The organism is Carboxylicivirga sediminis (assembly GCF_018156225.1).
Lineage (GTDB): Bacteria > Bacteroidota > Bacteroidia > Bacteroidales > Marinilabiliaceae > Carboxylicivirga > Carboxylicivirga sediminis.
Window position 1 is genome coordinate 1 of sequence record NZ_JAGTAR010000023.1, and the last position, 99971, is coordinate 99971.

At 41.9% G+C, this 99971-nt stretch carries 91 protein-coding genes; 45 read left to right on the forward strand and 46 right to left on the reverse strand.

Annotation, left to right across the window (positions count from 1 at the left end; genetic code table 11):
- Nucleotides 1-158 precede the first annotated feature (158 nt).
- The 8 genes from KDU71_RS14535 (at nt 159) to KDU71_RS14570 (ending at nt 6058) form a co-directional block, all read left to right on the forward strand.
- On the forward strand, nt 159-776 hold the full coding sequence (locus tag KDU71_RS14535) for a hypothetical protein (RefSeq protein WP_212191817.1): 618 nt from the start codon (nt 159-161) through the stop codon (nt 774-776).
- 11 nt (nt 777-787) lie between these two features.
- Entirely contained in the window at nt 788-1303 is a 516-nt protein-coding gene (locus KDU71_RS14540; protein WP_212191818.1) for a hypothetical protein, read from the forward strand.
- 252 nt (nt 1304-1555) lie between these two features.
- Nucleotides 1556-2206, forward strand: coding sequence for a hypothetical protein (locus KDU71_RS14545; RefSeq protein ID WP_212191819.1), 651 nt, complete (start codon nt 1556-1558; stop codon nt 2204-2206).
- A 5-nt stretch (nt 2207-2211) separates the two neighbouring features.
- A complete protein-coding gene (locus KDU71_RS14550) occupies nt 2212-2853 on the forward strand; it encodes a hypothetical protein (RefSeq protein WP_212191820.1) in 642 nt (213 codons plus the stop codon).
- Between the two features lie 256 nt (nt 2854-3109).
- On the forward strand, nt 3110-3751 hold the full coding sequence (locus KDU71_RS14555; protein ID WP_212191821.1) for a hypothetical protein: 642 nt from the start codon (nt 3110-3112) through the stop codon (nt 3749-3751).
- 19 nt (nt 3752-3770) lie between these two features.
- Nucleotides 3771-4574 (forward strand): hypothetical protein, encoded by an 804-nt coding sequence (locus tag KDU71_RS14560; RefSeq protein ID WP_212191822.1) that lies wholly within the window; start codon nt 3771-3773, stop codon nt 4572-4574.
- A gap of 339 nt (nt 4575-4913) precedes the next feature.
- Complete coding sequence (locus tag KDU71_RS14565) at nt 4914-5462, forward strand: hypothetical protein (protein ID WP_212191823.1); 549 nt, start codon at nt 4914-4916, stop codon at nt 5460-5462.
- 224 nt (nt 5463-5686) lie between these two features.
- Complete coding sequence (locus tag KDU71_RS14570) at nt 5687-6058, forward strand: hypothetical protein (protein WP_212191824.1); 372 nt, start codon at nt 5687-5689, stop codon at nt 6056-6058.
- 114 nt (nt 6059-6172) lie between these two features.
- Here the strand turns inward: KDU71_RS14570 and KDU71_RS14575 are convergent, their stop codons facing one another.
- From KDU71_RS14575 to KDU71_RS14605, 7 genes are all read right to left on the reverse strand, one after another.
- Nucleotides 6173-7894 (reverse strand): S41 family peptidase, encoded by a 1722-nt coding sequence (locus KDU71_RS14575; protein ID WP_212191825.1) that lies wholly within the window; start codon nt 7892-7894, stop codon nt 6173-6175.
- 526 nt (nt 7895-8420) lie between these two features.
- Nucleotides 8421-8795 (reverse strand): endonuclease domain-containing protein, encoded by a 375-nt coding sequence (locus KDU71_RS14580; protein WP_212191826.1) that lies wholly within the window; start codon nt 8793-8795, stop codon nt 8421-8423.
- A 234-nt stretch (nt 8796-9029) separates the two neighbouring features.
- Nucleotides 9030-11387 (reverse strand): penicillin-binding protein 1C, encoded by a 2358-nt coding sequence (pbpC, locus tag KDU71_RS14585; protein WP_212191827.1) that lies wholly within the window; start codon nt 11385-11387, stop codon nt 9030-9032.
- 143 nt (nt 11388-11530) lie between these two features.
- Nucleotides 11531-13771: a TonB-dependent receptor domain-containing protein gene (locus KDU71_RS14590; protein WP_212191828.1), complete on the reverse strand. Its 2241-nt coding sequence runs from the start codon at nt 13769-13771 to the stop codon at nt 11531-11533.
- Between the two features lie 90 nt (nt 13772-13861).
- A complete protein-coding gene (locus KDU71_RS14595; protein ID WP_212191829.1) occupies nt 13862-14236 on the reverse strand; it encodes a hypothetical protein in 375 nt (124 codons plus the stop codon).
- Nucleotides 14237-14303: 67 nt separating this feature from the next.
- On the reverse strand, nt 14304-17078 hold the full coding sequence (locus KDU71_RS14600; RefSeq protein WP_212191830.1) for a TonB-dependent receptor: 2775 nt from the start codon (nt 17076-17078) through the stop codon (nt 14304-14306).
- A gap of 9 nt (nt 17079-17087) precedes the next feature.
- Nucleotides 17088-17771 carry a hypothetical protein gene (locus tag KDU71_RS14605; RefSeq protein ID WP_212191831.1) on the reverse strand — a complete coding sequence of 228 codons (684 nt, stop codon included), beginning with the start codon at nt 17769-17771 and terminating at the stop codon, nt 17088-17090.
- A gap of 214 nt (nt 17772-17985) precedes the next feature.
- On the opposite strand from KDU71_RS14605, the gene KDU71_RS14610 reads away from it, so the two are divergent.
- From KDU71_RS14610 to KDU71_RS14630, 5 genes are all read left to right on the forward strand, one after another.
- Entirely contained in the window at nt 17986-19188 is a 1203-nt protein-coding gene (locus KDU71_RS14610) for a DUF4249 domain-containing protein (protein WP_212191832.1), read from the forward strand.
- Between the two features lie 11 nt (nt 19189-19199).
- Nucleotides 19200-20867 (forward strand): hypothetical protein, encoded by a 1668-nt coding sequence (locus KDU71_RS14615; RefSeq protein WP_212191833.1) that lies wholly within the window; start codon nt 19200-19202, stop codon nt 20865-20867.
- A gap of 64 nt (nt 20868-20931) precedes the next feature.
- Nucleotides 20932-22503, forward strand: a complete 1572-nt coding sequence (gene nadB / locus KDU71_RS14620) for an L-aspartate oxidase (RefSeq protein WP_212191834.1) — start codon at nt 20932-20934, stop codon at nt 22501-22503.
- A gap of 60 nt (nt 22504-22563) precedes the next feature.
- Nucleotides 22564-23826 (forward strand): glycosyltransferase family 4 protein, encoded by a 1263-nt coding sequence (locus KDU71_RS14625; RefSeq protein WP_212191835.1) that lies wholly within the window; start codon nt 22564-22566, stop codon nt 23824-23826.
- A gap of 6 nt (nt 23827-23832) precedes the next feature.
- Nucleotides 23833-24585, forward strand: coding sequence for a glycosyltransferase family 2 protein (locus KDU71_RS14630; protein WP_212191836.1), 753 nt, complete (start codon nt 23833-23835; stop codon nt 24583-24585).
- Between the two features lie 27 nt (nt 24586-24612).
- Here KDU71_RS14630 and KDU71_RS14635 read toward each other — a convergent pair whose 3' ends face one another.
- The 8 genes from KDU71_RS14635 to KDU71_RS14670 all read right to left on the reverse strand — a co-directional run bounded on the left by KDU71_RS14635 (nt 24613) and on the right by KDU71_RS14670 (nt 30975).
- A complete protein-coding gene (locus KDU71_RS14635) occupies nt 24613-25653 on the reverse strand; it encodes a 3-deoxy-7-phosphoheptulonate synthase (protein ID WP_212191837.1) in 1041 nt (346 codons plus the stop codon).
- Nucleotides 25654-25787: 134 nt separating this feature from the next.
- Nucleotides 25788-26849 (reverse strand): branched-chain amino acid aminotransferase, encoded by a 1062-nt coding sequence (locus tag KDU71_RS14640; RefSeq protein WP_317195170.1) that lies wholly within the window; start codon nt 26847-26849, stop codon nt 25788-25790.
- Nucleotides 26850-26919: 70 nt separating this feature from the next.
- A complete protein-coding gene (locus KDU71_RS14645) occupies nt 26920-27684 on the reverse strand; it encodes a sulfite exporter TauE/SafE family protein (RefSeq protein WP_212191839.1) in 765 nt (254 codons plus the stop codon).
- Entirely contained in the window at nt 27650-28324 is a 675-nt protein-coding gene (locus tag KDU71_RS14650; protein ID WP_212191840.1) for a TatD family hydrolase, read from the reverse strand. The genes KDU71_RS14645 and KDU71_RS14650 overlap by 35 nt, the downstream gene beginning before the upstream one ends.
- Nucleotides 28325-28348: 24 nt before the next feature.
- Complete coding sequence (locus KDU71_RS14655) at nt 28349-29011, reverse strand: hypothetical protein (RefSeq protein WP_212191841.1); 663 nt, start codon at nt 29009-29011, stop codon at nt 28349-28351.
- The gene (locus KDU71_RS14660) at nt 28998-29378 is read right to left on the reverse strand and encodes a GntR family transcriptional regulator (protein WP_212191842.1); all 381 of its coding nucleotides are present in this window, start codon (nt 29376-29378) and stop codon (nt 28998-29000) included. Before KDU71_RS14660 ends, KDU71_RS14655 begins: the two co-directional genes overlap by 14 nt.
- Nucleotides 29375-30151, reverse strand: a complete 777-nt coding sequence (locus KDU71_RS14665) for a hypothetical protein (protein WP_212191843.1) — start codon at nt 30149-30151, stop codon at nt 29375-29377. The genes KDU71_RS14660 and KDU71_RS14665 overlap by 4 nt, the downstream gene beginning before the upstream one ends.
- Nucleotides 30152-30165: 14 nt before the next feature.
- Nucleotides 30166-30975, reverse strand: a complete 810-nt coding sequence (locus KDU71_RS14670; RefSeq protein WP_212191844.1) for an ABC transporter ATP-binding protein — start codon at nt 30973-30975, stop codon at nt 30166-30168.
- Between the two features lie 207 nt (nt 30976-31182).
- Between KDU71_RS14670 and KDU71_RS14675 the strand changes: the two genes are divergently transcribed.
- The gene (locus KDU71_RS14675) at nt 31183-32787 is read left to right on the forward strand and encodes an amidase (RefSeq protein WP_212191845.1); all 1605 of its coding nucleotides are present in this window, start codon (nt 31183-31185) and stop codon (nt 32785-32787) included.
- 2 nt (nt 32788-32789) lie between these two features.
- Entirely contained in the window at nt 32790-33158 is a 369-nt protein-coding gene (locus KDU71_RS14680) for a diacylglycerol kinase family protein (protein WP_212191846.1), read from the forward strand.
- 67 nt (nt 33159-33225) lie between these two features.
- On the opposite strand, the gene typA is transcribed toward KDU71_RS14680, so the two are convergent.
- Nucleotides 33226-35022 carry a translational GTPase TypA gene (gene typA, locus KDU71_RS14685; RefSeq protein WP_212191847.1) on the reverse strand — a complete coding sequence of 599 codons (1797 nt, stop codon included), beginning with the start codon at nt 35020-35022 and terminating at the stop codon, nt 33226-33228.
- A 155-nt stretch (nt 35023-35177) separates the two neighbouring features.
- Here typA and KDU71_RS14690 point away from each other — a divergent pair, with 155 nt between their 5' ends.
- The gene (locus KDU71_RS14690; RefSeq protein WP_212191848.1) at nt 35178-36503 is read left to right on the forward strand and encodes a cobyrinate a,c-diamide synthase; all 1326 of its coding nucleotides are present in this window, start codon (nt 35178-35180) and stop codon (nt 36501-36503) included.
- Between the two features lie 13 nt (nt 36504-36516).
- On the opposite strand, the gene KDU71_RS14695 is transcribed toward KDU71_RS14690, so the two are convergent.
- Entirely contained in the window at nt 36517-37257 is a 741-nt protein-coding gene (locus KDU71_RS14695) for a tRNA lysidine(34) synthetase (protein ID WP_212191849.1), read from the reverse strand.
- Between the two features lie 145 nt (nt 37258-37402).
- On the opposite strand from KDU71_RS14695, the gene glsA reads away from it, so the two are divergent.
- The 8 genes from glsA (at nt 37403) to KDU71_RS14735 (ending at nt 44402) form a co-directional block, all read left to right on the forward strand.
- The gene (gene glsA / locus KDU71_RS14700; protein ID WP_212191850.1) at nt 37403-38437 is read left to right on the forward strand and encodes a glutaminase A; all 1035 of its coding nucleotides are present in this window, start codon (nt 37403-37405) and stop codon (nt 38435-38437) included.
- Nucleotides 38438-38440: 3 nt separating this feature from the next.
- The gene (locus tag KDU71_RS14705; protein ID WP_212191851.1) at nt 38441-39649 is read left to right on the forward strand and encodes a DcaP family trimeric outer membrane transporter; all 1209 of its coding nucleotides are present in this window, start codon (nt 38441-38443) and stop codon (nt 39647-39649) included.
- Between the two features lie 75 nt (nt 39650-39724).
- On the forward strand, nt 39725-40207 hold the full coding sequence (locus tag KDU71_RS14710) for a DUF1905 domain-containing protein (RefSeq protein WP_212191852.1): 483 nt from the start codon (nt 39725-39727) through the stop codon (nt 40205-40207).
- Nucleotides 40208-40213: 6 nt separating this feature from the next.
- Entirely contained in the window at nt 40214-40720 is a 507-nt protein-coding gene (locus KDU71_RS14715) for an O-acetyl-ADP-ribose deacetylase (protein ID WP_212191853.1), read from the forward strand.
- 75 nt (nt 40721-40795) lie between these two features.
- Complete coding sequence (locus tag KDU71_RS14720) at nt 40796-41344, forward strand: RNA polymerase sigma factor (RefSeq protein ID WP_212191854.1); 549 nt, start codon at nt 40796-40798, stop codon at nt 41342-41344.
- Nucleotides 41334-41867 (forward strand): hypothetical protein, encoded by a 534-nt coding sequence (locus KDU71_RS14725; protein WP_212191855.1) that lies wholly within the window; start codon nt 41334-41336, stop codon nt 41865-41867. The genes KDU71_RS14720 and KDU71_RS14725 overlap by 11 nt, the downstream gene beginning before the upstream one ends.
- Complete coding sequence (locus KDU71_RS14730) at nt 41836-43179, forward strand: hypothetical protein (protein WP_212191856.1); 1344 nt, start codon at nt 41836-41838, stop codon at nt 43177-43179. The genes KDU71_RS14725 and KDU71_RS14730 overlap by 32 nt, the downstream gene beginning before the upstream one ends.
- Nucleotides 43180-43448: 269 nt before the next feature.
- Nucleotides 43449-44402 (forward strand): sensor histidine kinase, encoded by a 954-nt coding sequence (locus KDU71_RS14735; protein WP_212191857.1) that lies wholly within the window; start codon nt 43449-43451, stop codon nt 44400-44402.
- Nucleotides 44403-44406: 4 nt separating this feature from the next.
- Here KDU71_RS14735 and KDU71_RS14740 read toward each other — a convergent pair whose 3' ends face one another.
- From KDU71_RS14740 to KDU71_RS14750, 3 genes are all read right to left on the reverse strand, one after another.
- The gene (locus KDU71_RS14740; RefSeq protein ID WP_212191858.1) at nt 44407-45456 is read right to left on the reverse strand and encodes a hypothetical protein; all 1050 of its coding nucleotides are present in this window, start codon (nt 45454-45456) and stop codon (nt 44407-44409) included.
- A complete protein-coding gene (locus tag KDU71_RS14745; protein WP_212191859.1) occupies nt 45456-45941 on the reverse strand; it encodes an RNA polymerase sigma factor in 486 nt (161 codons plus the stop codon). Before KDU71_RS14745 ends, KDU71_RS14740 begins: the two co-directional genes overlap by 1 nt.
- Nucleotides 45942-46009: 68 nt before the next feature.
- Nucleotides 46010-46282, reverse strand: coding sequence for an acylphosphatase (locus tag KDU71_RS14750; protein WP_212191860.1), 273 nt, complete (start codon nt 46280-46282; stop codon nt 46010-46012).
- A gap of 166 nt (nt 46283-46448) precedes the next feature.
- Here KDU71_RS14750 and KDU71_RS14755 point away from each other — a divergent pair, with 166 nt between their 5' ends.
- Together KDU71_RS14755 and KDU71_RS14760 are read left to right on the forward strand one after the other, a co-directional pair.
- Nucleotides 46449-48035, forward strand: a complete 1587-nt coding sequence (locus KDU71_RS14755; protein ID WP_212191861.1) for an aspartate:alanine exchanger family transporter — start codon at nt 46449-46451, stop codon at nt 48033-48035.
- Nucleotides 48036-48113: 78 nt separating this feature from the next.
- The gene (locus KDU71_RS14760; protein WP_212191862.1) at nt 48114-48824 is read left to right on the forward strand and encodes a hypothetical protein; all 711 of its coding nucleotides are present in this window, start codon (nt 48114-48116) and stop codon (nt 48822-48824) included.
- A 78-nt stretch (nt 48825-48902) separates the two neighbouring features.
- Here the strand turns inward: KDU71_RS14760 and KDU71_RS14765 are convergent, their stop codons facing one another.
- The 9 genes from KDU71_RS14765 to KDU71_RS14805 form a co-directional block, all read right to left on the reverse strand.
- Nucleotides 48903-49607 (reverse strand): phosphoadenylyl-sulfate reductase, encoded by a 705-nt coding sequence (locus tag KDU71_RS14765; RefSeq protein WP_212191863.1) that lies wholly within the window; start codon nt 49605-49607, stop codon nt 48903-48905.
- A gap of 161 nt (nt 49608-49768) precedes the next feature.
- Nucleotides 49769-50791 (reverse strand): ATP-dependent 6-phosphofructokinase, encoded by a 1023-nt coding sequence (locus tag KDU71_RS14770; protein WP_212191864.1) that lies wholly within the window; start codon nt 50789-50791, stop codon nt 49769-49771.
- A gap of 123 nt (nt 50792-50914) precedes the next feature.
- A complete protein-coding gene (locus KDU71_RS14775) occupies nt 50915-51733 on the reverse strand; it encodes a universal stress protein (RefSeq protein ID WP_212191865.1) in 819 nt (272 codons plus the stop codon).
- A gap of 102 nt (nt 51734-51835) precedes the next feature.
- Nucleotides 51836-52885, reverse strand: coding sequence for a tRNA preQ1(34) S-adenosylmethionine ribosyltransferase-isomerase QueA (gene queA, locus KDU71_RS14780; protein ID WP_212191866.1), 1050 nt, complete (start codon nt 52883-52885; stop codon nt 51836-51838).
- Between the two features lie 155 nt (nt 52886-53040).
- Nucleotides 53041-53754 carry a tRNA pseudouridine(55) synthase TruB gene (truB, locus tag KDU71_RS14785; RefSeq protein ID WP_212191867.1) on the reverse strand — a complete coding sequence of 238 codons (714 nt, stop codon included), beginning with the start codon at nt 53752-53754 and terminating at the stop codon, nt 53041-53043.
- A gap of 21 nt (nt 53755-53775) precedes the next feature.
- On the reverse strand, nt 53776-54570 hold the full coding sequence (locus KDU71_RS14790; RefSeq protein WP_212191868.1) for an undecaprenyl-diphosphate phosphatase: 795 nt from the start codon (nt 54568-54570) through the stop codon (nt 53776-53778).
- 16 nt (nt 54571-54586) lie between these two features.
- The gene (locus tag KDU71_RS14795; RefSeq protein ID WP_212191869.1) at nt 54587-54838 is read right to left on the reverse strand and encodes a DUF3098 domain-containing protein; all 252 of its coding nucleotides are present in this window, start codon (nt 54836-54838) and stop codon (nt 54587-54589) included.
- A 41-nt stretch (nt 54839-54879) separates the two neighbouring features.
- A complete protein-coding gene (locus KDU71_RS14800; protein ID WP_212191870.1) occupies nt 54880-55758 on the reverse strand; it encodes a cell division protein FtsX in 879 nt (292 codons plus the stop codon).
- Nucleotides 55759-55864: 106 nt separating this feature from the next.
- Nucleotides 55865-56773, reverse strand: coding sequence for a glycosyltransferase (locus tag KDU71_RS14805; RefSeq protein ID WP_212191871.1), 909 nt, complete (start codon nt 56771-56773; stop codon nt 55865-55867).
- Nucleotides 56774-56887: 114 nt separating this feature from the next.
- Between KDU71_RS14805 and KDU71_RS14810 the strand changes: the two genes are divergently transcribed.
- From KDU71_RS14810 to KDU71_RS14825, 4 genes are read left to right on the forward strand one after another with little or no spacing between them, the layout of a single operon-like run.
- On the forward strand, nt 56888-58366 hold the full coding sequence (locus KDU71_RS14810) for a polysaccharide biosynthesis C-terminal domain-containing protein (RefSeq protein WP_212191872.1): 1479 nt from the start codon (nt 56888-56890) through the stop codon (nt 58364-58366).
- A gap of 33 nt (nt 58367-58399) precedes the next feature.
- Nucleotides 58400-59167 carry a class I SAM-dependent methyltransferase gene (locus KDU71_RS14815; protein WP_212191873.1) on the forward strand — a complete coding sequence of 256 codons (768 nt, stop codon included), beginning with the start codon at nt 58400-58402 and terminating at the stop codon, nt 59165-59167.
- Nucleotides 59164-59751 carry a methyltransferase domain-containing protein gene (locus tag KDU71_RS14820; protein ID WP_212191874.1) on the forward strand — a complete coding sequence of 196 codons (588 nt, stop codon included), beginning with the start codon at nt 59164-59166 and terminating at the stop codon, nt 59749-59751. The genes KDU71_RS14815 and KDU71_RS14820 overlap by 4 nt, the downstream gene beginning before the upstream one ends.
- The gene (locus KDU71_RS14825) at nt 59751-60998 is read left to right on the forward strand and encodes a glycosyltransferase family protein (protein ID WP_212191875.1); all 1248 of its coding nucleotides are present in this window, start codon (nt 59751-59753) and stop codon (nt 60996-60998) included. Before KDU71_RS14820 ends, KDU71_RS14825 begins: the two co-directional genes overlap by 1 nt.
- Nucleotides 60999-61441: 443 nt before the next feature.
- On the opposite strand, the gene KDU71_RS23310 is transcribed toward KDU71_RS14825, so the two are convergent.
- Complete coding sequence (locus tag KDU71_RS23310; RefSeq protein ID WP_212191876.1) at nt 61442-63676, reverse strand: helix-turn-helix domain-containing protein; 2235 nt, start codon at nt 63674-63676, stop codon at nt 61442-61444.
- A 150-nt stretch (nt 63677-63826) separates the two neighbouring features.
- Here KDU71_RS23310 and KDU71_RS14835 point away from each other — a divergent pair, with 150 nt between their 5' ends.
- A complete protein-coding gene (locus KDU71_RS14835) occupies nt 63827-64354 on the forward strand; it encodes a YkgJ family cysteine cluster protein (protein ID WP_212191877.1) in 528 nt (175 codons plus the stop codon).
- 4 nt (nt 64355-64358) lie between these two features.
- Here KDU71_RS14835 and KDU71_RS14840 read toward each other — a convergent pair whose 3' ends face one another.
- A complete protein-coding gene (locus tag KDU71_RS14840; protein ID WP_212191878.1) occupies nt 64359-64679 on the reverse strand; it encodes a YkgJ family cysteine cluster protein in 321 nt (106 codons plus the stop codon).
- A 201-nt stretch (nt 64680-64880) separates the two neighbouring features.
- Between KDU71_RS14840 and KDU71_RS14845 the strand changes: the two genes are divergently transcribed.
- The 5 genes from KDU71_RS14845 to KDU71_RS14865 all read left to right on the forward strand — a co-directional run bounded on the left by KDU71_RS14845 (nt 64881) and on the right by KDU71_RS14865 (nt 73127).
- Nucleotides 64881-70418 carry an alpha-2-macroglobulin family protein gene (locus KDU71_RS14845; protein WP_212191879.1) on the forward strand — a complete coding sequence of 1846 codons (5538 nt, stop codon included), beginning with the start codon at nt 64881-64883 and terminating at the stop codon, nt 70416-70418.
- A 181-nt stretch (nt 70419-70599) separates the two neighbouring features.
- A complete protein-coding gene (locus tag KDU71_RS14850) occupies nt 70600-70977 on the forward strand; it encodes a PH domain-containing protein (RefSeq protein ID WP_212191880.1) in 378 nt (125 codons plus the stop codon).
- 24 nt (nt 70978-71001) lie between these two features.
- Nucleotides 71002-71154 carry a hypothetical protein gene (locus KDU71_RS14855; protein ID WP_212191881.1) on the forward strand — a complete coding sequence of 51 codons (153 nt, stop codon included), beginning with the start codon at nt 71002-71004 and terminating at the stop codon, nt 71152-71154.
- Nucleotides 71155-71245: 91 nt separating this feature from the next.
- Entirely contained in the window at nt 71246-71743 is a 498-nt protein-coding gene (locus tag KDU71_RS14860) for a GtrA family protein (protein ID WP_212191882.1), read from the forward strand.
- Nucleotides 71744-71849: 106 nt separating this feature from the next.
- Nucleotides 71850-73127, forward strand: a complete 1278-nt coding sequence (locus KDU71_RS14865) for an NAD(P)/FAD-dependent oxidoreductase (protein ID WP_212191883.1) — start codon at nt 71850-71852, stop codon at nt 73125-73127.
- 216 nt (nt 73128-73343) lie between these two features.
- On the opposite strand, the gene porQ is transcribed toward KDU71_RS14865, so the two are convergent.
- From porQ to purH, 13 genes are all read right to left on the reverse strand, one after another.
- On the reverse strand, nt 73344-74375 hold the full coding sequence (gene porQ, locus KDU71_RS14870) for a type IX secretion system protein PorQ (RefSeq protein ID WP_212191884.1): 1032 nt from the start codon (nt 74373-74375) through the stop codon (nt 73344-73346).
- A gap of 47 nt (nt 74376-74422) precedes the next feature.
- Entirely contained in the window at nt 74423-74917 is a 495-nt protein-coding gene (locus KDU71_RS14875; protein ID WP_212191885.1) for a YkgJ family cysteine cluster protein, read from the reverse strand.
- The gene (locus tag KDU71_RS14880; protein WP_212191886.1) at nt 74907-75797 is read right to left on the reverse strand and encodes a DMT family transporter; all 891 of its coding nucleotides are present in this window, start codon (nt 75795-75797) and stop codon (nt 74907-74909) included. The genes KDU71_RS14875 and KDU71_RS14880 overlap by 11 nt, the downstream gene beginning before the upstream one ends.
- Before the next feature lie 69 nt (nt 75798-75866).
- The gene (locus KDU71_RS14885) at nt 75867-76442 is read right to left on the reverse strand and encodes a pentapeptide repeat-containing protein (protein ID WP_212191887.1); all 576 of its coding nucleotides are present in this window, start codon (nt 76440-76442) and stop codon (nt 75867-75869) included.
- 3 nt (nt 76443-76445) lie between these two features.
- Entirely contained in the window at nt 76446-77729 is a 1284-nt protein-coding gene (locus KDU71_RS14890; protein ID WP_212191888.1) for a type II restriction enzyme, read from the reverse strand.
- Entirely contained in the window at nt 77722-78555 is an 834-nt protein-coding gene (locus KDU71_RS14895; protein ID WP_212191889.1) for a DNA adenine methylase, read from the reverse strand. The genes KDU71_RS14890 and KDU71_RS14895 overlap by 8 nt, the downstream gene beginning before the upstream one ends.
- Nucleotides 78556-78686: 131 nt before the next feature.
- Nucleotides 78687-79991: a KamA family radical SAM protein gene (locus KDU71_RS14900; protein WP_212191890.1), complete on the reverse strand. Its 1305-nt coding sequence runs from the start codon at nt 79989-79991 to the stop codon at nt 78687-78689.
- Between the two features lie 290 nt (nt 79992-80281).
- The gene (rodA, locus tag KDU71_RS14905; protein ID WP_212191891.1) at nt 80282-81703 is read right to left on the reverse strand and encodes a rod shape-determining protein RodA; all 1422 of its coding nucleotides are present in this window, start codon (nt 81701-81703) and stop codon (nt 80282-80284) included.
- Nucleotides 81681-83537 (reverse strand): penicillin-binding protein 2, encoded by a 1857-nt coding sequence (gene mrdA, locus KDU71_RS14910; RefSeq protein ID WP_212191892.1) that lies wholly within the window; start codon nt 83535-83537, stop codon nt 81681-81683. The genes rodA and mrdA overlap by 23 nt, the downstream gene beginning before the upstream one ends.
- Before the next feature lie 3 nt (nt 83538-83540).
- The gene (gene mreD / locus KDU71_RS14915; protein WP_212191893.1) at nt 83541-84059 is read right to left on the reverse strand and encodes a rod shape-determining protein MreD; all 519 of its coding nucleotides are present in this window, start codon (nt 84057-84059) and stop codon (nt 83541-83543) included.
- Nucleotides 84052-84882 (reverse strand): rod shape-determining protein MreC, encoded by an 831-nt coding sequence (mreC, locus tag KDU71_RS14920; RefSeq protein WP_212191894.1) that lies wholly within the window; start codon nt 84880-84882, stop codon nt 84052-84054. The genes mreD and mreC overlap by 8 nt, the downstream gene beginning before the upstream one ends.
- An 84-nt stretch (nt 84883-84966) precedes the next feature.
- Nucleotides 84967-85992 carry a rod shape-determining protein gene (locus KDU71_RS14925; protein WP_212191895.1) on the reverse strand — a complete coding sequence of 342 codons (1026 nt, stop codon included), beginning with the start codon at nt 85990-85992 and terminating at the stop codon, nt 84967-84969.
- Nucleotides 85993-86004: 12 nt separating this feature from the next.
- Complete coding sequence (gene purH / locus KDU71_RS14930; protein WP_212191896.1) at nt 86005-87594, reverse strand: bifunctional phosphoribosylaminoimidazolecarboxamide formyltransferase/IMP cyclohydrolase; 1590 nt, start codon at nt 87592-87594, stop codon at nt 86005-86007.
- Nucleotides 87595-87853: 259 nt separating this feature from the next.
- Between purH and KDU71_RS14935 the strand changes: the two genes are divergently transcribed.
- From KDU71_RS14935 to KDU71_RS14945, 3 genes are all read left to right on the forward strand, one after another.
- Nucleotides 87854-88486 carry an SRPBCC family protein gene (locus KDU71_RS14935; RefSeq protein ID WP_212191897.1) on the forward strand — a complete coding sequence of 211 codons (633 nt, stop codon included), beginning with the start codon at nt 87854-87856 and terminating at the stop codon, nt 88484-88486.
- Nucleotides 88487-88718: 232 nt separating this feature from the next.
- On the forward strand, nt 88719-89372 hold the full coding sequence (locus KDU71_RS14940) for a hypothetical protein (RefSeq protein WP_212191898.1): 654 nt from the start codon (nt 88719-88721) through the stop codon (nt 89370-89372).
- Between the two features lie 252 nt (nt 89373-89624).
- Complete coding sequence (locus KDU71_RS14945) at nt 89625-89798, forward strand: hypothetical protein (RefSeq protein ID WP_212191899.1); 174 nt, start codon at nt 89625-89627, stop codon at nt 89796-89798.
- Nucleotides 89799-90444: 646 nt separating this feature from the next.
- Here KDU71_RS14945 and KDU71_RS14950 read toward each other — a convergent pair.
- A complete protein-coding gene (locus tag KDU71_RS14950) occupies nt 90445-91977 on the reverse strand; it encodes a glycosyltransferase family 39 protein (RefSeq protein ID WP_212191900.1) in 1533 nt (510 codons plus the stop codon).
- Nucleotides 91978-92590: 613 nt separating this feature from the next.
- Here KDU71_RS14950 and KDU71_RS14955 point away from each other — a divergent pair.
- The 6 genes from KDU71_RS14955 to KDU71_RS14980 all read left to right on the forward strand — a co-directional run bounded on the left by KDU71_RS14955 (nt 92591) and on the right by KDU71_RS14980 (nt 98263).
- A complete protein-coding gene (locus KDU71_RS14955) occupies nt 92591-93847 on the forward strand; it encodes an ABC transporter permease (protein ID WP_212191901.1) in 1257 nt (418 codons plus the stop codon).
- A gap of 246 nt (nt 93848-94093) precedes the next feature.
- Entirely contained in the window at nt 94094-94804 is a 711-nt protein-coding gene (pepE, locus tag KDU71_RS14960; RefSeq protein WP_212191902.1) for a dipeptidase PepE, read from the forward strand.
- A gap of 117 nt (nt 94805-94921) precedes the next feature.
- Nucleotides 94922-96475 carry a SulP family inorganic anion transporter gene (locus KDU71_RS14965; RefSeq protein WP_212191903.1) on the forward strand — a complete coding sequence of 518 codons (1554 nt, stop codon included), beginning with the start codon at nt 94922-94924 and terminating at the stop codon, nt 96473-96475.
- 25 nt (nt 96476-96500) lie between these two features.
- The gene (locus KDU71_RS14970) at nt 96501-97109 is read left to right on the forward strand and encodes a carbonic anhydrase (protein WP_212191904.1); all 609 of its coding nucleotides are present in this window, start codon (nt 96501-96503) and stop codon (nt 97107-97109) included.
- Nucleotides 97110-97273: 164 nt separating this feature from the next.
- Complete coding sequence (locus KDU71_RS14975) at nt 97274-97690, forward strand: DUF1801 domain-containing protein (protein WP_212191905.1); 417 nt, start codon at nt 97274-97276, stop codon at nt 97688-97690.
- Between the two features lie 27 nt (nt 97691-97717).
- Complete coding sequence (locus KDU71_RS14980; RefSeq protein WP_212191906.1) at nt 97718-98263, forward strand: GNAT family N-acetyltransferase; 546 nt, start codon at nt 97718-97720, stop codon at nt 98261-98263.
- Between the two features lie 215 nt (nt 98264-98478).
- Here KDU71_RS14980 and KDU71_RS14985 read toward each other — a convergent pair whose 3' ends face one another.
- A complete protein-coding gene (locus tag KDU71_RS14985) occupies nt 98479-99690 on the reverse strand; it encodes a dicarboxylate/amino acid:cation symporter (RefSeq protein WP_212191907.1) in 1212 nt (403 codons plus the stop codon).
- Nucleotides 99691-99971 lie beyond the last annotated feature (281 nt).

A 99971-nucleotide genomic window follows, 5' to 3' on the forward strand; every position in this document is an offset into this window, starting at 1 on the left:
CAAGGCATGGCAATCTGATTTTTGATTCAAATTGCAAGCTAAAAAGTGTAAACGATGTTTATATAACTTTGTAAAGGATGTTTGTATAACGTACCCCCGAAGGTGCAACGGGTGGTACTGGAAATACAGTATCATCAGACAAAACACCAAAGGAAAAGTTGGAATCTATTGCAGATTTGTCTTTAATACCGGATAATTTGCGCGATGAACTAAAAATGGCGTTAGAGAAAACAATTGAATATGTGGATAATAACTGCGTAGGAAAGTTTATAATAGATAAACTACTAAACAATAATGTTACCTTTAAATTTGTTTATAAACCAGATTTTGAATATTCAGCTGGCTATAAGTCAACAAGCAATGAGTTTATTCTTAAAACAATAGAATCATGGTATGGTACACAAATGTTTATACATGAATTAACCCATGCATTGCAAGATGCCTTGTATCCAACTGAAGTAATTGAAAGTGCTAGTTCAGGTTTACAAATAGGATATATTCAATTGGAACTTGAAGCCCATATAATTGAGGATTTGAGCAAGAGCGGGAAAGGAATAGAACAATATAAACGCTTAAGTTTGGATCGTAATATTCAACGTAATTATGAGCTTCAAATTCTTACAAAGCTAAAAGCTGGTGAATCAATAGACATGGAATATTTTAATGCACTTTTAGGACCGTTTGGAGAGTATTTTAATCCTGAATATAATACCCCACCCGATCTTAATTTTGTGCCAGCAATTTTTAAAATAGCATATTCAAACTGTAATAATTAAATTTATTAATTATGAGAATAATATATTTATCAATAGTATTACTATTTATTAGTTCATTTTCAAAAATAGATAGTCAAGAATTATATAAATTGAAACTGGACATAGGGTATGCCTATACACTTGTTGAGCAAGAAAACTATATTGAGGCTAATAAACAACACATTGCTTGTAAATTTGGGGATGACAATATTAAACCAGAGTATATTGGACGATGTTTTGATTATATCCAAAATATACTTAGCAAGCAAACTAGCTGGCCATTATCCCAACAAAAAGAAATGTCGCTTGATGTTTACGTTAATAATCAAGGGCAATTAATTAGCGTTTGTATTTATGCAAATGAAGATATCACTTTGGAGAGTGAACAAAATCAATTGATATCATTCTTTGTTGAAGTAAGTAAATGGCATGAACCATTTGTACCAGCAATATCTGACGACAACAATAAAATATATGGTTGGGCCTGGGCTAGTGGAGCATTTAAGTTTCCATTTAACCATGATGTGCCTCAAAAATTTCCTCGTTAATAGATAAGTTATTAATAATAATAAGAGTATATATCACTCAGTAGTGGGTATATACTCTTTTTTTACTTCAATAGCGAGATTTATGCTACAGTCGAAGACCCGGATGGTGGAGCCGGAGGTGGCACAACTCCTGGTGGTGATAACTGGTACGATCCGCCTGAAGGTGTAACGGGAGGTAGCACAACTTCCGGCGATGGAAAACAAATAATTGTACACGATCCTTGTGCCAGCGTAAATTATATCAATGCCGGTTTGCCTGAAGCTTACAAGCAACGCTTAAAAGAATTGAGAGAGAAAGCCAAAACAAACGTAGAGCATGGTACTATTTTTTACACCAATGGCACCCGCGACGATAGGGTTGGTTCGCCCAATGGGGGTACGGTTGATTTAAGCTGGAAACGCTATAAAACTGTTGATATGGTTGTGCATAACCACACTAAACGCGCTTCTGTTGGCAGCGATCAGCCTTTAAGTATTAGTTGCTTTAGCGCTACTGATATTGGTGCTTTACACAAAATGATTACCGAACCGGAAACCAAGCTATCGCCCAATTTTATATTTATGGTGATACACGATGAAGCCACCTATATTGTCCAAATAGATGATTTATCTAAATTTATAGAATCGGACTTTTATAATATGCGATTTGATTTTATAAAGATGCAAGAGCAAAGATTGCAAAGTGATGTTGAAGAACATGAACGTTTTGGAAGTAATTTTGAACCCCCTATTGATGAGTTTTCAAGAGAGGGTTTTGTGGGGTTGTTTGCTCAATATGGAATAAGCCTTTTGCGTTCCACAAATAATAGAGATTTTACCGAAGAGGATAAGTGGCATCATATTACAATAGAGCAGCCTAATCCGCGTGATAATAGAAACCTAATAAATCCATGTAAAAAGTAAATGCTATGAAAAAATCATTAATACTAATTGTAACACTGTTCTTACTAATCAGTTGTCAGGCACAAGAGAAAATGATTTATCCTAAATATGGTAATATAGGAGATAGAGAAATATATAATAATGTTAAATATCTTTCACTTAAACCAGAAGTAAAGCAAGCTTATAAAGCTATAATTGGCACTTGGGAAGAAGAAAATGATACTAATTTTAGATACATAATACGGTTTTATGAGCGAGATTTGGATGACAGGTCCTATTACAGAGATCACTGTAATGCCAGAAATATATCGCATCCTGATTTTCAAACAGATTTCGATATGATGATAGGAGGAACAGGATATGATAATATTAATAATTTGAATAAGATATTTTTTCGCATTGGTCCATCAAACTTTACCGGAGGGGTTAATCAGGTTTCTGTTAGTGGTTTTCTCCATGTTATAGATGACAATACATTGCGAATGGAGATCATGGGAGTTCAGCATCCTTCAGCAGATGATGAAGAGATAACGATACGGGCTGATTACAAAATAGAAACAGCACCAGCTGAAATATTGGAACGAGTGCCGGCTGTGTTGCGACAAAAGACGTTGACATTTAAGCGGCAAACTACCATTAATTCACCCAAAGAATTTATAAGGACCTAAGCGCTTTAATGTTTAACAAATGCAACCGATATTAATGTCAGGTTGCATTTGTGTTAAGTTGGATATTCAATTTTTGCTTGTGCTAAGCAATGAATCAGACTTCTGTGTATGAGTATAAGATGGTATAAGTTTATTGTATATGTCAAACCGTAAAAGTGGAGATTTTACTAATGAAAAATAATTATCATCAAATTACTAATAAGCAACCTAACCTGAGTAATGGAAAACTTGATTAATCCCTGTAATAATTAAAGCGATGAAGAAATTATCAATAATATTAGTAACGCTTGGATTATTAATTAGTTGTCAGGCACAGGAGAAGATTATATATACCAAATATGGTAATATTGGAGAAAAATTCAATTATAATGATGAGGTTTACATAAAGAATAAACAAGAAGTTATAGAAGTATACAAAGGACTGGTAGGCAATTGGAAAGCGACTGAAGTGAATGATTTAGCATTTAGGGTGCAATATGAAGAGTGCTTATTTAGTGGTAATGCCTATTATATAGATGAATGTTATGCTGATAATATTAATCATCCTGATTTTCAAACAGATTTCGATATGATGATAGGAGGAACAGGATATGATAATATTAATAATTTGAAAATGATATTTTTTCGTATTGGTCCATCAAACTTTACCGGAGGGGTTAATCAGGTTTCTGTTAGTGGTTTTCTCCATGTTATAGATGACAATACATTACGAATGGAGATCATGGGAGTTCAGCATTCTTCAGCAGATGATGAAGAGATAACGATACGGGCTGATTACAAAATAGAAACAGCACCAACTGAAATATTGGAGCGAGTGCCGGCTGTGTTGCGACAAAAGACGTTGACATTTAAGCGGCAAACTACCATTAATTCACCCAAAGAATTTATAAGGCCCTAAGCGCTTTAATGTTTAACAAATGCAACTTGTACAAAACATGAAACCACATGCTTTATTCTGTTTGATACTACTTCAGTTTTCTTGTCCCATAACTTCAGCCACACCGGTTATCACAGACGTGCTAATTGTTGACACAGATACATTTCATCTTTATACCTTTCCATTGGAAGATTATTTTGTTATGAAAGGAGATCATAAGCTAGGTGATGATGAATTGGTTGAAGGTTGGCCTTGGTCGCGTGGTTATATGGCTATCTGGCGCATTGAAGGCAGTGATTTATATCTGGTGGATTTAAGGCTTGCCAATGGTAAGCCATTCAAGCTCGAAGATGAATTTATGACGGATAAAGTACGTGCTGTCTGGTTTAGTGGAGAGTTACATAGCCCTCAAGGTGATTTAATACAATATCAGCATGCACCTTATGCCTCAGTGTATGAAAAGGAGGTGTATTACCAGGTTGAAGAAGGTGCCATTATTGATATTGTTGAGAAGAAGAATGTTGAATATAAAGACGGGTTATTATATCCTGGTCAGGATTTTATCCGAGATACTATTGCCTCTATGATTCAACGCCGGATGAATAAAAAAATATGGGATGATAAAACAGATAGAGAATCATACGCCCATTTGGTAGTTTCATTTACAATAGATGGTCAGTTGGATGCATACAGTGTTTTGCATCCGAATGATGACGTCCATCCGTTGCATCAAGAAATACTTAAAGCAGCTGATGTCTGCCTGCCTCAATTACCTCATTTAATGCCTGTAGATCATCCATTTTATCAGGGTTCAATTGTTAATATTTTTATAAGTAGTAATTAAAGCAATTGAAATTTAATCAAAAAATTGCAATAGGCATCCTTTATTTTTCTTAGCAGTGCAGACTCCCCTGGCTCTCTCGCGAATCCTTTCGAGCGGTAGTGTTTAAAGTATATGAGGGGAATCGCGTTTCTATTGGTACGATCAGCCTTTAAGCATTTGTTGCTTTAGTACTACATAGATAGAGTAGGAGTATATTTCGATACCTAATCCTATTTGAAAATATTAAAGCACATATCTATTTGGTAGGTGCGTTAATTTTTTTGGAAGTCTTAATTTAACCTCAAACGCAACCTTCAAACGCGTTTAGCATCTAATAGCTTGTATGGTAAACAACAAACTATGAAAACGCTAAAACTGTATGTGATACTTTGGGCCTTAGCTTCGCTTTTGTTAAGCTGTGACAGCTCTTCGAATAATGCTTTTGAGCTGGATAAGCCAGATGAGCTACCGGTGGAAAACTATGAAATCTATTCGCTTGCAATTGATGAACTTTTTGATGCCGAGCAAATAGTTATTGCCCAGGTCTCGCAAATGAATATTGAATTAGAGCCAAATAGTTCACATCATACCACATTAGCGAATAATAACCCAGAATTGAGTCCAGATCTGGTGACTGATTTAGTGACGCAAAACCAAGAAACAGTTGTGTTTGGCGAATTTTTCGATGGGTTTGGAAAGGATATCGTGTTGCTTAGCAGCGATGAGCAGAATGCCATTTTTGAGGGCCCCGAACTGAATGAAAGCTGGAACGACTTTTATAAGAAATATTCCAAATCGAATGGTATTATCAGTTTATCGCAGATAGGCTTTAATAGGGCGAATAATCAGGCGGTGTTTGAAATGGTACATATGGCGGCCAGTCTGGCCGCAACAGGCAGTATCATTTAACTGGTTAAAGAAGAGAACGGTTGGAGAGTGAAAGACATTGTTTATACCTGGGTGTCGTAGTTTGTGGTGCTTCTATTTGTAGAAATAGAACAATAATGAAGCAAGTAATTGTCGTTTTTGTAAAATGATAATACCAGCTTTGTTTAGCTATCCGAATCTCATTCTCTTTATATAATGTTGTTATCTTTAAATAATTTTTATTGTAATTCGAAAGATAACACCAGATGACTCTTGATATAATGAAGCACGAGTTAAGAAAGAATGACTCGATATTAATTCACAAAGAAATTAAAAAACTTACCAATAAAGCGCTCAACGAAATCTATCAATTTGAAAAGCATTATAAGGATTTAACGATTTATCCTGATTCTGTTTTAATCCAAATGAAAATCGACGAAGAGGCTCAGAAAAATATTTTTTATGCAGAAGGAAAAATATCTAATTATTCTGATGGATGCTATTATGGTGTTGTAGATCCGTTCCAATTATCAGGCCAACATGGATTTGGATTGGTTTATAGATTGGGAGAGGTTACCCCACTATTTATTATCATTATTGCGTTGTGTATGGTTATATTATTTAAAACGAAGAAGTAGCTCATGACATAGATAGTATTGTGTAAAACCAAAGTCTGGGCAAATATTGATAAGAAACAAAAAAGCGCTTACCAATCGGCAAGCGCTTTTTGCATTATCTATCTTTCCTGATTGTTAGCTTTTCTTGGCAGTGGCACGCCTGTCGCCGGCATGGCTGGCAACCGTTCCATCAAGCAGGCCCTTGTACTGATTCATATCTTTCAGTAATTTCTTGGCTTCCTCTAATTCGGCATCGTTCTGTAAACCGGCTTTTATAGCTCCTTTTTGGTAGTAGTAACGCTTGGTTATCTCCAACACCATTAACTCCCTAATTTCGTCCTCAAACTGACGCATATCCTTTTCTACGTCCAGCTTCAATAGCGCTTCCATGGCAGTAAAGTCCTCTTCAGCTTTTTCGTAATAACCTTCGCGCTTGGCCGTCTTCACCAGCTCCTTAAATTTCTCCTGCGAGAGTGACTCGTATTTGAAATCCTCTTTGGCCTTAACAAACTCAATGAAGCGGTTGTATTCGTCATCGGAGATAGCAAATGCTTCAGGGGCATCTATACTTTTGTTGCGCAGCACAAATTCGGTAGCATAGTCAAAAATCATTTGCTGTACCACCAGTGCAAAGGTTACATTGGCATATTTGTGCGATTCTACTTTGATATCTGGCGAGATACCACCGCCATCAAATACCGAGCGGCCATTTTTAGTTTTGTATTCACTAATCAGCGAGTCGGCTACTAAACCAACCGCTCCATCTTCATCGCGGTGCGTGTAGTCCAAAGCCTGTATACAACGGCCCGATGGGATGTAGTATTTGGCTGTGGTTACCTTTAACTTGGCATTATACGATAGGTTACGAGTTGTTTGCACCAGGCCTTTACCAAACGAACGCTGACCTAATACTACTGCGCGGTCTAAGTCCTGTAATGCGCCCGATACAATCTCGGAAGCAGAAGCCGACCCGCGGCTGATTAATACGGCCAAAGGCATCACAGTATCAATAGGTTCGCGCATGGCGTTGTAGGTTTTGTCCCACTGTTTAACTTTACCGCGTGTACTCACCACTTCAGAGCCCGATGGCACAAATAGGTTGACTATCTTTACAGCTTCGTCCAATAGGCCGCCCGGATTAGCTCTCAGGTCAAGCACCACGCTTTTGGCACCCTGCTTATCGCGTAAGTCCAAAAAGGCTTTTTCAACTTCCCGCGCACAGTCCTGGGTAAAGTTATTTAGTTGGATGATACCGGTTTCGTCGTTCACCATGCCGTAATAAGGCACAGGATTGATTTGTATTTTCTGGCGCTCCAGCTCAATATTAATGGGCTTTTTTTCACCAGGGCGCTCTACTTTAATTTTTAAAGTTGTTTTGGCTGGGCCTTTCAGCATTTCGCTTACATCCGGCGTGTTTTTACCAACCATGCTCTTGCCATCAATTTCCAAAATTTTATCGCCTGTCTTCAGGCCAGCTTTGGCAGCCGGAAAACCTTCGTAAGGCTCAGCGATCACCACATATTCGCCTTTCTTCGATATTAATGAACCAATTCCCGCATACTCGCCGGTGGTCATAAAGCGGAAGTCTTCCATATCCGATTCGGGAATGTAAGTAGTGTATGGGTCCAGCGACTCAAGCATGTTATTAATCCCTTCAGTAATTAGCTCTTCGGGGTTGGTTTCATCCACGTAATAGCTGTTTACTTCGCGGAATAGGGTGTAAAAGATATCGAGGTTTTTAATGACTTCGAAGTTGCGTTTATCATCGTTGAAGCTATACAGCCCCAACAGCATCACCATCACCAGTGTTACACCAGTGATCCATCTTACTCTGCGTGTTCTTAAAAAATTATTCATATGCAGTCGTTATTGTTTTACCTGAATGACTAAACCTTACCGAATGACTGAATACAGCAAGGACCTTGTTAATAGTGAGGTTCACAAAGTTAATATTTCATACAAAAGAAGCAAGTTGTCTGCTTGCTGTGAGATGGGACTTTAACTTATTATTAACCAAATAGTGTGCTTGAGTGTTCATTTGGTGTGAATTAATGAGGTGGTTGATTGTAAAAATCAGTTCTTGTGCATTACAATCAATATAGTGAGTTGAAATGGATTTCCCCCTTGGTGAAGGGGGTCGGGATGTTAGGAAATTATGAGGTGTTGGAAACCGGGGGATTGGCTATTTCGTAAATCAATTCCCCTAATGTTGTCATCTTGTAACATCTGCAATAACTGTTCCCCTTTCTCCAAAGGGGAAATCTGTATATAATTAATTGTTAGATGATTTATAGAATCTCACCCCCCTTCGCCAAGGGGGGGGATGTTAGGAAACTTTAGATTAGGAGTAACCGGGGAGCGGCAACTAATCAAAGTTTGGTTGTTAACCTAACTCCTGTTCTAACTCTTCAACCTTTGCTTCAATACACCGTATAACATTATTCAGATTCCTCTTAACGTCAAATTCATCGATTCGTAGAATCTGATAGCCAAGGGAATTAAGTATAGCATCTCTTTGCTTGTCTTTGTCAACCTTAAACTGATGAGAATATCCATCCACTTCTATGATAAGTTTTAATCTTCTGCAAATAAAGTCAACAATGAATTCAGCAATAGGATATTGCCGGTTAAATTGATATCCATACATCTTTCTTGCTCGTAAGGCTTCTTTCCATAGAATTATTTCGCCATCTGTTGAGTTATTACGCAGCTCTCGAGCATATGATTTGAAACTTTTATTGTAGTTTGATTCAGACATAACTTAAAGATAATCAAAACTAAAATGATTCAAAGAGAGGAAGTTGTAAATCAATTCCCCTAATGTTTTCATCTTGTAACATCTGCAATAACTGTTCCCCTTTCTCCAAAGGGGAAATGTTGGATTAACCTGTTTTTTATTAATGATTTATCTTGTTTATATAGCTTTCCCCTTGACGAAAGGGGTAGTTTATAAGAATGTTTTGGTATTTAGGAGATTGGGGGATTAACCATGTTATTGATGTTGGCCTTTCCCCATCGATTCAAAGCGCACAATACTTGAGTTACCCTCTTCATCAGTAATCAGCAGGTTGTGCCAGCCTTTGTCAGGTACAATGGCTACCTGGTGATGGAACTGTGTTTCGCCAATATACTCATTATCCAGATGCCAGAACAAACGCGATGAGGGCTTGCGATGTGTGGCTTTGCAGATGATACGTCCCAATTGACCATCCAACTCAAGGGGGGCATACAGCTGTGCATTATTCCGCGGGTAGATAATATCAATGGCATGCTGTTGCTCATGGCAGTCTGATTTAAAAGGAGGAAGTGGTTTGTATAGTGGATTGCGCGACTGGTAGTACCAGGCCATCATCGGCGGCAGCACGAACCAACTCTTGTGTTGCATCAGGTGAGGCGGATAACAATCGGCATTGACACGGTATTTTTCATCGGCACTTAAATGCACTAAGTGATGGTATGGACACACAGGCACCTGGTGTTCAATGGCTGGCAAGTACATTGTGTCAACATCGGCACAATGCTGCGATGCTTTATAACCACTTTGTTTGCAAACCAGGGCAGCATGCATATCGTCATAGGGTGCCATAAACCATGAGGTGGCAGGTAAGTGGCGATACAATTCAAACATCACCGGGGCGGCTGCGCTACCACCAATTATGCCCGGACGTCCTTCGCCACTGGCATTACCAACCCAAACTCCAACAGTGTATTCAGGTGTAACACCCACTGCCCAGGCATCACGAAAGCCGAAACTGGTGCCTGTTTTCCAGGCAATCTTGCGGCCCGATGAAAAATTCTCCCAGCCGGTTTCTTCTTCGGGTCGTTGTACGTTGGTGAGTGCTTCAAACGTGTAGTAGATTGATGAGGCTGATAATACTGTTGGTTGAAAGCTATAGGCATTATCAGGGTGTTTTTCTTTTGTTCTAAGGCGAGCCAGGCGGAATGCGGAAGTATTGTACTGGCTCGATTCGGAGGTATAGGTGAGCAGGCTTCTGGCCATGGACGAATAGACTGATGAGAGTTCGTACAGAGTTGTTTCGGCACCTCCCAGTATCAACGATAAACCGTAGTGTGACGGGGCTTTGTTGATGGTAGTGATTCCCAGTTTCTTTAGGAGGTCATGAAATTTATCGGTGCCATATTCTTTTTGCAGGCGTACAAAGGGTACGTTTAATGAGCGGGAAAGGGCAGTATGAGCTGGTACGGCACCATCAAATTGGCGACTGTAGTTTTTGGGCGAAAAGTCGCTGTAATAGGTGGGAATATCGGCCATCAGCATGTGTGGCAAGAGCTGACCATCGTCTAAGGCCGCCGCGTATAAAAAGGGCTTAAGTGTGCTTCCACTGCTGCGTTGTGCCTGGATGATATCGACATCGTGGCCGCTGATGCTGGTGTTAAACGATGAATTACCAACGTATGCCAGTACATCTCCGCTTTTGTTATCGATAACAATTGCCGCCAGGTTATGTATTTCGTTGTGCCGATAGATGCTGTAGAAATTCTCAACTATCTGGTTCGATGTTTTTTGAATCTGCTGGTCAAGCGTGCTTCTAAAGCTGCTTTGACCATATCGATAACAAAGCGTATTGAGCAGGTGAGGTGCCTCATGGGGCAACGCCAGTGGTTTATCTGGGAGTGGTTCGTCACAGGCCAGCAGGTATTCGGTGGAGTCAATAACTGAATTATCCAGAAGCTTACTCAATAGCCTATTGCGTTTATTCAAAAGCACCTCGCGGTTACGCCCTGGGTGAATCAAAGCTGGTGCATTGGGTAATACGGCCAGTAAAGCCGATTCGCTCCAGGATAGATTGTATGCCGAACGACCAAAGTAGCGCCAGGCAGCAGCTTCAATGCCCACCACATTACCTCCGAAGGGTGCGTGAGCGGCATACAATGCCAGAATCTCCTTTTTTGAATAGCGGCATTCCAGTCGGGTGGCCTGTATGGTCTCTATCAGCTTATTCCACAGGGTGCGATCGCGATCAAAAGCCATGCGAATGACCTGCATTGTCAGGGTGCTTCCTCCACTTTTAACCTCACCTGCCCGTAAGTTTTGCCAAGTAGCACGCAGCAGCGAGACCGGGTTAAAACCGGGATGGTAATAGAAATACTCATCTTCGAAAAGGATAATGGCCTGTCTAAATTTGTCCGGTACCGAATCGCCCGCTTCAAAGCGCCACTGGCCATCTTTGGCTATGTGTGCAGATAGTAGCTGACCATCTTGTGAGTTGATGATTTTGGAGTATGGCTCATCAAACAGTTGCTGCGGCAAACAAAAATAGTAGCCAATGAGCAGGATAGGCAATAATGCCCAAAGGTGTTTTTTGCGGATGTTGAAGGCCTTTATCATGGCATTCAAAATTATAAAACTTAAACCATTTTACATCGAAGGTGTCGTTATTATAGAAGTTAGGTAGGTTTAAGGGATTGTTGAAAACGGATGATACCAAATGATGATAACATCCGTTCCTGTATTGTCTTGCAAATAATTAACTATAACCTTGCTACAAGTGTGAATATCATGCTTCTTCCCGGCGCATTTATGGCATTGCTAGTGCCTTTTACCGAGCGGGTGAGGTGTTCGTAATACGTCTCATCAAATAAATTATTGACAGCTGCATTGACCTCCAGATGTTTATTGATGCGGTAATTCAGCGAAACATCTATCAAACTGAAGGCTGGTGTTGCTGTTTCACCAAAGCTTTCAGCAATGCGATCTTGCTTCAGCACATGGCGGAAACTGACTTCCGGTCGCAGATGATTGTTGAGGTAATTGCCGGATAGCTTGTAACGCATATCCATCGGAGCAATTTCAGGGAGTGCCTCTTCAGTGTATTTGTTTTTTCCATAAGTATAGGCCAGACTCAAACGTTGCTGCAGCTTGGCTGGTAGTTGTTGTAACCAAACCGCCTCGAAACCCATTAGTTGCGCCTGGTCGATGTTGGTGAACTGGCGCACGCCCGGACTGCTTGGCATTTTGGGCGATATATCATCACGAATTTCTGAGGAGATGTAATCATTAATTATAGCCATAAAACCGGTCAGCTGAATCTGTGTGCCTTTATTTTGGTACTTCAGGTTGATATCTACCTGGTTATTCTTCTCGGAAGAAAGCTCGGGGTTACCAATCATCTCGTAAGGATCAACACCAACCGGCAAAAAGTTAATGTAGCGTTCGGTGATGCTACCACTTCGCTCGGCATGACCAATCCAAAGTTCTCCCATCAAGTGTGGCAGTAATTGTCGGCTCACACCGAAGCTTAAAGAGGTATTGAGCGTGTTGGCATCCATTTCTGTGTAATGGGATGCAAAGTTAGCATCCGGCTTATCGGCATCGGCCTGGTTGTATTCCAGTCGGGCCGAGTAGGTGAGTTGCCATTGGTTGTAAAAACTCTGGAACTCTGCAAAAGCCGCCAGCTTATTGATGTAAGCATCTTGCCAAACATTATCGTAGACTGTTTTATCCGTGTTGGGCCCCATTAAAAAATGACGGCTTCGTTCTCCTTCCGCTTTATCAGCTCTAAAGTCCATACCCGCATACAGCTGATTATTGCCAAAGAGCCAGTGACCTTCTGTTCGGCCACCATAATTGTATGTTTTGGCTGCTGTAACTGCATCCACATTGCGCGGCTCAATGATTTTATCGTAATTATCCATTAGGTGATCCACATAGGTAGCGTACAGATTCGTGCGCCATTCTTTTAGGTTTTTATCAATAAGGATGCTGTGTTGTAAGCTGGTCAGCCAGGTGTCATCTTCACGCAGATCCATTGGTAATGCGGGAAAATCCACATCCTTGGCATAGTTGCGACTGATATTGACGCGAAGACTTTGCGCATCGTTGAGTTTGAAGCTCATTAATGAACCAAAGTTATTGCGGTAAAACGATGAAAGCACTTCGTTGCCATCGCCATCTTCATAATTACCACCGTCTGAAAGTGAACCAAACAGTTTAACGTCGTAGGATTTTCCGGAAAAACCAACCAGGGCCTCACTTCTGTAAATGGTGCCATTGGTTTCGTAACTACCCGAAAATCGACCTGTTACTGCTGTTTCGGTGGTGTAATGGGGAGCTTCTGTCTGAAAATTGATGGTGCCGCCTAAAGCACTACCATAGCGCAATGAGTATGGACCTTTCAGTACCGTTATTTGTGATAGCATATTAACCGGCATCTGGCTGCTGGGGGGATCCATGCGGTTTGGGCAGGCCGCATTGGCACTTTGGGCGCCATCCAAAACAATATTTAATTGCTCGTATTTAAAACCCCGCAGTACAGGATCGAAGCCGTAATTGCCACTTTTACGGATGAGTGCTATCTCAGGTAATTGAGAGAGCACATCGGCGGCATCGTGTGCCAGGCGATTTTGATTATTAAATGAGATGGACAATGAATCAGCAACTGGTCGGTGTAATGCTATAATACTGACCGGCTGCAGCTCAAATTGTTGCTTTGATAGTGTTAGCTGTCCGGATTGGAATATAGGTTCCATTTGCTGGGCATCTAACACTAAAACACCATATTGCAGGTGAGAGAGTGTCAGGGTCGATCGATGGTCATTGTTAAGAGTAATCGTACCATTGGCATCGCTTATGCCTTGCAGCTGGCCATATTGATAGGTCGCATTGCTAACAGGAGTTTTCTGCTGCCTGTCAATAAGCTGAATGGATTGCGCATAGGATTGAGAGGAGGTGGTACACAGTAGTACCACCACGAATAAAATGAATTTCTTCATGTATGAATTTACTAGTGATTAAACGAATGTAATATTGGTGTATATGCCAATAAGAATTACTGATGAGCATTGGCAGGTACAAAAAGGTGGTTACATTAATCGTTTTTGTGGGGGATGAAATACATCACTGATAAATGAGTTGACAAACTGACATTGCAGCTCTTTATAGCGAATAGTTGTGTGGGCTGAACCAGGTTGATTTTTAATAATTTCAAGCGGAAAGAAGTCAATGAGTAGCTTTTCTCTTGATTGGTTTGGATTGCTTTCCTCTTGCTCATTCTGTTGCTCCATCTGCTTTTTCAACTGGCAGCAACCCTGGCAGGAGTTATCTTCAATGTCTTTTTGAATACACAGGGTTTTGGCAATGTAATCCTGGTTTATTTTGAATACCAGCAGAGTAAAGCTGTCCTGCATAGTGGCAATGAGGCTAACCAGAACGAGTAATATGACAATGCTGTATTTCAAAAAAATGGATGTGTTTTGCCGGTATTAACAAAGCCACATCCATGAATGTTTTTGTACTTCTTAGGATTTAAAAATCATCCTTGGCGTTGCCCATAAATTTAAAGTTGTAGGTAACTGTAAATATCGGTTGGCCAAATATTGACATTTTATAGCCTTGTATACGGTCACCTTCGCTTCGGAAAAAGATGTTGTAGGCATTTTGACGACCCATTAAATTATACACCGCAAAGGTCCAGGAACTGTGGTTGAGTTTTTTAGCCACCAGGTTGCCGTTGATGGTTGCCGCCACATCCATACGAATGTAATCGGGCATGCGCATAGAGTTACGATCGGAGTAATACACCTTATCAGCACCACCAAAATTATAGTAGGCCACAGGAGCAGTAAAAGGACGGCCAGTGCTGTAAAACAGGTTGGTAGAGATGTTCATCCGTCGGCTGAACTTATAGTTAGCCACCACTTTAAAATCGTGTGGTTTGTCGTAATTAGCCGGAAAATAGTCACCATTATTCACTTGCTCTTCCTCAAATTCACTATCTATCTGATGAAGGATTCGTGAGTAAGTATAGTTAACCCATCCTGTTAGTTTTCCGCGTTTCTTCTGCACCATCAGTTCCACACCATAGGCTTTTCCTTTGCCATTGAGTACGTCAGTCTCAAGATGCTCATTCATCACCAGTTGGGCACCACCCTTGTAATCGATGATATTATCAAGGGTTTTGTAATAGGTTTCAACTGAAGCTTCGATACTTCCATTGCGCAGGTTTTTATAATAGCCTATGGAGAATTGATCGCCACGCTGAGGTTTCAGGTATTTATCGCTGAGCTTCCAAATATCAGTGGGAGCCATAGCGGCGGTATTCGATATCATCTGAATGTATTGATACATCCGGTTGTAACCAATTTTTAATGAGCTGGTACCACTTAGGCGGATGTTGGAAGAAAAGCGTAGCTCAGGCCCTGAGTAAAAGGTGATAGGTCCACTGCCATGCTGTGTGGTGTCGGTGATGTTTTCGGTTGTACGAGGAAGACCAGTTGTGTAGTTGTATTGTGTTTTTGGTCCAAAGTTGCTGTAGAATGAATACCGTAAGCCAGCTGATACAGACATGAAATGCGTCAGATCGAATTCATCGCTGATGTACAAAGCGCCTTCCAGGGCTTGTTCCTGCTCAAGCTCTTTAAAAGCAATAAGCGATTCGGTAGAGGTGGGGCTTTGTTTCCCCGGTGATAAATCGTACCAGGTGGCATTCAGTCCAAAATCAATCTTGTGGTTTTTACTCGAATGGTACGAGAAATCAGACTTAAAGCTGTATTGATTTAGTTTGTAATCAATTTGATGCAGTAAGCTGGAATCGGTTCTCGATTCGGTGGTGTAGTCGTAGTTACTCATTATACCCGAAAAGGTGGAGAAGAGCTTCGGACTGAAAATGTGCTTCCACTTGATGGTGGACGCGATGGTGTTGTATTCAAAGGCATCTTCGGTGTAATAATCAAAATCATCGTGACTGTAATAGCCTGTTACATACACACTGTTTTTATCATTTATGTCCCAAGAGAAGCTGCCTTGTAAATCATGGAAATTAGCCGAACTGTTCTTGAGTTTTGCATCATCCAGCAGTTTTAAAACCCAGTCGGAATAAGTGGTGCGGGCAGCCAGAATAAACGAACTTTTATCCTTTTTAATGGGCGATTCCAATGTCAATCTTCCCGACACAGGACTGATACCGCCATTCAGGCGCGTTTCTTTACGATTGCCCTCTTTCACAGTCATGTCCATTACAGAGGACACACGTCCGCCGTATTTGGCCGGAATACCACTTTTGTATAGTGTTATATCCTTAATGATGTCGGAGTTAAATCCTGAAAAGAAGCCAAAGAAATGAGAGGTATTGATAATGGGGGCATCGTTCAATAGTATGAGGTTTTGGTCGGTACTGCCTCCGCGCACATTAAACCCGTTAGATGCTTCACCAACACTTTGAACACCTGGCAACAGGAGGGTGGTTTTTATCACATCGGCTTCACCCATTCCCAAGGGTAATTGTTTCAGGGTTTTCATGGTGATTTTTTCCATACCCATGCGCAGATTCCGAACCGGATCCTCATTTTTAGCGGTGATGGTCACTTCTTTAAGTGATGTGGGTTTACTTTTCATTTCCACATCAAGTGAACCATCTGAATGAATAACAACGTTGCGATAGGTGGTCTTCATCCCAACCGATCGGTATTCAACCTTATAGCGACCGATGGGTAAAGAAAATGAATAATGACCGTAGAGGTTGGTGACCGTACCGTTTTTTAAATCATCGATGTAAACAACGGTCCCTACCAGTGGTTCACCACTTTCTAAATCGGTTATTTTACCACTCAGGGTGGCTACATGAGAAGATGGTGTTTTGGCCTGGTTGCCAATGGTAAATACCATGTACTCTTTACTAATGGTTCTTTGTATATCTTCTTCTTTTTGTGGAGCTTCGTAAATGACAGAATCTATTGCTATAGCCTCTCTATCTTTAATATAGCTGGAGAAAAGTTCAGCAAAGTCAGTTTTAACCTGGTAGTTCTTTGTAAAAACTACCTTATTGTTATTTAAAATGGTGTATTTAAGTCGGCTGTTTTCAGCAAGCCATTTGATAGCATTAATTACAGAGGTTTGTTTTAGGTTAATATCCAGATAAATACTATCGGTCCATGCATTTGAGTAAAAGAAATGATAGTCTGAGTTTTTTTCTACAAAATCTATCACTTCATCAAATTGGATAGAGTCTTTTTGTAAGCTGATTGTTTGCCCGAAGGCAGCAAACACAGGTATAAAAGCAAGAATAAGTATTAGGCGTTTCATAGGGTAGGCTTATAGGGAATCAATAAATTGGATAACTTGAATGAGTTGTGAGTTATCCATCTTCTTGTAAGAGTAATTGATAGATTTTATTTTTCGTCTCAACTGTTTTTTATGCTCTGGCAAAAGGGCAACTAATTTCTTTTTTGTGCTCACATTGTGTGAATAATGGTCGTTGAATAAAATAAAACGATCTGTGGTATACCGAAAAGTTGTCTGGGCATTGTTAACGCCCCGTATTACGTAGTGCTTAATTAATAAAGTAATGTTGTCTGATTTATATAATCTTTGATAAAATCCTGGTTCTAATCCGGGTGGGCATTCTTGCTTTTTATAATTAATGAGTTGGTAGTTTTCCCGGTCAAAACTAATCGTAAAAGAATCGACTTCATTTTTCTTTAATTGAACATACACATTTGAAAACTTAAAATAATCAGGCACCACAATCAATAAATCTTTGTATATATCATATGTTAATTGCTTTTTGGCGTATTCTTTTCCATGCATATAAATACTGCCAATGCCTGAGGTGCTGTTCAGAAAGGGATTATCTTGGGTAGGATGGTGGTAAGGTTTGTACTCTCTGCCGTTAATGTATTTAAATTCACTCTCAAAGGTTTGTTGGTAGAGTTCCAGGGCTCTGGTTGTGTCAGAAGATGTTGGACTATTTTGAGCGCTAATTGATGTGCAAGCCATAAATGTGCAAAATATACACATGCGGATTAGGTTGAGGTATAGCATATAGGTTATGTTTAAGTAAAGCGTTGCAACAAAAATATAAAAAGCTAGTGATTCTCTAGTGTTTAATTCTATTATTCAATCATTTGCATTAAAAATTATATAAAGTATGATTTTTTTTTTGCAGCTTTGAGCTTATTAAACTTAAAACCACAACTTAATCTAACTCCATATGTATCGAAAAATAGTCTATGTTTTTCTCCTGACTTTTTGTATGATATCCTGTCTTGAACCTTATGATGTGGATATTGCTGATTATGAAGATTTATTGGTAGTAGATGCTTTAATAACCGATGAGGCGAAAAACCATCGTGTTTATTTATCGCGTTCTGTTCCTAATTTGGATGAAACACCTCAGGTAGAATCTGGTGCTTTAGTGATTATTACCGATGAAGATAATAATGAGGAAGTATTAACGGAAATTAGTCCTGGTGTTTACGAAACCGATAAACTACAGTTCAAGGCTAAGGTAGGGGGTACATACTCCTTAAGTATTCGTACATCAGCAGGAGAAACTTATCTTTCATCTCCATGTACTTTGTTGCCACCTACATCTATTGATAATGTTCATTTTAGGGTAGCGAAGGAATGGAATGTTGATGAGACGGAAGAATTGTTTGGAGTAAATATACTGGTAGATGGCAGCTCCTATGACGGGGGGTATGTGAGATGGTTATACGATGAAGACTGGAAGTTTAGAGTGCCATTTCCAATATTGATGGAGTATAACTATGAACTGGGAGACTGGGAACATGTGGCGCCCGCCAATGTAACATGCTGGAAGAATAGTATTTCTGATCAGGTCGTGATACATTCATTTGGGAATCAAAACTCAGCCGAGCTGAAAGATAAGAAAGTGTGTTTTGTGCCATCTGAAGTAACTGATAAGCTTTCTGTCAGGTATAGTATTTTGGTTAAGCAGTTGAGTATATCAAAAGAGGAATATGAGTTTTGGAATAAACTTAAAATATCAACAGAAGACGTTGGTGATGTATTTGGTACGCAGCCGTTTTCAATACGAGGGAATATTAAAAATGTGAATAATCCAAAAGAACCTGTACTTGGTTACTTCCAAACAGGTAGTGCGGTTACTCATCGTATATATATCGATAGAAATGAAATAGCAGATTTAGAGTTGCCTATTATAAAATACGATCATGGATGCAGAGTTGATTCATTTATAGCCGATGGCTTGTCTTATAATTCGCCCTTAGAGATTTACGAAGCATTAGTGCAAACAGGGTCTTATAATTTATATGACGCCATTTATGCAGAAAATAGCATGGCTGTGATTGGTTTGTTGCTGGCACGTCCTGTGTGCTCGGATTGTACACTTACGGGCAACGATCAACAACCTGACTTCTGGGAAGACTAACCACTAACACTATGAAAGAGAAACTTTTAATCTTATGCATACTGTGCAGTATATTTTTTACTGTGTCTGCACAGGAAAAATTGGTAATAACTGCCGATAGAAGCATCTATATTGGAGGGGAAGATATTTGGTTTACAGTGATGAATTTAGATGGGGAATCTAATCGGTTTTCAGACCTTAGTAAAGTAGCCTATATTGAACTGTTAAATGCGGCTAATGTGCCGGTTATACAGGAGAAAGTATATTTTCATAATGGTACAGCCACTTCTCAGATAAGTATCCCTGATAGTGTTTCAACAGGGAATTATTTACTAAGAGCCTATACTAAATGGATGACAAATTTTTCGGCTGACACCTATGAGCACGTGATTATCTCTATTGTTAATCCCTTTGCCAATAATTCATTGCCTGCTTTTAAAGCTGATACTATTAGTGAGAAATCAACTGAACAGAAGAGCTTAACAAGTAGCGTAGTTAAAGGGCTGCAGAAAAATTATAAAAATCGGCAGCAAGTAGCGTTAAGCATAGATTTGCAAGAAAAAGACTGGCAACATCTGAATGTCTCAATCATTAAATCGTGTCTATACCACCCTGTTGATAGACTTAAATCAGAAAGCCATTATTTAAAAGAGATAGAAGAAGAGTCTATTAAGATTCCGGAACATCGAGGAGAAATTATAAAAGGTAGGATAACAAATATTCAATCCGGACTGCCCATTGTTAATGAGAAAATGATGCTGAGTTTTGTGGGGCAGAACCCAGTATTGAAATTCTCAGTGACCGATTCAACAGGGGGTTTTTTATTTGAAGTTAATCGTTTTGGTGAGCAGGAAATGGTCATTCAGCCTTATTCATCGGACACCACAAAGCTTAACTATAAGGTCACTTTGGAAGATGCTTATTCAGGTAAATATTCTGAAAGCAAACTACCCGATTTGGTGCTGGATTCCGCTACAGTTAAGGAGATTAATTCTGCCATTGTAAACATGCAGATTAAAACCATATATTCTGCACACAGACCCAATATAGCTACTGCTGATTCCATTGAAAAAATGGAAGCGTTCTATGGAGAACCTGAAAATACTGTTTTAATAGGTAGGTATATTGATTTGCCAACTACTGAAGAAGTAATCAGGGAGATTGTTCCCAGTGTTTTCCTCAGGAAATCGGATGGCGAGTATTACGTCAAGGTGTACGAAGATAAATCGATGTACCCCAGGGAAGGCAAGACAATGACTTTTGTGGATGGAGTGCCCGTTAATGATTTCAAAAGAATTCTTAATATATCGCCCGAATATCTTGAAAGGATAGAAGTACTCAACCTGAACTATTATTACGGTGATGAAAACCTTGGGCGTTTGCTCTTGTTTTTTACCCAGGATAATGATATGGGAAACATGGAATTTGATCATCGTATATTCAGGCAAGCCTATAAAGGCTATCTATATAACTATCAGTACCGGAACCCGGATTATAGTCGGGAAGAAGGTATGAAGTCGCGTTTGGCAGATTACCGGAATCTTTTGTATTACGCTTCGTATAGCGATTTGGATGATACAAAACAAGTTGACTTTGAATTTACCACAGGTGATGATGTTTCAGATTATACGATTATAATGACCGGGATTAACGAAAAAGGCCAAAAAGAGACCGTTTCTGAATCGTTCAGGGTGGAATAGTAAACCAATCATTAAAAAGATTCTTTATTCTTTCTACATTTGTAGGCAGGACAAAGAATTTCTGATGAGAAGACAATTTGATTTTTTAGTGATTGGTTCGGGTATTGCAGGCCTTAGCTATGCACTAAAAGTGGCAAAACACGGTTCGGTGGCTGTTATTAGTAAGACTGAACTCAAAGAGACTAATACTGCTTATGCTCAGGGAGGTATTTCTTCAGTAACCTATGCGCCAGATTCATTTGAGAAACACATTGAGGATACCTTGATTGCCGGTGACGGTGTGTGCGACTTTGAAGCCGTAAAAAAGGTGGTGGAAGAAGCACCGGAACAAATTCATCAATTACTTTCCTGGGGAACTAATTTTGATAAGGATGAAGAAGGGCGTTTTGATCTTCATCGGGAAGGCGGACATTCAGAGTTTCGCATTCTTCACCATAAAGATAATACGGGTGCTGAAATTCAGCGAGCTTTAATCAATGAGGTAAAGAATCACCCTTCCATTGCTGTCTTCGAAAATCATTTTGCTGTCGATGTGATTACGCAGCATCACCTGGGCAAAGTAACTGAGCCCTGGATGCGTGATATCGAGTGTTACGGTGCTTACGTTTTGAACAAGAATAATGGCAGTATAGAAACTTTTCTGGCCAAAACAACCATGATGGCAACAGGCGGTATTGGCAGTGTGTACCAAACAACCACCAACCCGCTCATTGCTACGGGTGATGGCATTGCGATGGTATTCAGGGCCAAGGGAATTATTGAAAATATGGAGTTTGTTCAGTTTCACCCAACGGCACTTTATAATTTGTCCGAACGACCATCATTTCTTATTACCGAAGCCATGCGCGGCTATGGTGGTATCTTGCGTCGTCAGAATGGTGACGAATTTATGCAAAACTATGATGAGCGTGGTTGCCTGGCTCCTCGCGACATAGTTGCACGTGCCATCGATAATGAACTTAAAAACCGAGGCGAAGAGTTTGTATACCTGGATGTAACCCATAAACCGGCTGAAGAAACGCGAGAGCACTTTCCTAATATTTACCAGAAGTGTTTGTCGCAAGGCATTGATATTACAAAAGATATGATACCGGTTGTGCCGGCAGCACACTATCTGTGTGGCGGTATTAAGGTTGATCTCAAAGGGCGCAGCTCTATTAATAACCTTTATGCTGCAGGAGAGTGCTCTTCTACAGGTTTGCATGGCGCTAATCGTTTGGCTAGTAATTCGTTAATAGAGGCATTGGTGTTCTCAAATGCTGCTGCTCTTGATGCTGCCGAAAATATCAAACATATAGAATTTAATCAGCGCATACCCGACTGGAACGATGAAGGAACTTCACACCCTGAGGAGATGATACTCATAACTCAATCCAATAAAGAGGTGCAGCAAATTATGAGTAAGTACGTGGGGATTGTCCGCTCAAAAATCCGCTTAAACCGTGCTTACGATCGTCTTGAAGTGTTGTATCGCGAGACGGAGGCTTTATACCAGTCATCGAAGGTGTCGGAGAAGATATGTCATTTACGCAATAAAATTAATGTTGGCTACCTGATTATTAAAATGGCCCGTAAAAGAAAAGAAAGCCGGGGCTTGCATTATAATATTGACTTTCCTGATAAGCTTGAAGATTAATAGGTTTGGTTGGTTTGTCAGAATTACTACTTTTATGGGCTGAAAACCAGAACTACTACATTGAAAATTCTTCAAATTAATAAAACAGATGCTGGTGGCGGTGCCGCAGTGGCCGCTAACCGACTCAATCGGGCGCTTCGAAACAATGGCGTTGAGTCAAAATTACTGGTGCAGGATTTACGACGCGACGAAGAAGGTGTATATGCTGTCGATAAAGGCTTTGCCTACAGGCAAAAAGCCTTCGCTCGATTTGCCTGGGAGCGCCTGACATTCCTGCCATATGAGCGCAATGCATCTGTCCGTTTTGCCTTCTCGCCAGCGAATACGGGAATTGATATTTCACAACATCCACTGGTTCAGGAGGCTGATGTTATTCATTTACATTGGGTCAATCAGGGATTTTTGTCCATCGAGACTTTAGGGAAGTTGCTATCATCAGGTAAGCCGATAGTTTGGACCCAACACGATATGTGGAGCTTCACAGGTGGCTGCCATTACGCTGGTACCTGCTTTGAATTTTTGGAATTCTGCTCCTATTGCCCGTTTCTGAAAAAACCAGGTAAAAAAGATTTATCGGCTCAGCTCTTTGCAAAGAAACGGAAAATATACAATGAATCGCCTTTAAGTATTGTTGCATGTAGTAAGTGGTTAAGAACTCTTTCACAGGAAAGTAAGCTTTTAAGGAGAAAGGAGTTTTATAATATTCCTAATCCGATAGACACCAGCTTTTATACACCTCGCAATAGACAGGAAGCACGAGAGAGATTACAACTGCCGCAGGATAAAAAGCTGTTGTTATTTGGTGCGGCCAATGTTAATGATCCGCGCAAAGGGATGCGCTATTTCATTGAGGCACTAAGCATTTTGGCCGAGAACTTTCCCCTGGTTAAGGAAGAGACTGAGCTGGTGGTATTTGGCAAAATGAATGCTGAAACAGCCAAGTTGTTTCCGTTTAAAACGCACTCGTTTAAGTTTGTTTCTAATCCTGATACTTTGGTTGACTTGTACAGTGCTTCAGATTGTTATGTATTACCATCGTTACAGGATAATTTACCCAACACGGTGATGGAGTCGTTGGCATGTGGTACGCCAGTTGTTGGTTTTAGTATTGGTGGCGTGCCAGAAATGGTTACGCATAATCAATCGGGCTATCTGGCTGAAGTGAAGAATTCGCTCAGTCTGGCAACAGGCATTTATGAAGCGCTTTTTATTGCCGATCAGGAAATGCTTAGGAGCCATGCGCGTCAAAAAGCACTTGACTGTTATGCCGAAAAGGTAGTGGCCGGGCAGTATATCGACTTGTACAAATCATTATTAAAGTAGAAGTTGATGAAGAAGCCTCTTATTAGCATTATTACAATTGTTTATAATGGGATTGATACACTTAAAAAAACCATTGACAGCATCGCTTGTCAGGATTATAATGGTATCGAATATATTGTTGTTGATGGCCGCTCCAATGATGGAACTATTGATTTAATTAAAGCTAATCAATCCATTATATCAAAATGGGTTAGTGAGTCAGATGAAGGCTTGTATGATGCTATGAATAAGGGACTGGATATGGCATCGGGTGATTATGTCTGGTTTATAAATTCAGGTGATGAAATTTACCATAGGTATACGATAAGTCAAATGGTTGATGGGTTTGGAGATGTATTCCCGGATGTTGTGTATGGCGATACGGTGATGATTGATGCTGAAGGAAGTGAGATTGGCGAGCGTCGGCTTAAGCCACCTGTGAACCTTAGTTGGGAAGATTTCCGGAATGGGATGTTGGTCAGTCATCAATCCATTTTGGTATCAACAAAAATAGCTGCTAAATACAATATAAAGTATCGGTTTTCAGCTGATTATGAGTGGTGCCTGAAAGCGCTGAAGGCTGCCAATTCAGTACATAATTCTAATCAAATCCTTTCGCGTTTTCTGGATGGTGGGTTAACCAAGCAAAACATTGTGCCAGGTTTAAAAGAACGATTCGACATTATGCGGCGAAATTTTGGACTATTACCAACCGTAGTAAGGCATATTCCCATCGGACTGCGTTTTTTAAAATATGTTGCCATAAACAGGCGTTTCTAGCTGTATTTCAGCTCAGGAGAGAAAAGACTAGATTGTATTAGCTAATTCCTTCAGTAGATCTTCCGTTTCGTCCCAACCAATGCACTCATCGGTGATGGAAACACCATATTGTAATTCAGAAGTATTTGATAGTTTCTGACAGCCAAAATGTAGATTGCTTTCAATCATTACGCCCATAATGGATTTATTACCGGCTTTGATTTGCCCTGCGATATCTTTTGCTACTCTGGCCTGGTTGACAGCTTTTTTACCGCTGTTAGCATGGCTGCAGTCTACCATTATTCTGGGCTCAAGTCCGGCTGCTTTCAGTTTTTGCTCGTATTCAGCAATGTGTTTGGCTGAATAGTTAGGAGTTTTTCCACCTCTTAAAATGATGTGGGAGTTAGGGTTACCTTTTGTCTTTACAACCGCTACTTTACCTTCTGGATTAATGCTGACAAAGTTGTGTGGTGCTGCCACCGATTCCCGCGCGTTAATGGCGATATCTATGCTGCCATTGGTGCCATTTTTAAAGCCAACAGCTGATGATAAACCACTAGCCATGTTACGGTGACTTTGTGACTCTGTTGTGCGTGCGCCTATGGCCGTCCATGAGAATAAATCCTGGATGTATTGAGGGGTCACAATATCTAAAGCTTCACCGGCAGCGGGCAGGCCAAGTTCTGCCACATATAAAAGCAGTTCACGGGCCATCTTCAAACCATCTTCCACCTGGCAGCTGTCATCAAGGTGTGGATCGTTAATCAAACCTTGCCAGCCTACTGTTGTGCGGGGTTTTTCAAAATATACTCGCATCACCAGATATAGCTTTTCACTTACTTCGTCTGCCAGTTTTTTTAAGCGACGGGCATATTCTTTGGCTGCATCAATATCATGAATAGAGCAGGGCCCAACCACCACAAGCAGGCGCTTGTCTTTGCGATGAAGAATACGCTTCACGGTATTTTGGCCGTCTAATATGGTTTTGGTAGTGAGATCGGTGAGCGGGTATAGTTGCTTCAGTTTATCGGGTGTGATAATCGGTTCTTCAGCAATTATATTCAGGTTTTCGATACGTAAGTCAGTCATAGTTGCAGAGTATTGGAGAGCAAAGGTAATACAGTTACTGAGATTTATGAAACTGAATAGCTGACAGATTGTTTGATTGCGTGCATAAAAAAACCGCAGCTTGCGCCGCGGTTCTTATATTGTTATATAATTGTTTATTCAACAACAGTTACCCAGTTGTGAGTATCTGGCTCATCGCCATATTGAATAGCTCGCAACTTGTTGTATAGTTTTTCTGAAATAACTCCAGGCTTACCATCTTTGCTGAATACATATGAAGTGCCTGTTTCAATATCATCAATTTTACCAATTGGGCTGATGACTGCAGCTGTACCACATGCACCTGCTTCTTCGAAAGTTGATAATTCTTCCAAAGGCACCTGGCGACGTTCTACGGTCATGCCCATGTCTTCTGCCAACTGGCAAAGGCTCATGTTGGTAATTGACGGCAGGATAGATTCTGACTTTGGTGTTACATAAGTGTTATCTTTAATACCAAAGAAGTTAGCCGGGCCACACTCGTCAATGTATTTCTTTTCTTTGCTATCAAGGAACAAAACGGCCGAATAACCATTCTCATGGGCCTCATGACCGGCACGTAAACTGGCTGCGTAGTTGCCACCCACTTTAATGTTACCTGTGCCTAGTGGCGCAGCGCGATCATACTTGCGCGAAATCATCATGTTGGTTGGTTTGAAGCCGGCCTTGAAGTATGGACCAACAGGCATTACAAATACCATAAATAAATATTCGTCGGTTGGTGCTACACCAATTTTGGCACCAGTTCCAACCAATAGTGGGCGAATGTATAATGATGCACCTGATTCGTATGGTGGAACAAATCGTTTGTTTAGCTCAACCGCTTTCAATACAGCATTAACAAATATATCTTCAGGAATTGGAGCCATCATGGTGCCAACGGCAGAGTTGTACATACGTTTGGCATTCTCTTCAATGCGGAACAGGCGTGTTTTGCCATCTTTCCCTTTAAAGGCTTTCAATCCTTCAAATGCTTCCTGTCCGTAGTGTAAGCCAGTGGCTGCCATATGAATGCTTACCTGATCAGAAGAGTGTACTTCCAGTTCACCCCATTTGCCATCGCGATAGTAGCATCTTACGTTGTAATCTGTCTTCATGTAGCTGAAAGACAAGTCGCTCCAATTGATATCGTTCATTTCGGTATGATTTAGTACTTGTGTTATTTTATATTTAAGGATGGTAAAGGTACAATATTCAACTTATAATTTAAATGATAAAAGGCATCTGTTGTGCCTATCCTGCTGTTCACTATTTGAAAAACAAAAAGATAGCTGATAACAATGTGATAGTATATATTAAAAATCGATAAGGTTTTTCAGGAATATGACCAACAATTCTTTTACCAACGAAGGTGCCGGTGATTAACACCGGAATCATAATCAGGTTGAGGTGAAGTGTTTGCCAGTTAATAGTTTGCCAGCTGACAATATGAAAAGGTACTTTAAATGAGTTGAGCAGTAGATAGAACCAGGCCCCTGTACCAATATAAGCAGCCTTCGGTAAACGCATTGATAGCAGGTATAAATTAAAAATTGGGCCGGCAGCGTTGCCAATCATAGTGGCAAAGCCACCAGACAAACCCAGTCCGTTTGAAAAGACCTTTGAGTTTGAAATGTTTACTTTTCCCTTAAATTCATTATAGAGAAGTAGTCCTACGCAAATTAGGATGGCTGTGCCCATGGTCTGTTTAAATTGGGCATCGCTAATTTTAGATCCCACAAAAACCGCTATTAAAATGCCGATTACTGCCGGCGGGATTAGTTTTAAAATCAGTTTGATATTTGCGCTCTTATAGAAGAAACGTAGGGCCATTATATCGCCGGCCAGCAAGCAGGGTAATAGAATGCCTACCGATGCTTTGCCGCCATAGAAATGCGCAAATAATGGAATAACAAACATGGACAGGCCTTTAAGCCCGGCTTTTGAAGCGCCAATGAAAAATGCTGCCAGAATGGTGATGCTCCAGGTGGTCCAGTCGCTATTTAATGGATTGATGAATTCGTGTATCGACATTGAATAAGTACTTAAAATTATCCTGAATAATTTCTTGTAATTGAATTAATTCAAGATTTAATACGTTTGAAGCTTTTTCATAAATGGATTCAATGCGAAGCTGTGGATTGTCATCTGTCTCCAAAAATAGTCGATTGTGCGGAATAAATGGCAAGGATTGGAGCACCTTTGAGTGCTTTTTTAATAGTGATGCGCCAACAGAAAAGTAAAAACCATGTTTCAGGGCTTGTTCCATCGTTTCTTTTGAAGCATTAAAGCCATGAAATATCCAGGGTTGAGAGGGGTGAAGGTCTTTGCGTAATTGAATGATTTCGGAATAGGCTTTTACGCAATGGATAATAAGCGGTAGGCACAAGTGCTCCGATAGTTCAATTTGTGCGATAAATACCTCTTTCTGTATTGATAAATCAGGACCTCTGAGTTTATCTAATCCACATTCGCCAATAGCCAGCAGGTTTTCGTGTGGCTTAATGCTGTTCAGTAGTTCTTTCGATGATTGATTGATGTGCCACGGATGCAGGCCTGTGGAGTGTAAGAGGGTTGGCTCCTGTTTGTGGTATATAGAAGAAGCATCCATATTAACCACTTCTTTAATATGGATGCTTTTAGTCGGGTGATGTGTATGTATGTTAATATACATTCTCTGTTATTGCCATACTTACCGTTAAAAGATTCTGTATCTTGATGATGTGTCGCATTCGGCAGCTAATAAATTAACTTTGTGTAAGGTTACATCTGCTTTATCTTTAGCCGTAAGCTTTACGCGTTCTATTGGCTTGTTGACAATTAAAGTTGCACCGCTTATCTGTGCATCAAGTTCTTGTATTTGTTTGGAAGATACAATAGTTCTTGATTTTTCATGTGAAGTAAGTTGTACGAAATTAATGGCGCTACTTCTCTGTATCTGAAATTGACCCTGATGAAGATTGGTTATCTGAATGCTATCTTGTTGTATATCAATATTAACCGAACCGCCATTGTTGACGATGGTATTGATGTTGCTGACATTTATGTTATAACTCAATCTTGATTTGCTTGATGCAGACGATTTTAAAATCAGGGTGTCGGCAATAATTTCAAACGGTTTACCAATAACTGAGTCTTTTTCATAGGTGTATTGCAACTTGCCAATGGAATCCGTTCTTAAATTAACACTGTTTCCTGACTGAATTAAAACTACGTGAATGTTGCTTAACTCAGACTCTATGGTTTCGAGCTGCTCATTGCTGTTAAAATGGTTTGGTCTTTCAATAGTTATCATAAATGAGAGAAGAAATGCTACCACAACCGACAGAAAGCTGATTAGAATTATCTTACTTGTTTTCATCTTCGTTCTCTTTAAGCTGGTTAAACAAAGGCTCTAATTCAGTCTTAGTAATGCGCAGTAATTTAACCTGCTGTATGAAGGTAGGAAGTATTTCTTTTGTGAATTCTTCTTTGCGAAATTCTCTGATTGTATCCGGTGCATTTTCGGTTACAAAATACCCAATGCCTCTTCGGTTTTCCACAATGTTACTATGTTGTAATTCTAAAAATGTTCTCATAATAGTGTTTTGGTTAACGCCTAGTTGCGTGGCCAGTTGTCTAACTGATTGAACTTTATCTCCTGGCGCATAGTCTCCCGACAAAATGCGCTCACATATATTGTCGGCTATCTGTTGAAAGATACCTTTGTTGTTCTTAAACTCCATCATGCTATCTCTTTTTCTTTCACCCTATAAAAGGCATAAGCCAATGTGGTGATTAATAATGCTATTTCAACTCCTATCAGATAGTATACTGTATTTTCGTTGTTCTCAAATACCGCAAACCATGGTATTCTGCCATTCTTGTAAATTTCAACCCATCCTATTATGATGTAGAAATAAAAAATAATGATGCCGGCAACAGCACCTAGTATCAGCAGGGTTTTGATCAATGGCTGTTTTCGAAAAACTGTTGCACCGGTAAACAATACCGATTGGTGTATCAGTCCTGTAAGTATGATGCTTACAATTGCAAAAAACAGGTCGTCGTGATCTATTTGGCTAAAAATGGCCCAAAGCCTAAACCCTTCAATGTTAGATTGTGGAAAATACCATAAGGCTAATTCCGTTGCCAGGCGCGAGCTGATGTAGAAAATTACGGGTAGCACAATCCATGGTGCAATAATTCTAATGATGAGGTTTAAAGTAAATTTCTCAGTAACAGAACAGGGTAAAAGCAAGAAGTCAAACGTTTTCTCCTTACTCCTAAAGGCCGGAAATGCATATGCGGCAAATGGCAGGGCAATGGCCGAATTGAGTATGATAAAAAACGGTAGCCATTCCATCGTAGCAATATAGGCATTGTTGAAAGTAAATATTAATAAAATAAGCGTGTAGCCAATAAAGATAGAAGCCAATGCCAATGCCAGAGTTTTACCTGCGAGTTGGTATTGCTGTTTTAGTAGCTTGCCAAATCTGTTAATATTAAACGTGTTATTCATGATTAAGGGTTTTCTTAGTTAAACTTAACACCATCGTTGATGGCATTAAACAATAGTTCGATGTCCACTTCTGATGTGTTGCCGTTAGCCGCTGTTACAACCTTATAGCCCATAGGATTAAGTTCGCTGTAAAGGACCTGTTCGGGCAGGTGACTCACAATTTTAAAATCGTATTTCTCAGATAGATCAATGATGGTGTTGTTAAAAATAATTCGCCCATTATCAACCAATAATATCTTGTCAATCAATGTTTCTACATCTTTTACCTGGTGTGTTGAAATAAGTACTGTTTGATCATCTTCCAATGCGCCTGCTACCATCTGTCTAAAGATAGCTTTTGATGGAATATCAAGTCCGTTCGTTGGTTCATCTAAAATAATCACCTGGCACTTTGTGGATAGGGCGAAGGCTATTCGGAATTTCTTTTTCTGTCCGTGACTCATTTTAGAGAGCACTTTGTTTTGATCTAACTCAAACTGCTTAATCAGATCATTAAATAATGTGCGGTCGAATCGCGGATAGAAACCTGCGTGCGCCTCAACGAATTTGAATATTTTTACCGTTGGCATTATAAATTCCTCAGGCACAAAGTAAATCTGCTCCAGAAATTCTGGTGAACGCTTGATGGGTATTTGACCATTGACTGTTATTTCTCCTGCGTTAGGAGTGAGTAATCCGCTAATCAGTTGTAGTAAAGTGGTTTTTCCAGCGCCGTTTTTCCCTAGCAAACCAATGATTTGACCAGCTCCTTCTTCAAGTGATAAATCCTTGAAGAGTGGAGCTTGTTTTTTGTAAGCAAAACTTAGGTTATTGATTGTAATCATTTAGAGTTGTTTTACTGTTATAGTGAAATAGTACACTACAAATGTAAATGGATTTTTTTAATTTCCAAATGTTTTAAGTTGTTTTTCTTAGTTTATGAGAATTAGCCATTTAATAGCATTGTGATATTCTAGTGAAATATGTCATTCGGTTTTGCTGGCATTTGACAAATCATTATTTTTCACAATTATTAAAAAAATCTACCCACTATGAAACGTCGTGATTTTCTCTTGAGCTCTGTATTAAGCGCAGTCGGAATAAGCCTGTCTGCCTGCAGTAAACCTGGTCATGCTAATCAGACCAAGCGGACGCATACCGAGGACTTTCCACTATCCGATATAAGTGTTGTTGAACTACAGGAAAAGATGAAATCCGGCGAATTAACATCGGAAGACATAGTGCAATTGTACCTGAACCGCATTGAGCAGATAGATAAAAAGGGACCAGGTATTAATGCAGTAGTTGAGATAAACCCGGATGCTATTGACATTGCCAGAAGTTTAGATGAAGAAAGGAGTTTGGGTAATTTACGAGGACCATTGCACGGCATACCTGTTTTGATTAAAGAAAATATTGATACAGGCGACCAAATGATAACCTCCGCCGGCTCGTTGGCTTTAAACAATCATCGGGCTAAGAAAGATGCGTTTATCGTTTCAAAGCTCAGACAGGCAGGGGCTGTTATTCTAGGCAAAACAAATTTAAGCGAATGGGCCAATTTTCGCTCTACCAACTCAAGCAGCGGGTGGAGTAGCCGGGGTGGCCAAACGCGCAATCCTTATGTGCTTGATCGCACGCCATGTGGTTCTTCTTCAGGTTCGGCTGTGGCTGTGGCAGCTAACTTGGTGCCGTTGGCCGTAGGTACAGAAACGGATGGATCAATTGTATGTCCATCAGGTATTAATGGTGTTGTGGGTATTAAGCCAACAGTGGGTTTACTGTCTCGAACAGGCATTATTCCAATTTCCGATAGTCAGGACACAGCAGGGCCAATGGCTTGTTCTGTAAGAGATGCGGCCTTACTTTTAATGGCCATGGTGGGAGAGGATGAGGCGGATACAGCCACAGCAAATCAGCCTGCACAGGCAGGTATCTATCTTAATTTCGATGATAATGTACTGTCGGGTGCACGAATTGGTTATTTAAGTAAAAGCTCAGCTTTTGATAAACGTGTTTCAGATATTATGAATGAAGTGGTTAATCTCTTAAAAGAAAAAGGAGCTGATGTGATCGAAGTGAAGTTGTCTGAGGAGGTAAATGAACTGGGGCAGTATGAATGGACCTTGCTGCTGTGCGAATTCAAAGATGGCCTTGATAATTATCTGAAATCGCATCCCGAATGTGGTTTTAAGTCGTTGGGCGAACTGATTGAATTCAATAAAAAGAATGCTAATGGTGTGATGCCATGGTTTGATCAAGAGATATTTGAAGCAGCTAATGCAACTAAAGGTTTAGATGATCCCAAATACAAAGTAGCAAAAGAAAAGTGCCTTGAGCTTTCGCGTGATAAAGGCATTGATAAATTGATGGCAGAGCATAATCTGGATGCTATCATAGCACCAACCAATGGGGCGGCATGGTGTATTGATTATGTGAATGGCGATAACTTTGGTGGTGGTAGCTCGCAGTTAGCAGCTGTTTCAGGCTATCCGAGTATAACAGTGCCGGCCGGAGATATTAAAGGCTTGCCCATTGGGGTGTCCTTCTTTGGCTTGCCGTATACTGAAAGTCGTTTGATTCAGATAGCTCATTTGTATGAGAAGGTGAGCAAGAAACGTTTCCAACCCCAATTCATTAATAGCTTGATTCAATAGAAATGAGTGAGCGGTTCTCCATTAAAAAGCGTTTTAGGAGTTTTAAGTTTGCCCTCAATGGCATAAAAATCCTCCTTAAGGAAGAGCATAATGCACGCATTCATCTTTTGGCAGCTATAGGTGTGGTGTTGGCAGGGGTTTATTTTTCCCTTTCGCCAATAGAATGGGTGGCTGTTTTGCTTTGTATCGGATTTGTTTTTGCCATGGAGCTCTTAAATTCAGCCATTGAAGCTTTAGCTGATCTTGTAAGTTCCGAACACTGGGTATTAATTAAAAAGGCCAAGGATATGGCTGCAGCTGCGGTTTTGGTCGCTGCATTAGTGGCTTTTGTGGTTGGCTTGTTAATTTTTCTGCCAAAGTTAATTTCATAAAAAAGGAGATGACTAAACAGCCATCTCCATAGGGTTGCTAACCCGATAATCCAAAAATTACCGGTTATTATTTAGAAGCTCTTTTACGTTCGTGTTCCAAAAGTAATATTTTTCTTAAACGAATATTTGAAGGAGTAACTTCAACGTACTCGTCTCCCTGAATATATTCCAATGCTTCTTCCAAACTGAAACGAATCGGAGGAGCTAGTTTGACTTTATCATCAGCACCTGATGAACGCATGTTGCTCATCTTCTTGGCCTTTGTTACATTGATGGTTAAGTCGCCTTCGCGATTGTTTTCACCAACAACCTGCCCCATGTATACTTCTTCCTGAGGTGCAATAAAGAATTTACCTCTGTCTTGTAGCTTATCCATTCCGTAGGCAATTGAAGTGCCTGACTCAATTGCAATTAAAGAGCCATTAATACGCTTCTCAATTTGACCTTTCCATGGTTGGAATTCGATAAAACGGTGTGCCATAATGGCCTCACCTTGTGTGGCAGTCAGCATATTGCTACGCAAGCCTATGATACCTCGTGACGGAATATTGAACTCTAAATGAACACGGTCACCTTTTTTCTCCATCGATTTTAAATCACCTTTGCGCTGCGAAACCATTTCAATGGCTTTGCCGGAGTGTTCTTCAGGTAAGTCAATGGTTAAATCTTCAACCGGTTCCAGTTTTTCACCAAACTCTTCTTTGATAATTACGCGTGGCTGACCAACCTGTAATTCGTAGCCTTCGCGACGCATGGTTTCAATCAGTACTGATAAGTGAAGCACACCACGGCCATACACATTCCATGCATCGGCAGATTCTGTTTCTTCTACGCGTAGAGCCAGGTTTTTCTCAAGCTCTTTATCCAAACGATCTTTGATGTGGCGCGAGGTAACGTATTTACCGTCTTTGCCAAAGAAAGGAGAGTTGTTAATGGTGAATAACATACTCATGGTAGGCTCATCAATAGCGATTGGTTCCAAAGGCTCCGGATTCTCAAAATCAGCAATGGTATCACCAATGTCGAATCCTTCAACTCCAATTAGTGCGCAAAGCTCACCGCAAGTAACCTGTTCAACTTTAGTGCGCCCTAATCCATCAAATACGTTCAGTTCTTTAATGCGAGTGCGAGTGATGCTGCCATCACGCTTAACAAGGCTCACATCCTGGTTCACTTTTAGCTCGCCACGGTGCAAGCGGCCAATAGCGATACGACCTAAATACTTACTGTGGTCAAGTGATGTAATTTGAAGTTGAGGTGTTCCTTTATTGTATTCTGGTGCCGGTATGTGCTCAATAATTGCATCAAAAATGGCCTCAATATTGTCAGTTTTCTTTTTCCAGTCCGTACTCATCCAGTTTTCTTTGGCTGAACCATAAACGGATGGGAAATCCAGCTGATTTTCTGTTGCATCCAGCGAGAACATCAAATCAAATACATCTTCATGAACCTCTTCAGGACGGCAGTTAGGCTTATCTACCTTGTTGATAACCACAATTGGTTTCAAGCCAAGAGCAATTGCCTTTTGCAGCACAAATCGAGTTTGCGGCATGGGACCTTCAAAGGCATCAACCAGCAGCAGTACACCATCGGCCATGTTTAATACTCGTTCAACCTCGCCTCCAAAATCGGAGTGACCAGGGGTGTCAATGATGTTAATTTTAACACCATTCCACATTACCGACACATTTTTAGATAGAATTGTGATGCCGCGCTCACGCTCCAAATCGTTGTTGTCCATTATGAGCTCACCAACTTCCTGGTGCTCTTTAAACAGCTTACCGGCCATTAACATCTTGTCAACCAGTGTAGTTTTGCCGTGGTCAACGTGTGCGATGATGGCTACGTTTCTAATCTCTTGCATAGCTAAAATCCAAATGAGCCGCAAAGGTACTGCTATTTTTTGGGATACAGCATCATACGATGTTAAAAAAGACATGAAGGTTTTAAATATTGAGAATGATTCGTAGTGGATTTCTATATCTTTGGCGCGCAGAAGCTGTAACAAATACCTAACAAATGAAGCATTCTTTTTTAATAGCGGCACCATCCAGTAATTCTGGAAAAACTATTGTTACACTGGGCCTTATAATGGCTCTTCGGAATCTTAACTTCAATATCCAGCCCTTTAAATGTGGTCCTGACTATATTGATCCTTTGCACCATAGCCAGGTCGCTGGAGTCCAATCCTATAATTTAGATGTTTGGATGTCGGATGAAGCGCATATAAATGCTGTGTATGGGGAACAAATGCAAAAGGCCGACATAGGCATAGTTGAAGGTGTTATGGGGTTGTTTGATGGTGCTAAAAAGGATACAGGTAGTTCAGCAGAAATAGCACGTATTCTTGATTTGCCAGTAGTGTTAGTGGTTAATGCTGCAGCAACAGCTTATTCTGTCGCGCCTTTGCTGTATGGTTTTAAAAATTTCAATAAAAACATTAGGGTTGAGGGGGTTATCTTTAATAAGGTGTCGGGCGATTCACATTATCAGTTTTTAAAAGAAGCAGCAGAGGATGCTGGTGTTGTTGCTTTAGGATATATACCAAAAAATGATAAGTTGACATTGGAGTCGCGCCATTTGGGCTTGTCGTTAACCGAGAATGATCAGATGCTTTTGGCGGTTGATGAGGCAGCAAAGCTCATAGAGCAACACGTCAACCTGGAGCATCTTTTACAGATTACTCAAAGGGAAATAGTTTCGTTTAGCAACGAAGAAAGACCCGTGCGTAAAAAGGAGATTAGGATTGCAATTGCCCAGGATGAGGCATTTAATTTTATGTATCCGGCCAATGTTGATCGACTAAAAGAAATAGGTGATATAATGTATTTTAGTCCATTGTATGATAATGACATAACAGAATGTGAGTTACTTTGGTTTCCGGGTGGTTACCCTGAGTTATTTGCGCCACAATTGGCAGCAAATACTGATATGTTGAATGCCATCAGACGATTTGAGAAGTTGGGTGGCAGGATTGTAGCTGAGTGCGGAGGCATGATGTACATGGGTAAATCAGTTGAGCTAAAAGATGGCTCGGTTCATCCAATGCTTGGCCTAATTGACTATGAAACTTCAATAAGGAACATGAAGCTGAAGTTGGGGTATCGCTCTGTGGAGATCGATAGACAACTGTTTAAGGGGCATGAGTTTCACTATTCAACAGTCAGCAACGACTGTGCTGAAAAAGCTGATGCTTGGGTACAAACTGCCAGAGGTGCAACAGCAGACATGGCCATCTATCGTACAAACAATATTTGGGCGTCCTATTTTCATATCTATCTTGGTGAAAAGGATAAGATGGAGAACTTTATACAAATGATGTTGCGAGGCGGTTCACCCATGTGAATAGCTTGTTCAATTAGGGCAGGTACTCAAAATCAATTTTCTTCATCGAGTTAAAGATGTTAATGCGCGCTTTAGGATTAATGCTGGTCATTTGATCAATAATTCTGCGTGCTTTAAGCCGGATAGTATGATCTTCATATGGGCATTCGCGTTTTAGTGACTGAAATCCCTGAAGGGTAGCATAGTTTTTCATTTCTTCATTGGTTAACAGGGTTAAAGGACGAATTACCTTAAGTTTGTTTTCAAACATATTAAGACTTGCTGGGATGGAAGAAATGTTGGCATGCTGAGCCATGTTCATTACCAAAGTTTCGACGGCATCATCCAGATGATGACCAAATGCGAGAGTTTTAATGCCAAGGGAATGAGTAAGTTTAAAAAGTTCTTTTCTGCGGTTTCTTGAGCACGCAAAACAAGGCTTCTTCTTGCCAGCTGTTTCCAGGTTGGCCCTTGTTGTAACCAGGTGCAGGGTAACATTCAGTTCAGTGCAGAATGATTGCAGCCAGTCAACATCAATCTGGTACGGCACGTCTTCTGTAATGATATGTGCTGCATGTAATTCGTAATCAATGGGCAGTCCCTTACGTCTGTTGGATAGGATCTCCAAAAGGGCCAGACTGTCTTTGCCACCCGAAACGGCTACCATCACTTTATCATCGGCCTCGATCATTTGATATTGATTAATGGCTTTCCCTGCAGTTTGCCGGACCTTCTGAATAAATGCCTGCTCTTGTTTAGTGTGCTTTTTCAACATGCCGCAAAGATAAAATAAATCCGATTTTAGTTAGTTCAGACCTGATTGATGAGCAGTAAGTGTGCTGTGAAGAGTTGCGCGTGAGTGATTGTTTCAATACCTTTCTGGAAAATTAGTAGTAAAATAATTCCCTATCTTAATTATTATGATGAAGAAAACTTACCTGGGGCTACTGGTGTTCTGTTTGTCTTTCACACTGGTAGAAGCTCAGGTTGAAAAAAGTCCTGTTGCGCCCGATTACAATAAGCTGCAGCAGATTATTGATGAAGCGTACAAGCTGTTCGAGAATGATTCAGCCGGTGCTCCGGCCGATTATATACCAGAATTGGCGAGAGTTGAACCTGACTTATTCGGTATTAGTGTGGTCACTGTTGATGGGCGTGTATTTAGTGCAGGTCATGTTGAGCATTGTTTCTCCATTCAGTCTATTTCTAAGGTGTTTACACTCGCCATGGTAATGGAACAACTTGGTCAACAGGCTATTTTAGAAAAGCTAGGTGCTGAACCTACTGGCTTGCCTTTTAATTCCGTTACGGCTATTGAGCAACAAGCTACCAGGGTTGGAAATCCATTGGTTAATGCAGGTGCCATCGCTACCACCAGTCTGTTGGAAGGTAAATCTGCAGCTGCCAAGTGGAAGAATATTCTTGCTTTTTATAGTGCTTGTGCCGGCGAAGAGTTGGAGCTACTCAAAGACATTTATGAATCTGAAGCTGCCACAAATGCTAGAAATCAAGCCATAGCCCGCCTGCTGGATGCCTATGGGGTAATGTATGACGATCCCGAGAAGGCTGTTGATGTATATACGCGCCAGTGCTCTGTTGGAATAACGACTAAACAGCTGGCTGCTATGGGGGCAACGTTAGCTGCCGGTGGAATTAATCCATTTACAGGTGTTGAGGTGATGAATGCTGAAAATATCCCTCAGATATTATCAATCATGCTGTCATGTGGTATGTATGATTATTCCGGAACATGGTCATACCTGACAGGTTTGCCTGCTAAAAGCGGAGTTGGAGGGGGGATTGTGGCTGTTGTACCCGGGAAAGGTGCCATTGCTGCTTTTTCACCACGGTTAGACGGTGCTGGTAATAGTATTCGTGCACAAAAGGCAATTGCCTATATCTCTCAGCAGCTGAATATTAATATTTTTGATCCACAATCGGTAGGTGTAGAATAAGCTATGGATAGAGTAAAAATGATAGTCCGTTATGCATCGGTTGCACTATTGTCTCTTGCGCCCTTGTTTGCCAATGGTCAGGATGAAGCATTAACGCTGAGGATGTATGGCCATGCCATGCTGGATATGGGTTATAACTTTCATCAGATTAATTCTGACTGGAGTGACGTGGTTCGACCTTCGCAGCTGCCTTCTTTTAAAAATGAATACGGAGCGAATGGTAATACATACTTTGGGGTGAGGCAAACGCGCTTTGGTGTTGAAAGTGTTGTTCCCAATTCTATGGGTAAACTTAAGGTGTTATTTGAGTTTGAGTTGATGGGAACGGGCGTGGATGCCGGACAAACAACTTTTCGATTGAGGCATGCCTATGGTGAGCTGGGGCAGTTTGGCGCCGGACAATACTGGAGTCCTTTTATGGATATTGATGTATTTCCAAATACACTGGAATACTGGGGGCCTTCGGGTATGGTGTTTTTTAGAAATATTCAGTTTCGCTGGATGCCATTAAAAGGGGATGATAAGCTGACTTTTGCATTGGAGCGGCCTGGGGCCAGTGCCGATGGCGGTATTTATGCCGATAAGATACAGTTGCGCAATGTGCATTTCCGGTTTCCTGTGCCCGATTTCTCTGCTGAATTTCGCAAGGCATTCTCATGGGGATATCTCGAAGTGGCCACCATGCTCCGTTACATTGAGTGGGAAGATATTGAACCGGACGATAATATCAACTTGTCTGATAATGCTTTTGGTTGGGGCGTTAATCTTAGTTCTAATGTGCATTTTTCTGCTTCAACAACTGGTCGATGTCAAGTGGTCTATGGCGAAGGTATACAAAACTATATGAATGATGGAGGCACAGATATAGGTATTGCTCATAATGTTGATGATGAATCGAAACCGATTAAAGGAGTTGCCCAGCCAGTTTTAGGTGTTGTGGCGTTTGTTGATCAACAATGGACTGAGAAATTTACATCATCAGCAGGGTTCTCCATTTTAGATATTACTCATGCAGATGCCCAGTCACCCGATACGTATGCGCAGGGACAATATGCTCTCGCTAATCTACTTTATCATCCTGTTGAAAATGTGGTCACAGGTGTTGAGTTGCAATATGGAAAACGGAAAAACTATTCTGATGGCTTTACATCTGATTTAGTTAAAGTTCAGTTTTCTTTTAAGTATATCTTTTCAGCCAGTTTGGTCAAATAAAGCTATTTGTTAGTTGAATGATTATTATTGAGAGAAGCCGTTGTGCTTCTCTTTTTTGTTTGAGAACTTTGGGTGATGGGTTTGTCGAATAAAACAGCGTTGGTTGATAAAAAGTACTTGCTGAAGAAATTTCCCGGGAAGGGAGGTTGGACTTATGCCGAGATCCCGGAAGTTGCGCCAGATAAGCATGCCTGGTTTAACTGGGTAAAGGTGCATGGTTCTATTGATGGCTATTTGATTAAACATGCCCGATTAATGCCTTTGGGCAACGGGCAATTGTTTTTACCGATAAAGGCAGCTATTCGAAAAGCAATAGGCAAGGAAGCCGGTGATTGGGTGCATATTATTTTGTATCCTGATAATATGTCAGTTGAAGTACCGCAAGAGTTGATTGATTGTTTAGATTTGGAAAACAGTAAATTGATTGGTGAATTTGTAAAGCAAAGTGCCAATCAGCAGCAGGAGATTATTGATTGGATATACACTGCTAAAAAAGATGAAACTAAAGCGCGTAGAATCAATAAAGTGATTGATTACCTGCAGCAAAAGATAAAATAATTAGCTATGGATATACAATTATTGAGAGGCGATATAACGCGCGTTGAGGTAGAGGCTATTGTTAATGCAGCTAATTCAGGCCTCTTTGGCGGAGGAGGTGTCGACGGAGCTATTCATAGGGCAGGAGGCAGTGCCATTATGGAGGAGTGTAAAATTATAAGGTCCAAACAAGGTGGTTGCCCAACAGGACAGGCTGTTTTCACTTCGGCAGGTAATATGCCGTATCGCTATGTTATTCATACGGTTGGTCCGGTTTGGAGAGGTGGTGCTGATGGAGAGCCTGAATTATTAAAAGCTTGTTATACTAATTCTTTAAAGTTAGCAGATGAATTGAATATCATCTCTTTAGCTTTTCCTAATATTAGCACTGGTGTATATGGCTATCCAAAACAACTGGCGGCAGAAATGGCCATTGATGCGGTGGGAAGCTATCGGAGCAAAAGTATCAGGCAAGTGGTTTTTGTGTGCTTCGATGAAGAAAACTATTCCCTGTATCAACAGCTTATTTCATGAGCTGCATAAATTATTTTTATTTCTCTTTTAACCTTTTGCTTATTCGTGCATCCTTAAGTTAGAAAGTACCAAATCTTGAGTAAAGCAATTAATCTGACAGAACAACTGGTAGCCAGATGTGTGCGTGGCGATGAGCGTGCCAGCCTGGCTTTGTACAAGCAGTATGTGAAAGCTATGTACAATGTGGCATATCGCATTGTTGGCAATCAGTTTGATGCCGAAGATTTGATTCAGGATGCTTTCGTCAAGGCCTTTGATAAAATTGGGACTTTAAAGGAGCCAAAAGCGTTTGGTTCCTGGTTAAAACAGATGGTTATTAATCAGTCTATTTCCTTAATCCGAAAGCAAAAGCTTTTAAAAATTAAACTCCATCTAAACGATGAGTTACCAGAACCCGAGCTTGATGAAGTGCCGCCGGATTTGCCGATTGAACAGGTGATGAAAGCTGTCATGGAGTTGCCAGAGGGCGCACGTGTGGTTTTTACATTACGAGTGATTGAAGGCTTCAAGTTTAGCGAAATTGCGCAAATGACAGGCCTGACCGAAAACAACTGCAAAGTGCAGTTTCATCGCTCGAGAAAGCTATTAAACAATCAATTGAAAAGTAAAATTTATGCCGAATAGTTGGGAACAATATTTTGAGGAAAACAGGGCTCAGCTGGACATTCATCAACCTGATGAGGAACGCATGTGGCAAGCCATTGCCGAACGTCAGAAGTCAGGAGGTGTAGTAAAAAACTGGGGATTTAGAATAGCTATTGCCATTGCTGTTGTGTTGGCAGTAGGTGTATTTGTTCGTCATGAACTAATGATGCAGCAGCAACTGGATACATTGGCAGCCATCAATAAAGAGCTGGCCGCAAAAGAGCATGATTACATCATGCGGGTGAATCAAAAATGGGATGAATTCAGATCGTTACCATCTGTTGAAACTGATTATGATGCTATGTTGCAGGAAGAGATAAAGATACTGGACGATATATATAGTAAATGTTTAGATGATATTAAAGCGCATGGTTACAATGAGCGCGCTGTGTTAATCATGCTTGATACCTATGAAAAGCGTTTACGCGTGTTAGAACGCCTGATTAATGAGAAACGAAAACAAAATAAAGATGAAAAAAAGTCAAATCATATCCGGATATAAGAAGAGCGTATACTTAATACTGATCATGCTTTTGTTTGCTACTATGGGGTCAGTGGCAGAACCCTTAAGCAATGTATTCACTAAAACCATTCAGCTTGGCGGGCATCCAACTATTAGCTATCGTTTATACGATGTGTCGGCGGAAGTAATAGTGACAGATAAACAGGAGCTGAAGATTGAAATGGAGTACATGGTTGATGGCAAGCCAGAAGAGGTAGAAAGGTTAAAAGATATGTTTGAAAAGACTGTCATCCAAAGTGACCATCAGGAAGTTGCAGAGGTAGATTTATCTTTTCAAAACAACTTTGAGCTAGAAATAATGGGAATGAAATGGAGTAAGCTCATTTTTAAGTCGGATACAAAGCAAACCATCAAGTTAAAAGAATTTAAGGTGAAAAGGTGTAGGATATGGGTGCCTAAACAAAGTGACGTTGATTTACAATCAAAGTATTCAACTATTGATTTCTATGAAGATGTCTATGGGTACTGTAATATAGATATATATGATTCAAAAGTGAACTTAAATAGTGTATCAAAATCATTGATGGGAGAAGCCAAATATTCAAGCCTGTCATTGGGCGATGTAGCAAAGGCTGATGTGAACTTATACGAATGTAAATTTAAGGCAGGCGAAGTGAGAGATGCCACTATCAAAGCCAAATACTCAAGCATTAATACGAATAATTTGCAAACATTAAACCTCGATATGTATGAGGGAACTGCTGGTTTTGGCAATGTGCGGCGTGGGCAGATAAGCAATAAATATGCTCATATTACCATTATGGAAGGCAATGAGCTTGATTTATCGGTTTATGAGGGAAGCCTAACCTTTGACAGGATTTCACGCCTTAAACTTAATGCCAAGTATATGGAGTTAAAAGGCGACTTTATCGATGAGCTCTATTTAAATGAAGCATACGAGAATGAGATTAAGCTCAGCAAAGTGAACGCCGTTGAATCTAAAGATGGTAAATACAATGAGTTTACTATTGGTGATTTATGTGATCGATTCATTCACTCGGGGTACGAAGATGAAATTGAAATTAGTGCCTTGGAAACTGGCTTTAAAACATTGAGTTTTCAGGGTAAATACCTTGAGATTACACTAAGCATGGTCAGCCCTCCGGCATATATCTTTAAGGGGAATGTGCAATACCCTTCTTTCAGCATTAATGAATCGGACTATACAATTCGAAAGAAGATTGGCGACAGCAGCAAGTTGGAGTTTAACTATGAATTTAAAAGCCCACATGAGTCTTCTCCAGAGATTACCATTGAAGGTTATGAAATAGATTTTAGTATACTTAATTGATATATAGAATTAAGTAATGATAGTAAAGTTCCATTATATCAATGATATATATATGTTGTTATTTATACTGATTATTTAGTGTGAACGTATGGAAGATTAATCAAAATATGATGTTCGCAAAGCTATAATGTTGCTAAGCTTAGTGATATTACCCATAGTGTAAAATAATATTTAAGTAAATTTGAACATGGTTCGTCAAAAATACCCTGCAATTATTTGGACATATTTATGAATATGTCATATACTTACGGTTAGAATCCGGCATAACCATGAGTAAACTAATTAAGATTACACTGAATTACAAACGAATTCCATTTGAATACAGATTATCAGTAATTTACCTGATAGTTGGCTGCCTTTGGATATTGTTTTCCGATCAACTGGCAGGTCAACTGTCAAATGATGAAGAGACCCTTAGAGTTATTCAACTTTATAAAGGGTGGTTTTACGTGTTGATAACTGCTATTGCACTGTTGCTGTTTGTTAAAGAGCACCTTAAGCGCCTTAGGTATGCCGAAAACCTGGCCAAAGAAAATGAGCAGCTTAAAACGGCCTTTATTGAAAATATGTCGCATGAGCTGCGAACACCAATGAATGCGATTGTTGGTTTTACCGAAATTGCTCGAACTGAAGGTGTTTCTATGCCTGAGATGAGGCAGTACCTTGACATTATTCTGAACAGTTCAAAACAGCTGTTATCTATTGTTAACGATGTAATGGATACGTCTTTGCTTGAATCAGGCAATGTTGTGCTGAAAAACGAGCAGTTTACTCTTCAGAACCTGATAGAAAATGTTTATTCCTATTTTTCTCCTGTGATGAAGGATAACGTTAGCCTATTAACTCATACTGAGGGAGAGAGTTTTATGGTATGTACCGATCGGGAAAAGATGACGCGTATTTTTCATAACCTGGTCAATAATGCCATAAAATTTACACATCGTGGACGAATAGAAATTGGTTACAGGATTAGTTCTAAAGACGTGGTGTTCTTCGTAAAAGATACGGGTGTTGGCATTGATCCGGCTTTTCACCAATCCATATTCGATCGCTTTAAACAGGCTGAAATAGAGCTCTCGAAGCGTACCGGAGGCACAGGTCTTGGCCTATCGATATGTAAAGAGATGATGAAGTTATTGGGTGGTCAAATCTGGTTGGAGTCAGAAGTAGGAGCGGGGTCGAAGTTTTATTTCTCACTGCCTATCAATACGCTTCGGGCCTAAAATACTACTTTACACGTCGGTTTACCTCCAGGTTGTCGCCTTTCAGTTTGTATCCAACTACTTTTCCGTCAGCATTGTAATACTTATTCATTTTAACCGATTCTTTCGATAAGAAGTTCATTACTTTAACCCCTCCTTCAACCAGGGCTAGTGATAACGAGGGAGTTGCTTCTTCTTGCTCAATTTGTTGATAAATCGAAGCCAGTTCGGCGCGCAACAGGTTGTTATTCATATACTGCGGCATCATCACATTCAGTCCGTGTTCATAGGCATTTATGGGTGCACTTTCAAATCTTTTTATTTGGTTGATGCTTGCCAGGTATTGTGCACTTTCAGGAGTTATTGTCACTTTTTGGGTACTGTCGGCCTTGGTTTGGGCCTTATTCATTGGGTTTTTAGATAGCTCAAGCAAACTGTCTTTTGATGGTTGAGTTTGATTAACAACAGGCTTTTCCAGAATTTTGTTAAGCGCAATGGCTGGCGCTTCTATCTTTTGGGTGTTGTTTTTGTCGTTACTGGCGGTTGTTGGTTCAACTATAACGGGTCTGTTCAGGTTTATCCATACCGAAAGTATAACAGCTATGCTTGCCACAGCGGCAATACCTCTGCGGGCAACAGTTTGTTTAAGTACAGGTAGCAAAATAAACCGGCGGAGTTTATTTTTATCGTCGAAAGTGATTTGGCTATCAGATTGCAAACGCAGCTGCTGATATGAGGCGCTCTCCTTTTCTCTGGCCAATTCATCGGGCTCAGCTAATAGTAATTCAGCCTCTTCTGAAACCGTGAGCCCTTCCTCGGCCTTTTTGATGAATAAATAATCTTTAGCCGGTAAATCATAGTTCTGAGCCTCGTGTTTCAGTAGTTCATCTTTGAAATGACAGGCCACACCCACTTGTTCTGGTTCAAGGCTGATGTTTATATCTGTTTCTAAATCTCCTTTTAGTTCCGGATGTTCATCCAAAAATAACAGCAGCAGCTGCTTATCTTGGTCGGAAATACTTCCTTCAAGATAATCGAGCAAATATGCTTCGTAATTATTTTTATCAATTCTCATCAGACTAAAACTTCGATGTTACCAATGTATTCCTTCAAAAACTTCCTGGCTCTGAAAATATAAACCTTAACCTGTGCTTCCGAAAGCTTAGTTATTTCACTAATCTCTTTGTAAGAATAACCTTCATAATCGCGCATCATTACAACCATTCGTTGCGTTTCGGGCAGGCGCTCAACTGCCTGATGCAATACTTCATTAAGATCGGTATAACCATCGGTGTGCGAATGGTTCTTAAAGTCAACATCATCCCACTGGGCCTGCTTCTTTTCGCGTCGGGTCAGGTCAATCAGTGTATGATAGGCGGCCGAAAATAAATAGCTTTTCACTTTCAGAAAGTTAACCTCGTCGTGCTTTTTCCACAATTTCTCATACGTATCCTGTATAATGTCTTTCGCTTTGTCTTCATCTTTAATATTCTTTAAGATGAAGCGATAGACACTATCTGAATACTGATTGACGGCTTGGTTAAATTCTTCTACTGTCATGTTTTTTCTGAATGACGTTGGTAGGACGCATGGCTGTCGCCCGATGTTACAGCAAAAATGTTATTTTTTTAGCGTTGCCTGATTTTAAATTGTTTATAGCCATAAAACGGAATATTACTAACCATAAAAGTGTCTACCCGTGACAGTGCTGGTCCTTTTTTGCACTCCGTTATAAAATGGTAAATATTCTCCGATTCGCCTTCTGCATCAATCTCTACCTTTCCATCGGGCAGGTTTTGTACATAGCCATTAATGTTGTGTGATTTGGCCCCATTGGCTACAAAGTAGCGAAAGCCTACTCCTTGCACCCTTCCATCTACAATAATTCTGACTCTTTTCATAGTGCGCTTATCAATTGCCATTACAAAGATTAAAATTAGGAAAGTATTGTTGAGATGGAAAGTGTATCTTTGCACAATAATTAAAAAATCCACTTTCAGCTCATTCTCCAGCTTCGACAACATTAATTACATGTGAGTCGTTACTAACGTTATATTCTTAAGAGAAATGGAACTATTACAGACCAGCTATTTTGCCCTTTTTGTTATTATTTGCCTGGGTTTTATTATTGGAAACATCAAAGTTAAAGGCGTATCACTCGATATCTCGGCCATCATTTTTGTGGCCTTGGTGTTTGGCCACTTTGGCGTGGTTATGCCAGGTATATTAGAAAAGATTGGCCTAATTCTGTTTATTTATACCATTGGGGTACAGGCGGGACCTGGTTTTTTTGATTCTTTCCAAAAGAATGGGCGAAATCTGGCTTTATTGGCTACTGTGGTGATTTTATCCGCCAGTTTTATGGCATTCTTGCTTTATCAGTTGTTTGGACTCGACATGCCTATTATCACTGGCTTATTAACTGGTGCTCTCACTTCTACACCTGGTTTAGCGGCTGCCATTGAAGTGACTAACTCGCCACTGGTTTCCATTGGTTATGGGGTTGCTTATCCGTTTGGTGTGATTGGCGTGATATTATTTGCCAAGTTTTACCCTAAGCTGATTAAGGCCGACATCCGCAAGGCTGAAAAGGATTATGAGAAAAATGCAGAAGCTGGTTTTCCGGAGATTACACATGTTAACCTGGTAGTGGAGAATGAAAATATTTTTGGTAAAACCATCGGTAATCTTCGTGTCAGAACCATGACACAGGCGGTGATTTCGCGTGTGATGCACGATGGATTGGCTACCACTCCCAACAACATGACGGTATTAAGTAAAGGTGATTTGGTACGAGCTGTAGGTACCAAAGATGCCTTAGATAAAATAACACTTCTCATTGGTTCAAAAACGGATGAGAAGATACCGCTGGATGCCGGTTATGAGGTGCAATCTATATTGGTCACCAATACCGAGGCTGTTAATAAGGCTTTAAGTGTGTTTAACCTCTGGACGAATTATCAGGCTACAGTCACTCGTATTAGGCGAAGCGGAATTGATATCACACCAACACCTTCCATCAAACTGCAAATGGGTGACAAAGTAATGGTGGCCTGCAGTCGTGAAAACATGAAGCAGGTGATCCGTATATTTGGGAATAACGACAAAAAATTGTCGGATACAGACTTCTTTCCTGTGGCTGCCGGTATTGTCTTAGGGATATTGTTTGGTAAGATGTCATTGTCTTTTGGAGGCTCCTTCTCGTTCAGTTTAGGATTAACCGGAGGTGTATTGGCAGTGGCTATGATATTAGCCCGATTAGGGCGCACAGGACCCGTTATCTGGAGTATGTCAGGTGCTGCCAATCAATTGCTTCGCCAATTGGGATTAATGCTGTTTTTGGCATCTGTGGGTACCAAAGCCGGTGCTACACTGGTGAGCACCTATGAAAGTTATGGTGCTCAGTTATTTGTGGTAGGTGGTATATTAACGCTTTTTCCCATGGTGATGGCTGTTGTGGCGGCCTACTTTATGAAATCACTTAATATTCTTACCCTTTTAGGAACGATAACCGGCTCAATGACCAGTACACCTGGGTTGGCTGCTGTCGATAGTATGACAGATAGCAATGCTGCCGCCATTGCTTATGCAACCGTTTATCCGGTGGCAATGGTGCTACTTGTAATTTGCGTGCAGATTCTAGGGTTATTTTAACCGTCATAGTTTCGGAATTAACCAAACCATTAGTTATTTGTTATATTCACAAGCAAATAACTACTTAAACATAAAGCTATGAGAATAATTAACCTGAAAGTAATGATGTTGCTGGCTGCAGTGGTGTTGTTGTCTGTTGGTGCATTTGCTCAAAATCCTACCAGTTCAAGGGGTACGGTACAGCAAACTTATAAAGTTGAGGAACCGATAAAGCGCTCTACAGCGGCAGGACCACGATTTGAATTAACTCCTATTTCCGGTTATTCATTAAACGGCCATGTTAATTTATACAGGGCAAAATTTAAAATGGATAATGCTGCGCATTATGGCGGTATTTTATCGGTTGAAGTAATGCCTGGATTGATGGGTGAATTTTCCTATACGCGCTCTAAAACAACTGCCAGGTATGATGATTTTGTTGCTGGTGACCGTACCAATTACGATATGGCCATTGACTATTTTCAGCTGGGAGCCCTTAAGGCTTTAAAGCAAGGGCCGGTTGTGCCTTTTGGTATGGCCTCACTTGGTGTTACCTGGTTTAATATGCAAACGCATGGTGTGTCTGATCATGTATCATTTTCAGCTGCTCTAGGGGGAGGTGTGAAGTTTTTCTTCAGTGATAGAGTTGGTATACGCCTGCAGGGACGCTTATTATTGCCGATGTACTTTTCCGGCGGTGGATTGTTTCTGGGTATAGGTTCAGGCGGACCAAGTACCGGTGTTGGTATCAGTACGGGCGTATTGACTGTTCAAGGGGATTTCTCAGGCGGTCTTATTGTGCGTTTCTAGCCACTTTATCAGGCATTAAAATATAACCGCCCGATACATCTAGTGTACTGGGCGGGTTTTTTTATATTGTAACAGTTGTTATCGTTTGTGTAGTCCACATTCCTTTGTGTTTGGGTTTTCCCACCACCAACGGCCGGCTCTAACATCTTCGCCTTCCATAATGGCACGTGTACAAGGCTGACAACCAATGCTTGGATAATCTTTATCGTGCAGGGTGTTGTACGGTATGCCTTTTTCGTTGATGTAGTCCCAAACCTGCTCTTCGCTCCAGTCTGCAAGTGGGTTAATCTTTAAAAGATTATTATTGGCGTCCCACTCAACCTTAGAAATATCTGTACGAGTAACTGATTGTTCAGCTCTTAAGCCACAAATCCAAACGTCCAAACCTTTAAAGGCACGCTGAAGTGGTTCAATCTTTCTTACAAAACAGCACTCTTTACGGTTTTCAACGCTTTCAAAAAACAGGTTGATGCCTTTGGCGTTGACCATCTTCTGAACCTTCTTCTTCTTGGGGAAGTAAATTTCCAGGTTCTTTTTGTATTTGCGCGATGTACGGTCAATCAAATCATATGTTTCGGGAAACAAACGGCCCGTATCCAGCGTGAAAATTTTGGTTGCCGGATTAATATTAACCACCATCTCGGTGAGCACCTGGTCTTCAGCGCCCAGGCTTGAGGCTAAACCTATCTTTTCGCCATAACGTTCGATAAAATAAGTCAATATCTCTTGAGGTGCTGAATTGGCTAGTTGCTCATTCAGTTGTTTGATTTCTTCTGCTTGCATAATCCAATGTTTTGTGCAAAGATAGTAATATCGTTTTTAGGCAATAATTATAGCGCTAAATTAAACAGTTACGGGCTTCTCTGTGATAAGAATGCCCATAAAAAAGAGGTGAACTGAATGGTAATATCAGTCACCTCCAAAGTGTATTTTCTCTTGTTTACTTAACCAAAGCAAACCCCCATGCTTTTGCCTTGATCAATCAGGTAGTGATCGGGATTCACCAGTCGCAGTTTGCCACCCACTTCTTCCAGCGGCACGGATGTGATGACATCGTTCTTTAAAGAAACCATGGTGCCATACTGACCATGATGAATAAGCTCGGCGGCATGCGCACCATAGCGAGTGGCCAAAATACGGTCTTGAGGACTGGGTGTACCTCCGCGTTGAATGTAACCTAAAATAGTTTCACGGGTTTCCAGGCCGGTCATTTTCTGTATTTTTTTACCAATATAGCTGGCAGCCGATTTCTTTTTAGGCTTGTCAATGCCTTCAGCAACGGCTACAATGGAATAGGGTTTTCCAACGTTACTTCGCTCCATAAGGCAATTGCACACATTATCCAGGTCAAACTCAAGTTCCGGTAAAAGAATCACATCACCACCCGCTGCTATGCCCGAATGGAGAGCAATCCATCCCGCATTATGTCCCATAAGCTCTATCACCATTACACGTTTGTGTGAGTTGGCAGTGGTGTGCAGGCGGTCGATGGCTTCTGTAGCGATATTAACTGCCGAGTCAAAGCCAAATGTTACATCTGTACCGTACACATCGTTGTCGATAGTTTTGGGTATACCAACGATATTAAGCCCCTCCTGGGCAAGTAAATTAGCCGTTTTTTGGGTGCCATTGCCTCCGATGCATACCAAAGCATCAAGTCCAAGTTTATCGTAGTTTTCTTTAATGATTTGAGGTTTGTTTTCTGATTCTCCTTCCTCAACCTTGAAAGGTTTAAAGCGCGATGTGCCCAAGATGGTTCCGCCAACGGTAATTATTCCCGATAGGGCTTTTTCTTCCATTGGAGTTGCTTCCATGTTCATGAGGCCACTAAACCCATTGGCAATTCCGACTACTTCCATGCCATATTTAACAATGGCGGTTTTGCCAACACCTCTAATGGCAGCATTAATACCAGGGCAGTCGCCACCAGCAGTTAATATGCCAATCCTTTTTTTACCTGTTCCCATAGTTTAAATGATGTTTTCTGCCGTCTTTAAAGACCAGCCAGTTAGTATCCAAATATTTGCTTGCAAGCTCTTAAAATACAGTTTTTATATAGAATATCCATTTATTAATGGCGGGTGTCTGCATTATTCGTGAAATACCAATAATGGAACATCGGTGTGAAACAGTATTTTACGTGTGATGCTGGGGTGTAATAATTTTGATATCATATTTCTTTTGTGCCTCGTCATGGCTATTAAATCGATGGCATTTGAATTGATAAACTCATCCAGTTCTTTGATAAAATCTTCACCAGTAATAAAGCTAAAGTTGATTTGGTAATTCCGATAGGTTTGGTAGCAGTACAGGCGCATCTCTTCAAGCCGTTTCTTATCCCATTTATCGGGAGCTGATGCTTTAAAGTGTACAGCGAATATTTGTGTTTGAAATGGCGTAATTAATCGGATAAGCTTATGTAACGAACGGTAATCGCTGTCGCCAAAGTCACTTACAAACAGAATGTTACTCAAGCGGCTGGTGTCAACCGTTGAGGTAGAAGGAACAGCCAAAACAGGCACTTTGGCATTTTTAATGACATCGCTGGTAACACTGCCCAGTAGTTCTTTAATGGTATCGCCCTTGCTGCATGTGCCCATTATTATCGCATCGGGTTCTTCCTTAGTGCTGATGTTTATAAGTACATCTTCAGGGTATCCGGCCTCCAGCCTTGTTGTAATTGTAATGTTGTTTTTTTGTTCCTCATTAAATTGCGATGACACTTTTGCTCCTAATTCCTGAAGGGCCTGTTCACTTATTTTTGTTGGTGTTTCAGACGAATCATTTAGCGGCGGTTGGCAGCTGACCAATGTGATGACCGAAGGAATTTTTTGCCCCAGATTAATAGCGTAGTCAACGGCGTTGAGTGAATAGTCTGAGAAATTGACCGGAACAAAAATGCGTACCATTGTAACGAGTTTTTAAATGTGCATATCACAAGTTACGAATGAAAGGCTATAAAAACAAAAAGCCGGTATTGCAACCGGCTTTATTAGTAATATATGAGTAAATTAGATGATCAACATGGCATCGCCATAGGTGCCGAAGCGGTACTTCTCTTTTACCGCAATGTTGTAGGCATCCATTACAAAATCATAACCACCAAATGCTGCCACCATCATCATTAAAGTAGAAAGAGGCAGGTGAAGATTGGTAATCATGGCATTGGCCACCTGAAATTCGTATGGCGGGAAGATAAACTTATTGGTCCATCCTTCAAATGGTTTCACATGACCATAAGTGGAAACCGAACTTTCCAGTGTGCGCATAACCGTTGTTCCAACGGCGCAAACACGCTTTTTGCGGTCTTTACCCTGGTTGATTATTTCTGTAGCTTTCTCGGTAATGAAAATTTGCTCTGAGTCCATTTTGTGCTTGGTCAGATCTTCAACATCCACCTGGCGGAAGTTGCCTAAACCAACGTGTAATGTAATTTCAGAGAAGTCGATGCCTTTGATTTCAAGGCGCTTCATTAGCTCGCGGCTAAAGTGCATACCTGCTGTTGGGGCAGCTACAGCTCCTTCGTGCTTGGCATAGATGGTTTGATAGCGCTCCTTGTCCTCAGGTACTACTTCGCGATTAATAATCTTTGGCAGTGGCGTTTCGCCCATGCCATAGAGTGTTTCTTTAAATTCTTCGTATGAACCGTCGTATAAGAAACGCAGGGTACGACCACGCGAAGTGGTGTTATCAATTACTTCGGCTACCAGATTATCATCATCACCAAAATACAGTTTGTTACCAATTCGAATTTTACGGGCCGGATCGACCAGTACATCCCACAAACGTTGCTCACGGTTAAGTTCGCGTAACAGGAATACCTCGATTTCAGCGCCGGTTTTTTCTTTGTTACCATATAATCTGGCCGGAAACACTTTGGTGTTATTGAAAACCATAACGTCTTGATTGTCGAAATAGTCAATAACATCTTTAAAGATACGATGCTCCACCTCTTTGGTTTGGGTGTTAAGCACCATTAAACGTGATTCGTCACGATTTTCTGCAGGATGCAGTGCAATTAGCTCTTCCGGTAGTTTATACTTAAACTTTGATAACTTCATATATGTACGTTTTACTAATTTACTGTATGCTAATAAATAAACACAAAGAAAATCACCCTACGCTATCGTAAGATGATGATTAATTATTGTTTGTTCTTTGTAATGCAATAGTAGAAAATTAATGCCAATCAGGCCTACCTTATACGAGGCAATTTTTATTTTGTTGCAAAAGTAGCAAGATTTTTTTCAAAATCCTCAATTGTGATAGAATCAACAAGTTGATAAGGGCCAATGCGTGTTCGGATGAGGCCGGTCAGGTGAGCGCCTGAATTTAAATCAAAACCAACATCTCTGGCTAAGGAGCGGATGTAGGTGCCCTTGCTGCACGAAACGTCTAGTTTTAAATCCGGATTATTCCAACTCAGCACTTTAAGTTCACTGATGGTAATTTTTCTGGCTTTCAGCTCTATTTCTTTGCCTTTTCTGGCTAGCTCATAGGCTTTTTGTCCGTTTACTTTCAAAGCCGAGAACATGGGTGGGATTTGCTCAATCTCGCCAGTGAATTTGGTTATGGTTTCATGCACCATCTCATCCGTAATATGCTCGTGAGGATAATGCTTGTCGGGCTCCATCTCCAAATCGAAAGAAGGGGTTGTTGCTCCGAGGCGCACGTCGGCAGTATATTGCTTATCCATGCCCAGAAACTGGTCAATTTGTTTGGTGGCTTTGCCGGTACAAACAATCACTAATCCTGTTGCCAGAGGATCAAGCGTGCCGGCATGACCTACTTTTATTTTCTTGATGCCCAGGTAACGCTTTAATGAGAGTCTGATTTTATTAACAATGTCAAATGATGTCCATTCTAAAGGTTTATTGATTAATAAAACCTGTCCTTCACGAAATCGCTCTTCACTATATTCGATATGCATTGTAATCAGCTAAAAATATTATTAAAAGAATAATTGGTGCACAATGGCAATTAGGCCAACTATGGCACAGTAGATAGAGAAGTAACTAAGTTTGCTGTTTCTCACCAATTTAATCATCCATGTACAAGCTAACAGGCCAGTTATAAATGCCGCTATAAAACCAACTACAACAGGCATGACTGACACATCAGACGTGGTAAAGTCACTAGAAAGCAAATCTTTGGCCATTTTGCCCAAAATTAATGGCACCACCATCAAGAATGAAAAGCGGGTAGCCCTGGTACGGTCAATACCCAGAATAACCGAAGTGGAGATGGTTGCTCCTGAGCGTGATATACCTGGCAGAATAGCAATGGCTTGAGCAATACCGATAATGATAGCGTGCATATAAGAAACGCCCTTTTCAGTTGTTTTGGCTTTATCGGCCAAAAATAAAAGAGCAGAGGTAACCAATAACATCATACCCACTAAAAGGATCTGGCTTTCAAAAAGGGCTTCAATCTGATCGTTAAAAGCAACTCCAACAAAAGCTGCCGGAATCATTGATACAATAATCTTGAGTGAAAAAATCGTTTGTTCATTCCACTTGAACTGGAACAATCCCTTTAAAATCTCTGTAATCTCTTTTCGAAAAACAACAATGGTACTGATAGCAGTGGCGCCATGCAGCATAACTGTCATAAACATACTTTCTTTGGCTACGGCATTGTCGCCAAATATGGCCTTGGCTATTTCGAGGTGGCCGCTGCTGCTTACCGGCAAAAACTCAGTAAGTCCTTGGATGATTCCAAGAACTAACGCTTCAAAAATTCCCATAAATCAATCAGTAATATTAGTTGTCGGTTTTAGGTTTTTTCATGATGGCATAGATCTCAAACAAAAAACCAAATAGTACAACAATTGGTGCCAGTGTGATGCGTCTGAAACTGAAGATTTCTTCATTAAAAACGGTCGGATCTTCACTTCTGCCTCCAATCATTAATACAAAACCTAAAATGATAATGCCAAATCCAATGGCCAGTAGTATATAATTTTCTTTTGCCAAGGCAAATTGAAATTTTTTATCCTGTTCTTTTTGTGACATGCTAAAGTGTTTAATATAAAATGTCTTTGACCGGTTAATTGCTAAAAATACAAATCATCGGTCCGTAAATTCAAATACTTGTTAACGGCAAAAAATGTTGAAATAAGCGTTATGAAGATGCCAAGTGCAATAACTATTCCAAATAGGACAAGGATTAGATCCATGTTATTGAATCCAATAACACCGGCCAATTCCTGACTGCTAAAATAGATGAGTATGGCTAGTAGAGAAATGGCCAGTACGGCACCAACAAACCCATGCAATACACTGCCCCAGAGGATAGGCCGCCTGATAAAACTCTTAGTAGCCCCAACCAGCTGCATCGTCCTTATAATAAAACGTTTGGAATAAACCGATAGCCGGATGGTGTTGTTGATAAGAGCAACGGCTATTAACAACAGCATCAGTGCAAAACCTGAAAGAATCAGTGCAATGCGTCGCACATTCTGATGTACCAGGTGGATAAGGTTTTTCTGGTAGATGACTTCCTTCACTTGCGGAAACTCCATAATTACCTCTTCCACTTTCACCAGGCTGTCGGGGTTGGCATATTCGGCAAAAAGCTTAACGTCAATAGAGGATAGAAGAGGGTTGTAACCTAAAAACTCCACAAAATCTTCACCCAGCTCGTTTTTTAACTCATCAGCTGCACGATCTTTATCAATGTATTGCGTCTGTTTGATAAAGGGGGAGGTGCTAAGTAATTTCTCCAGACGTTTGACTTCAGCCTCACGCGCATTGTCTTTTATGAGTACGGTAAAGCCAATGTTTTCTTTCACGTAGGTAGACAGGCGCTGGGCGTTGAGCAGCAACAAACCGATGATGCCCAGCAGAAATAGCACCAAGGCTATACTAATGGTTGTAGTGATATACGAACTTCGCAGCTTACGTCCGTTTGTTATGTGATTTGTATTTGCCATTTGCTTGAATTAGTGCAAAAATATAAAATGCCTTTGGATGAGTGAGAAAAGATGGCAATTAATCTTTGAATTAACAAAAATTAATACGCCAGTCGCCTCAAAGAGCTTATAGTTTAAGCAGTGAGATATATGCCATCCGTTTATAAAAGTTAATCAGCTGGCGGATGAGCGAGTTGGCCCAGAATTTCCTCACACGTTTGGCGATTGCTTCATGCTCTTTAGGAAAATGCTCGATGTGAATGACTTTGTTATTGCTGGTATGCCCGTAACAGGATGATGAGGTAGAATGTGTTCCTGAGCCATCAGTGCCAATGTGTTGCAACATCGATTCTTTCGGATAAACGCATAAACTGTTCTGTAAAGAGGCCGCGTAGGAAAACCTGATAGACCAGGAGTCGATTTTGCCCACTTTCTGATGCAGAAGCATGGGTGTTAAATCTATGCCACCTTTGTTAAAATGTCTGCGTTGTGCTTTGGATTGGATAAATTCGTTAAAACCTTCCATCGACCAGTCTACACTTTCCCAGCGATCGCGCCAGGTGCCCCAGCCATAGGAACTGGTTCTGGGAAACAAATACAGATCATCTGCAAAATTTGCCGGGTATTTAATTGGCGGACTATAAGCACTGGTTGAGAATATTTGTTGATGGTCCTCGAAATAGTCCAGCATTTTGTTCTGGTTCTCCAAAAAACTATCCGCGCAAACCAGATCATCTTCCAAAACGATGACTTTACCATGCTTCTGAATAACCTCTGTTACGCCCGAGATGATGGAGCTGGCCAGCCCCATGTTAAATTTCCGCTGAGAGATAGTGACTGATTTAAAACCTTTCACCCCTTGTAACACCGAACGCACCTCATTTACCAGGTAGGCTTCTTCTTCGTTTCTTGGGCCATCGCTATATACGTATAAATTAGTCTCTGAAGCCAGGCGACAAGCTTTCAGGGCTTCAAGTGTTGCAGTGGTGTGTTTGGGACGGTTGAAACAAAAAAGAATGACGGGAGCAAGTTCCATTGCTATTATTGTTTGATGATAGATTTGATTGACCTGATTCCAAAAATATGCAAAATCAATTAACCATTAAGAGAAATTACGTTTCTTTGTTATGAAATCATAGTAAATCAGGCTTTGGGCATAGTCATTAAACAAACAATTAAAGGATCGTTTTACGCCTATTTGGGGGTAATTATTGGAGGCGTTAATGTAGCGATTTTGTTGCCGCTGTTATTTTCTGAAGCCCAGATAGGATTGGTTAATATCCTGGTTTCAGTATCTGCGATATTAGCACAAATCAGCTGCTTGGGCGGTAACGGTATCATTAGCTATTTCTTTCCGCGTTTTCACGATAAAGCCAGCCAGCAAAAGGATTTCTTTTCATTTGTGTGGATTTATTCCATGATTGGCTTTGCAGTGTTCTATACCTTATTTTTGTTGTTTGGCGATCATTTGTTAGCTGGTAAGTCTGCCGATGCTCAGACATTGAGGGAGTACAGTGTAATGCTGTTTCCGCTTACCTTTTTTACCCTCGCGTTTTTGCTGGTGGATACGTTTGCATCTTCAACGCTTAATGCTACCATCGGCTCATTCTACAAAGAATTGGTGATGCGTCTGGTCAATACGGCTTTGATTGTATTATTTTATTTTGAGCTGATTGATTTCCGACTTTTTATGTGGTTGTATGTTGCCAACTTTGCTATACCCGTTGTCGCCATAACCGTTCATCTTTTCAGAAAGCGTGAAATATCATTATGTTGGCCCTCGAAAACCAAGTATTTGCCGCATCTAAAAACGATGGCGAGTATTGGTATTTTCTTTATATTAAACGGCTTGAGTAATTCATTGGCCATCTACATCGATAAGCTGATGATTACATACTACCTGGGCTTAAAAGAAACAGGTATCTATTCCATTACCAACTTTATCGGTACAGTGGTGCGAATTCCGCGTTTGGCCATGGGCAAGATTTCGACACCTATTATTGCACAGGCCTTAAACGATGGCGATTATAAATCTCTTGAGAAGTTTTTCCGACTATCAGTGCTTTCGCAGGTTATTGTTGGGCTGCTGATATTTATTCCCATCTGGATTAATATCGATATTTTTCTGGCCTTGTTACCACCATCGTACCTCGAAGGAAAGATGGTTGTCTTTTACATCTCGCTCTCGTTTTTGGTAACGTGCTTTTTGGGCATAGGCATTCAGGTTATTCAGTTGTCAAAGCATTATAAGTTAATCACCTATTTTAATCTGATAGCAGGTGTCGCAGTGGTTGTACTTAATGCGTTGTTTATACCAATCTGGGGCATTACTGGAGCAGCTTCGGCAACACTTGCCTCAAAGGTGCTGTTGGTTATTTTATTCCTTTTTGTGCTTCATAAGCGTTTTCATTTCAGGGTGTTGTTTGCCGATAGTGCGTTAGTAGTACTTATTTCATCACTGGTTATTGCAGGAGCTTTGTATTTGCCAGTTGGCCAATTTGTAGAACAGAAGTTTGTCAATGGCGGCATTAATATTATCATCCGAACAGTAATAACACTGGCAGTGTGGGGCTTGGCGTTACAAGTTACCGGATTATTTAAAAGGGTTAAGTTCAAGGAAATTGTTTAATCCTTATATTGCAACCTTGTAAATCAAAAATTGATGAGTTTAAATTCCAATATACATTTTTCGAAAGACCAATTGTGGAACGACTACGATAGTACCGGTACTATTGCAGATAAGAAGATTCCATGGGTGCTTCGTAACATTCCACCAGATGTAAAAAGTATATTGGATGTTGGCTGTGGCAATGGCATCATCACCAATGTTCTGAATGAAAGTTACCAGGTGAAAGGTGTCGACTTGTCTGAGGCAGCGCTGAAGCAGGTGAATTGTTCAACAGTACAGAGTAGTTCAGACAATATTCCTTTGGAATCGGAGAGTGCCGATATGGTGTTTTCGAGCCAACTTTTGGAGCACTTGACCGATGAACAATTGGCTGGCACTGTTAAGGAATTTAAGCGTTTGGCTGCAAAATATTTACTCATCACGGTGCCGCACAAGGAGTTTTTAAAGATCTGCGAAGCTAAATGCCCTTCTTGTGGCCACGTATTCAATACTAACGGGCATTATCAAACTTTCGATATCCATAGATTGGAACAACTATTTGGTGATGAGTATAAACTGGTTCGTCACGATTTGGGGGGTAATCTCCATCGAGGTTATCATCCGGCGCTGATGCACATCCGCCAGAATTACGGCAACCGATACTTTAATCCACCCAATTATACCATGTGCCCTCATTGTAACAACGACAGCTTTCCGCTTATAAAAGGAAACCTGATTTCGAAGGTTTGCAATGGGCTCAATAGAGTGATTGCACCAAAATCGCCCTATTGGATTTTAACCTTATTCAGAAAGAAACTATGATGATTCACCGGATTGAGGACAGGTTCAGACTAACCGAACAATTCTTGCATAAAACACTGGGGAATGCCAGTTGTGAAATATTAGATATAGGCGCCAGAAACCGTATGTCGGAATACCTGCTTAGCAAAGGCTTTAAGGTGGAAAGCACCCATGAAGGAATTGATTTTGATATGCTGAATGACGAGCTCAAAACATATGAACAGAAGGAAGTAACCACAGCCTTTGAAGTGTTGGAGCATCTGTTTGATCCGATGAACTTCCTGAATAAAATACCAACCGATAAACTCATACTAACCGTGCCTCTGCAATTATGGTTTAGTAAGCCATACATGCATGTTCCGATTAAGGATGGCGGACATGTGGCTTATGGCCATTTTCATGAATTTGTGATAGAGCAACTGCATATGGTGCTGGATAAAACCGGGTGGAAGATTATTTACGATGAAAAATGGAAGTCGGCACCACGAGTCCCTCTTGGCATCAGGCCGATGCTACGCTATTTCTATCCAAGTGTTTATGCTGTCTATTGCGAAAAAACAGAGCCTTATCAAACCGGTAACTACAAAATAACAAAACCTGCATAGTGACTAATCAACAGAAGGAAATAATTGTTATCTCCCGCAACTTCCCGCCTTTGGGAGGTGTTGGTACCCGACGATGGAGTAAGTTTGCCAAATACCTGGCCAATAAGGGCTATTTGGTGCATGTTATTACCATCGATTATAAATACAAAGACACGGTTAACTGGAGCCACGATGTGGACCATCCAAATATTGTGGTGCATCGCCTGAAGAGTGCTTATCCTAACTGGTTATTGCGTCATCGTAAGCGTGGGTTTATAGCTAAAAAGTGGTTTGAACTGGTGAATCTTTATTACCGAAGCACCAGTAATTGGATGGATAATGCGCAAGGTTGGGAGAAAGAGTTGATTCCTTATGTGCGGAACCTTATCAGGAAAAATGGGATTAGAAATGTGGTGGTAACAGCCGCGCCATGTTCGGTGGCGTATATGACCAGTATTATTAAGGTCGAGAATCCGGAGATTAACTTCATTGTCGATTTCAGGGATAAATGGAACGATGAGCCGCAATATGCCTATGGTACAGCCATTAAATCGTTTAAGCGGAAGGAGAAATCGGTTAAGATGGAACTCCAAACCATGTTGATGGCGGATAAGATTATTGTAACAACCAATACCATCAGGCACAATTTTTCATCCATTTATAAAACCTGTGCATCAAAGTATATCACCATTCATAATGGCTATGATGCCGATGATTATAAAGTAGATTGGCAGCAGTCAGCACGAAATGATATGCAACTGAAGCTGGTTTATTTTGGATCGCTGTTGGGTGGGCAGCCAGAAGGATTGGATTTGATATATAAGGCTATTCGTGAGCTGAATGATCCGTTTTTTAGGGAATCGTTTAGGATTGATATTTATGGGGTGGCATCTGCCGGTTACCGCAATCCTGATCCGAGCACCTGTTTCTTTAAACCTTTGATTAAGAGCAGTGAAGTGGCAACGGTTCTCAGTCAGTATGATGGCGGTTTATCCATTCTGGAGATGAAGCGCTCCAATGTGTTTGCCACCAAGGTATTTGATTATATGGCCATGAAGATGCCAATTCTGCATGTTTCAAACAACGGGGAACTATACCAGCTTTTGGAAGAAAAGGGGCAGTATGTTTCAAATTACAATGTTGAGAATATGAAGCATACTCTACTTAGATTAAAGCAGGATTTTCTGGATAAGAAAACCCCGGAATCTGATTTTGAAGCTTTTAATATCGCATCGCATACCCAAAAACTTGAAAAACTATTTGTGTAGTTCTTATTGATTGCTGTTGATTATAAGGAAATAGCTTCTGTATATTATTTATTCTGCCAGGCGTAGTGTAATATTCATATGATTTCTATCCATCGCCGGATGGAGGATAAGTAACTGTTTGATAGTGGAATTAAGTTTCGTAGAATTATTGATATTAAGATTGTTGTGGCATAATATTTGCTTGAATTCAGCGTAATCTTAACCCTAATTTTTATGAGCAAATCTATCCCAAGCAAACTGACCAGCTTCGTTAAATCGTCTGATTTTCCATATGTTGTATTACTATACCAACTGGTATTGTTGATTATAATAACATTGCTGATTATTTTTTAAATGTTCCTTAACCAATACAAACTTCACCTCTGGCACAAACTTTCCATTCATAGATTCCTGATTTGCAGAGGTGGAGTTTTGTTTTTCTATCATCAGCTAATTGGCAGGTGCTACAAAACCCCGTCAGACTGTAACCAGGCCTGTACATATTTAATTTGCGGATAGGAGTACTTATGCTTCAGGTGTTCTTTGATTTCTGAAAGGGCGCTGCCATCGCATGCCTTTATCCCTTTAGCAATCACTTCCCGGGTTTCAAAATCAACGAAATCATTGAGCGAAAGAATGTTTTCCTGGATGCATTTGGCCAGATGCGATTCAATGGTTGTTTTTACAAGGCCTCGTTCTTTGGCAATGGAAGCTACATCATGCCCCTGTTTGTAGAGGGCGCAGGTAACCAGGTGAGTGGCTACTTTGGGCGTTTTTACAGCTTTTTGTTTGCTGGTTGCTGAAGGTTTTTTGTCTGACTGCTGCTTAAGATCGGGCTGGCCAATATCTTCTTTATTAACATCTTCTCCACTTTGTGCTGAAGCAAGTAGTGTTTTAGCCTTAAGCATCTTTTGCACCAGTCCAAAGTATAAGGCAGCCAACTCTTGTAGCTCATTCGTGTATTTCTTCACACCCTTAATCCCTTTCAGTTCTTCGATGTGTTCAATGATCTTGGAGTGGGATGTTTTAATGGCTGGTTGAAAGTAGCCGATGGCTTTATCAACACGTTCGTTCAGAAGGGAGAGGTAATCGTCGTTAGAGCTGTTGATAATGCGACTAACCTGCGCCCGAAAGCTGTTGGCCACTTGTTGCAGTGGTTCTGTTGTTTCTATAAGGCTTGCGGCCCAGTCTTTATATTGCTGTTTTTTAGAACGTTTTTCATCTTTACTATACGATTGAACGTGCTGGTGCAAGGCCACTATCAGGTCATTAAAATCAAAAGCCTGCAATACAAACTGGTTAATGTAATTTTGCGATTCTTCCTTTAAAATGGGCGCTAGCTCATCGGTATTCATTTTTCTATCAACAAAATGACGAAGTGACTCATCGGCACTGATGCCCTGCTGGGGTATGGGCGATAGTAAAACCAATCCATCGAGGGAAGTTAAGCGCGAGAGGGCTACATAAATTTGCCCGGCCGCGAAGGCTTTACACACGTCAATAATAGCTTTTTCAAAAGTGAGGCCCTGACTCTTGTGAACCGTGATGGCCCAGGCCAGTTTTAGAGGGTATTGCTTAAATTCACCCACCACTTTTTCTTCCACTTCGTTAGTGTCTTTATTGAGGCTGTATTTCTTATTTTCCCAGGTATAGGGTTCCACCGTTACAGCATCGCTTTCGTCGGTAAAGCTGACTTCAATTTCATCGCGGCTGATGTGCGATATGGTGCCTATCTTACCATTGAAATACCGTTGTTGACCCGAGAAATCATTTTTAATGAACATCACCTGGGCACCTTTTTTAAACTGCATTGTTGGTTGCAAAGGGTATTGATGTTCCTTAAAATCACCTTTTATTTCTGACTGAAAGGAGTAGGTTTGGCCGCTTAATTCATCCAGACACTCTTTGTTTTTAGCATCGGCAAGGGCATTATGCGTGGTCAGTTGTATATAGCCATCATTGTTATGCTGGTTAAACCCGGGCTGATAGAAGCGGTTCAGCAACTCAATGTCAACTTGAGTTACCTGGTTGTCGCGAAGGTGGTTTAATAGTTCTACAAAGGTCTGGTCCGACTGCCGGTACACCTTCTGTAGTTCAATATGAACGGGTTGCTGCTGTTGCAATACCTGGGCATCAAAAAAGTAGGGCGTTTTATAATAGCGACTCAGGTAGTTCCATTCTTCTTGTTTGGTGACTGGAGGTAACTGCAACATATCGCCAATAAACAGGACTTGCAGACCGCCAAAGGGTTTGTTCTGACTGCGGCGTACGTAGCGGCAAATCAGGTCAATGGCATCCAGCAGGTCGGCACGTAGCATACTCACTTCATCAATCACCAGTAATTCCATTTGTTTAATAAGGTTGCGCTTAACCTTGTGCATCTGCAGATTTTTGATGAGCGAACGCGGGGTGTTAAAGTGGGCCAGCGTTTCCATGCGTGTGGTATCAATGCCACTATTATCGGGTATAAAGGCACCAAACGGCAGTTGAAACAACGAATGAAGCGTTACACCTCCTGCATTGATGGCGGCAATGCCGGTGGGGGCGGCTACCACCACATTCTTATGTGTATGAGCCTTAATGCGATGAAGTAGGGTAGTTTTACCGGTGCCTGCTTTGCCCGTCAGAAATACACTGCGATTGGTGGTGTTAATATATTTGGAAACAATGGATTGAAGGTCTTCTGTAGGTACGCTCATCGAAAAATGATTAATAATCGGGCAAGATACAGGAAAAATGCGCTTGGTGCAAAGTCTCCCTGGCATGCAGCAATGCTTCGTTTCTTTATTGACACTTGATTAATAAGATACGAATCATAAAAACTACCTTTGCGGAAAATGATTGATGATATGGCAACATTGGATAATTATAAGTTACTGAGAGAGGAAATTGATGCAGCAACTATTAAGCTATGGAATGAACATCATAACAATATGGCTTGCAAAATGGGCTGCGATAAATGCTGTCTGAATTTTGATGTATTTCCCATCGAGTTTGATTATATCAAACAGCAGGTTGAAGAGAATTATCCAGATGTTTTAAATCGATCGTTTTCACCTGTCTCTTCCGGTGAGGAAGACAAGTGCTTTTTTTTAAAAGACCATCAGTGTAGCATCTATCAAGCCCGCCCTATCATTTGCCGTACCCATGGCTATCCATTGTTATACATGAACGAAGCCGGTGATCAATGGGAATTATCGCACTGCGAACTTAATTTTACACAGGTGGATGAGGATTACTTTCACGAGGATAATTGCTATGCGCAGGACACCTACAACAGTCGTCTGTTTATGATGAACAAGGAATACATCAAGACGGCCCATCCGGATAAAGGCGATTTTGATTTGATTCCTCTGGCTGATTTACTGAAGAGATAAGTTGTTAAATCCTATTCTCATTACACCACTTCCAATGGTGTTCATTAACCGGGTAGTTGCGACAAATATCGGCACGTGCCTCATACACACCACACGAAAAATGGCCATCATCAACCTTTAGGAACAAACAGTCGCCATTGGCTTTGGTTTTTAAAAAGTGTCCATCGGCATATGTTGGCCCCATGGGGTCGGTAAACTCATTGCGATGCAGTTTGGTGAAGTTTTCGAGAGCAGTCATTTCACGGTCATTCACTTCTACAAAAGGAAAGTTACGACAGCAGATACCACAATTTTGACAGGTAAGCGAAGAAATTTTATTTTCCATAAGGCAATGCATCTAATGAGTAGTTGATTTCTGCGAATGGAAACAAAATGCTTCATGGTTTAATTGGGGTATCCATCCGGGCTAAAGATAAGGGAGTTTTGCCGGTATATTATCAATTGATCCAATAAAAAACTTAGTGCTTTTGTATTTAGAGTATTATCTCTTTATTACCTTTAAACAAAATATTTTTACCTAGAAACTATGGTTAAACGCGTTATGCTCTATGCCGCTGTTATAGTGGGTATAGTAATGATGAATGCTTGCAAGAGCAAGCCCGACAAAACAAGCGAGGAAGTGACTTTTAATAAGAAAGTCAGTGCATTTACTTCCGGCATCATCTCCAATGAAGCCAGTATACAGATACAGTTTGCAGAAAAGCTGCCGGCTGTTGAACCTGGGCAAAAGGCCGACAAGGGAGTACTATCCATTCGGCCATCCATAAAAGGTCAGTTGGTGTGGTTAGATGCTCATACCCTTGAGTTTCGGCCCGAAGAACGCATGCCATCGGGCGCACAATTCGAGGTAGAAGTTAAGCTGCCGGAGTTGTTTGCCGATGAGAAGGAGTCGTTTAAATTCAGTTTCTCAACCATTGAGCAAAACTACAGGGTACAGCCACTGGGTCTGGAGCCCGATGCAGCTGATGACCTCAAGGTGAATACTTATCGCGGGCGCATCACCACGGCCGATCATGTGGAGAACGATGCCCTTGAAGCCTTGTTGAAAGCATCGCAGGAAGGCCGTGCTTTAGAGATAGAGTGGGAGCACCAAAGCAGTGAAAAGCAGCATAGTTTTGCCGTCAGGGGTGTACAGCGTAGCGACCAGGGCAGTATGCTGTTAATGGAGTACAATGGAAAGGCCATTGGCGTTGAAAAAACAGACAGAAGTGAAGTGGAGGTACCTTCGCTCACCGATTTTAAAGTAACCGATGTGCGTGTGGTAATGCAGCCTGATCAGCATGTGCTGGTCGTGTTCTCCGATCCACTTGATGAACGCCAGAACATCAATGGGCTCATTGACATCAGCGAGGCCGCTAAATTGCGCTATGTAATTGAGCGCAATCGCGTAAAGGTTTATCCTTCCTACCGTTTGACCGGTTCACATAAGGTCACCATTGCCGAGGGCATTAAAAACATTCTAGGTTATGCTCATCAGGCTGAAGAAAGCTACGATATGGTGTTTGAAACGCCCAAACCCGAAGTGCAGCTGATTGGTAAAGGCACTATTCTGCCGAGTTCCAGCGGTCTAACGTTTCCTTTTAAAGCGGTTAGTGTTAAATCAGTGCAGGTGCGTATCATCAAGATATTTGAAAACAATGTGGCCAACTTCCTGCAGGTTAATCGCATGGACGGGCAGTACCAGTTGCGTCGTGCCGGCCGCCTGATATATAAACAGACCATCCGCCTCGATAACGACCGTTCCCTCGACCTGACGCAGTGGAACACCTTTTCGTTAAATCTGGCGGATTTAATAACACCAGAGCAGGGCGCCATCTACCGTGTTGAACTGAAAATCAGAAAGCAGGATAGTGTTTATCCTTGCGGAGATGTTGAAGCAACCGAGGCAACTGAAGAGGAAGGTGGAATCACCGAATCAGACATGGCCTACTGGGACCAACCAACGGAGTACTATAGTTCATACTGGGATGGTTATGATGATTATTACTACGATTGGCGCGAACGCGATAATCCTTGCTCACCCATGTATTTTCGCAATAAGGTCATCAGTCGTAATATTTTAGCATCCGATATTGGTGTTATTGCCAAGCAAGGTACCGATAAGGAAGTGGTGGTGGCCATAACTGATTTACGCACGACGCAGCCTTTGGCCAGTGTAGAGGTTGAAATTATGAACTACCAGATGCAGGTGGTGGGTAGTACCCGCACCGATGCGAAGGGACTGGCTCGTATTTCGGTTTCGCAGAAGCCCTTCTTGCTGATAGCTAAAAATGATAAGCAGCGCGGCTATTTACGACTGGATGACGGAAGTTCGTTATCATTAAGCCGTTTTGATGTCAGCGGGCAGGTCGTGCAAAAAGGCATGAAAGGGTTTATCTATGGTGAGCGTGGCGTTTGGCGTCCGGGCGATACCTTGTTTGTGTCGTTTATGCTCGAGAACAAAGGGGAGCAGCTACCCAAAGAGCACCCCATGGTGTTTGAGTGGGTCAATCCGCACGGACAGACCATTAATCGCCAGGTGCAAGGACTGAATGATAATAACATCTATGTGTTTAAAACGCAAACCAGCCACGATGCGCCTACCGGTATGTGGCGGGCACGTATAAAAGTTGGGGGTAGCACCTTTGAAAAAGGTATGCGGGTAGAAACCATTAAGCCCAACCGCCTGAAGATTAGTCTTGATTTTAATACCGATCTATTGTTGCCTGGTGAAGCGGCTCAAAGCACGCTTGAGGCCAAATGGCTGCATGGTGCCATTGCCCGCAATCTGAAAGCCGATGTAAAGGTGACGCTCAACCAGAGCAGAACCAGCTTTAAGAAATATGGGGATTACCATTTTGATGATCCCTCCCGTCGTTTTGATTCGGAAGAAAACACCGTGTTTGAAGGCCGCCTGGATGAAAAAGGTCAAGCCATTGTTGATGCGGCCATTGATGTGAAAGAAGCTGCCCCGGGTATGTTAAAAGCCTCGTTTATGACACGCGTGTTCGAAGAAGGTGGCGATTTTAGTATCGATCGCTTCTCGGTACCTTATGCGCCTTACCCAATTTTTGTTGGGGTAAAAGCACCCAAAGGAGATAAGCGGGGCATGCTGCTAACCGATACGACGCATACTGTCAATGTGGTGACCCTATCACCTAAAGGCGAGCCCATGACCGTTCGAAACCTTTCTTACTATGTGTATAAAGTGAGCTGGCGCTGGTGGTGGGAGTCATCATCCAATGATTTGGCCAACTATGTGGGCACACGTCATCAGAACCTTATAGCCAGTGGTACAGTGAATACCTCTAACGGTGAAGGCCAGTTCGGATTTAGGGTTAACTATCCCGAGTGGGGGCGCTACCTGATTCGGGTGGTAGATAATACCAATGGTCATGCTACTGGTCAAACGGTGTATGTCGATTGGCCGGGATGGGCCGGCAACAGCCGCGGCAGCGATCCAAGCTCGGCCAGTATGCTGGCTTTTAATGCCGATAAAGAGAAGTACCAGGTGGGGGAGCAGGCCACCATCAGCTTCCCGGCATCCGGTCAAGGACGTGCCCTGGTCAGCATCGAAAATGGCAATAAAGTACTGAAGAGCTGGTGGGTCGATCCGGTAAAAGGGGAGAACAAGTTCAGCTTCGAAGTAACACCTGAGATGACCCCCAATGCCTATGTGCACCTGACGCTCCTACAGCCACACGCGCAAACGGTTAATAACCTCCCGATACGCATGTATGGTGTTATTCCTCTGATGGCCGAAGATCCTCAATCACACATTTATCCGGAGATTAAAATGCCCGATGAGCTTCGTCCGGAGAAAGAAGTGAAAATTAAGGTGAGTGAGCGCGATGGCCGACCAATGACTTACACGCTTGCCATTGTGGAGGATGGTTTATTGGATTTAACGCGTTTTAAAACGCCTGTTCCATGGAATCATTTTTATGCCCGCGAGGCGTTGGGGGTTAAAACATGGGATTTGTTTGATGAGGTGATTGGCGCTTACGGCGGTAAGATTGAACAGATTTTCAGTATTGGAGGTGATGGTGAGCTGGCTGGCAAAAAAGGCAGTCAGAAAGCCAATCGCTTTAAGCCAATGGTGAAATTCTTCGGCCCATATGAATTGGGGAAAGGTGATACCGAAACCCATATCTTCACCATGCCGCGCTATGTTGGTTCGGTGCGCACCATGGTGGTGGCTTCTTCGGGCACAGCCTATGGCGAAGCGGAAACAACCACGCCCGTTCGTAATCCGTTAATGGTGCTGGCTACTTTGCCAAGGGTGTTAGGACCTGATGAAACCGTTGAACTACCGGTCACCGTTTTTGCCATGAAAGAAGGGGTGAAGAACGTAAAGGTGAAGGTGGAGACCAATGAAAAGCTAGCTGTTGAGGGCGACAATGAACAAGCGCTCAGCTTTGCTCAACTAGGCGAGCAGGTGGCTACGTTCAGCCTGAAAGTGAATCCGCAGATGGGTGTTGGTAAAGTAAAAGTAATAGCCACATCTGGCAGCGAAACCGCTGTGGATGAGATTGAAATTGAGGTACGTAACCCAAATCCGCCATTGACCACGATTCAGAGTGCTATTGCAGAAAAAGGTAAGAGCATATCCATTCCATACCAACTGCCTGGCATGGCCGGCACCAATAAGGCGACCCTGGAAGTATCGGCACTACCGCCGCTCGATTTCGGACGTCGATTAAAGTACCTGCTGCGCTATCCGCATGGATGTGTAGAGCAGACTACTTCGGCCGCCTTCCCACAGTTGTATTTGGCCGATGTCATTCAGAATCGGGAAGTAACCGCCGAAAAGACAACAGCCAATGTGAAAGCAGCCATTAATAGGCTGGCTGGCTTTATAAGAAACGATGGTGGTTTAAGCTACTGGCCCGGTTCTTATGAGTCATCGGATTGGGGAACGACCTATGCCGGTCATTTTATGCTCGAAGCCGAAAAGAAAGGCTTTAGTCTGCCGGTTGGATTTAAAAATAAATGGATTCAGTACCAAAAGAATAAGGCACGTCAGTGGCGACGTAACAGTACATATAGAGGTCGTGATTTAGCGCAGGCCTATCGCCTGTATACATTAGCATTGGCCGGTGAGCCTGAGTTAAGCGCCATGAACCGCATGCGTAATCAGTCAGGCTTATCGACCCAAACGACCTGGCGACTGGCAGCTGCTTATGCACTGGCTGGCCATCAACAAGTAGCACAGGAACTGATTAATACCACCACAATGAGTGTAATTAATCAGCGCGATAACAGCTACACCTACGGCTCGGAAGAACGCGATATGGCCATGATTATGGAGACACTGGTGCTGATGGGTAAAAAGAAAGAAGCGGCTGAACTGCTGCAGGGGCTGTCAAAGTCTTTATCATCTCAGCAATGGATGAGCACGCAAACCACTGCTTATTGCTTGTTGGCAGTATCTAAGTTTGTGGGTGATTCGGGTGTTAGCAAAGAATTTAAGTTTGAATGGAATGCCAATGGTAAGGGAACGAAAGTGAACTCTCAGTTGCCCTTGTATCAGGTTGAACTGGATGTTGAAAAGAATACGGGAACAGTCAGTTTAGATAACTTGTCGGATTGTCTTCTGTATGCGCGTGTCATCATGGAAGGTATTCCGGCTGAGGGCGATAAAACGGTGAAAGCTTCTAACCTGCAACTGAACGTAGAATATAAGACAATGAATGGGCAGTCGCTGGATGTATCTAAGCTGGCACAAGGCACCGACTTTATGGCCATCGTAACCGTTAAAAACCCGGGTAACTTTGGTGACATTGAGAACCTGGCATTGACGCAGATTTTCCCATCAGGCTGGGAGATTCGTAATACACGATTGGAAGATATTCAATCGGCGCACGAACTGAGTCAACCCGACTATCGTGATTATCGAGATGACAGGGTGTACTCCTATTTCGACCTGAACCGAGGTAAGCACAAGCAATTTGTATTATTGCTCAATGCCAGCTATACAGGTCGCTATTACCTGCCGTCCATCAGCTGTGAGGCCATGTACAATAATGCAGTTTCAGCTCGTCAGCCCGGTCAATGGGTTGAGGTGGTTAAAGCCGGGGAATAAATTGAATACATTGAAAATAAGGCCCTGGGAGTTTATCACAGGGCCTTATTATAAATTCATTAGTCATCATTTTGTGCTTGTTAATCACGGAAATTACCTCTTTCGTCAACTCAAATAGAACATTGAGCTAACTATTGTCCATATCTGTTAATTTTAAAATCAGATAACCAGCTTCTTAACTATGGGACTTTTAGATGGTATATTAGGGCATGCCGGTGAAGTATCAATCGAGAAACTTCAGGAAGAGTTTAAGCCCATCCTGGTTGAAGGAGAGGTGCTTGAAAAAGCCTATAAAGTACTCAGGGATATGTGGGTGTTTACTAATAAACGACTCATCCTGGTGGATAAGCAAGGGGTGACCGGCAAAAAAGTAGATTACCAGAGCATACCTTATCGTTCCATTATTCGCTTTAGTAAAGAAAGTACAGGCCTGTTTGATTTGGATGCAGAGCTTAAAATATGGCTTTCAGGTTCAAGTGAACCCATTGTTAAAGAGTTTAGTAAAAAGACCAACGTAAATGAGGTGTACCTCTTAATGAGCAAGCACATTTTAGAATAAGAACCTAACCCAAATAGTTGTTAAATGGCCAAGCAAAAGGAACCAATAGAGCCACGTTTTGTGGATAATGCCAAAGATCGGATGGTGATGCTGTCTTTTATGGAAAAGTTGAAAGATGTGTTATTGTTTATTCTGGTGGCCGCTGTGCTTACCTGGATTGTGGTGGCAGTCTTATAGTGATGAGTGCCACACGTGGACTTAAAGTAATTAGTTTGAAAATTCTCTTACTTTCATAATTATGCTAGTTTTGCTGCATATTTGTTGAAAGATGACGTTCCTGAGTAAAACAATTTTATCTCTTCTCGATTGGTTTTATAAGCCGTTTAGCAATTATCTGCCACGGCAAACCTTTAACTATGCGGCTTGTGGCGGTGCTAATACTGTGTTTGATATATTGCTTTACTTTATTACCTATAACTACATCCTCGATAAGCATATTGTACATACAGGCATTGTGGCTATCAGTCCGCACATTGCGGCTTTTCTATTTGTATTTCCAATAACCTTTACCACTGGATTTCTTTTGTCTAAGTATATCACTTTCACTGAATCAAACTTGCGAGGAAGGGTACAGCTGTTCCGTTACGGACTAACGGTTGTTGGCAGCATTCTTTTAAACTACATTTTATTGAAGCTATTTGTTGAAGTGGCTGGTTTATACCCTACTTTGTCAAAGATTTTGACAACGATTATTGTGGTAGGTTACAGTTACGTTTGTCAAAAGTATTTCACCTTTAAAATTAAGATACATCCCCACGAAAGTTAGAGGTTGAAGCATAAATATCCCCTTTAAGATAAATTAACGAATAATTTCTTCAATTCGTTAAACTTTCTTTCAGCACTGCTGTTTTCATGGAAAAGCAAAATACACCATGGAGAACAACTTCAATCTGCCCCGTAATAATAAGAAGCGGGTGGTTATCATCGGCGCCGGATTTGGCGGCTTAAAATTGGCCAGAAAGCTAAGCGGCTCACCTTATCAGGTGGTGGTTATCGATAAACAAAACTTCCACCAGTTTCAACCCTTATTTTACCAGGTAGCAGCATCGGGCATCGAACCCAGTTCAATTTCGTTTCCGGTAAGGAAGATCTTTCAGTCGCACAGTAATCTGCATTTCCGCACCACAGAGTTGTTGTCGGTTAATACAGACGAACAGCAAATACAAACCAAAGCTGGTGCGTTGCACTACGATTATCTGGTGTTGGCTAATGGCGTTAACACCAATTATTTTGGGTCGGTTAACCTGGAGAAATATAGCTTGCCTATGAAGAGTACTGCCGAAGCCATCAATTTGCGAAATCGCATCTTATCGTCTTTTGAGCAGGCCAACCTTACTGAAGATACAAATGAACATGCCAAGCTGTTGTCAATTGTGATTGTAGGAGGAGGCCCAACCGGAGTGGAGCTGGCTGGTTCTATTGCCGAAATGCGCCGCTATGTGTTACCCAAGGATTATCCGGAACTTGATTTCAGTAAGATGAAGATTATGCTGTTTGAAGCCGGACCTCGTTTGTTAAATGGCATGTCGGACAGGGCAGGGAAGAAGGCACTGGAGTTCTTAAAGCGCTTAGGTGTTAAAGTGCATTTGGATACCCGCATTGATGACTATAATGGGGATAAAATAAGCCTGTCGGATGGCAAAGAGTTGTATACGCGAAACCTGATTTGGACTGCTGGTGTCAGTGGTCGCACTACGGAAGGTATTAACGGGGAGTTGTATGTGAGAGGTAACCGCATAGCTGTTGACCGGTATAACCGTTTGCAGGGCTTTAATACTATTTTTGCTATTGGTGATGCTTGTTTGTTGCAGGGTGATGAACGATATCCCAATGGTCATCCGCAGGTAGCACAGGTCGCCATTCAGCAGGCGGCCAACCTGGCCCGTAACCTCACCAGCCAAAAAGAATGGAAACCTTTCAGGTACACTGATAAGGGTAGTTTGGCCACCATTGGTAGAAATATGGCAGTAGCCGATTTACCGGGATTTCGTTTCTCCGGGGTATTTGCCTGGATGCTCTGGTTGTTTGTGCACCTGATGGCCATTGTAGGCGTGAAAAATCGCTTCTTTATATTCGTTAACTGGGCGCAGAGCTATTTCTCCCGCGACCAGTCATTGCGCATCCTTATTTCGCCCTACAGGAAGAAATAAAACCGCGCTGATACAGATATAATACCAATTGTATTTTAAAATGCGCCTATAGTCATTTTGCTAATTACAATGGTTAATGCCGATATAACATTAATTGAGATTTATAAACGAAGTGAAATAAGGCTCATTTTAATGTATAATCGGTATAAATTAAGTTTTGGCGCTTTTATTGATAGTTGTCGGTTGTCAGCAGCCGGCAGCTTTTTTTGCTTGTAATTAGCGGCGGAAGTTGCCCAGGTTGGTTGAAATGCTAAAATGATTGCTTGAACCAGCCAGGTGATAGCGGGCAGAGCCATAGGCAAAGTGGAATTTATATACCCGAAAGCCAAAGCCCCACGAAAAACCGGTTGTCGACATTTTCTCATTAATGCCCAGCTCTTGCCGGCGGCGGTGGTTGTAGCCAACGGCCACATAAAAATTATCTGATGGCACCAGTTCAACTCCCACAACCATGTGACGCATCAGCTGGTCAAATGCATTCCCGTCATTACCCTCGCCTTCAATGATATCGCCATTGCCATCACTTACTTTGTATTTCATGTTCCAGTCGAATAAATCCTGCGCTGTCAGTGAAAAGCGAAAGGGCGCATGAGCCAGTTTTTTACTGATACCTATCTGCAGGTCGGTTGGCAGAGGTTCGTAAATATCGTTGTATGTGGTTATTTGCGAACCAATGTTTTTTAAGGTGAGTCCGGCCGAGAAAAGCCCGTCAGTAGACGAGTAGAGCACACCTAAATCAGCCGCCAAGCCAAATGAATTATATTGCTCCAGGTTGGAGATAATTGGTTTTAAAGAAATACCTGCCATCAATCTGGGTGACAAGGCTTTTGAATAGCTTAAGTTAATGGCATACTCAGCAGCAGAGAACGTCCCTTGTAGATTGCCATCAATATCGGCCCGGTCAAAGGTGCCATAATTAATGGCATGAACACTAATGCCAAAGGTCCCAACACTTTCGATGTGATGTGCATAGCCTGCATAGGTCATTTTTATATCCGCCACATAAGGCACATAGTTAAACGTTAGCGACTGATGCAGTTCACTGGAAAGGTTGGCCGGATTATGGAATACCAGGCTGACATCATCAAGGCTCATGCCTACCTGGTTGCCCCCCAAAGCACCAACTCTGGCCGAATTGGTTAGGTTCAAAAAGTCATAGGTGTTGCTACCGGCTTGCTGGGCATTGGCAGATGAATGGTTTGCCAATAGTACAATGGCAGCAATTAGTATGACTGATAGTGTTTTCATTGTAAGTTCTAAACGGCAAAAATATCAAAATAGTGTCCTAATCCCAATCATTTATCAAATATCGGTTTCAGGCCTTCAACCACATCAAATACTGCCGGGCAGATGAAGGTATTCTTATAGGTTAAGCCGGTTATCTGGTAGAAACGTTTACGATCGGTATGTGGGTATTCGCGGCAGGCCCTTGGACGCGATTCATACACCATGCAATAATTATCAGGCATTAAAAAAGGGCAGGGTGTTTCGCGAAATACATAATCACCATCATCGTCCAGCAACAGGTATTGCGCAATCACTTCTTTAGGTTTCATTTTGAGGTGATTGGCTAATCGATCAATGTCGCGGTCAATGACAATGGGGCTGATGGATTTACAGCAATTGGCACACAGCAAACAATCGGTGTACTCAAACACTTCATGATGCAGACGCTGTGATTCATCGTCCAGACTTTTTGGACGCTTCTTCTTGAGTTTTGTCAAAAATGCCTTGTTTTCTTTCGCCTTATTTCGGGCCTCCTGGTCTAATTTCTTTGGGTCAAAATCCACGTCTGCGCAGTTTTAACTGTGAAACAAATACACCGCCAATCACCAATAAAATCCCTATCATCATCTGAAAGGTTATCACTTCGCCTAAAATAATCCAGGCCAGAATAGCTGTAAATACCGGTATCATATTCACAAATACGTTGGCTTTGGTGATGCCAATGATACGCATGCCATGCGTGAAGAAGATAAATGCCAGTGACGAGGCAACAACGGCCAGCATAACAACTGCATAGATGGACTCCATGGTTAATGGTTTAGCATCTAGCACCGGCAGGTCATATATCAAAAATAAAGGCAGGAAATAAAGCAGTCCTATGGCATTTTGGTAGGTAATGATACTAACTGCGTTATAGTTACCAGGTACCTTCTTAAGTACCACAGAATAGCCTAAAGCAGCAAAAACAGCCAAAAAAACCAACATTATACCTTTAAGTGGCGCTGCCAATGAAAAGTCACCTTTGAAGATAAGTAGTAATACCCCTGCAAACGACACAATTATACCAAGTATATTGGCCCAGCTGATGCGGCTTTTAAAAAAGAGTCTATCGGTAATAGGGGCAAAAAGCGGGATGGTTGAAACGATAACAGCACCAACTGTTGAGGATACCAGTTCAAGGCCGAAACTTTCGCCCATGAAGTAGAGAAAGGGCTCAAAAAAGGCCAGTAGCAGAAACCATTTGAGGTCGGCTTTGCGCATGCTGACAAGCTGTCCTAACAGCTTTAAGATGATGGCAAGCAGCCCGGCGCTGATGACTAAGCGCATCACAACAATGGTGAGCGGATTGAATGAGATAAATGCCTGCTTGATCCAAACAAATGAAAAAGCCCAGCAAATCATCGATAAGATTAAACTACCCAGTACTTTATAGCGTTCAAACATGGCACGATTTTTTGGTGAGCGCAAAGGTAGAAAAAAGCATCTCAGTAATTGCTGTCGGGTATCAGGTTTTTAGGGTTTAACGATTATCTGGTACTTACGCAATAAACCAATGAGTTGATCCGCTGAAAAGCTGGCTTTGGTGATGGTATTCACTTCCGGATCGATGGTGAAATGATAAGAATCTGACAGATCAACTTTGGTGAGGTTGGTACGGTCGAAGAGTGCATTGCTGAAATCACATTGCTCAAACCTGGCTTTCTGCAAGTCTGCCTCTGCAAAATCTACTTCGTGCAGCTGGCAGTTGATGAAACTGCAGCCCTTTAGCTTACGTCTGTAAAACGAGGCCAGACGAAGCTGACAGCTATTGAAAGAGGCCGTGAAAAACAGTTCGTTACTTTCATTAAACTGCAGCCCAAGCAGCTTACAGCTTTTAAACTGCACATCCCTAAATACCGTATGCCTGATATTGGCATTGCTGAGGTCGCAGTTAATAAACTGGCAGTCGATAAAGCTAAATTCACGCAGATCGACTTCGGTAAAGATACAGTTGGTAAACAGACAGTTCTCATATTCACCTTTATCTAACTCTTGCTGAGTATAGTCAATGGAGCTAAAATCGTTGTCCTCAAAATAGGGTTTAATCATAGCTTAGCTTTTAATCTGTTCAAGCATCCAATTTACCCATTGGGCAATGGTGGAGGCTCTGCGATAGTAGGTCGCTTCCGAGTTGATATTATAGAGTTGTGACGATTGCATGATGCTGACAATTTCATCCTTACCAGGCATTTCATGCTGAAGCAGGTATGCTTTGAACACTTCTTTAAATACAGTATGCGATAAAATCAGTTCAATAAACTGACGGGTTCGCCGGACGATGGGTGCTTCAAAGAGCTTTTCACCTGTTGCTGTTAAGAAAAACTCAACATCTCCGTTGATTTTCTGCTTACCAATTACGTCCAGGTACCTTCCGGCATCGGTGTAATAATTGGTCTGTCGTGCATCAAAAGCGTAATTGTCTGTTATAAAAGTTCGCTTGAGTGAGCCATGGATATGCAGAAGTTCACACAGGTTGATAAGTCGCTCAAAGGAATTAGCCTGTGGGAATGGAACAGAAGGCTCTATCACGCACGGGTTATTTCTGATTATATTCCTGATGCTTTCAATGTCGATAGCCTCACCCGTAAAGGCATATCTTTTCTCTTTTACCTGTCGAATGGAATTATAGTCATCTGCCTTATCAAAGGTGTATTCGCGCAGGTGAAAGATGCCATTAGTATAGGTCAAAAAGATGGGGTGAATAGGCTTTCGTGATTGGCCCGACCAAAGGCGAAATGGGTAATATAGCTGACGAACCAGGAAATCATCAGACAGTACGTTTTTGGCTTCGATGAGGTAAATGGCATCTTTACCTTCGTAGCCGGCATCAATTTCAAGCTGTGCATTATTAACAGTCATGCTAATGCTGCCCGATGTTGTTGATATGTTAAAGTTAAACACTGATGAGCCCATACGACCATTGATAGTGGGGTAGAGCTGTGTTTCGCCGGTAAAATCAGACAGTATGCCGGCAATAAATGCACAATTGATAGCAGTTGATTCACTTGTGATGTTGTTGTAGTCGATGCTTTCTATATGGTGCGGAAAGGCTACGTTGACAATGGGCGGATGATGGCCTTTGAACTGATGAAATATTGTGAAATCGGAGATGATATATGTACCGCGAGAGTTGGGCAGGATACCCAGTTGGTGCTTTTTAAAAATTTCCGGCAGTTGTGATGAGTAGTCAAATTTGGTCATTAACCGGGCTTCACGATAACGGTTAATAACTGATGAACTTATCTCAAAATAACCCGCTTGCTTAATATGCTGAACAATATCCAGTTCATGAAAAAGGCTGTTCCAGGCCTGGTCGTTTTTTGAGAGACTACTCATAGTTGCGTATCAGTACTTCATCTATGGCACCACGCTTTAAGGCATTGGAGTTAATGGCCCGTGTTGCCTTAACAATTTGTATATCATAGTCTTTGTAGAGCTCATGAATGACAGGTGTTGATGAGTTGGATAGCAGAAATTTAACACCTCTGTTATGCAGTTGGTGACACACGTTACGCAGGCGTTCCTGTTCGGCCAGGTCAAAACCACCTTTTACATAGCCAGTAAAGTTAGCACTTTGTGATACCGGTACATACGGCGGATCAAAATACACGAAATCATCCTTCTGTGCCGATTCAACCGCCTTCTCAAAATCGCCGTTTAATATGGTAATATCATTGGCGTTTAGAAACTCACTCACTGCTCTTATGGTCACATCATTAACAATGTTGGGATTCTTATACCGGCCAAAGGGTGCATTAAATTCTCCGGCACTATTAACACGGTATAGCCCATTGTAGCAGGTCTTGTTAAGGTAGATGATGCGCGATGCTTTTTTGATATCTGAGAGTCTGGCAAAAGACACCTGACGATCCAGCGCTCTCACTTCGTAAAAGTAGTCCGACTCGTTTTTATGCCTTTTCAGGTCTTTGATTAATGCTTCGGGATGGTTTTTAATCACCTTGTAAACATTAATCAACTCCGGATTAAAATCATTGATAACAGCTTTGCCAGGCTGAATGTTAAACAGCACAGCACCGCCACCCACAAAGGCTTCGTAATAGCAGTTGTAGTGCCGGGGCAGAAGTTGATTAATAGCCGGTATCAGCTGGCGTTTGCCACCAACCCATTTCAAAAAAGGTGCTATTAAACTGTTCTTCTCCATCTGCTATTCTTATTTCTGATGCAAAGTAACAAAAAATGACTTTCTATTCTTGTTCTGTTGGTAACTAATAAGGACGAAAAAAGCAGAACCTCTTATGAAGTTCTGCTTGTCTTTTATTTTGAAAGATATGTCTATTTTAAGAACATATCTGAAAACTCCTGCTCAAAGAAAAACTCTTCTGCACCAAAAGCTGGCTGTAAATCATCCATCCACTTGGCTTTAGGATCGTACTTAGCAAAGAATGGGCGTGCTACCCAGTTGCTGTCGCGTCCCTGGATAAACTCAAGTGTGTAAACTTTTTCACCTTTTATTTCTGATACGCCTACAATGCGAACTTTTCCCGGAGTACATGACATGCTAGGTCCGCGCACGGTTCGGCAAATGCCACTTACTTTCTGGTAGGCTTGCTGAAAGATTTTCCAGGCATCGGCTAATGATACACCAAAGTACTTCTGAGCGCCTGTATCACGTGCAATAAACATGTAATAAGGAATCAGGCCCAGACTCACCTGCATTTGCCACATGGTGGACCAAATCTCAGGTTTGGCATTGATATTATTTAATAACGGCGATTGTGTACGTATTTGTGCACCGGTAGCGCGTATCTTTTTAATGGCGGCCTGCACTGCTTCAGTTTCTAACTCGCGGTAGTGGTTAAAGTGTGCCATAAAGGCTAAAGACATGCCTGCGTCAGTTACTTTCTTAAAAGCATTCAGTACTTCATCGGCATCGCTGTCAGTCAGGTAGCGGTATGGCCAGAAACCTAATGTTTTTGAACCGATACGGATATTTTTTAGGTGAGGAATATTGGCCTCCACCAAGGCACTTAAATAAGCATCCAGCATTTGACCCTTCATCACCATTGGATCACCCCCTGTTATTAACAAATCAGTAATCTCAGGATGCTGTCTCAGGTATTCAATAACGTAATCAATCTCCTTCATGGCGAATTTCATCTCGTCCATGTTGGTAAATTGAGGCCAGCGGAAACAGAAAGTACAATAGGCGTGGCAGGTTTGTCCCTGGGCAGGGAAAAACAGCATGGTTTCATCATATTTATGCTGAACACCTGTCAGTTTAACACCATTGAGTTCCGGCACATTGTATTCCATTTGTCCGGCAGGATGGGGATTCAGTTTTTCACGAATTTTGTTAGCTTCTGTTTTTATGGTTGCTTTATCGGCACCACTCTTCAGCACTTTTGCCATGTGATTGAAGTCTTCCTCTTCAAGCATGCCTTTCTGAGGGAAGTTCAAAATGAATATTGGGTCTTCTTTATAATTATCCCAATCTATTAATTCATTAACAACATAGCTGTTAGTTTTAAAGGGTAAAACAGTTCCTACCACTTCAATGCTAAAGATGTCCTCCTCCGAAAGTCTTTCGATTTGTGGAATTTGTCGATAATTGTGCAGCGCATAAATTTGATACTTCATAGGCATTCTCCATTTTTATTGATTCGGCAAATTATGTGCGGAATCATTTGTTAAAATTCCGAAACCGGGCATTTTTGAACGTTGCTAACCTTCATTCCCACAGCAACATGACCGAAAGTCTCGGGGGGTTAAATCATTACAAATGATGTGCGGCAAAAGTACAACAATTATAATTTACAACAAAATCATTGAACTATCAATTGATAATTCAATAAAGATATAGATAATCAAGTAGATAGATGACTTTAACTTCTTTATTGAGCAAAAGTGCTTACGATGATTAAGTATTTTTAACGTATTAGTTCGTTGCGGTTGGTATCAAGTTTCAGGAATACAAACAGTAAGAGGGTAAATCCCCACAGAGAGGAGCCACCATAGCTAAAAAATGGCAGTGGGATACCTATTACAGGAGCCAGTCCAATGGTCATACCAATGTTAATGGCAAAGTGAAAGAAGAAGATGGCGGCCACACCATAGCCATATACCCGGCTGAAGGTGGAGTGTTGTTTATCAGATAGATACAGTAGTCGGAGCAGCAGAGCAAGGAACAGCAGAACAACGGCTGTAGAGCCCATAAATCCCCATTCTTCACCCACGGTACAGTAGATAAAGTCGGTGGATTGCTCGGGGACGAAATTGAATTTAGTCTGCGTGCCCTGCAGGTAACCTTTTCCGGTTAAACCACCTGAGCCAATAGCAATTTTCGACTGATTAACATTGTAACCTGCTCCCAGAGGATCTTCCTCAATACCCAGTAACACATTGATACGTGTTCGTTGGTAATGCGATAGTACATCCTCGAAGAAGTAATCGGCAGAAAGTGCCAGTATTATTGCACTCCAAAGGATTAACAGATAGGTGGGAACAAATTTATGGATACGTTTTGAGATGGAGATGGACAAAAGGTAGATACTCACAAACAGAATGGCTGGAATCAGTACATATTCCAAATCAATAGTTGAGTTGGTATATTCATATACCGCATAGCTTGCTCCCAGTATGGCACCACCTATCAGCACGGCTTTAAACAGGTCTTTTCTAACGCCTTTAAAATAAAGAATACCAATAATACTCAAGGCAATTAAGCCTAGTATGGTGGAGTTAGGTATGAGCAGGGTTAAAGTGGTTACAATACCGGCTATTAGTCCAAAAGTAAGGATATAACCCGTTAAGCCTTCACGATAGAAAACTATAATAAACACAAAATACACCAGGGCCGAACCGGTATCATTCTGTAAGAGAATAAGCAGCATTGGAAACAGTACCACCGCACTGGCTTTTACCAGATCGGTAAACTTCTTGAACGAGAAACCATAACGGCTCAGGGCCCTTGCAACCGCCAGGTTGGTGGCTACCTTCGATAGCTCGGCCGGCTGAAAGCGTATAGGACCAATCTCAAACCACGATTTGGCACCGTTAATTTCTTTCCCAAACAGCAGCACTACCACCAGCAACAATATGGTAAAGCCGTAAAATATATAGGCAAATTCTACGTAAAATTTGCTGTCAGTTATAAGTATCATGCCCACAAAAAGCAGCGAAAATCCAATCCATACCAACTGTTTAAAGTATTCTTTGCTGGTATCGAAAAATACAGGATTCTCAGGATTAAAATTGGCGGCATAAATATTTAACCAGCCAAAAATGACCAGCAGGCTGTATAGCCCCACTGTTATCCAGTCAATACTTTTATTGTAGCTTCTGTTCGGCATTGATTAAATCTCCTTCTAGCATGCGTTTTTCAATCCATTGACGATAAGGTGTCGAAATGCTGTCAGTTAAGTATTTTTCCACCATAAGGCTGGCAATAGGTGCACCCCAGCGGGCACCAAAACCACCGTTTTCAACATACACAGCAATGGCAATTTTAGGATTGTCCTTTGGCGCAAAAGCCATAAAGATGGAGTGATCGTCTCCATGTGGGTTTTGTGCTGTACCTGTTTTGCCACATATACTAATGCCCGGAACCTGGGCAATACGTGCCGTGCTGCCGGCACCTCCCCAAACAGCCATTTCCATACCGTTAACGATGGGTGCGAAATGCTGAATGTCTATACCTGTTTCGTGTTTCTCCGTAAAGCGGTCGTCTATTTCACCGTCTTCGATATCTTTGATAATGTGTGGGGTCAGAAAATGTCCCCGGTTGGCTATCATGGCACCCATATTGGCCATCTGCAATGGCGTAGTCAGCAGTTCCCCCTGTCCGATGGATAGCGAAATAACGGTGAGCGAACTCCAGCTTTTCTTATAGACCTTGTCAAAGTAATCAGCGTTGGGCACAAAGCCGCGCACTTCATTCTTAAAATCAGAACCCAGTCGGTAACCAAAACCAAGTTTCACCAGGTAATCTTTCCATACATTGAAGGACTCCTGTATATTCTCGTACTTAGGATTATCCAGTATATTTCTTAATTCGTAGCAGTAATAGGCATTACACGAACATTGAATCGATTGAGCAAGGTTCAATGGCGAGTCGTGCAGGTGACAACCCACTGATAAGCCACGGGCAAAATAGCCCATAAAGCACTCATGGGTGGTGTAGGGCTTAAGCGTACCTTCCTGCAGACCAATCAATGCGTTGATGGTTTTAAAGGTTGAACCCGGCGGATAAGCCGATTGAATAGCTCTGTTGAGCAGCGGTTTTAATGAGTCGGTAAGCAGCACTGGGAAGTTTTTGGAACGATCGCGGCCAATCAGCAGCGATGGATCGTAGTTGGGAGCCGACACCAGGGCAAGTATTTCACCACTTGAAGGCTCTACCGCCACAATACTGCCTATTTTGTTTTGCATCAGCAGTTCACCGTATTGCTGCAGCTCTATGTCCAGCGACAGAGTGATGTTTTTACCGGCAATGGCAGCTGTATCGTGTTCTCCGCCTCTGAATGCGCCTTTCTCGCGGCCATGCACATCCACCAGCATGTATTTAACCCCTTTTTTACCTCGTAATTCCTGCTCGTAGGTTTGCTCAATGCCGCTAATGCCCACGTAGTCGCCCTGTGAGTAATAGGCGTCTTTTTTGAGCTGTCCTTCGCTGATCTCACCAACATACCCCAATACATGGGCAGCCGACGGATATTCATACTTGCGCAGGGTACGTCCCTGAACAAAGAAGCCCTTAAATTTATAAAGCTTCTCCTGAAATTCGCCGTATTGCTCGGCCGATAGCTGTTTCAGAAAGACCGAAGGTTTATAGGTAGAGATTTTGCGTGAGCGGATATCCTTACGCATCTGCACAAATCGTTCACGTAACTGCTCAATGCTTAGGTCAAGCGACTCACAAAAATCAATGGAGTCGAAGGGTACAATATCCCGGGGTACCACCATTACGTCGTATACCGCCTGGTTGGATACCAGCAATTTACCGTTGCGGTCATACACCAAACCCCTTGATGGGTATTGAGTTACCTGACGACGGGTATTACTTACGGCCGAGAATTTGTAGGTCGGATCATGTACCTGCAGGATGAAGAGCTTAACAGTAAATATCAGCCCTAATCCAATCATGATAGCCGCTATCAGTAATGTCCTGTTATTAATTCCTCCCACAGTTTACCTCCCTTGTTTTTTACCCTGACTAAATAGCTGAGCCACAATAATCAGTAACAGCGTAAAAACAGTGCTGCTAAGTGCTCTTAATAGTGTTGAAAAGAAGTGTGTGAGTGAAAATACCTCAATGAAAAATAGGAATAGGTGATGCCCCAGCACCAATATGGCAGCATACCTAAAGAACCATCCGAGGCCATAGTAGGCCATTGTAGGAATAGTGCCCGGCTGGTACTCTTCGCGGGGTGCAAACAGGCGTAAGACATATGGCCTCAGGAAGCTGACAAACACGGTTGCCGAGGCATGCATACCAGGAGTATTACTAAACAGGTCAACCACCATGCCCGAAGTAAAACCCAATAGCAGCAGCAGCCAGCCCGGTGTTTCAAAAGGCAGGGTGATGATAAACAGTACGTACAGATAGGGATTTACGTATCCGCTAAGCTGGATATTGTTGAGTACTAACACCTGTATAAGGGTGAAGAACACAAAATTGAACAGGTATCGTGGCAGGTAACTAATCATCTTCGGTCTCCTTTTCTAACTTAATTTGTTCGTCCACTGAGCTGTGTCCAATAATTTCAACAAACGACAGGTTTTTAAAATCAACAGACAGCTTCACCTTGATACGGTAAAAACTGGCTCCCTTTTCCAGTTCCACATTTTCTACATTACCCAGCAATATGCCTTCGGGGAAGATGGAGGAGTAGCCACTGGTAACCACCAAATCGCCCACATTCACTTCGGCATGACGCGGAATATCGAGCAGATACACGTACTGATACGAGCTGCCATCCCATTCAACCGAACCAAAGAAACCTGACTCCTTTAGTTTAGCCGATATTTTGAGGCGGGTGTTGATAATTGAGATGACCGTTGAGTAATTATCCGATACATTTTTGACAATGCCCACGGCTCCTTTATTGGAGATGACACCCATCTCGGGTTCAATGCCGTTGAGGCGCCCTTTGTTGAGGGTGAGGTAATTAAAACGTTTATTAGTTGAATTGTTAATCACACGGGCCGAACGGTAGATGTATTCCTGCATGCTCAGGCTGTCATACACCAGGGTAAAATAGTCTTTTGATGCACGAAACGATTCAGGCAGGCGACTGCGCAGATAGGCATTTTCGCGGGCTAAGTCTTCGTTAATTTCACGCAGCATCAGGTATTCGGCACCGGCGTTATAGCTTTTAAATATGCCACCTGTAAGGGCATTGGAGGAAGAAAGGAACGTTGAACGTTGGTAGGCATTGTAATTAAATACCAGCAGCAGACATACTAATTCAATGATGAGAAAGAGAATGGCAAAATGGTATTTGATAATAAAACGTATAAAGTCCCTCATGTAAATTATAGTTGTTAGTAAAAAAGTCAGTAGTCAGTAGCATTGGATGAACTACTGACTACTGTCTGATATCTACTGACTATTTTATCTAATCAAATATGGCAATATTCTGTGGCGGTTCTTAAGCGCAATACCGGTACCGCGTGCCACTGCATGCAATGGATCTTCTGCAATGTGGAACGGGATGTTGATTTTATCCGATAAACGCTTGTCTAAGCCGCGTAACAGTGCACCACCACCAGCTAAGAAAATACCGTTTTTAACGATGTCGCTGTATAATTCAGGAGGCGTTTGCTCCAGTGCCGACAATACCGCTGTTTCAATCTTAGAGATAGATTTCTCCAGACAGTGTGAGATTTCCTGGTACGAAACAGGTACCTCAATTGGTAAAGCCGTCATCTGGTTTGGTCCTTGTACAATGAAATCCTGTGGAGGCTCATCCAGCTCTGGTAAAGCCGAACCCACCTGAATCTTGATCTCTTCAGCTGTACGCTCACCCACCTTGATGTTGTGCTGGCGACGCATGTATTCCATGATGTCAGCCGTTAAGTCATCACCGGCAATGCGAATGGACTTATTTGTTACGATACCGCCCAGCGAGATAACCGCAATCTCGGTAGTACCACCACCTATATCCACCACCATGTTACCTTCCGGCGCTTCCACATCCAGTCCGATACCCAGGGCAGCTGCCATAGGTTCGTATATCATGTGTACCTCACGGCCACCGGCATGCTCCGATGAGTCGCGCACCGCACGAATCTCCACTTCGGTACTGCCCGATGGAATACATACCACCATAGACAGGGAAGGGGCAAAGAGGCGGGGCTTCTGATTAATCATTTTAATCATGCCACGTATCATTTGCTCGGCCGCGTTAAAGTCGGCAATTACACCATCGCGCAAAGGGCGGATGGTATAAATATTATCGTGGGTTTTACCGTGCATCTGGCGGGCCTTTTCACCAATGGCTTCCAGCTTGTCGGTCTTGCGGTTCAGCGCTACGATGGATGGTTCGTCAACAACAATCTTATCATTGTGAATAATGATGGTGTTGGCTGTACCAAGGTCGATGGCTATTTCTTGCGATAAGAACGAAAATAGTCCCATTCAACTGTATTTTTAGTGTTTAAAATGACGTTTTCCTGTAAATAACATAGCCATACCAAACTCGTTGCAGGCTTCAATAACTTCCTCGTCACGGATACTTCCGCCTGGCTCCACAATATACTTAACACCGTATTCGTTGGCAGCTTCAATGCTGTCGCGGAATGGGAAGAATGCATCTGAAATAACAACTGAGTTGGCAATGTCCACGCCCTCTTTCATATTGAAACGTGGCATGGTCAGCTGGCGCATACTGTCAAGGCGGTTAGGTTGTCCCATACCGGCACCTGTCAGCCAGAATGAGCCATCGGCCTGCTCTGTCACCACTGCAATGGCGTTACTCTTCAGGTGCTTACACGCTGTGATACCAAATTTTGCCAGTTCCATTTTGGTGGCATCAAACTGCTTATCAGTTACGTTTTTGAAATCCGTATCAACACCTTCGTCTTCATCCTGCACCAGGATAGCACCACTTACCGAGCGAATCAGTTTCTCGCCGGTCAGTTCATTCTTGATAGGTGTTTCCAATAGGCGCAGATTCTTTTTCTTGCCGAAAATCTCCAATGCCTCAGGCGTGTAGGCAGGAGCAATAATGATTTCTACAAATCGCTTGGCAAACCAATCGGCAATCTCGCCAGTTACTGTATCGGTAAAACAGATGATACCGCCAAAGGCAGAGATAGGGTCACCCGCCCAGGCCAGTTCCAGCGATTTCATAATGTCATTGGTGACAGCCAGACCGCATGGGTTAAGGTGTTTTACTACCGAAACGGCTTGTTTACCTTCGATGTGCCCTACCGAGTGGTAGGCATCACTGGCCGCTTTCCACGCTGCATCGGCATCCAGCATATTGTTGTACGAAAGGGCTTTGCCTTGCAATACATTGGCATTGGCCAATGAGGCGCCCTCTTTTACGTTGTTGTATTTGTAAATAGTGGCTTTCTGGTGTGGATTCTCACCGTAGCGCAATACATCGCCGTTGTTCAGGCTGATGCGCTCTATGTCTTCTTTGTCCTTGTTGAAGAAGTTGGAGATGGCCGAGTCGTAGTGTGACGATACGCCAAAAGCAGCAGCAGCAAATTTGAAACGGTCTTCTAAGGTTGATTCACCATTTTGCTCTTTTAAAATAGCCAATAAGTCGGCATACTGGTCTTTCGAAGGCACAATGATTACATCCTTGTAGTTTTTGGCAGCACCGCGAATCAGTGAAATACCACCGATGTCAATCTTCTCAATAATATCCTGCAACGGAGCACCCGATGCCACAGTGGCTTCAAACGGATATAAATCAACAATCACCAGGTCAATTTCAGGAATCTCGTATTGAGCTAACTGCTCCAAATCACCTTCGTTATCACGACGGGCCAGTATGCCGCCAAATACCTTTGGGTGTAATGTTTTTACACGGCCACCAAGTATAGAAGGGTAGCTGGTTAAGTCCTCAACGCGCTCGCAAGGCACGTCTAAACTCTCAATAAAAGCCTGAGTACCACCGGTAGAATAGATGGTAACACCTTGCTGGTGAAGGGTTGTAATAATTTCATCCAAGCCGTCCTTATGAAAGACGGAAATCAATGCCGATTTAACCTTTTTTAAAGTATTCATTTATATCCGTTTAGTTCTTTCACGCAAAAATAAGAAAATATGCAATGCCAACAAGGTGCTTTTTCAGATTAATTAGAACGATTTTAGATTAGCTATGACAAGGCCTGAAACGTTCAGGATTCATTATGCTGACCAGTTTAAAATACGATAATATACTGAGCTTTTCCAGTTGTAGAAATTGAATGACGGCGCATTATTTCAGGTATGGCTTATTGAACTCATCCCTGCTAACTGGTGTTTTGCTTTAAAGTGAGTAAGCATGAAACATCGCCTTTGCAAGCTAATAACTACCTGTATGCTGCTGTTGATGGGGGTAGCCGCGGCACAGGCCACCGATTGGCAACTGAAAAAAGAGAAGGACGGCATAAGGGTGTTTACTAAACAGAAGGATGGCACTCAATTTTACATGTACAAGGTAGAGGCCCTGGTGAAGGCCAGGCCGGAGGAGGTGTACCGGCAGGTGGTTGATTTTGCCGGTAACCTGAAACACATGGAGCTGGTTGATTCCATCCGATTTTTAAATCATCAACCCGATGAGCGTTATACCAACTACATGCGTTTAAATTTGCCATGGCCGGTTAAAAACCGCGATATGGTAGTGGAGATGGGGGTGACCAAAAACGAAAAGGGCTATTACCTGGAGTCAACTGTTTTGCCGGACTATGTGCCTATAAATGAAGGCATCATTCGCATAGCGGATTTTTACGAAAGCTGGACCATTAAAACCGGCGCTACTCCCGGCGAAAGCCAGATTATGGTAACCGGCTGGGTGGACCCAGGTGGTGCCATACCGGCATGGGTGGTTAAGCTGACCAGTGTCAATACCCCTTACCGGTTTATTTCGGGCATACTTGGTGAGCTGGCACCTTCACTTTCGTTAAAAACCCAATAGCATCCACTTATCATAAGTAGCGCTTTCGGGCTTTTTTTCGCGCTGCTAGTACGCATAGCGTTAGTTAAATCGGGTAATTGAGAAAAAAAATGCCTTTAAGTTTTACGGATCGCATCTATATAGCAAAGCTGCCAATAGAGATGCGATGCTTTAACCTCACATATAAATATTCTTCGACAATTATTAAAACACAAAATTGTATATTCGTTGGTAAGTAATATCATCAAACTCTATGAAATATAAACTTAAACTACCGCAGCCATTAACTATTGAAGAATTAAAATACAAAGTTGAAAATGGTTATCGCTTTAAAGCTTTCCAATATTGTTTCTCACCCATATTTGCCACCTATTACCCTTTCTCGCCAGCGTTTCTTTTAAAGGATGGGGAAACAGGCAAACCTCAAATTAGAAAATACAATATGATTTCGGCCATCTTTGGTTGGTGGGGTGTTCCTTACGGGCCTTTGTATACCATTCGTTCCATGAGGTTTAATCTGAAAGGGGGGCTTGATGTAACGGATGATATTTTGAAAAACATTACAGAAGAGGACCTAAGTAATAACTGCGTGCATCTGATTGAAACAACTTTACTATATAAACAGCCAGCGAAGAGTGATATCAAAACCATGAACAAGCTGGTGCGCGATTATTCTTATGATTATAACCTAAAGGAATGTTATGCAGCCTGGGCTTTGGAATACAGCAATGTATTTTGTGTTGGGCTTAAAGCTGACACTAATTTTGACAAATATGCAGCAGCTTTTCAAGCTCATCTTCACAAGAAGTTCTACAAGCATATTCAGATTGATATTATTGATATGTCGGCAGAGGAGGAGGCTGTGGATTTGTTGCGTAAGCAAGGTACTCAGGTTATTGGCCGTTAAGAAACAGAATACGGATTGCAACTTTATGACAAAGCTGCCAATAGAGATGCGATCCCTATACTCGTTTTGGAATAGAAAATTAACCAGTTATACGTGTAAATTAGACCATTTAAATATTAAAATGCGCTGGTATGCCGATACATATTCATCGTATCTTTAGGAGTGAAACGAACTAAAGGAGCATTTTGAATAGTAATCGATATTATAGCTAATTTTCTTTTAGGAAGAAGCATTACTCCAGAATTATTTGAAGTGCTGCGTGAGCATGTGCGTGAAATGGCGGAGTCGCAAGCCGCCACACAAACCAAGAACGATGCCATCATCACCCTGAAAGACTGGATGGACGATTTTTACTCCATTGCCAAAGTAGCGCTCTACAACCAGCCCCAGTTGCTCGAAGCATTGGGTATATTTGTCAGAAGCTGATGACTTACAATAGCATATGCCAAACCTGTCAGGATTCCAAATCCCGACAGGTTTTTTTATAATCAATAACATCGGAGCGATATAGAATTGAGTATTGATGCGAATCAATAGTTGAACCCATTCCGGGGTTCTGTTTGTAAGTGGGATTAACAAGCTTTTTATTTCAATCTGAGTGTTAAAATTTAAATCGAACTCGGGTTATTAAAATTAAATCCCTTCTGGATAAAAAATGTCCATAGGACATTAACAATAATAGCCCCGTGCGAAGCGCGGGGTTATGAATATGGTGAGAATACAACCCTGATATGGGTTGAAGGTTTATATTAAGCAAGTTTTAACTATTGTTTCACATTATTCTTTATTGTTTCAGCAGGAACTCGGGTTTGGGCGAAGCGCCTATGAATAGCAATTTTTTTTGTAGCAAAACACCTCTCCTCAATCCTCTCCTTCAAGGAGAGAAAGCCACTACTAATAAAAGATATCTTCATGCATTAGAGATCGTTGTCTTTTTAAATAATGTCACCTTCTCCTTGAGGAGGATTTATTTCGCCAGAGCCGAATGGCTGGGATGAGGTGATGAAGTTATTAGTATAAAAGTGTCTCTCTTGATTTTCGGACATCCTCTTTTTTATTTTCTAAACCATCTTTACCATTGCCGGCTTAACTGTCGCTCTTCAACCTCTTGCTTAATAATCGCATTAATATTTACAGCGGTGCCCTGAAAAACACAGATGGATGTGCCAAACTCTCGTGCAAAAGGATTGGCAATGGAATCGGCCACATAAGCCACGTTGAAGTATTGCGCCGTCTCCGCAAACTCTTCTTTTACAGCCGATGCCGTAATCACACGTATCAATTGTGTGTAAGGCTGGTCGAGCTCAAACCAGTTCACATAATCGGCGTTAAAGGATGCTGCACGAATGCCCTCCCTGCCATAAAAGTTAACCGCGCCTGCCTGTCCGTAATTATCGCACAGCACAAGGGTGGAAGATGGATTGTCTAAACTCGCATACACACTGTCTAACTTTTGGGCCAGCTCGTGCCACCCCAGCATATCGGCAAAGTCTTGTGGCAGCTCATGATCTTTACCATCCTCCCAGCGTAACACACCCATTTCCTGGTAGCGGTTATGGTTGGCCACTATGTATTCAGGTGTTTTGTTGGGGTACAACACATCGTAGGTATAGGCAAAGTAAACAACCGGAGATGCTAATAACAGCACATACACCACCTGTCCCCATCGCTGACGCAGCCAGCTGGATACATATACAGCGCCAAGTGCAATGTAAATAGGGTATAAACCAATGGCATAATAATCTTTGGCCTTCAGCCAGGTATACAGGCTCAGCACAATAATCATGGTCCAGAATAGGGAGCGTAGTTTACTAAATGGCTGATAAAACCACAAAGCCCACAGGCCGGCCAGCATCACAAACAGGGAGCCCGTAAAAAACAAGGGTTGTGTGCTTAAAAAGGTAAAGCGCTTCACATTCACCAGCTGGGTAGCGGCCAGTTCATTCATGTGGTGTATTACCGGGAAGCCATTCTGATATTGCCAGATGAGATTGGGCATGACCAATACTAAAGCTAAACCGCCGGCCAGGTATAATTCCTTTCGTAAGAATAGGGTGCGCTGTCCGCTGAGTAATAAGGCGGGCAGCAGGCCAAGCATTAAAAATACCATGTTGTATTTATTCAGGAAGCCCAGGGCCAAAGCCACTGCCAAAGCATACAGGTACCTGGCTTGTTCATCCTTCAGGTATCTGATGAGGCAGTAAAACACCAGTGTCCAACTTAAAATGTCAAAGGAGTTGGGCTGGTACAATGTATTTAGTCGTAAGAGCACCGAAAACAATACGCCAAACCCTCCCAGTAGTTTGGCTCGCAGGTCGCCACCCAGGTAGCCGATGCTGCGCCAAACCACTACAAGCGTCAATGCCCCAAACAAAGCCGGAAAAAACTTGACCCAAAATACGCCATTGCCCAATAGCTTAATCACCCACGATAGCCAGGAGGTCAGTGGGGGTACCGAATGGTAGCCCCAGGCCAGATGGTTGGCCTGGTCGAGGTGAAGAAATTCATCGCGGTGCAGGTCGTAAGTAGCATCTATCAGTGCATACTGAAGGATAAATTTGGCCAGTACCAACAGGAGTAAAAGGAGGGTGTCTTTGCGTTTCATTGATAGGGGCTTGGAAATTTCTGCTTAAAGATAAGTAATGCGAATCAATAGTTGAACCCACTCCGGAGTTCTGTTTGTAATGTATTAATATACCATTGGTTGCACCCATGGTTAATAAAATTAAACCCGGATTTTCTAATGCATATTGCGGGTTAAATCCCCTCGGAATAAAAAAATGTCCGTAGGACATTAACAATAATAGCCCGGTGCGAAGCGCGGGGTTATGAATATGGTGAGAAAATAACCCTGATATGGGTTGCAGGTTTAATATTATGCAAGTTTTAACTATTGATTCACATAAGTATTTCATCAATAAGCCTGAGAGGATGAATTAGTTTGGATACGCCTCTTGTTAAAAGCTAATGGCTGATAGCTGATAGCGATTTGCCTCTCTGGTCATTACACACCCTGCGCTAACTGCGAACACAAAACAACTCTGCGCCTCAGCGTCTCTGTGTTTCGGCTTTGCACACCATGCACTAATCTCGGACTTCGGACTTTGGAGCTCCGGACTTTCGTGCACTATGCACTGCGCACCATGCACTAATTCCAGCCTCCGTCTTCGTGCTTCCGTCTTTTTATCTTATCTTGCCTAACCAAACACAGCTAACCCATGATACTGGTTTATAAATTTTTCAAAGAAAGCTTCCTGTTCGCCATCAATGCCTTGCGAACAAACGTACTGCGTACCATCCTGACGCTTTCGGGTGTTACCATTGGCATCTTTTCCATTATTTCGGTTTTTACGTTGATTGACTTTCTGGAGAAACAGGTGCGCGACAGCATCGAGTCGTTAGGCGACAATGTGGTGTATATTCAAAAATGGCCCTGGACACCTCCCGAAGGGGAATCGGAGTATCCGTGGTGGCGCTACATGAACCGGCAGGTACCATCCATTAACGATTATGAGCAGATAAAGCGTCGCTCGCAGATTGCCGAAGCCGTTTCTTATGTGATGTCGTCGCAAAAAATGCTGCAGTACGAAGACAATTCCTACGATAACGTGGCCGTTATGGGGGTATCCGATGATTTCGACGCCATCTGGTCCTTTGAAATAGGCAGGGGTCGCTACTTTTCGCCCTACGAAACCAACGGTGGCATGGCATCAGCCATTATTGGTGCCGAAATAGCCGCTGAGCTGTTCCAGGGAGCCGACCCCATTGGTAAGCGGGTGAAGATGATGGGGCGTAAGCTGCTGGTTATTGGTGTTATACAGCGCCAGGGTTCCGATATATTTGGCAATACCCTCGATAAAAACATTATTATACCGGTTAAGTTTGCCAGCACGCTGTTTAACCTGCGCAGCGAATCGGTGAATCCGATGATACTGGTGAAAGCTAAAGAGGGCTATACCTCGGACGATATGGTGGATGAGCTGACCGGCGTTATGCGTGCTATTCGTCGCATCAAGCCCAGCGCCGATAATGATTTTGCCCTCAATCGCATCAGCCTGGTGCAGAAAAACTTCGACAGCCTCTTTGATTTTATCGATTTGGCAGGCTGGTTCATTGGCGGTTTTTCCATTTTGGTAGGAGGATTCGGTATTGCCAACATCATGTTTGTTTCGGTAAAAGAGCGTACCCGTATCATTGGTATACAGAAAGCCCTGGGTGCCAAGCGTCGCTTTGTACTGCTGCAATTCCTCATTGAGAGTACTGTCTTGTCACTGCTGGGTGGTTTGGCCGGACTGCTGCTGGTCTTTGGCATTGCTATATCCATTAGTCTGATAACCGGCTCTGAAATGGCTCTTACCTTGCTTAATGTGCTCAAGGGTATCGGCATCTCCACCTTTATTGGTGTGGTATCGGGCTATATACCGGCCTGGAAAGCTTCGCGCATGGATCCGGTAGAGGCGATTAATGCTTTGTAAACTATTAAAAATGAAGGAATCTGTTTTTTGAATATTACCCTGTTATTGAAATATTATTACTTTGTTAAGGTTTAATTATTTCTAATAGATCTTCAGATGTTTAAGTTAAGTGGTTAATATTACGTCATTTGCGAATAAGCTACTGCCTAATGCCTAAAAATCTAACCAACTGCTAATAATAAACAAAATCCACCCCTTCTTTTTTAATCTATTATCAATAAGTCTAACATCTAATAGTCATATATTATGAACCTACTATTAATATCCAATTCAACCATGGCCGGTGAGGCCTATCTGGACTACCCCAAACATGACATTGCCGGTTTCTTAGGAGAGGAAAAAGTCAAGTGCTTATTTATTCCTTATGCAGGGGTAACGGTGTCGTTCGACGATTATGAGGCTAAAGTAAAAAGCCGTTTTAACGAGGTGGGGCACGATGTGGTTTCCATTCATCATTTTGATGACCCGGTGAAGGCTGTGGAAGAGGCCGATGCGATTGTGGTAGGTGGTGGAAGCACCTGGCAGTTGCTGCGTATGGTGCACGATAATCAACTAACTGAGCCTATTCGTAAGAAGGTACTGGGTGGTACAAAATACATTGGCTGGAGTGCCGGTTCTAATCTGGCCTGTCCAACCATCAAAACCACCAACGACATGCCCATTATCGATCCGCTGGGCTTTGATGCGTTGAATCTGATTCCTTTTCAGATTAATCCGCACTACCTCGATGCCAACCCCGAAGGGCACGGTGGCGAAACGCGCGAAGAGCGTATTATGGAGTTTTTAAAGGTGAATCAGCAAACAACCGTAGCCGGGTTACGCGAAGGATGTATGTTTGTTGTTAAAAATGGTGAAATAGGCTACAAAGGCGCATTGTCATTGCGTGTATTTCAGTATGGTAAAGTACCTTACGAGGTGGAGCCATCGGCTGATTTTAGCTTCTTAATGTCGTTATAAGACAATGTAGCATAGCAGAAATATCATTAAAAGTAGTAAACCTATCACAAAAAACAGAAAAACTTACATTCTGGCACAGGTTTTGCTTTCGTAGAGCCGAATTGAAAACAAGGAACTATGAAAGATTTTTTTAAAACGTACAGGAGTGATATCCCGGCCGGATTGGTAGTTTATTTGGTGGCCTTGCCGCTATGTTTGGGTATTGCTTTGGCTTCCGGGGCACCTCTTTTCTCAGGTGTCATCTCTGGTATTATTGGCGGTATTGTCATCGGGTTTTTATCTGATTCAAAGCTAAGTGTCAGTGGGCCGGCAGCCGGGCTCACCGTTATTGTATTTTCTGCCATTGCTACATTAGGCTCTTTTGAGGCCTTTCTGCTGGCGGTATTTATCTCAGGTGTCATTCAGCTGGTATTGGGTTATGTGCGAGCCGGTGTTATCGGGCACTTCTTTCCCACATCGGTAATTACGGGTATGTTGACGGCCATTGGCCTTGGGATTATTTTTAAGCAAATACCACATGCGTTTGGTTACGATATCCAGGGGATTGATGCAGCTGCCTTTGATGAGCGTTACGGTCATCATACTTTTTCAGAATTATATTATATGATTGCCGGCATCCTGCCAGGGGCTGTCATTATCAGTGTGCTATCAATGGGTATACTGTTTTTGTGGGATACCAAAGCCATCAAAAACAATCCCATAACTAAATTAGTGCCAGGTCCGCTGGTGGTTGTGGTTTTAGGAGTGGCCTTGAATGAATTGTTTAAAGCAACAGCGCCGGTGATGGCCTTGGGGTCAACACACCTGGTGTCTTTACCCGAAATGAGTGGTTTTAGTTCCTTGATTGATGAGTTGCGTTTTCCTGAGTTTGGTGCCATTACCAATCTCGAGGTATGGGTGGTGGCGTTTACTATTGCTATAGTAGGAAGTTTGGAGTCCTTACTCAGTCTTGATGCTTGTGATAAGTTGGATCCGGAGAAACGGATTTCATCACCCAACAAAGAGTTGAAAGCCCAGGGATGGGGCAATGTGTTGGCCGGTTTGGTTGGTGGTTTACCCATGACAGCCGTGATTGTGCGTAGCTCGGCCAATGTCAATGCAGGTGGTAAAGGCAAACTTTCAGCAGTGTTTCATGGTGCCTTACTACTGTTAAGTGTACTGTTTTTTGCACCCTACCTGAACTATATTCCATTGTCGGCACTGGCAGCGGTACTCATCCACGTTGGACTGAAGCTTAATAAAGTATCCATCTATAAGAGTGCAATTAAGCAGGGCGCTAATCAGTACATCCCGTTTTTTGCCACCATCATCGTTATTTTACTCACCGACTTACTCAAGGGTATCAGCTTTGGTATTGTGGTAGGTTTTATATTTGTTTTGCGTTCCAATTTCCGTTCGGGTATTACCTTGTCAAATGTGGGTAATAACTACATGGTACAAATATCGCGCAACCTGTATTTCTTTAACAAGGCACAGTTGCGCAGAATATTGCAGTATTTACCGGAAAACATCAACTTGTTGATTGATGGAACAGAGGTAGACTTTATCGACAACGATATATTGGCAACCATCAAAGATTTTTGCGAAACAGCTGAACAAAAAGGGATTAAAGTTACCTTTATGCAAAGCGAAACAGCTGTTCTTCCAATGTTCAGGAAAAAGGCGGCCTAATGTTTAAACACTAAAAAACAGAATTATGAAATCATACGATCAAATATTTTTAGCTAATCGGGCATGGGCGCAAACCATCAAAAATGTAGATGAAGACTATTTTAAAAACCTGTCGTTAGGCCAGGCGCCAAAGTATTTCTGGATTGGATGTGCCGATAGCCGCATGGCTGAGACCGTGATCACGCGCAGTCAGTTGGGGCAGTTCTTTGTGCATCGCAATGTGGCCAACCTGGTACATGAGGAGGATGCCAGTCTGATGGCAGCTCTTAGTTTTGCTGTAAATACCTTGGGAGTGAAACATATAGTTGTGGCTGGACACACTAATTGCGGCGGAATAAAGGCGGCTCTTGAAGGAACAGATGATAAGTACTTAGATAATTGGATCGGGGAAATTAGAGAAACGCTTAACGATAATATTGAGGAAATAGATGGTATAAAAGGGAATGAAAATAAAGCTAATCGTCTGGCTGAACTGAGTGTCATTAAACAGGTTGATAGACTAGCATCAATGGAAATCCTAAAAGATGCATGGGGCAGAGGTCAGCGATTGTTTGTGCATGGCTGGATATTTGATATAGCAACTGGAGAGCTGAACTCCATCAAAGAGATACATCCGGATGATATGATAAAATAGACACCTAATAAAACCATTTAAACCGGGGTTGTCATCTTTTCGATGGCAACCTTTTAAGTATATACAGGTCTTTAGATGAAACTCTGGTTTGGTGTCGTTTCAATTCTGCCGTATATTTCGTATTGAATGAATGAGTCTGACCATCACACGATAAATCTATAGATATGGCACAGAATAAAACACAACCAACATCGGCCGATGTGCATTCGTTCCTGAATCGCATTGAGCACCCACAAAAGCGTGAAGATACTTTCGCATTACTACATCTGATGCAGAAGCTGACGGGTGAACAGCCGGTTATGTGGGGCGATGCCATTATAGGTTTTGGCAAGTACAGGTATCGCTATGCCAGCGGTCGCTCGGGTGACTGGTTTACTGTTGGGTTTTCGCCCCGTAAGCAAAATCTTACCATTTACCTGATGTGTGGACTTGATGGCCTGCAGGGAACAATTGAAAAGCTGGGTAAATATAAAACTGGGAAAGGGTGTTTATATATTAATAAATTAAGCGATGTAGATAGGTCTGTGCTGGAGCAGGTGCTGACCATCGCCATTCAAACTTGCCGCAATAAACACGCTTAGTTGTTGAGGCACTAATGCAATATACTGATGAAATTAGTTTTTTGTCGCGTAACTAATAGCGATGATCCTTTATTCTCTGAAGCCTGGTCCTTATATGAACAGGCTTTTCCAATTATGGAGAGGCGCGAGCAGGAGCTGCAATGTCAACTGCTAGGTGAAGAGCGCTATCATTTCGATGTAGTTAAATCGGGTACTGAGATGGTGGGATTTATTATGTGGTGGCACTTTGATCGCCTGGTGTATATCGAACACCTGGCAACGCACCAACCTGTTCGGGGTAGAGGCATTGGCGAGCAAATTGTTAAAGCATTGTTGAATGAAACAGGTGCTAAGGTGGTGCTTGAGGTGGAGCCGCCAGTGAGTGATATGAATCGTCGGCGGATAGGATTCTATGAGCGGCTGGGTTTTCAGTTAAATCATTACCCATATCAGCAATTACCGTTGCGCAGAAATGGTAAATCGGTCGAACTGTTATTAATGTCATCCCCCGGCTCTATTACTGAAAGTGAATTGGCAGCATTCAAGGAACAGTTTCAAAAGTACTGCTATTCGCCTTTCTTAAGCTACCTGTAGATAGTTCTTATTCTTAATAGATAGAACGACGCGTTGATTAAGCTATATTAATAATCTTAATCAACGCGTCGTTTATATTTATATCCGTCAGATCTGTTTTTGGCCTTGGATATTATACATTTATATATGAAAATGCGCTGGTATAATGCCGATACATATTCAACGTGTCTTTAGAGTGAAACGAACTAAAGGCGCATTTTGCATAGTAATCGGTGTTATTTATTAAAACGGTCTACAATAATGGCGCAGGCTGCATCTCCTGTAATATTAAAGGCTGTGCGCAGCATATCAAAAACACGGTCCAATGCATATAGCAAAGGAAGACCGGCAATAGGGATATCGGCCGATACCAATACAGCTACCACCAGCAGCGAAGGGCCAGGTACGCCAGCCTGTCCGATAGAGCCAACGGTTGATGTAATAATAATAGCAATGTATTGGGCAATGCTCAGCTCAATACCAAACAGCTGTGCAAAGAATACCGCTACCAGGGCATAGTAAAGGGCACTACCCGTCATGTTAATAGTGGCACCCAGTGGCAATACAAATCCAGTGGTGGCCTTAGAAACTCCCAGCTCTTCCTCACAAACTTCCATATTGATTGGTAATGTGGCCATCGACGAACTGGTAGAAAGGGCTACAATCTGTGCTTTTGTCATTTTAGCGAAAAACTGGCGGATAGATGTTTTGGAGAATAATTTCAATGTAAGCGGATATAACCCAAGCAGTATAATAGCTCCGCCAATCAGGTTCACCCACATCAGGTCTAGTGCCATCTTTAGTAGATCAAAGCCAAAGGAACCAATGGACGATGCCATCAAGCCAAATACACCAACTGGGGCTGTCCACATAACCACTTTAATCATCCAGATGAGCGCCTCAATAAGGTAATTCATGCCGTTCATTAAAGGTTCTTTCTTTTGCTTTGGAAGGGTTGATATACCAATACCGAGGAATAGTCCGAAAAAGATTATCTGCAGAATATTGCCACTCACTAACGATTCTATTGGATTCTCAGGAATGATGGATTGCAGCGTTGTCCAGAAATCAGCGGTTTGATGCACAGGTGATTCTTCTGCCGGAAACATGGCCAGTACGGTTTCTTTGTCAAGCCCTTTGCCAGGCGAAAATATTTCACCAAGTAGCAGTCCAAGAGTTACGGACACAACAGTGGTAATTAAAAAGTAGCCGATGGTACTGATGCCAATCTTACCAGCCGACTTGGTGGCACCCAACGACGCTGCTCCTGATATAATTGAGATAGCCACCAATGGCACGACAAGCATCTTAATCAGGCCAATAAATACATCGCCCAATGGTGCAAACACTGTTGCTTCAGGACCCATAGCAATGCCGAGTGCAGTACCAAGTAGCATGGCAACAAGTATCTGAAACCCCAGATTTTTAATTAGTTTCTTAAAATTCATAATATGTACCTCTTAACAGTTTATTTTGCGACATGCTAAAATTGCAATTATTTACTTAGTAATGGGCCGTATTCCAACGGAATTATTCTTTATGCAGTTTTTCTGAAATTTTTTAACTGCTTATAAGCCTATATAGATGAATGAGTAAGCTGCTTAAATGGCAAAGGTCATGCCAGAAATGTGAACTTTCCATTTGGATAATAAAAAAATCCTGTGTTATTTTGCACCCGCTTTTGAGAACAACGGTTGTCATGAAAAGCAGGATTGATAGGGGCTACAGG

Excerpts from the sequence above, each read along its gene's own strand:
- truB (WP_212191867.1), bottom strand. The coding sequence starts at position 53,754 with ATGCATATCGAATATAGTGAAGAGCGATTTCGTGAAGGACAGGTTTTA.
- KDU71_RS14690 (WP_212191848.1), top strand. The coding sequence starts at position 35,178 with ATGAAGCATTCTTTTTTAATAGCGGCACCATCCAGTAATTCTGGAAAA.
- KDU71_RS14635 (WP_212191837.1), bottom strand. The coding sequence starts at position 25,653 with ATGACTGACTTACGTATCGAAAACCTGAATATAATTGCTGAAGAACCG.
- glsA (WP_212191850.1), top strand. The coding sequence starts at position 37,403 with ATGATGAAGAAAACTTACCTGGGGCTACTGGTGTTCTGTTTGTCTTTC.
- KDU71_RS14835 (WP_212191877.1), top strand. The coding sequence starts at position 63,827 with ATGGCAACATTGGATAATTATAAGTTACTGAGAGAGGAAATTGATGCA.
- KDU71_RS14770 (WP_212191864.1), bottom strand. The coding sequence starts at position 50,791 with ATGGGAACAGGTAAAAAAAGGATTGGCATATTAACTGCTGGTGGCGAC.
- KDU71_RS14750 (WP_212191860.1), bottom strand. The coding sequence starts at position 46,282 with ATGAAAAGAGTCAGAATTATTGTAGATGGAAGGGTGCAAGGAGTAGGC.
- KDU71_RS14795 (WP_212191869.1), bottom strand. The coding sequence starts at position 54,838 with ATGTCACAAAAAGAACAGGATAAAAAATTTCAATTTGCCTTGGCAAAA.
- KDU71_RS14845 (WP_212191879.1), top strand. The coding sequence starts at position 64,881 with ATGGTTAAACGCGTTATGCTCTATGCCGCTGTTATAGTGGGTATAGTA.
- KDU71_RS14590 (WP_212191828.1), bottom strand. The coding sequence starts at position 13,771 with ATGAAGAAATTCATTTTATTCGTGGTGGTACTACTGTGTACCACCTCC.
- KDU71_RS14925 (WP_212191895.1), bottom strand. The coding sequence starts at position 85,992 with ATGGGACTATTTTCGTTCTTATCGCAAGAAATAGCCATCGACCTTGGT.
- KDU71_RS14970 (WP_212191904.1), top strand. The coding sequence starts at position 96,501 with ATGAAATCATACGATCAAATATTTTTAGCTAATCGGGCATGGGCGCAA.
- KDU71_RS14615 (WP_212191833.1), top strand. The coding sequence starts at position 19,200 with ATGAAAGAGAAACTTTTAATCTTATGCATACTGTGCAGTATATTTTTT.
- KDU71_RS14645 (WP_212191839.1), bottom strand. The coding sequence starts at position 27,684 with ATGTCGATACACGAATTCATCAATCCATTAAATAGCGACTGGACCACC.
- KDU71_RS14790 (WP_212191868.1), bottom strand. The coding sequence starts at position 54,570 with ATGGGAATTTTTGAAGCGTTAGTTCTTGGAATCATCCAAGGACTTACT.
- KDU71_RS14665 (WP_212191843.1), bottom strand. The coding sequence starts at position 30,151 with ATGAATAACACGTTTAATATTAACAGATTTGGCAAGCTACTAAAACAG.
- KDU71_RS14550 (WP_212191820.1), top strand. The coding sequence starts at position 2,212 with ATGAAAAAATCATTAATACTAATTGTAACACTGTTCTTACTAATCAGT.
- KDU71_RS14815 (WP_212191873.1), top strand. The coding sequence starts at position 58,400 with ATGAGTTTAAATTCCAATATACATTTTTCGAAAGACCAATTGTGGAAC.
- KDU71_RS14605 (WP_212191831.1), bottom strand. The coding sequence starts at position 17,771 with ATGGCTTGCACATCAATTAGCGCTCAAAATAGTCCAACATCTTCTGAC.
- KDU71_RS14840 (WP_212191878.1), bottom strand. The coding sequence starts at position 64,679 with ATGGAAAATAAAATTTCTTCGCTTACCTGTCAAAATTGTGGTATCTGC.
- KDU71_RS14715 (WP_212191853.1), top strand. The coding sequence starts at position 40,214 with ATGGATATACAATTATTGAGAGGCGATATAACGCGCGTTGAGGTAGAG.
- KDU71_RS14555 (WP_212191821.1), top strand. The coding sequence starts at position 3,110 with ATGAAGAAATTATCAATAATATTAGTAACGCTTGGATTATTAATTAGT.
- purH (WP_212191896.1), bottom strand. The coding sequence starts at position 87,594 with ATGAATACTTTAAAAAAGGTTAAATCGGCATTGATTTCCGTCTTTCAT.
- KDU71_RS14775 (WP_212191865.1), bottom strand. The coding sequence starts at position 51,733 with ATGGTACGCATTTTTGTTCCGGTCAATTTCTCAGACTATTCACTCAAC.
- KDU71_RS14630 (WP_212191836.1), top strand. The coding sequence starts at position 23,833 with ATGAAGAAGCCTCTTATTAGCATTATTACAATTGTTTATAATGGGATT.
- KDU71_RS14570 (WP_212191824.1), top strand. The coding sequence starts at position 5,687 with ATGACTCTTGATATAATGAAGCACGAGTTAAGAAAGAATGACTCGATA.
- KDU71_RS14900 (WP_212191890.1), bottom strand. The coding sequence starts at position 79,991 with ATGAAGTATCAAATTTATGCGCTGCACAATTATCGACAAATTCCACAA.
- KDU71_RS14565 (WP_212191823.1), top strand. The coding sequence starts at position 4,914 with ATGAAAACGCTAAAACTGTATGTGATACTTTGGGCCTTAGCTTCGCTT.
- KDU71_RS14755 (WP_212191861.1), top strand. The coding sequence starts at position 46,449 with ATGGAACTATTACAGACCAGCTATTTTGCCCTTTTTGTTATTATTTGC.
- pbpC (WP_212191827.1), bottom strand. The coding sequence starts at position 11,387 with ATGATAAAGGCCTTCAACATCCGCAAAAAACACCTTTGGGCATTATTG.
- KDU71_RS14935 (WP_212191897.1), top strand. The coding sequence starts at position 87,854 with ATGAAACATCGCCTTTGCAAGCTAATAACTACCTGTATGCTGCTGTTG.
- KDU71_RS14740 (WP_212191858.1), bottom strand. The coding sequence starts at position 45,456 with ATGAGAATTGATAAAAATAATTACGAAGCATATTTGCTCGATTATCTT.
- mreD (WP_212191893.1), bottom strand. The coding sequence starts at position 84,059 with ATGATTAGTTACCTGCCACGATACCTGTTCAATTTTGTGTTCTTCACC.
- KDU71_RS14955 (WP_212191901.1), top strand. The coding sequence starts at position 92,591 with ATGATACTGGTTTATAAATTTTTCAAAGAAAGCTTCCTGTTCGCCATC.
- KDU71_RS14600 (WP_212191830.1), bottom strand. The coding sequence starts at position 17,078 with ATGAAACGCCTAATACTTATTCTTGCTTTTATACCTGTGTTTGCTGCC.
- KDU71_RS14865 (WP_212191883.1), top strand. The coding sequence starts at position 71,850 with ATGGAGAACAACTTCAATCTGCCCCGTAATAATAAGAAGCGGGTGGTT.
- KDU71_RS14680 (WP_212191846.1), top strand. The coding sequence starts at position 32,790 with ATGAGTGAGCGGTTCTCCATTAAAAAGCGTTTTAGGAGTTTTAAGTTT.
- porQ (WP_212191884.1), bottom strand. The coding sequence starts at position 74,375 with ATGAAAACACTATCAGTCATACTAATTGCTGCCATTGTACTATTGGCA.
- KDU71_RS14760 (WP_212191862.1), top strand. The coding sequence starts at position 48,114 with ATGAGAATAATTAACCTGAAAGTAATGATGTTGCTGGCTGCAGTGGTG.
- KDU71_RS14560 (WP_212191822.1), top strand. The coding sequence starts at position 3,771 with ATGCAACTTGTACAAAACATGAAACCACATGCTTTATTCTGTTTGATA.
- KDU71_RS14675 (WP_212191845.1), top strand. The coding sequence starts at position 31,183 with ATGAAACGTCGTGATTTTCTCTTGAGCTCTGTATTAAGCGCAGTCGGA.
- KDU71_RS14650 (WP_212191840.1), bottom strand. The coding sequence starts at position 28,324 with ATGTATATTAACATACATACACATCACCCGACTAAAAGCATCCATATT.
- KDU71_RS14710 (WP_212191852.1), top strand. The coding sequence starts at position 39,725 with ATGGGTTTGTCGAATAAAACAGCGTTGGTTGATAAAAAGTACTTGCTG.
- KDU71_RS14890 (WP_212191888.1), bottom strand. The coding sequence starts at position 77,729 with ATGAGTAGTCTCTCAAAAAACGACCAGGCCTGGAACAGCCTTTTTCAT.
- KDU71_RS14850 (WP_212191880.1), top strand. The coding sequence starts at position 70,600 with ATGGGACTTTTAGATGGTATATTAGGGCATGCCGGTGAAGTATCAATC.
- KDU71_RS14975 (WP_212191905.1), top strand. The coding sequence starts at position 97,274 with ATGGCACAGAATAAAACACAACCAACATCGGCCGATGTGCATTCGTTC.
- KDU71_RS14895 (WP_212191889.1), bottom strand. The coding sequence starts at position 78,555 with ATGGAGAAGAACAGTTTAATAGCACCTTTTTTGAAATGGGTTGGTGGC.
- KDU71_RS14540 (WP_212191818.1), top strand. The coding sequence starts at position 788 with ATGAGAATAATATATTTATCAATAGTATTACTATTTATTAGTTCATTT.
- KDU71_RS14950 (WP_212191900.1), bottom strand. The coding sequence starts at position 91,977 with ATGAAACGCAAAGACACCCTCCTTTTACTCCTGTTGGTACTGGCCAAA.
- KDU71_RS23310 (WP_212191876.1), bottom strand. The coding sequence starts at position 63,676 with ATGAGCGTACCTACAGAAGACCTTCAATCCATTGTTTCCAAATATATT.
- KDU71_RS14800 (WP_212191870.1), bottom strand. The coding sequence starts at position 55,758 with ATGGCAAATACAAATCACATAACAAACGGACGTAAGCTGCGAAGTTCG.
- KDU71_RS14660 (WP_212191842.1), bottom strand. The coding sequence starts at position 29,378 with ATGATGGAGTTTAAGAACAACAAAGGTATCTTTCAACAGATAGCCGAC.
- KDU71_RS14705 (WP_212191851.1), top strand. The coding sequence starts at position 38,441 with ATGGATAGAGTAAAAATGATAGTCCGTTATGCATCGGTTGCACTATTG.
- KDU71_RS14805 (WP_212191871.1), bottom strand. The coding sequence starts at position 56,773 with ATGGAACTTGCTCCCGTCATTCTTTTTTGTTTCAACCGTCCCAAACAC.
- KDU71_RS14985 (WP_212191907.1), bottom strand. The coding sequence starts at position 99,690 with ATGAATTTTAAGAAACTAATTAAAAATCTGGGGTTTCAGATACTTGTT.
- KDU71_RS14695 (WP_212191849.1), bottom strand. The coding sequence starts at position 37,257 with ATGTTGAAAAAGCACACTAAACAAGAGCAGGCATTTATTCAGAAGGTC.
- KDU71_RS14725 (WP_212191855.1), top strand. The coding sequence starts at position 41,334 with ATGCCGAATAGTTGGGAACAATATTTTGAGGAAAACAGGGCTCAGCTG.
- KDU71_RS14735 (WP_212191857.1), top strand. The coding sequence starts at position 43,449 with ATGAGTAAACTAATTAAGATTACACTGAATTACAAACGAATTCCATTT.
- KDU71_RS14730 (WP_212191856.1), top strand. The coding sequence starts at position 41,836 with ATGAAAAAAAGTCAAATCATATCCGGATATAAGAAGAGCGTATACTTA.
- typA (WP_212191847.1), bottom strand. The coding sequence starts at position 35,022 with ATGCAAGAGATTAGAAACGTAGCCATCATCGCACACGTTGACCACGGC.
- KDU71_RS14610 (WP_212191832.1), top strand. The coding sequence starts at position 17,986 with ATGTATCGAAAAATAGTCTATGTTTTTCTCCTGACTTTTTGTATGATA.
- KDU71_RS14860 (WP_212191882.1), top strand. The coding sequence starts at position 71,246 with ATGACGTTCCTGAGTAAAACAATTTTATCTCTTCTCGATTGGTTTTAT.
- KDU71_RS14670 (WP_212191844.1), bottom strand. The coding sequence starts at position 30,975 with ATGATTACAATCAATAACCTAAGTTTTGCTTACAAAAAACAAGCTCCA.
- KDU71_RS14855 (WP_212191881.1), top strand. The coding sequence starts at position 71,002 with ATGGCCAAGCAAAAGGAACCAATAGAGCCACGTTTTGTGGATAATGCC.
- nadB (WP_212191834.1), top strand. The coding sequence starts at position 20,932 with ATGAGAAGACAATTTGATTTTTTAGTGATTGGTTCGGGTATTGCAGGC.
- KDU71_RS14965 (WP_212191903.1), top strand. The coding sequence starts at position 94,922 with ATGAAAGATTTTTTTAAAACGTACAGGAGTGATATCCCGGCCGGATTG.
- KDU71_RS14745 (WP_212191859.1), bottom strand. The coding sequence starts at position 45,941 with ATGACAGTAGAAGAATTTAACCAAGCCGTCAATCAGTATTCAGATAGT.
- KDU71_RS14765 (WP_212191863.1), bottom strand. The coding sequence starts at position 49,607 with ATGCAAGCAGAAGAAATCAAACAACTGAATGAGCAACTAGCCAATTCA.
- KDU71_RS14580 (WP_212191826.1), bottom strand. The coding sequence starts at position 8,795 with ATGTCTGAATCAAACTACAATAAAAGTTTCAAATCATATGCTCGAGAG.
- KDU71_RS14885 (WP_212191887.1), bottom strand. The coding sequence starts at position 76,442 with ATGATTAAACCCTATTTTGAGGACAACGATTTTAGCTCCATTGACTAT.
- KDU71_RS14820 (WP_212191874.1), top strand. The coding sequence starts at position 59,164 with ATGATGATTCACCGGATTGAGGACAGGTTCAGACTAACCGAACAATTC.
- pepE (WP_212191902.1), top strand. The coding sequence starts at position 94,094 with ATGAACCTACTATTAATATCCAATTCAACCATGGCCGGTGAGGCCTAT.
- KDU71_RS14880 (WP_212191886.1), bottom strand. The coding sequence starts at position 75,797 with ATGTTTGAACGCTATAAAGTACTGGGTAGTTTAATCTTATCGATGATT.
- rodA (WP_212191891.1), bottom strand. The coding sequence starts at position 81,703 with ATGCCGAACAGAAGCTACAATAAAAGTATTGACTGGATAACAGTGGGG.
- mreC (WP_212191894.1), bottom strand. The coding sequence starts at position 84,882 with ATGAGGGACTTTATACGTTTTATTATCAAATACCATTTTGCCATTCTC.
- KDU71_RS14655 (WP_212191841.1), bottom strand. The coding sequence starts at position 29,011 with ATGAAAACAAGTAAGATAATTCTAATCAGCTTTCTGTCGGTTGTGGTA.
- KDU71_RS14940 (WP_212191898.1), top strand. The coding sequence starts at position 88,719 with ATGAAATATAAACTTAAACTACCGCAGCCATTAACTATTGAAGAATTA.
- queA (WP_212191866.1), bottom strand. The coding sequence starts at position 52,885 with ATGAAGTTATCAAAGTTTAAGTATAAACTACCGGAAGAGCTAATTGCA.
- KDU71_RS14575 (WP_212191825.1), bottom strand. The coding sequence starts at position 7,894 with ATGAATAATTTTTTAAGAACACGCAGAGTAAGATGGATCACTGGTGTA.
- KDU71_RS14980 (WP_212191906.1), top strand. The coding sequence starts at position 97,718 with ATGAAATTAGTTTTTTGTCGCGTAACTAATAGCGATGATCCTTTATTC.